Consider the following 87,500-nt stretch of genomic DNA (forward strand, 5'->3'; position numbering starts at 1 on the left):
ATCCTCATCTGTCACGTCATCATCCGTCAGAATCATTTCCTCTTCGTTATCGATTTCATATACATAAAGTTCGTAAATGCCTTCTAAATCTGTTGATACCGATTCTTCTGCTATTAACGAGCCGTACTCTTCTTCAAGCATTATGACAAGCTCATCCCCACGTGCCACGCAAGAAGCATCATTATCGCAATTCAAAGGCAATGTACAAGTATCCTCGGATGCTATATAAACTTCTCCCATTAAACAGCCGTTCGCTAGGGTCTCATCGCTTGTGGCAGCCACATCAATGACACTTCCTTCTGTAACAGCTAGATTATCTAGCACTTGTTCTTCTTCCGAAAACTCTGCACAACCGATTATTATTAGTAACGTACATATTACTGTCATAATTGATAGCCACTTCATTCCTTCCCCTCCCCCATTATTAAAACTTCAAATTTAGTATAATTTTAGCAAATAACAGTTCTTTTCTACTGTGTATTCAACTAAATATTTCAATAAATATGTCTACATAAAAAAAGGCTATCTAGAGAAGTAGGCAAGCACGCTACTTCCAGATAGCCGTTATTGTTTTATTTCCCTGTATGACGCATCGTTGGGAATAATAATATATCGCGAATTGATGGTGCGTTTGTTAATAGCATTACGAGGCGGTCGATACCGATACCTAGACCACCTGTTGGCGGCATGCCATATTCTAATGCTTCGATGAAATCATTATCCATTTCATGAGCTTCATCATTACCCGCTGCTTTTTCAGCCATTTGTGCTTCAAAGCGTTCGCGTTGGTCGATAGGGTCGTTTAGCTCCGTGAAGGCATTAGCATGCTCACGACGCACGATAAATAGTTCGAAGCGGTCTGTGAAACGCTCGTCCTCTGGGTTTTTCTTCGCTAATGGTGAAATTTCCACAGGGTGACCTGTAATGAATGTCGGCTGTACTAATGTTTCCTCCACTTTTTGCTCGAAAAACTCATTAATAATATGGCCTACTTCATGTGTATTTTGCACTTCCACGCCATGCTCCGCTGCAAATGCACGTGCTTCTTCAACTGTCATTGGCTGCCAGAAGTCCACGCCTGTCGCCTCTTTGACTGCATCTACCATATGCATGCGTTTCCAGCCTACAGCTAAGTCGATTGTATCCTCACCGTATTGCACTGTTGTCGTGCCAAGTACCTCTTGTGCCACATGCGCAATTAAGTTTTCCGTTAAGTTCATAATGTCATTGTAATCTGCATACGCTTCGTACAATTCTATCATCGTGAACTCTGGATTATGGCGCGTTGAAATCCCTTCGTTACGGAAGACACGTCCAATTTCATATACTTTCTCTAAGCCACCAACGATTAATCGCTTCAAGTGTAGCTCAATTGCGATACGCATATAAAGCTCCATATCAAGTGCATTATGGTGCGTAATAAACGGACGTGCCGCAGCTCCACCAGCAATTGTATGTAGCATTGGTGTTTCCACCTCTAGATAGCCATTGTTATCTAAGTAGTTGCGAATGGCGCGAATGATTTTAGAGCGTGCGATAAATGTTTCCTTGCTTTCTGCATTCGTCATTAAATCTAAATAACGTTGGCGGTAGCGTTGCTCTACGTCCTGTAAGCCATGGAACTTTTCTGGCATTGGTCGTAACGCCTTCGTTAAAAATATAAATTCTGTCGCTTTAACAGAAAGTTCGCCTACTTGTGTACGGAATACATTTCCTGTCACACCAACGATGTCCCCAAGGTCGGCTTTATTAAATAATTCATATGCCTCATCACCAACAGCATCTTTACGCACATAAATTTGAATTTGACCACCTAAGTCTTGCAGATGTGCGAAGCCCGCTTTTCCTTTGCCGCGCTTCGTCATAATACGCCCTGCAATCGTTACGCTTTTTGGCTCCTGCTCTAACTGCTCTTTATCGAAAGCATCGAATTCTGCTACTACTTCATTTGATAAATGCGTGCGCTCAAAGCGGCTACCGAATGGGTCAAGCCCGCCCTCGCGAATATCAGTCATCTTTTGGCGTCTCACCAAAAGCTGATCGTTTAATTCTTCTATATTTGACACGTTATTCACTCCTATAGTTGATTGGTCTGCTTTGTCCATATTTTATTATTGTACACAATTTCGAGAGGGGATTCATCTTTTTTGCAATTTTTGTAGATGAACATTTTGAGAAAGTCCCATTGGTTTGGCTATCAGGGGGGACTTTTGGTGATTTTTGCTGTTCTAGTCGGAGGTTCACTCTTATTAATTGGCATTTTCCTTGTCCTATCGGAGAATTGGGCTTCTACCCTCTTTATATGAAAGACGAAAATCGGCCTTCCCATTAGATTTATAGGGAAGCCGATTTTTCTTGTGTTTCATAGTCGGCTGCGACGCCGTTTAGTAGCATATATAGCTCTTCCTTCGTTTCCACTTGGTTAACGGCGTTACGGATTTTACCGTTGCCACGAATACCCTTTAAGTACCATGAAGCATGGCTGCGCATTTCACGCACGGCGACTCTTTCACCTTTTAGTTGCATTAAACGTTCGAAGTGTAGTAAACATACATCCATTTTTTCACGAATCGATGGCTCATCCTTTAGTTCGCCTGTTTCTAAATACTGTACCGTACGGTAAATCATCCATGGGTTGCCTAATGCCGCTCGTCCAATCATTACGGCGTCTACACCAGTTGTTTCAAGCATGCGCTTGGCATCTTGTGGTGTTTCGACATCACCATTGCCAAGTACAGGGATGTTGACGCTTTGCTTGACGTCACGAATAATGTCCCAGTTTGCCTTGCCCTCATACATTTGCACACGCGTGCGACCGTGGACAGCTACTGCGGATGCACCTGCACGTTCTATCGCCTGTGCATTTTCAACCGCCAATATATGCTGTTCATCCCAGCCAATGCGCATTTTTACCGAGACAGGCTTTTTTACTGCATCGACAACAGCTGCGACCATTTCATATACTTTGTTCGGGTCTAATAATAAACGTGCGCCCGCTTCACATTTTATAATTTTATTAACAGGACAGCCCATATTAATGTCGATAATATCTGCTGTTGTATTTTCTTCTACATATTTTGCCGCTTCTACTAACGTTTCTTTGTCCCCGCCAAAAATTTGTAATGATAATGGATTTTCACGCTCATCAATATAAAGCATGCCCAATGTTTTGGCATTGCGTTGAACAATACCTTTATCGCTAATCATTTCGGCGTAAACTAAACCTGCACCAAACTCCTTTACCGTCAAACGGAAAGCCGAGTTGCAAATTCCAGCCATCGGGGCTAATACGACGCGATTTTCCATAACGATGTCTGCAATTTGAAATGGCTTTTGCTGTGCAATATTCACTTTGAGTATCCTCCCTCTTTATACTTTAAGCTCTTTCTTTCAGGTGCAAAGGTATCTACGGGCAAGCCCCCTTCACTAAATCGCTAGAAGTTGTCCGAAAGGCAATTTTGTTTTGGTAGCGCATCAGAGGGAAAATCTCAATTTTCCACTTAGGAAAAGCACCATCAAGCTCTTTGCGTCCTCAAATCTGTGCAGTTGCTAGCTTTGAGGACGCCCCATTTTATTCAAATTTTCCCCACAATATAATACCTTCTTGTTGTAAATCTAACTTGTCTAGTGTATCACGGGCTAGCGCCATTTGCTCACTTTCAAAACTTTCGCTAATTTCGACTAAAGGCACGACAACAAATGCACGTTCATACATACGTGGATGCGGCACAAGCAAGTGTTCAGTCGCAATTATTTCCTGATTAAAAAGTAAAATATCGAGGTCTATAATGCGAGGTCCCCAGCGAATATCACGCACTCGACCAAGCTCGTTCTCTATCGCTTGGCATAGGGCAAGCATCTCCGTAGCACTGCGCGTTGTTCTGACATGTACAGCAATATTTAAGAAGGACGGCTGGTCTGTATAGCCGACAGGTGCCGTTTCGTAAATCGATGAAACTTTTACTACTTCAACTTGTGCCTGCAATAATTGCACAGCCTGTTGTAAATTTGCTTCTCGCTCACCGATATTTGTGCCGATTGATAAAAATACATCATTCATAAAATTTACCTCGCACAATTTCAACAGCTACTTCTTTATAATGACCCGGAATTGGGGGGTCTGGCTTAATGATTTCCACACGACACCCGAAAATTTGCCCCTTATAACGTTGCAAAATAGTTGTTGCTACGGTTTCTGCCACCGCTTCTATCAGTTGAAACGGCTTACCCTCAAGTATTTCCTGGCAAATATCGTAAACACCAACATAGCTCACTGTATTTTCCAAATCATCCGTTTGCCCAGCCTGTTGTATATCGACAGCAAGGGAAACCGAGGCACGAAAACGTTGACCAAGCACATTTTCTTCCTTTAAAACACCGTGATAGCCGAAAAATTGCATATCACGTAAATGTATATAATCCATTACAACTCCCCCTTCACTTCGAACTTGCCTACTAATGCGTCCATCACTTTCACTGTGCGAGCTACTTCCTTCACATCATGTACACGCATTAAATGGCAGCCCTTTTGCACGCCAAATGCACAGGTTGCAGCCGTTCCCTCAACACGCTCATCAACAGGTAGATTAAGTATTGTGCCAATCATCCGCTTGCGAGATGTCGCTAAAAGCACCGGGTAACCAAACGCCACTAGCTCGTCTAAGCGCTGCATCGTCTCAATACTTTGCTGTAAATTTTTCACAAAGCCGATGCCTGGGTCTAGCATAATATGGGCATCCGGCACCCCTGCCTGTCTTGCAATACCAATGCTTTCCTGCATATCTTTTTTAAAATCCGCCCAATAATCGACGTAATCCTCATCTTGCCGATTGTGCATTAAAATAATAGGTACACCTAATTCAGCAGCAACTTGTGCGATTTTAGGCTCTTTTTTCGCACCCCAAATATCGTTAATAATATGCGCACCCGCTTCAATTGCCGCACGCGCCACATTCGCCTTATAAGTATCGACAGAAATAATTGCCGGCACCTCACTCGCTAATGCGCGAATAATTGGGAGAATGCGCTCAAGCTCCTCTTGCTCAGAAACAGGTATATGCCCCGGCCTTGTAGATTCTCCACCGATATCTATAATTTTTGCACCGTCTGCTACCATGCGCTTCGCTTGTGTAATAGCCGCATCAATTGAATCATATTTACCTCCGTCAGAAAACGAGTCAGGCGTCACATTTAAAATACCCATAATAACTGTTTCCTTTTGAAAATCTAGTGGAATGCCGTTTAATACAAGCGGCGTTCTATAATGTTCTAGCATTGTTTATCTCCCTTTAATAATATCCCGAATTTCCGCTATATACGATTGGTGTAAGCGCTGATAAATAGCCCCTTCCGCCCCCGCAAAGGATTTATGCTCAAGCGATGAAATTGGAACAAGCTCCTGTATCGAGTTTGTTACAAAGCATTCATGTGCCTCTTGTATATCATAGCGGTCATATAGACCTTCACGCACTTCATACCCTTGCGCCTTTGCAAGCGTCATGATGATTTTACGTGTAATGCCCGGCAATATGCCCGTAGCTAAAGCTGGTGTATAAAGCACACCATGCTTAGCCCAAAAAATATTTGAGGTAATCCCTTCCGCAACATAGCCTTCCTCTGTTAAAAAAACACCTTCATAGCTAGATAAGTTTGGCAGTTCCATACGCGCTAATACATTGTTGCCAAAATGATGACTTTTCGAGCGCACTTCGGTTTCCGGCTTATTGCGCACCGTTTTTAATAAGACAGCTTGCTTCTCTGTCCCACGCTCAGGCAGCACAAGAGGCTTTCGAAAAATAATTACAATTGGTTGTGGATAGTCAGCAGTAGCAAGACCTAAATCATGTACGCCAGCAGATACATTTATGCGAAAATAACCATCACCCCCGCCATTTAACTCATTTAAACGATGCATCACTTCCGCTATATCGTTTAGTGTGTACGGCATATAAATACGGTACATATTCAAAGATTCAGTCAAACGATGGAAATGATCCTGCAAAAATACGGGCACATCTTGATATGTACGCATTGTTTCAAAAAAGCCTAAGCCATATAAAAAACCGTGGTCAAATGGCGATATCATCAGCTCATTTGCCCCTATATATTGACCATTCATCCAGCAAATCATACGACCTCACTCCTTGCAGTACAGTTCTAAAAATTGTTTGAGTAGCTGCTTACCATCCTCTGTCATAATTGATTCTGGGTGATATTGCACACCTTCCACCGCAAGCTCCTTATGACGCAAGCCCATAATTTCGCCTTCCTCTGTCCACGATGTTACCTCTAGACAATCCGGCAATGAATGCTTTTCTACGATTAATGAATGGTAACGTGTCGCCGCAAAAGGATTGGCATTTTTACGATGCAAACCTACACCGCTATGATAAACAGGTGATGTTTTGCCATGCATTAGGCGCTCTGCACGAATAACATTGCCCCCAAAAGCCTGCGCAATCGCTTGATGCCCTAAACAAACACCTAAAATCGGAATCTTTCCAGCGAAATGGCGAATAATATTCAAACTCTCCCCCGCCTCATTTGGCGTGCAAGGGCCCGGAGAAATAACAATTACTTTTGGTGCAAGTTCTTCAATTTCCGCAAGCGTAATCACATCATTACGCACAACCATGAGCTCTTCTCCCAGTTCACCTAAATATTGCACTAAGTTATAAATAAATGAATCATAGTTATCAACCATTAAAATCATTTTAACACCCCTTCAGCCATTCCTTTAGCTTGCCACATCGCCTTCGCTTTCGTAAGCGATTCGATATATTCATTTTCTGGTACGGAATCAATAACGATGCCCGCACCCGCTTGAATATACGCCGTTTCATTCTTAATATAAGCTGTGCGAATGACGATATTTAGCTCCATATCTCCGTTAAAGCCGAGCCAACCAATTGAGCCTGTATATAAGCCGCGGCGCACTGGCTCAAGCTCTTCAATAATCTCCATTGTGCGAATCTTCGGTGCCCCTGTAATCGTGCCTCCTGGGAACATCGCGCGAATCACATCAGCATTGGTCTTGTTATCCGCTATTTCGCCGCGCACATTGGACACGATATGCATCACATGTGAATAGCGTTCAATCACCATAAATTCGTCCACTTCTACAGTGCCATAGCGGCTAACTTTCCCTAAATCATTGCGCTCTAAATCAACGAGCATCACATGTTCTGCACGCTCTTTTTCATTATCAATTAATTCGTGTGCTAGACGAATGTCCTCTTCCTCTGACTGACCACGTGGACGCGTTCCAGCAATAGGGCGTGTTGATAACGCTGTACCCTTGCGCTTCACTAACAATTCTGGCGAACCGCTTACAACCGCAAACTCTGGTGCTGCAATAAAGGCCATATACGGAGATGGGTTAAATGAGCGTACCGCCTCATACATAACAATCGGTGCTGCATGCAATGGCTTTGCCTGACGCACAGATAAATTCACTTGAAATACATCGCCCTGTGCAATATACTCCTGTGTTTTGCGCACAGCTTGCTCAAACTCCTCACCTAAAAATGATACAGAGAGCTCACTTTCATCGTTCGTTACCTCAGCCGCCTTCTCAGCATGGAATAAACGCTTGCCTAACCCCTGCTCCGCGGCCTCCTGCCATTTAAGTGCCCACTCTTGCAAGTCCATCTCACTTTCAGGACGCTTCATTAATGTCACACGATTCGTCTCTTCATCGAACACTGCCCAATGCTCAAAAACATAAAAATAAATATCTGGCACTTGCAAATCATCTAGTGCAATCGTTGGCAAGCACTCGATTTGACGAGCATAATCATACGATACGAAGCCAACTGCACCGCCCTGAAAATCAGGTAGCTCGTCCTCTTTTTTTATTTCGTACTCATGCAGGTATTGCTCTAATAATACTAATGGGTCTCCCTGCAAAAAGCGTGCACCGTTTCGCTCCTCAATTTGTAAACCGCCCTCTTTTGCATATAACGTTGCAAATGGATTCCATGCAGCAATCGAGTAACGCCCACCACGACCACTCTCTAAAAACACATGGCTTTTCTCTAATATTGTTTGCTCTTTATAGCTATAAAAAAACGCATCCTTTGTCATAAATAAAGTAACACATTGTAATTTATCCATATGGTAACACCCCTTTACGTATACTATTATTAAACCCGAAAATTATAGAAACTGTCTATAGAGGAATTCCTCTGTAGACAGTTTCTTTTGCGCTAAAAACTTGATGCAGCCATTTTAATTTTGTCACAAAAAAATGATATAAAGTCATTGAAACACCCGTTTCCAAAAAAAGGGGTGTGAGAGACAGTTGCCTCCCACACCCCATTCAATAAAATTAATCTTCAAATTGATAAAGCGGTGTCGATAAATAACGTTCGCCATTTGATGGAACAACAGCTAATACATTTGCTCCTGCACCTAGGCGCTTAGCTGTTTCGATTGCTGCGTGAATCGCTGCGCCCGAAGAAATACCGCATAAAATACCTTCTTCACGAGCTACTTTGCGAGCTACTTCAAATGCCGTTTCGTTTTCAACAGTAAATACAGAGCTGTACACTTCTGTATTTAATACCTTAGGGACGAAACCTGCACCGATACCTTGGATTTTATGTGGACCTGGATTACCGCCAGAAAGCACTGGTGAATCCTGCGGTTCTACTGCAATAATTTCAATTTCTGGATACTTCTCTTTTAGCACTTCCCCTGCACCAGTAATTGTTCCACCTGTACCGATGCCCGCTACAAATGCATCTAACTTTAAGCCCTCAAATGCCTCTACGATTTCTGGACCCGTCGTTAAACGATGAATTTCAGCATTTGCTTCGTTTTCGAATTGCTGCGGTAAGAAATAACCATGCTCCTTCGATAAGCTCTCCGCCTTAGCAATTGCACCTTTCATTCCTTCTGGACCCGGTGTAAGTACTAATTCTGCACCATACGCGCGAAGTAAGTTACGGCGCTCTAAGCTCATCGTTTCAGGCATAACTAAAATTGCTTTATAGCCCTTTGCTGCTGCAATCATCGCTAAACCGATACCTGTATTTCCACTTGTCGGCTCAATAATCGTACCGCCCGCTTGCAATGTTCCGTCTTTTTCCGCTGCTTCAATCATCGCTAAAGCAAGACGATCCTTTACAGAGCTGCCTGGATTGAAGTATTCTAACTTAACATATACTGTGCCTTCGTTTTCACCAGTTGCGTTATTTAACTTAACAATCGGTGTACGACCTACTAAATCTGCAATTGAATTTGCTAATTTACTCATCTCATTCATCCCCTCTATAATTCCTACTAAGTTTATAGACTTTACCTAACTCACATATTACCAATTAAGTATAGAAGTTGTCAACGCATTCATAAGCCTAATACAAAATTTTTTTACACAAGGTGGCAGGCAACGAAGCGACCACGCTCAACTTCCCTAAATTCAGGCACTTCTACTTGACAGCGCTCTGTCGCAAATGGACAACGCGTATGAAATTTACAGCCACTTGGTGGATTCGCAGGATTCGGAATATCTCCCTTTAAAATAATGCGCTCACGTTTTAATGTCGGGTCTGGGATTGGTACAGCCGATAAAAGTGCTTTTGTATATGGATGTAACGGATTGCTGTATAGCTGGTCGCGGCTACCTAATTCCATCATCGTTCCTAAATATAACACGCCAATGCGTGAACATAAATGCTCCACAACACTCAAATCATGCGAAATAAAAAGAAAAGTAATATTTCTTTCACGCTGTAATTTGCTAAATAAATTAATAATCTGAGCTTGAATGGAAACGTCTAATGCTGATACAGGCTCATCCGCCACAATAAAATCTGGTTGCAAAATAATCGCACGTGCAATGCCGATTCGCTGACGCTGACCACCGCTAAATTCATGTGGATAACGCTCCATATGGTATTCAGAGAGTCCGCATATTTCAAGTACTTCCTTCACTTTCTCAGCCACTTCATGCTTTTCGCACAATCCATGGTCTAGCAATGCCTCCCCAATAGCATCACCAACACGAATGCGTGGATTTAGAGAGCTATACGGGTCTTGGAAGATAAATTGTATTTTAGGTCGTAAATGGCGCATTTCTGCATTGGAAAGCTTATGCAAATCCTTGCCATCGAATAACACCTCCCCCTCCGTAATAGATTGAAGGCGCAAAATGCTCTTCCCAATCGTACTTTTGCCGCTCCCTGACTCTCCTACAAGACCAAATGTTTCACCGCGGTGAATTTGAAAGCTAACACCATCCACAGCCTTTACTACACTTGCGTTACGCTGAAATAATCCGCCCTTTTCACCGAAATATTTTTTCAAATGTTTCACTTCTATTAATGGCGCTTCGTTCGTCATATCGTTGTCACCTCTTCATATAGCCAGCAAGCTACCCTTTGCCCATTATCCAAGTCCTTGATTTCCGGCATTTGCTCGTTACAAATCGCCATACACTGCTCACAGCGCTCACTAAAATAACAAGAAGGTGTTAAAGTAGCTAAATTCGGCACTTGCCCTGCAATTGTATATAGTTCCTCTTGCCTTTGATTAATAACAGGCTTTGCCTTTAGCAGGCCTTTCGTATATGGATGCTTAGGATTTTGGAAAAGCTCCACAACAGGCCCTTCCTCAATCACCCTCCCCGCATACATAACGATGACATAGTCTGCCACCTCTGCCACTACCCCTAAATCATGGGTAATCAATAGCATCGACATATTTCTTTGCTCTTTTAATGAACGAAGCAAATCTAAAATTTGCGCTTGAATCGTTACATCTAAAGCCGTTGTTGGCTCATCTGCAATAAGCAAATTAGGCGAGCATGCTAACGCAATGGCAATCATAATACGCTGTAGCATACCACCACTCAATTCATGAGGATAGCTATTAAAAATTTCCTCTGCACGCCCGATGCCAACAAGCTCAATTAGCTCCAATGCTCTTTTTTTCGCTTCTTTTTTCGAAATGAGTTCATGCTCCATTAACGGCTCGATTATTTGACCGCCAATTGTTAAGACGGGATTTAAAGAGGTCATTGGCTCTTGGAAAATCATTGAAATATCATTACCACGGAGCTGACGTAGCTCATGTTTTTTCATCTTTAACAAATCTTTGCCTTCAAATAAAATTTCGCCGTCCTTAATGCCACCTGAACCCGCATCAATCAATCCCATAATGGACATAGCGACTGCGCTTTTTCCACAGCCCGACTCCCCTACTAAGCATACCGTCTGCCCTTTTGGAATCGAAAAGCTAACATCATGAACAGCATTAATAACGCCATCGCCAGTATAATATTGAGTTAAAAGATTTTTAACGTCTAACACCGCATTTTCCATAACAGTCCCTACCTCCTTTTCATATTTGGATCAATTGCGTCACGCAGCCCATCACCTAATAAGTTAATGCTAATAACTGTTAAAAATATAGCTAAACCTGGTGGAATCCATAGCCAAGGTCTTTTTTGAAAATCAATAAGTGAATTGGCGGAAGTAATCATATTCCCCCACGAGGCATCTGGTGGCACAACACCTAATCCAAAGAAGCTCAATGTTGATTCACTTAAAATTGCGCCACCAACGCTTAATGTACCCGAGACAATTAAGAGGGGCACTATATTCGGCAATAAATGCTTGAATAACTTACGGCTATCACGCAAGCCGAGCGCCTCTGTTGCCTGCATAAATTGACGCTCACTTAGGCTCAAAATTTGACTGCGCACAAGTCGTGCCAAGCCCGGCCAACCGACAATACTTAACATAAGCATGACGATATAAATGCGGTACTCCGTAGGCACTTTCCATTCTGATAAAATCGCCGCCATAATAAATAGTAATGGCAATCCAGGCAATGTCATTAACACATCAGCAATGCGCATAATAATTTGGTCGACAATACCACGATAAAAACCGGAGACAATGCCTAACACGCCCCCAATGACAACGGACATAACCATCGCACCTAATCCGACTAATAGCGAAATGCGTCCAGCTAACATTAAGCGCGTTAATACATCGCGCCCTAATTTATCCGTTCCAAGCCAATGCTCGGCACTCGGTGCTTGATTTATTTTCGTTGGGTCAACGCCTAAATTTATATGCGGCGAAAAAAAAGGTCCTATAAAAGACAATAAAATAATAAATATTAAAAACGCTAATCCAATAAGCGACATTTTATTTTGCAAAAAACGCCTTACGATTTGCCTTAATAATGAAGAAGGCTTCGGTAGTTTTTTATTTTTCTTTAGCGTTGCAGCACTACTTTCCACAATTTCAACTCCTCGCTTATTTTTTCACCCGTACTCGTGGGTCAGCAATTCCGTACAAAATATCCGCCAGTAAATTACTAAGCACTGTTAGCACCGCGATAAACATCGTGAAGCCCATTAACAGCGGATAATCACGTACTGAAAATGCCTGCATATAAATCGCACCTATGCCCGGCCAGTTAAAAATTTGCTCTGTAATAATCGCACCGCCAAATAAAGCCGGTAGCTCAAAGCTAAACAGAGTAATCGCAGGTAATAATGCGTTTCGTAAGCCATGTTTAAAAATAACAACTCGCTCCTTCAATCCTTTAGCCCGAGCAGTCCGCATAAAATCCTGCTTAATCACTTCCAGCATATTGGTTCTGAAATAACGCGTTAAGCCGCCTATACCAAGCATTGTTAAGACGAGAACGGGCAAAATCATATGCTCTGCCACATCTTTTACATAATCCCAGCCCGTAAAGTTACTGCCAGTAGTAATCATGCCCCCAGCAGGCAGCCACCCTAAATCAACCGCAAATATTTTAATAATTACTAACCCTAGGAAAAAAGATGGTGTTGCCATTGCAGCAAAGACAATAATTGTTATAAATGTATCCCATATTGAATATTGTCGAATCGCTGATATGATTCCAACTAAAATAGCGATTAACCACGTCAAAATTAACGATGCCAGCGCTACGATAAACGAACTCCATATGTAATTTCCGATTACTTCACCAACAGGTAATTGAAACTGTAGCGAATAGCCTAAATCACCTTTTAATAAATTTTTTAGCCAAATAAAATAACGAATAACGACTGGCTCATTATATCCATGCAATTCATACAATTCTGCTTTTCGTTCAGCCGTTAGATTTTGGTCTGCATCAATGAAATTTCCCGGTACTAAGGAATATAAAAAGAAAATTAAAATCGATGCCCCAAATAATGTTGGAATCATGTAAAGAAGTCTCTTCACAACATAGCCCTTCATTAGCTCATTCCTTTCTGCTTTTTAAAATTTTCAAAGAAAAATCCGCTCCCACTTATTCAGAAAGTGGAACGAGTAACCCCAAAAAAGAGGATTACAGCGCTTCTCTCCGACAAGTAAAGCGGATTTTTCATTACTTTTACAAAAATCAATTACGCCCCGGCGTAATTGCGTCCAGATTTTTTCGGGCTCGGTGGTGGAAGTTAACCTGAAACCGCCACGTCGTGTGACAACGGTCAACTGACCTGCATCGTGCAGGCCTTCCTTCAAAATCTGTAACATCCGCCGCAAGTCTGGACAACATGACGTTGATCACTTAATCGTTATCTTAGTATGCAATAGTCTTAGACTGGGTTCCTCTTTGCAACAGGAAGTATGGAACTACCCCTGGTTGAATTGAATTTCCCACATTCGTCGGGATTATCTAAAAGTCCATTTTGTTTTGACATTCCATTGAAATAAAAGTTTACATCGCTCCACTTTTCTGAAAGGTAACACTACTAAAGCCAATGTTTATCACATCTTTAAAAGAGGCGCTCTCTGTTTATATGAATCATCATTTTGTGAAACATCATCGCTACTGTCCAAAATGCCGACTATGCACAGCTTTTTGGACAGCCCCAACGAATGCTGAATTAAGTTAATTAATTACTCCGCTAATTGTAAATTGCGCAAGCTACTTGCAATACCGCGGTAGCCATTTGGCTCGAAACCTTCAATACGTGCATTAGCACCACTTAATACCTTTGTATAAGCCATATAAATCACTGGTGGATTTTCCTCTAATGCCTCGTATAATTCATGGAATGCAGCTGTACGTTCTGCAATATCATTCGTTCCAATTGTCGCCTCGATTAATGCGTCAATCTCTTCATCACCATAGCCTTTAAATGTTGAGTTATTGCTTTTCGAATGGAAGCCTTCAACACCGTTATACGGGTCAGGTAACATTGTTGTTGTGAAAGAAGCTAAATCATGGTCACCTTTATCTACACGTGCTAACAACGCATTAAAATCCATTTGCTCCACCTGTAAATCGATGCCGATTTCTTTATAGTTTTCCTTCGCAATTGGAATTAACGTATCGCCTAAGCCACCTGCTGTCGTAAAGTAATATACTGTAAGCTTTTTACCATCTTTTTCACGAATACCATCTGACCCGACAGTCCAACCTGCCTCTTCTAATAAAGTTTTCGCTTTTTCTGGATTATAATCAGTCGAACCTACATCAGCAGTATATGCCCATGATGTCGGAGATACAGGTACGTTTGCTACTTGTGCAAAACCTTGATAGTATGTGCTAATGATTGTTTGACGGTCTAGTCCCAATGAAAATGCTTGGCGCACTTTCGGGTCTTTAAACACCTCTTTTTCATGGTTAAATACCATATAGCCATAAGCTGAAGATGTATAAATATTAATATCTGCGAAGCCTAATGCTTGTAAAAACTCAAAATTATCTTGGTTTGCCGCTAATGCACTATAATCTAACTCACCTGTTTGGAAGAATTGCTGTGCATCCCCAACAGTTGTTTTATAAATAAAGCCTTTTGCTTTTGGTGCACCACCATAATAATGCTCGTTCGCCTCATAACGAATTTCTTGCCCCGGTAAGTAAGCAACAAATCGGTATGGACCCGCCCCAATTGGCTTTTGATGTAATGCGGCTAAATAATCTAAATTACCTTTCACATAGCCATTGCCATAGTAATCCTTTTTCAGCACTGCACCGCCTAGTAAACGTAAAGTACGAGCACTTACTTTATCTGTCGTAATCTCAATTGTGCGCTCATCAATTACCGTAATACCCGAAATACTTGTCGCATCACCATTTTTGTAGTCTAACCCGCCAACGATGCTTGCTTCTGTAATATCTGTGTTACCTGCATACGCTGGGTCATGTAATAAAGTTAATGTAAATTCGATATCTTCCGCTGTTAAAGGTGTACCGTCATCAAATTTTAACCCATCACGCAAAGTAAATGTGTATACTAAGCCGTCTTCTGAAATAACCCAGTCCTCTGCTAAGCCTGCTACCGTTTCACCTTTTGCATTAATATCTACTAAAGGCTCAAACATAACAGACTGTACGTTTCCATCATAGCCACTTGTATTAAAATATGGCGTAAATACACCGCCAGGCTCTTGCAAACCAACTACAACTGTATCCCCACGTTTAATTGCCGTTTCTGGTGAAGCTGCTGGGTTTTCTGCTGGAATAACCGCATCTTCAACAACTATTTTTTGTCCGCCTTCCGATTGCTCCGCCGAAACATCTTGCTTATTCGTTTCAGTAGCCGAATCATTTCCACTACAAGCTACAAGGAATGCGCTTAAACCAATAATTCCTACTACATTAATAAATTTTTTCAAACTCATTAAACTTTACCTTCCTTCTAATTTTATTTAACATATAAATTTACTTGGTTTTACACAAAAAAATTTAGTAATTTCTATGTATATTATTTTCCATTGAAATTCGCGAATCAATTTTCAATAAAGTTATTATATTCGTCAATTCTTATAAAATCAATAGGAATTCTAATTTTCTTCAATAATATGCTTTTTAAAATAGATTTGACACAAAAAAGACAAATATTTGTTTGTTTTTAGAAAATAAATTACGTTTCAGCTCGATTTTTAAAGCACTGTTTCCACCCCTTTGAAATTATTTAAAAATAATAAAACATAACCTAAACGCCTAAAAAGCAGCACCACGCATGTTTTTTGGGACGCCACCTTTAATTCTCATAACCCAAAACTTTTCCATTCAGTTGTTTTATTGAAATTGAACCGTAATCTCGGCTGTCTTTTCCGCGCCACCAATTATCTACTAATATAAATACTGTATCTGTATTAATATAAACTGGTTCTATCGTTGTATTAAAATGGCTCAACATCGCATCGCCATTTCTATTTTTTGAATCAACTCATTCAAAATATTCATCTTTCGTTAAACCCTTATTAAAGAATATAAAAGTAACAGATACAGAAAATTCATTTAATTAACTCGCTATAATTACAGTTTATTTTGGAAAACACCTCCCTTTCTGTAGAGTAAAAAGAAAAAGTGATGGGGCGACTTTTCAGACACTCCCCTCACTTTTTCAATACGCTATAGCTGCTATTTCGCTTCCCCATAAAACCAATTTACATCATAGTCTGTCCAGAAGATTTCTGGCGTTATGCTAGCCGATAATTGCTCCACAGCTAACACACGCTTAATATGCGCTGCCACATCTTCAAATGTAAAGGATTGCCCCTCTTTAACTTCGCTTACATGCAAAACAGCATAGCGACCATCACTTAAAACAATCGCCTCACTCGTTGTCCCTTTTTCTAGCTTGGCGACAGCTTTCAATATAGCGGCATCAATATTCGCCTGCTGCTCGGTAATAAAGCCTATATCGCCACCTAAGCTAGCTGATGGGGTATCAATTGAGCGCTCTCTTGCTAGCACAGAAAATTCAGAGCCATTTTGTAACTCCTGCAACACACTATCTATATTTTCTTTAGAATCTGCTACAATCATGCTCGTCCTATACGATGTCGGTATATTGTAGAGCGATTGATTATCCTGATAAAAGGCTTCAACTGCTTCTTCTGTAATAATAATGTCCTTCGCTAATACCTTTTCTAAAATCAATTGCGTTCGGACTTTTTGACGCAGCTCCTTATCAGAAAGACTTTGGAATGTTCTGTCTGTAATATCCTGAGTTGAGTGCATTAATGCTAGCTCTAAATCAACTTCCTCATCCGATACGCTAATTTTATGCTGCTTCGCTGCCTTTTCCATAACAGCTTCATTGACTAAGCCTTGTAGTGTTTCTTTTCCATACATACTTTCCATTTTAGCAAGCCATTGCTGACGTGTGATATTATCTCCATCAATCGTTGCAACGACCTCATCGTTATTCGATTTATCTTTCGATGGCAAGAGCCACATAATAAACCAAAACAAATTTCCTGCTAGTAAAATCGCTAGTATCATTAGTGCCGGTTTTGTTTTTAATCGACGTTGTGAAAGTGGCGTTTTTATTGGTGGTGTTGGTGTTGTGCGAATATTACGCGTTGATTTCATCAATGAAGCCTTCCAATTCATCTTGGCTAAAATTATATGTTTCTAAGCAAAAATGACATTGTGCTTCCGCTTTTCCATCTTCAGCAATCATCTCTTGAATTTCCTTCGCACCTAAACCGATAATTGCCGCACCAAAACGCTCTTTTGAACATTGACACTTAAATTGTACAGGCGCCTCACTTAAAATTGAAATATCGCCCTTTTCCCCTAGCACTGTCTCTAAAATCTGCTCCGGTGTATAGCCTTTTTCAATCATTTTTGATACAGGCTCAATTGACGCCAACTGCGCTTCAATCGCATCAATTGTTTCTTCCTCACAACCCGGCATTAATTGCAAAATAAAGCCGCCCGCAGCTAAAATTGTATTATCTGGATTGACAAGTACTCCAAGTCCTACAGATGAGGGCACCTGCTCACTTGTCGCAAAATAGTAAGTAAAGTCCTCTGCGATTTCACCAGATACAATTGGCGTTTGACCTGAGAACATATCACGTAAACCTAAATCCTTTACAATCGTCAATGCCCCTTCTGTACCAACAGCGCGACGCACATCTAATTTTCCTTGCTCGTTTAAATCAAAATGTACTTGTCCATTTGTGACATAGCCACGCACATTACCATTCGCATCCGAATCGATAATGATGGGTCCGATTGGTCCATCTCCCTCAATTTTTACCGTTAGCTTGTCATCGCCCTTCAGCATAGCTCCCATCATAACTGCTGCTGTCATCGAACGTCCAAGTGCCGCCGAAGCTGTTGGCCATGTGCTATGACGACGCTGTGCTTCTCCAATTGTTTCTGTCGTGCGAACCGCAAAGGCACGCACCTGTCCATTAAAGCCTATTGCTCTTACTAAATAATCATTCATGTTAAATCCTCTTTCCTTTTAATTTCGTTGATATAAAATATAAAGCCCCTTTAATGTTAAAAATGGGTCTACAATATCAATCAATTGCGTCTCATTTGCAATTAGTTCGGCAAAGCCCCCGGTTGCAATCACTAACGGCTCTTTAACACTCTGCTGCTTCATACGGCTGACAATGCCCTCCACTTGACCAATAAAGCCATAAACAATTCCTGCCTGCATTGCGGCAACCGTATTTTTGCCAACGATTTGTGAAGGTCGTGCAATTTCAATGCGCGGTAGCTTAGAAGCGCGCGTATACAGCGCCTCTGTCGAAATCGCAATTCCCGGCGCAATCGCCCCACCCATATAGTCACCTTTTTCGTTTAAATAGCAATAGGTATTAGCAGTCCCAAAATCAACAATAATTATTGGGCGACCTATGCCATACTCCACTAAGGCCGCTACGGCGTTGACAATGCGGTCCGCTCCAACCTCACGGGGATTTTCATATTTAATATTTAATCCTGTTTTAACGCCCGGTCCAACAATCAGCGGCTTAATGCGAAAATATTTTTCACACATCCGCTGCAAAGCAAACATAATTGGTGGCACAACTGAGGATATAATAATTCCTTCAATTTGTTCAAATGAAATGCCCTCATGAGAAAAAAAGGCTTTCAACTGCATCGCATATTCATCTTCCGTCTTACTGCGCTCCGTTACAATACGCCAATTATGCAGAAGCTGATGATTATTATATATGCCAAAAATAATATTCGTATTGCCCGCATCCATTACTAAAATCATCTATACGACACCTACCAGCTCATTTTCACTTTTACATAAAATCATACCATACGAAAGCAAAAACTTATGCTATTTTGACCAGCATTATTTTCATATTATTTGCGTTTTTCTCAAGTTATCTGCACTTTACTCTGAATTATCTGTGCTTTCCTCAACTTATGTGAACATTAGCTAACTATAAAAGGCTGATGGGAAAGTAAGTTTCCCATCAGCCTCCATTTTATTGCTTGTGTTCTTCGTCTGATTGTACAGTTTTGCCTAGAGGCTTGTGTGGTTGTTCGTTAGATAGCTTACCTAAAGGCTTATGTTCCCCAGGTAAATCTTCTGTTGTTGGTGGTGTTTGCTCACTTACAACCTCTTCATTAACCGTTGCAGAACCAGCTTTTTCGATTGTCGGCTGTGCTTCTGTTACTACTTCAGAAGGCACTTCATTTACAATCTCTTCAACTACTTCTGGCAATTTACCAAAGTCACGTAAATGCTCGATTTCCTGTGCATTTAATGTTTCTTTTTCCATTAATGTGTTAGCAATCAAATCTAATAGCTCACGCTTTTCTGTTAAAATGCGTTTTGTACGCTCATACTGAGCATCAACAATATTTTGAATTTCTTTGTCAATTTCATAAGCAATTTTATCAGAGTAATTTTGGTCCGAGTTGAAATCACGCCCTAGGAAAACATTGCCCCCTTGGCTTGAACCGTATTGAACTGCTCCAAGATTGTCGCTCATTCCGTACTCAGTTACCATTGCACGTGCGATGCTCGTTACTTTTTGGAAGTCGTTATGTGCGCCTGTTGACACTTCGCCAAGTACGATTTCCTCTGCAACACGCCCGCCTAGTAAACCAGCGATGCGGTCAAGCAGCTCTTGACGTGTCGTGAAGAAACGCTCTTCCTTCGGTAACATAATGGCATAACCGCCTGCTTGCCCGCGAGGAACAATCGTTACTTTATGCACTGTATCTGCTTCATCAAGCTCCAAACCTACAACTACGTGCCCAGCTTCATGGAATGCAACAAGCTTTTTCTCTTTTGCCGAGTAAACGCGACTTGCTTTCGCTGGACCCGCAATAACACGGTCAGACGCTTCGTCAATATCTGCCATATTAATTGATTTTTTGCTTTTACGAGCTGCTACAAGTGCTGCTTCGTTTAGCAGATTTTCAAGGTCTGCACCTGAGAAACCTGGCGTGCGTTGTGCTACCGCTCCTAAATCCACACTATCCGCTAGTGGCTTATTGCGTGCATGCACTTTTAAAATCGCCTCACGCCCTTTTACATCAGGATGCCCTACTGTAATTTGACGGTCAAAACGACCTGGACGTAATAACGCCTTATCTAAAATATCTGGTCGGTTCGTTGCAGCAATAATGATAATTCCTTCATTCGCTCCGAAGCCGTCCATTTCTACCAATAGTTGGTTCAACGTTTGCTCACGCTCATCGTGACCACCGCCAAGACCCGCACCACGTTGACGACCTACTGCATCAATCTCGTCAATGAAAATGATACATGGCGCATTTTTCTTCGCATTTTCAAATAAATCACGTACACGCGATGCCCCAACACCAACAAACATTTCTACGAAATCAGAACCTGAAATCGAGAAGAATGGGACGCCAGCCTCACCAGCAACTGCACGTGCAAGTAAAGTTTTACCCGTACCCGGAGGACCCACAAGTAAAATCCCCTTCGGAATACGCGCGCCAATTTCAGTAAATTTACGATGATCCTTTAAAAAGTCTACTACTTCGACAAGCTCTGCCTTTTCTTCATCGGCACCAGCTACATCGTTGAAGCGAACCTTTTTCTTATCTTGATCATATAGCTTAGCCTTTGATTTACCGAAGTTCATCACTTTATTACCGCCACCTTGTGATTGACTCAACAAGAAGAAGAATAAAATGATAATGATGATGAATGGAATAATACCTGTAAAGAAGCTTACCCATCCACTTGTTTCTGGCGCATGCTCAACCTTGATACCGTAGTCCTCTTCAAGATTAAAAATGCGCTCCTTTGCCTGCTCATCATTTTGTAAAATATTCAGCGTGAATTTTTTGCTTGCCTCATCATCGTTAGCTTTTTTATATTCCCCAACAACTGAGAGTACGCCCTTTGCTGGCTGTATCATCACTGAATCAACATTACCAGACTCCAGCTCCGCAAAAAACTTTTTGTAATCTAGCTCCTCAACAGCAGAGTTGCTGCCATTGACAGTGCCAAAAATCCCGACTATTACGAGAAAAATTAATAAATAAAATATGGTATATCGAAATATTCGATTCATCCCCAGCCTCCTCACAACATAACAGAAAAACTATAGATAAAATCTTAACATACGTTCATTTTTTGATACAATGAAAAGCCCTAAAGAATATATGTGAAAGTCGATTTATGTCAAAATCGTTACATATGTTCTGATTTTAGAATGAATACACTTCTCTTTTCAAAATGCCAATGTACGGTAAGTTACGATATTTTTCTGCGTAATCTAATCCATATCCTACTACAAAACCATCTGGAACTTCAAAGCCTACGATATCTGCTTTTAAATCCACCTTGCGCCCTGAAGGTTTATCTAATAGCGTTACAATCTTAATTGATTTAGCTTTGCGATACTTAAATAGCTCGACAAGGTAGCTAAGTGTTAAGCCACTATCGATAATATCCTCGATAATAATAACATCGCGACCTTCCACACTTGTGTTTAAGTCCTTTAAAATTTTTACCTCGCCAGAAGAAACAGTGGCATTGCCGTAGCTCGATACATCCATAAAGTCCACTTCAACATAAGAGTCGAAACGCTTCATTAAGTCTGTCATAAAAGGCATTGCACCTTTTAAAACACCGACAGCAAGCGGGAATTTATGGTCGTATTCAGCTGTTAGCTGTGCGCCTAACTCTCGAATGCGTTCTTGAATCTGCTCCTCCGAAATCATAATTTTTTCAATATCGTTTTGAATCATATGTGATTCCCCCTCAAATTGTTGCAAATTTTAACGAGCGCTACGCACGATGAGAACACAATCATCCTCCCCGCGTCGCTGCTTGGAAAATTTGTTATTTACACGCACACCGAGTACAGCTAATACCTCATCCTCTGCATCGACTAACAACGGCCAGCTATCGCGTTTCGCTAAAGGGATTTTACAGTCAATAAATAACCTTGATAACCGTTTTCCTTGCATCATATTAGCAAGCTGTATACGGTCGCCCTCTCGTCTTGTACGAATATGTAATGGGAAGTTTACTGCTTTTGACTGAAAATAGTAGCATTCGCCATCGTGCTGCCCTGTATAAGTCCCTACAAATAGCCAGATATGCCCATAATCGAGCCATTTATTTAACGCTAATGCTTTCGCTTCACGCACCTCGAATACTTTATGTGGATAAACAGTCACAGTATCATATGCGCGTTGCATCATGTAATGTTTCGGTAAATGGATTGTCGCACTACCACTTGTAGTTTCAAATAAGGCGTAGATAGATGATAATAATGATTGACTAAAAAGTGTACTTGAATCGTTATAAATATAGTTTAATAGTATTAAAATGAGCCTTCTTTGTAAAGCAGGTGATTCTCTTTGAAAAGCATGAACATCAATCGTATAAATTTCTGCCGTATTTTCCTTAACTACTCGTGCATATGCTCCTTTTGCTAACTCCATTAAGTATGCATCATCCTGCTGTAGCTGGCTAGCTAATTGAACAGCATGTGCGGCTATATGATTATTCTCCTCAACTAATAAAGGAATAATACGCTGACGGAAGCGATTTCTTGTATAATCATCCTTCGCGTTACTTGCATCCTCACGATATACTCCATTCTGACTTTGCAAATAACTAGAAATTTCTGCCTTCGTTACTGCTAAAAAGGGACGAATAAGCTCACCATCTGCAAATGAACGACTTGCCATCATTCCTTGTAAGCCGTTAATCGTCGCGCCTTTTGCGAGAGCCATCAGCATCGTCTCGAGCTGATCGTCTGCATGATGTGCTGTAACAAGCTTCGTGCACTTTTCCTGCCGCATAATTTGCGCTAAAAAACGATAACGCTCACTGCGACAAGTCGTCTGCAAATTGCCACCTTTCTTTTCAAGAATATCGGCTATTGGAATCGCCGTACTATGTACCCTAATATTTTCTTCTACACAAAACGCCTCAACAAATTCTCGGTCTGCTGCCGAGGCTTCCGCCCTTAGCATATGGTCAACATGCGCTACGACAATTTCTATTTCTAGCTGCGCACACATTGCTCGGAAAAAATACAGTAAGCCCATCGAGTCAACGCCACCAGAGCAAGCGATGAGAAGACGGTCTCCTGCTACTACTAATTGCTGCTTTCGAATATTATGCATCACCTTTATTTCGAATGAATCCACCTTCTCACCTCCGTTCTTCTATACTAATTCGCCTTTACAGTTGCCCATTGTGGAATAATATGCTGCAATGTCAGACCAATCAATGTACAATCATCCTCAATATCATAACGCCCTTTATAATGCGCCATTACATCATACAATAACACATCAATCGGCATTTTTTCGGCAATTCTTTGCTTTATCAACTCCAAAAAATAAGACTCCTGCTCGTCCCAATTCAATTCGCTTGAAAATAAACCGTCCGACACCATAAAAATAACATCATCTGCTCTCAGCTTCATTTTTTGTGTTTCTACAGAAAACTGTGGCATAAAGCCTACAGGTGCACTTGTCCCATCAATTTTCATAACCGTTTGACCACGAATTATATATGTCGACATGCTACCAGCCTTCCATGACCAAAGTGTGCCACCTTGTAAATCAATTAGCGCAAAATCAATCGTTGCATACATGTCTATCTCACGCTTTAACGACATAACATAGTGTAACGTATGCATCGCTGTTTCTGGATTCATATTATACAATAAACATTCACGCATCATGCGAATCAGCTTTCTACTCTCACGCTGCGCTTCTTTATTTTGTCCCATTCCATCTGAAAGCATAACCGCTGTCAGCCCAGCATGTATCGGAAAAATAGCATGCGAATCTCCTGAGCCATTTACTAGCTCCTTCGCTTGACTATAGCTATCATGCGCTAATTCATAACGGACAGCTGAACGAAAACGCACCTGCATATGACGGAATGGTTCTTGCCTCATTTCATAATGCTCTACGTAAAGAGGCTCCTGCCAAGCATCATAAAAAATCGGCACAATAAGCCGCTCACAAAGCTGTAGCATATCATATTGATTACTGTTTTTCGGTGTCAGTGAGCACACGACGATACGCTCGCCTGGTTTACTTTGTAACACATCTATTTGAAAGCAAGGCACATAAGCTTGCTTGAACGCAGTCATTAGCTCCTCCTCCACAGACTGAAAGGATAGTGCTTCTTCTTTAATTTCCTGCATAAGTCGCTGCAGATGGCGACTCAAATCACGCAACTGCAATGCAATCATTTTTTTTCCATGATAAAATTGCCCATTCATTTGCTCCTGATAGAGCTGCAATTCCAGCTCCTCTAACAATTTAGTTGACTTCACACATTTTTGTTTCACCTGCTCCTCTGTACGCACAACCTCCGCTGGCTTCGAAGCCGCTTTCGCCACACACCAGCCCTCAATCGTCTGACTCATTTCTGCATCAGCCCAGCAGCGATCATAGCGAAAGCAGCTCATACATGTAGCCAATGGCTCAATTTTTTTCTTTTCCACATAATCCGCAGTAAACCGATCGAATACAAGCTCCTTCATAAAATCAACAAAATGCTGAAATTGCATTAAATTTTCTGTCGCATGCTCTGTCATCCACGTCTGTCTTTTTAATAGCACCTCATCTCGCTCTGGGTAAAACAAATCATGCAATGTTGTAAATAATGATTGTGGAAGTAGCAAAAATAAAGTTGCTGCTACGACAATTGAGAAGAAATAGACGAGATCGAGCGGTAATGTCGCATCATAAAAAAAGAATAGCGCACTAGGTATTATGCTACCTAGTGCAACACCTAGCCGTCCTAGTTGCTTACAGCTTCCCGCAACAACACCTGTCACTGCATACAAAGCAAGCATTCCCGTAAAGGATAGGCTTGCAACACCTAGCAACGTTCCTAAAATCGTAGCGGTCATCGTTGCTACTTGGACACCTGCCACTCTAGCTGCAATGCAAATAATGAGATGTAGCATAAAAATCGTTAAAGACAAAGAATAGATAACAACAGACTGCATCCCGCCAAGCAAGGCGGCCGCAATGACAAAACCAGCCCCAATGCGCTCATACGACCAATTTGTCTGCCAAAATTGGTGTGGACGCACGAAGAAAAGCTGAATAAATAATGTCATTAACACAGCTAATACTACCTCATAGCCGACGTATAAGAGCACTAAAAATGGCGGCACTCCCCCATATGACACGCTTTGCCATGGCAATTGGATAAGTAAAATGGATAAGCCAATCGCCAAAGAAGCTGGCATCTTATAATATTTGAAGCGACATAACAGTTCAAAGACGATGAGCTGCAAACATAAAATCACTGCCTGTCCTAATCCAAACGATAAGGAACCTAACAAGCCACCAATAATAACAGCTGTCCGCATATTGTCATAGCGCAGTCGCACAATTGCCCAAAATGGCAATAAAAAAGGTAGTGTCGCATCAAAAAATACTGCTTGTGCTAAAAAATAAGCAATAATGAAAAAGGTAGCTTGCAAACTATAGATAGTTTTTTTATTTTTTGCATACCCCTTCATCCCCTGCCACATAGAAGGTGTTTCTAGCATTTCCACTCGTGTCATATAGTCATCTCCTCTAGCTTTTTTGCCATTATATAAAAATTAAAGCGTAAAATTTGTCTGTTCATATAGGCAACTAGAAAAAATGTTTCGACGAATTGTTAGCAAATAGTGGGAAAAATGAGTGGATTGGTGAATATCTGATTTACTTCTTTGTCATAAAAAGGATGGATATGTCCAATAAGGTGATACCTCAATCAGTGGAGGTTTTCCTCATCCCCATTGATTGTTAGTTGAATCAATCGGGCTTTTACGGGGAGTTCATCTCTCACTTATCCTTTAGCGTATTTTCACTTAAGCCTTACTGCCCGTTAATGCGGGACAAAGCACCATATGAAAAAAAGTAAGTTATTGATTATACTAGATATATCGAAATAGATAGGAGATTATAAATCATGACCCAACAATTTACATACCTAACATTGCTCTGCTCTTTTAGTATGCTACTCATTGTAGGTGGTGTACTCTTAACAAAATTACCCCTCATCGTGCAAACACTTATGATTAGTGTCGGTCTTATTTCTGGAATTTTTTGCTTCATTTCGCTCATTCGCATGCTAATAAAGCAAGAGAAAAAATAAATGGGGAGAGGCGCTTAAAATGCCCTCGGCAGTGCTTCTTCAAAGAGCGCACTTATAGAGGGTTCCTCGAAATCGGGAGCAACACTACGTTTAGCGGATTTCCCTCCGAATAAAAGTAATTGAAATTTTCATTGCATCGTAAAATGGGTTCTTACGCATAGTTAGTGAAAAAAGCATTAACCATGTATTTGCAATCCCTAAAATTATCTTAAAATAACAATATCAACTTAGTAGCACTCTCTTTTCTAACAACTCTAAACTGGCTCTTCCATACATGAGCCGTTTGATCATTTTCAATCGATTAATTTGGCCTTCCACAATGCTTGTATTATACGTATAGAAAAAAGCAGCTTTAATGGCTTCTAAATCTTCACGTATCATGGAAAGATATCGTGTTATTTCTTTTAATTTGCTTGATTGAAACTTCGCTTTAAGACGAAGAAAATAAGGAAAATCTAAGGTTTGATACGCTTCGCGAAATAATTGAACAAACGCATATATTTCTTGCGTTACTGGATAAATCGTCAATGTTTGATGAAGCTGTTGTTGTTCCTTCACTGTTAAGTGAGCGTGATTACGCCAAAATAATGAGATAATCCGTCGTCTACTGAACAGTTGTGTTTGAACAGGCGTACGTTTCATTTGGTTTATGGCATTTCGAACAGCGGTGTAGCTGCCAGTAAATCCTTGTTGTTGAAGTTGTTGAAAAATCGCTGTAATCGATTGTTTCTTTTCAAGTCCTTCTACAATGGATGTTTGAAATTCTGTAGTATTAATTGACCGCTTTATTCTTGGGCTATAAGTGAGTGGCTGATTTGTTTCTAAGTATTTTTTAACGGTATTACGACTTATCTTATATTTTTTTGCAAGACCCCTCATGGATAAACCTAATTGCTTTTCTTTTTGAATCACCTGGATTAATTGCCATTTTGCTTCTTCTTTTTCATTTAAACTAGTGATAGGGATAGATAATCGATTATTGGAGGAGTCTGGCTTTTCCCAATGGGATGGTAATAATCGCTGTATCATTTCTTTCATAACTTTATAGAGATTTTGAACAAGATGAAAACGGTCACTGATTTGCAAGATAGAAGATGAAGTATTGCTAATGGCGGCTTGATAACTACGTGAGCCATCTCTTGCCACAAGATGAATAGGTGGCTGTGCTTGTAACCAATTGGTCACCGTATTCATATCTCGCCCCTTCAGTAGACAAATAGGTTTATTTGTGCGTAAATCACAAATAATCGTCCCATAATGAATTCCTTTACGAAAGGCAAAATCATCAATCGCAAGGAAAGGGAGATGTCATTTGAGGTGTTGGTGTTTTATAGATGAGACGAAGAAGTGTATCGTGACTGACAGGCAATTTCAAATTACGACTTAAATTCGAAGCCTGTACACAATTCATTTTAAATGCCAACTGTCGCAAAAAGTCCATTGCTCGTATCGTAAAACGTTGATACGCTGGACATTCTGTTAACTGTTCAGTGAAAATTTTGGAAGTGCATGAACTTGTTTCGCAAAACCATTTTGTTAATTGAATATGATAAATGACCTCTTTTTGAACAATGGGTAAATCTTTAATTTGGCGTTTTGTGCGACTATGTCTACGTGTGCTTACTTGTTGGCACTTTGGACAAATAGCCGATTTTGTACGACTAATTAGAAAAAATCGCATTTCAATATCCGATGCTTCTTGGTGTACTAACTCAAAATTCGCTCCAAATGGAGTAATCATTTCATACATGAAAGCCACGTCCTTTTAAGTTACTATACCCGAATAGCACTTTGAGCAATCCATCACCAATTTTGCGTAAGAACCGTAAAATGGAGCCACCTTTTCGAACAGCCCTGTCGCAGAAAATCTTCCTGAAAGATGCTAAAATGGCTACCTACTTTTATTTATAAGAATTCATTTTCATAAAATACAAACAAAACGCCCGAAAAGCAGTGCATTGCACACTTTTCGGACGCCCTTATATTACATCTTTTCTACGCCTGAAATAGCCAGTAAACTAACTTCGTCTAGCTCCACGGCCACCGCGTTTTGATTCTGTTGCACGCTTTAATGTTGCAAGACGCTCATCGCTATCTTTTAAGAAACGTGCCATTTTTTGCTCGAAAGTCTCTTTCGGTTGACGATCATTTCGCTCATTTGATCGATTATCACGACGTGGACGTTGAGGACGTTCTGGTCGCTCTGGTTGAGGCTTCGCTTTGCGGATTGAAAGACCGATCTTACCGTCAGCTTCAACATTCATCACTTTGACTTCAACTTCATCCCCTACTTTTAGAAGTTCGTTGATGTCTTTCACATAGTTGTCTGCCACTTCACTAATGTGTACTAAACCCGTTTTGCCATCTGGCAGCTCAACGAATGCTCCAAAATTTGTGATGCCTGTTACCTTACCTTGTAATTTGCTGCCTACTTCAATTGACATAAAAAAAATGCTCCTCCTTAAAAATTAAGCGACTTCATAAGTCATGTACTAAGTATACTGAAACTTTTATCATTAATAACAGTTTCTATTCTATTATAACGAACAGGATAATCGTGTCAACAACACTGCGCTAAATCTGATTCGTTTCACAGCAAGGAGGGCGACCCAACACTTTTCACGGATTCGCCCTCACCCTTACTCGTCATCATCTTCTTGTTGTTCATTCGATTGTTTCTTTTTGGGAATTGTAAAAATAATCTCGCCTTCCTCAGACATAAAATATTCTTTACGTGCCAACTTCGCAATATATTCATCATCCTCAAGCTTTGCAATTTGCAGCTTTAACATATCCTGCACTTCTTGTATTTGCTCTAGCTCCACTAAAACCTCTGCCTTTTTCTGCTCCTTCGCATCAAGGCGCTCATACTGCTTCATTAGCATGCTAGCTAGTCCAAAAATGACTACACTTGCTATAACAAAGAAAGCTACCAGCCTGCGACGTCGGCGAACAATCTGCTGCTTTGAAGGTTTATTGCTCGCCTGAATTTCACTAGAACGAACATAATCATTATCTAACGCTCTTACTCTGTTAGGTGATGGTTCTTGGTAATCTCGCCTTGCCATTTTGTTCACCTCACGATTTTGAATAATACAGCTATTATACTTTGTAAAAACTATTTTTTAAAGCGGTTTCCAATTGTTACTTTGTACAGTTTCGTGAAAGGTGTAAGTATGAATAAGACTATCGACCTACACACATGCCAACACATTAGGAAAAAGCGCCCGATAATATAAATAATCCAATAAATTGGACGAATAAAGAGCAATACAAATACACGACCGACAAATCGGAAAAAGCGTCTGAATAATTTATCATACGCAAAAATACCAACTAGCTGAAATAGTGGATCAACCGCGCGCCACTGCCCTCCCTTTGTCACATATAAAAAGTAAAATGTACAAAATCCGAGAGCAACCCATACCATAAGCTCTAGCACTACAGCGCACTGACGAATCCATTGTCGCCCAGATAGCCCTCCCAATACGGCTCGAGTACTGTCAATAACACAGCCGACAAATAGTCCACTTGCCAACATGATGACAGCACTCATTAGCTGTGCTGAAATCGTCATCCGAACAATTTATGAATAAAGCCCTTTGCCGCACCGTCTTCCTCATCGTACTGCATGAGCTTCACATTGCCCTCTAATGTAAGTAGCCCCTTGTCCACATCTAAATGCACAATGCGTAGCTCCTCACCTCGAATTAGCAAATGTCCTTGAGATGTGTGAATGAAAAATTCCTCCTGATCAAAACGCTCAATTGCTTTAATTGATGTCATGTCCATTCGCTTGCGGTTGCGAATTGTCACTAAATGCTCACCCGACGGAATTGTATAACGATTACTTTCTTGATGCAATGTCATGTCCATCCCCTCCTTTTTGCTTCTGTCACACTTTATGCAGCATATGGGAAAGGCATGACTAAAATTATAAGAAGAAAATAATATAACTAACTTATTGCTAAATAAAAAAAGGAAAATGCTATAATTAATAAAAAAACTTGCGTGATAGGAGAGAGGTTTAGTATATGGATTGCTCAATTGATTTTTCAATTAAAAAAATGGCAGATTGAAGGCAAAGCGCATTTAACGGTATCGATTAATTTATCACCCATTCATTTTTTGAGTACGACTTTACCCGATTTTTTATTGAATTGCACTAAAACAGCCGGTATCGCCCCACAAAGCTTAATACTAGAAATTACTGAAAATGTAGCAATTGAAGACCGTGATGCTACTAAAAACCGAATGGTAGAGCTATGGGCTTTTCTATCTCAATCGATGACCTCGGAACAGGATATTCATCATTTGCCTACTTGCAAAACCTCCCTGTCCACCAAATTAAAATTGACCGTCAGTTTATACGCAATATAAGCATCAATCAAAACAGTGCAGCTATCGTCCAAACAATCGCTCGACCAGGAAAAACAATTGATTTACAGGTCGTGGCAGAAGGTGTTGAAGCGCAAGAAGAATGAAATATATTAAAACAATTTGACTGTGATAGTATACAAAAATTTTATTTTAGCAAACCTTTCCCAGCAAATGAAATTAACAAGCTTTTTGAAAAAACAACAACAGCTTGTAAACTTCACTTACCAATTGGAGGAAGCCTTTAATGAAAATTACTTTACCTAAAATCCCAGCACAATTAACTGCGAGAAACTTCTCTGATATTTTGTATGAGGAATATCCAGAGCTAGAAATGTGTGAAATTATTGACTCTACATTTACGAATGAGGCAATAGAGAGGGTTCGTATCGACAAAGCCATTCTGAAAAATAGTCACTTTAATTATACAAATTTCAGCCATATCCAATTAACCGATGTTCGCTTTGAAAATTGTGATTTGTCCAATGTAAACTTTAGCAAATCCTCGATTCATCGCGTGGAATTTATCAATTGCAAACTGTTAGGAAGCCAGTTTCCTACATCTTCTTTAGGCAATGTACGTTTCGACAATTGCATTTTACACTTAGTAACATTTGACAGCGCAAAGCTTGAAAAAGTGATATTCAACAAAACACTCTTAACAAATAGCGATTTTTACGAATGCAAATTTAAAGGAATTGAATACAATTGCTGCAATTTGAATGACGCCAATTTCGAGCAAACTTCATTAAAAGGCATCGATATTAGCTCGTCTACCTTTGAAACACTAACCATTTCGATTAATAGCTTAAATGGCTGCAAAGTATCCTCTTCTCAGGCAATTCAGCTAGCTTCATTAATGGGCGTTATCGTTGTAGACTAATATCGAGGAGACTGTCCAAAAAGCCATGCATAGCCGGCATTTTGGACAGTAGCGATTATCTTTCACAAAACATATAAATAGCGAGCGCCTCTTTTAAAAGTATGGTAAACACGGTTTCTAACGATGTTTGCTCTTTTCGATAATGTGTATAAGGAATCAGTAGTTCACGTTTTCGTATCCATTGGATTCGAGTAGATGACGAAAATTCAGACGTTGAAGAAAAAGTATACTCCGTTGTTGCTTTTTAGAATTGGCAAGTGCAAAATGACGAACCGAAAGTGTATTAGCAAAATTGTTAGGCAGAAATTTTTACCTGAGAAAATCCTGTTGATTGTCCATCAGGTGGAGTTAAGAAAGAAGTTTCTCTGACACTTCCCGAAAATGAATGGGGATGGTTTGACAAAAAAGCAGATGGAAGCCGTTTGCAGTTTCTGAGTCATTTAGTTTGGGAAGCACAGTCATCAGAAATTGAATGGAAAAATTATGCTTGCCTTGGCTACGATAATGAAAAATACATAAATTGGTTCTTACAATTTATGATAAGTGTAATTGGAAGTCTGTTCCTGCAGTTGAAAAAATTTATACAGAATTGAACTATTAATTTAAAGTTGGCACTTGAAGTGAAAAAAACGAGAATTTTTTATTAGAATTTGATAAGCTTATATAAAAGCTAAAGTGAACTGCACCCCACTTAGCTGTGCTTAAAGTAGGCGATTTCTAGCGGATTACGTTAAATTTAGAAAGGAACGATTGAATGGATAAAAAAAATAAACCTTCAATTTCTTATTCTCCAATTTATAATTATGCTATGGTTTGGCTCACATTTATTATATTTATTTTTGTGAGTTTGCAAATGCCTCACTTACCTACCCATATGAAAACATTGATATATGGCACTATAATTGTCTATCTGCTTCTGCTTATCAATGGTGGTTTAGAGATTTTTGGTAACATTCCCAAAAGAGTGAATATTTCAATTAATATTTTACAATTAATACTATCTATACCAATTTTGGTATTTTCCGTATTGAAAGAAGAGTTAATATTCATATTTTTTTCTATTTTTCTAATACTAGTTTTTACAACGAAAATATTTTTATTAATGTATAAAAAAGCAAAAGACTAAAAAGTCTTTTGCTTTTTTTACTAATAAGCTGTATATGTCGTTCGACAATCCCAAGTGGAAGAGTTACCATTAGCACTTTCATAGTACCACATTTCCGAATGAATACGCATATACTTTTTCTTATTTAGGTCTGCGTCGCGTACAGCAGCTTCTAGACTAGCTTGATTTGGTGACTTTAGATAAGTATCTAATGCCGACGCTATAGATAAACCAAACCCTGCATGTGTTAATCTTTGAGCAAGTGTAGGTCCGATATATCTCGCAAGTAAAGATGACACAGCTGCTACTCCTAGACCTGCAACCATAATCGTGAATGACTGATAATTAAAGCCTGCAGATTGTGCTTGTTGTTGTCGGAAATCCTCCAAAGTAATGTGTTCTACTGTTGAACTAATTTTTGTCCATCCCATTATCAATCTCTCCTTTTTCTTTTTGTTATTGAAAAGCAATTAAATTACCTAGGATGATTGCTTTCTATAATCTAAAGGGAGATAAATCATTGTTTTGACAACCTTAATGAAAAATATTTTTATAGGTGTTTTTAAGATTGGTTTTGATTTAATTTTTCTATTTCTACTAGTCCAAAAAATGAAGGTGCTTTTTTGAATTTTTTTGTTTGGATGGTGTGAATAATCATTAAGTGAATTTCTTGTTTTAGGTCCTCCCGTTCTTGTGGATGGGTTTGACGTAATACGGCATGAATTTTAGGTTGTAACATATCTAAAATTTCTTGTTGGAATGGGGCATTTTTTGTTTTTAAATGGGGCAATTAGCTCTCTCCTTGTTGATAATTTTTTCTGATTTTCTTTAAGGTCTGGTTTTTTGTTTTGTTAACTGCTTGTTTTGTAATGGCTAATTTATGAGCAATTTCAATTTCAGGTATTCCCTCAATATAAAGTAAATAAAGAATTTCTTTCTGTTTAGCACTTAATTTCGAAATAATATCATGAAGTAACTTGTCCTCGAAAAGAGAGGTAAGATTGTTTGGGTCGGTGAGTGTTGAACCGAGTGACCTGTATTCATAAGAAGTTTGTGTTTCTCCAATCAAGTCGAGAAGTGTTGTTTCTCCATCGTCCATGTTTTTATCTAAAATTAGTGGTTGAGTTGTATGAAGATGACGAATTTTTTTGTCAAATCTTTGAGATTCAAAGTGTAATATTTTTGAGAAATACGTGAGTAATTGGACTTTGTATACATGAGTTTGAAATAGTTTTTCAATTTCTTCTTTTTTGTCTGGAGAAGGATTCCCCATGTAATCGAGATATAAATTATTAATCTTCTTATCTGTTAAAAAAGTGTGTAATAGGCGATTTTGAATCAAAAAAATCAACTCCAATACGTAAAATAGGAATATATGTTCTATTTTAATTTAAAAAAATAAGAATGAACATAGCTATTAAGTTGTCATCTTGAGATTGAGGAAATAGCAATTTTTATTTTTTTTGTTGCTGTTTTTCGATTACTTGAGAGAGAATACTGATATTGTCAATAAGTGTGTCTAATTTCTGCTCAAATCGGTGCAGTAAATAAAAAGCAATTAGAATGGGGAAGCCGACATTACTTATTAGATTTATTAAATTTGTATAATCAGTCATATGAATGCTCCTTTCTGAAAAAGATGATGTTATATAAAGGGATTTTTCATTCCTAAAAGTCAACCTAAGTAGAAAAATATTTTGAATAGATAAAAGGGAAGGGAACATACTTTAAAAAGCTGATGACTGATGTTATATTGGCATTAGCAAAAAAAGATTTAGCACCAGATACCCCCAGCAGTTGCACCTGTTGGGGGTTCTTCTGTTTTACAGTAGAGTGAACCATTTAGGCTAGTTGTCGCTATGGTTTCTGTTTTTTAGTCATTATCCGGCAAAAAAAGAGATAGCAAATTCCAACTTGACTTAGTTATTAAACTTAAGAAAATAAAATACCTAATTTTCTCATACATTACGCTCCCCATATTCCTCCAAGCACTTCTCGCAAATACAGCTTGTTGGATTTTCTATGAGTATTTCCTTTGGGAATTTCACGGTCATACACCAGCAGTCGCTTTGCTTGCTCGCAACGCCACAGTTATTACTGCCGCCACATAGCGGGCATTCCTTTTCATCTGCCATTTGCTCAATCCTCGTCGTCAATGAATTCTGGCTCAATTTTTTCTAGGCGCTCTTCCTTTAAAATGGTGAACATATTTGCCGCGTCTTCTTTGCGGGCATTTTCATTTAGCTGCTCAACACGTGCTGTGACGATTTTTTGTCCGAAGCGAATCGCTAACTCGTCACCGACTTTTACAGTACTGCTCGCCTTTGCGACCTTGTTGTTAATTGTGATACGTCCTTGCACAGCAACTTCCTTTGCTAATGTACGGCGTTTAATTAATCTCGATACTTTCAAAAATTTATCTAATCGCATATTATTCTCCCTTTTCCTGCTTTTTTGCCTCATTCCAGAAGGCATCTAATTGTTCTAGTGTGAATGCGGTGAAACCCTGTCCACTCATCTTCACTCGTTGCTCCACATAGCCAAAGCGTCGAGCAAATTTTTCATTTGCATGAATCATCGCTTCCTCTGGCGAAATCTTATAAAAGCGCGCGATATTCACAAGTGTAAATAACACATCACCAAATTCATCAAGTTGCGCAGCAGCAGAGCCCTCTGTAATTTCCTGACGAAACTCCTGCCACTCCTCCTCAAACTTTGCCCATACATCCTCTGCATTTGGCCAATCAAAGCCAACTGTCGCAGCCTTTTTCTGATAATTATAAGAGGTTTGCAGCGAAGACTCCGCACGGTGCTCACCTGCTAAAAGCGGCTCTAGCTGTTCGCCCTTTTCCTGACGCTTTATTGCCTCCCAATTAGCAATGACCGCATCGGCATCCTCTGCTGCTACGTCACTAAACACGTGCGGATGACGGCGAATCATTTTTTCACTAACCGACGCAAGCACTTCTTCTAAATTGAAATAGCCATTATCTTCGCCAATTTGCGCATGTAAAAACACTTGAAGCAAAACATCGCCTAGCTCCTCGACCATCGCAAAGTCATCCTCTGCATCAACAGCCGCTAAAAATTCATGCGTTTCCTCAATTAAATATTTTTTCAAGGATTCATGTGTTTGTTTTCGGTCCCAAGGACAGCCATCCGGTCCGCGCAAAACAGCAATAATACGACGCAAAGTTGTCCAATCACGCAGCGCATCTTCGTCTGATGCCACAGGAGGCACATAAACTGTCGTTAAATTATTAAGCTCTGCCACTTGGTCTAACTCGTATAAAGGGACTGTCACTATCTTTTCTTGTGAAGAGCCTGCTGCTGTCACAATTGTTACAGGATAATCATCACGATATTTTTCCATTAATGTCAGCTTCACCTCTGACGCACTAAACTCATCATACACTTGTGCAATCAAAGTATGCTGGCGCATATTCAACTCGTCCATAGACATGCTTGTACCATCTAATAATTGAAAACCTTCGATTGGGTCGATTTTTAACGCTGTAAAAATCGGGTCTAGAAAGCTTTGCCCACCCTCGATTTTGAGCTTAATTTCCCCATTCCTTGCTGCCTCAATTAAATGCTGTACCGTTTGCTCAGCCACTAGCGGATGCCCTGGCACTGCATACAATACCGACTCCCGCTGTGCAACCTCGATTAAACACGCGGCTATCTCCTCATAGACAGGTTGAAATGTGTCATACTTTTCATAAACGGAATCAAAACTATGAAATTGAATATCCTCTTCTCTCAAATCCTCTATTACAGGATGTTCTAGTGTGCGCACATATATTTTTTTAGCCGCTTTAAGCTTTTTATAAACGCCATATGGCAACTGCTCCAAATCAGATGCCCCTAAGCCGATTACGGTTAATTCATTCATTATTTTTCCTACTTTCTTTTATTTAGCCATAGTTGGTATAGTGCCATACGTCGACCAAATGGAATTAAAAACCACTCTTTTTCTTTCAATATACGGCTTTTGGCAATAATCGTAATAAAGGTAGATGCCCCTATTAAAATCAAAACGCCACTCATTATTGCAGCTTGCGTACGCCCATCTATTGCACTTAGTAACACGTGGAAAAGAAAGGCACTTACTTTCACTGCTATGACCATTGCTATACTTGCCGCCGCCAGTGTTTTATAAAAAACAAGCGGTGCTAGACTGACATTGACAATTCGCTTTATATATAGCATAAGGAAAATAGCACTAAGGAACAAGCCAAAATTACTCGCCAATGCTGCACCGATAATGCCGATTGTTGGCAACAACCATATATTGCTCAGCCATTTTACGATAAAACCTGCTGCAACAATCAATGCTGGTATTTTTAATTTGCCGTAACCTTGTAAAATTGCTGTAAATGTCAAAATAAGTGAAAACGGGATAATTTGTACTACTACGACCATTAATACAGCCGATAAATCAGCGGTAGTAAATAGAAGTTCATTGACATATGGCATTGTAATAATTAAACCAAATGTGGCTGCCGTACCAAATAATAATGCTGTACGGTATGTTAATTGCACAAATGGCATCGCCCCGCGACCCGCTGTTTTTATTTTTTGTGCGATGAGGGGCACAATTGCTAGTGACAGCGATGATGCAATAACGACACCAAGCTGTACAAGCGGCTGACCACGATCATAAATACCTTTCTGCACCATCGCCTGCTCCATAGGCATTCCTTGCTCAAGCAATGACGTATAAACTGTAAAGGAATCAACTAATTGAAAGCCGAGCAACATTAAGCTACTTAAGCTAACACTTAGGCTGAACAGCGTCACATCTTTGATAACTGCCCATATATTTATTTTGATAACATGGCAATTGCCATTTAACTGCTTACGAATATAAAATAATAGCAGCATAATACCTGCGATTTCTCCTACTACCGCACCAAGTACCGCTACATTACCTGCCGCATAAATAGACTTCGATGTGTGCATGACTAAAACCGTGCCACCTAAAATGACGAGCACACGAATTAGCTGTTCAAATACCTGTGCATAAGCAACTGGCTCCATTGCTCCCTTCGCTTGAAACGTTCCTTTTAATAAAGCGAGTGTCGGCATACAGAGCGCAACAAAAGCGCCCGTTTGCAGCAACGGTGCTAGCTTTTCATCGCCCATCCAATATGCTAGCATTTGTGCACCGAAAAATAATAAACTGAAAAACACGAGTGACAGCACAGTTAAATAGCTGAAAATTATCTTTGAAATCGACCGTTTTCTATTTATATCAGCAGTGTCTGCCAGCATTTTTGAAATAGCAATTGCAAACCCGCCGGATGTCCATACAACAAAAAATGAGATGAATGGGTACACCTGCTGGTAAACATAAAACCCTTCATCCCCAACTAAATTTTGAAAAGGCACACGATAAACAGCGCTCAGCACCTTCACTACAAGTGCTGCCAGCGTCAATAATAGTGCGCCTCTCATATATTTCTTCATTCCATATTGCTGCGTCATCGTTCAAATCCTTCCCCAATCCTACGAGTGCTTACAGTATAGCATTCCTATAGAAAGACTGCTTAAAATGAGAGCAAGTTTCCTACAAGTTAAACTTTTAATATTAAAAATAAAAAAATATTTTTGAAAACTTTTCGTAAGTACAACCAATTAGCAAAATTTTCAACCAACTTTTCCATATTAAAAATTTACTAATACCGATAAAAATGTAGTAGTAAGGTGGGGGAATGCTGCCGGTGAAAACAATGAATATTCACAATATTCTAAATGGAACCTAATAAATTACATCATTTGTTATAATAAAGAATAACTGTAGCTTAGCTATATGATTACATTAATCTTGACTAGGGAGAAGATAATCGGTTTGAAAAACCCACTTTATTTATTATAACATTTTGACATTTGTCGTATTGGGGACATTTAGTAATACTAAAACAGAAATGAATTTTGTTAATGGAAAGATTGCAGACGATGAAATTGTGTTTCTTATGGAGAGTAATTTAGAAAGCTGTAACTCCGTTGAATTTTCCAGTCCTATTAATACAGATTACGATGGAACGACTGGAGTCTTACTAGATTATTATGAGGAATATGATACATGGTATATCTACGACTAAGGAATCACACGAAATTAACCATATTTGGCAAATACCTACTCTATTGTAAATATAGTCAGAGGCATAATTTATGAAAAATCGACCGAAATATCAACTCCTATTTTAGGCACATATGCTAAATATTCTGTTAGAGATTTTAATTATAAACAAGGTAAATTTAAAGTAATTAAAAAACGTCCATAAAGCTGTGCCTTAGCACGCTTTGCGGACGCCTCTACTAATGCTGCATTTGCTTAGCTAAAAATGTTGCACTTAGCTCAGCTGCCTTTTGTTCGACTTCGCCGATAAAATGCGCCTTTGAAAATAGGTATACCGCCCCGATAATATCGCCATTGTTAACGATAGGTACGATGCAATAGGATTTAACCTGTTCAAATTGCCCCGGCACAATTTCTAAAGTTGTTTCCATCTTTTCAAGTGTCGTATTGCGAGATTTTAAGCAATCCTCCGCAAAAGCGGATAGCCTACGATTGACATATTCCTTCTTCGACACGCCTGCAATCGCAATTACTTCATCTCGGTCACTAATAAGTGCTGGTGTGCCGAATGTTTCATAAAGTGATTCCACATATTCTTGTGCAAACTCGCCTAAATCGTTAATCGGTGAGTATTTTTTTAAAATAACTTCGCCTTCGCGGTCTGTATAAATTTCAAGTGGATCTCCCTCGCGAATACGCATCGTGCGTCTAATTTCTTTCGGAATAACAACTCGTCCCAAATCATCAATACGTCGTACAATTCCTGTTGCTTTCATTATCAATTGCCTCACTTTCAACAAATTCAAACTGCACTTTAAAGTAGTATGGTGTAAAAAGTTGAAATGTATGCAAGTCGGACCAAAAAAATTGCTGTACTGTTTATGAAATGTTTTTTGTCAGGCTATATTATTAAGACAAACAGGATAAATATAGGGATTATTCATATACCTGCCGACGCAGTATGGATTATTAGTATATCTGGCATGATGAAACATCTTTTGGTTGTTATTAGCCTTATGATTTCAGAGGCAAACTACAGGAAGTAACGCTTAAGCGTTTATTTGAAGCGAATTTTACTTCAACAGATTCTGTTTTAGTTGATAAATCATTATTAACACAAGAAAAATTTGAACAGTCAGGGAGACTCGCACTAATTTTTGATAACAGATTAAGTTTATTATGGATTGAAAGGGACTCTACACCTAGTAAGCCAATAACGACACTTAAAAAGCCAAAGCCCTTTAATTCAAGCTTTTCAAAACAATTTGCGCTCTATATAAATCCCGCTTTTATTGATAAAGCAGTCTCTTAAATCAAATACATTTGGTTTTGGACGAGCTAAACAAGTATTATTTTCACAGTTGAATGACCCTAGCTTCAAACATCTTTTTTATAAGGATGTGAAATGTAATGATTATCTATGTTTTAAAGGAAAAAAGTCAATTTTCATTCGGAAGAAAATCCTCCGAACCAAGTGTTTCACCTATTTTCAAAGAATCCTCTTGCTATTTTAACGGGGGCACTCTTTGAAAAAACATCATCGATAGCGTTCCGAAGGCCGGCTACTGCACAGCCTTTGGATCGCCCACCTTTATTGCCTCGGCAATAATTTGCATCATACCTTCTAAAACATCGAAGGGTGTATGCTTATTACAGCGTTTGCTGTCGACTGTGACAGTAAGCTTCATACCGTCCATGCTAAAGCCTGTTGCACGCTCATATTTCATCGATTCAGAAACAATTTTCGCACCGTCTACTTGTGCAGTTCCTTGCTCTGATAGATGAATCGAAACAATGCCTTGCTTTTCTTTAATCGCCTCGATGCCTGCTGCTAGTGCCCATACTTTCATCCGTGCAATGCGCAATAAACGAATCGTTTCGGTTGGCACATCACCAAAGCGGTCTTGTAGCTCATCAATTATTTCCTCATAATCTTCTATACGGTCCATTGCTTTAATACGCTTATACATTTGAATTTTTTGATAGCCATCTGGAATATAGGCATCTGGAATATAGGCTTCCGTATGCAAAATGATTTCTACCTCTGGCTTCTCCTCTTTTTTCACACCTGTTTGACGTAGAGCAATCGCCTCTTCTAACATTTGTGAATATAAATCGAAGCCGACTGCATCAATAAAGCCGTGCTGTTGGGCACCTAGTAAATTACCTGCACCCCGAATTGATAAATCACGCATTGCAATTTTAAAGCCCGAGCCTAACTCAGTAAACTCTTTAATTGCCTGTAAACGCTGTTCGGCAACATCTGTCAATACTTTGTCGCGTTGGTACATAAAATATGCATAAGCTACACGATTGGAACGTCCAACCCGTCCACGCAATTGGTAAAGCTGTGAAAGCCCCATCCGGTCTGCATCATGTACGATTAACGTATTGACATTTGGAATATCGACACCCGTTTCAATAATTGTTGTCGTTACAAGCACATCGTATTCACCATCTAAAAACGCTAAAATCGTAGACTCTAGCTCTGACTCTGTCATTCTACCATGTGCAAAGCCAATGCGTGCATCTGGAACAAGCATTTGAATTTCCTCTACACGACGTGTCATATCCTCTACTCGATTATATAAATAAAATGTCTGCCCACCGCGTGCCATCTCTCGCTCTATCGCTTCACGTACAAGCGCCCCATTATGTTCCATCACATATGTTTGCACCGGGAAACGGTTTTGTGGTGGTGTTTCAATAACCGATAAATCGCGTACACCGACCATTGACATATGTAATGTACGTGGAATTGGTGTAGCTGTTAATGTCAATACATCCACATTCGTTTTTAATTGCTTAATTTTTTCCTTATGTGTTACACCGAAACGCTGCTCCTCATCGACAATTAATAAGCCTAAATCGTTATAAACAACATCCTTCGATAACATGCGGTGTGTCCCGACGACAATATCAACCGTTCCATTACGCAAACCCTTTAATGTTTCGGTTTGCTGCTTTTTCGTGCGGAAGCGGCTTAATAAACCTACATGAATGGCTTGCTCTGTAAAGCGCTCTTGCAATGTTTCAAAATGCTGCTGTGCTAATATTGTTGTTGGTACTAAAAAAGCAACCTGCTTCCCATCTTGGATTGCCTTAAATGCTGCACGAATTGCCACTTCTGTTTTACCATAGCCAACATCACCACAAACAAGTCGATCCATTGGTCGCTCGCGCTCCATATCGCGCTTCACTTCAATAATGCTACGTAGTTGGTCCTCTGTCTCCTCATATGGGAATAAATCTTCAAATGCGCGTACATCATCAGAATCTGGCGAGAAGGCAAAGCCTTTTTCTGCCTCACGTTTTGCATAAAGCTTAATTAAATCATCTGCAATATCCTGTACAGCAGAGGCAACCTTAGCCTTAGCTTTTTTCCATTCTGGCCCGCCTAGCTTATGTAGCTTCGGTTCTTTATCCTCAGACCCTACAAATTTTTGCACTAAGTCGATTTGATCTACTGATACGTATAGCTTATCATCCGCTCTGTAGCGAATATGCAAATAGTCTTTATGCTGCCCGCCTACAACGAGCGTTTCAATCCCGATATATTTCCCGACACCATGGTGCACATGCACAACATAATCACCAGGTTTAATTTCCGAATAGCTTTTAATACGCTCCGCATTGGACATTTTTTGCGAGCGCACCCTTTTTCTTGCTTGCTGCTTAAATAGCTCATCATCTGTTACAACGGCTATCTTTTGCAATGGGAGCTCAAAGCCATTTGATAATGCGGCATCGATTAAATAAATACCGCCAGTCTGTCCTAAACCTATTTGCGCATGAATTTGATAGTCTTCTAATGTGCGCTTGATAGAGGCTAGACGCTCCTTACCTTCCGCAACAAATAAAACCGTATATTTTTCCTGCTGCCAGCGCACAAGCTCTGATTGCAATAACGCAATTTGCCCATGGAATTGCTGCATCGGCTTACAAGAATAGTTGATTGTTTTAGTAAATTTGAAACCAGAAAACGTCCTAGTAAATAATGCAAAATAATATTTTGGTAATGTTAGCATTGCATCGATTTCCTTTAAAGTAAAGGATGGCTTCACATCGTGTAGCATTTTCCCCTCTTCAATTAGCGATAAAAACCACTCTGTCTCCTCACGCTCCCATGCATCTGCTACTTCCTGAATACGTCCAAGCTCATCCCAAAAAACGATGCCATCTTGCGCAAAATAATCACCTAAAAATGTTTGCTGCTCAAATAATAAGGAACCATATTTTGCTACAGTATCAGGCAAATTCCCCTCTTTTAGTAGGGCAATGTCCTGCTGAATATATTGATAAAGTAACTCCTGAATTTCCTGTTTCTTAACTTTATTTAAGCTATTTGCGAGTGCTGCTTCCAAACGATTTGCAAGTTGAATACGTTGGTCAATGTTTAAAAGCAGCTCAGCAGCAGGCAAAATATGCACATGATTTAGTTTATCAATTGAGCGTTGGTCATCTGCTGAAAATGTACGGATTGAATCTACTTCTGTATCAAATAACTCGATACGAACAGGCGCCTCTGCATCGAGTGGGTAAATATCTAAAATACCCCCGCGCACCGCAAACTCACCAGGCGTCGTTACCATTTGACTGCGGCTATAGCCCATCGTAACGAGCTGCACTAGCCATTCATCAATGGCGATATCCTCCCCCACTGCTGTTTTCAGTAAATGTGACTGCCAGACTGTCATTGGCGTCATCATTTTACGCATACCTGCAATTGGAATTATATAAATACCGCGTTTCCGATTTACTAAATTGTCTAATGTCGTAATACGGTGCGCGCGTAGCTCTGGAGACGCCACTGACATACCTGCCGCAATAAACTCCTCCGCTGGATAATAATGCACTTCGTCCTCGCCTACAAGTGCTGTTAAATCATCCACAAGCTTTTGAGCCTGCAATAAATTGGGCGATAACACGTATAGCGGACGCTCTGTTTCTTTATAAATGGCTTGCAATAACGCTGGTCTTGCGCCACCCGTTAAGCCTGTAACCAATTGGCTTACTTTACTATCCTTTTTTACTTGCTGCAAAAAAGGATTTATATGCTTATCTTGCGAGAATAGTTGATGGAAAATATCCATAGCAAAGCCTCCTTTCAATAGTTTAACTTGATTCAGAATTATTTACTCCGTCGAGGATAGTGACAATTCTATTGTGACTACCGCAGGAGCACATTTTTTTATACCGACAGCAAAGCGACAGATACAGAAGCCCCCCACTTCTATAGGTGGAGAAGTAATTAAATCATAGGGTGTGCCAAATTCCCTGCTAGTTCAAATTAAGCCTCGAGTAGATGTCACAGGTTTTTTCGAGCCTACTCAAAAAAATCTGAACGCAATCACACCTCTGTTTAATTGATTAAATAAGTAGGAAGTGGAAAAAGCTTTGGCCTCATCAGCCAAAGCATTTCATTATTGCAGCCATTTTTTCAATGCATAGTAATCTGGAAATTGTCTTAAGGAATTTTCGCAATGCTCACATATACAATGCACCGTCGTATCCCCTCGTTCGTCCCTTTCCACATAGTCATCCACTTCCCCAATTTCAAATTGGTGAAGCTTACGAATGGTTTCATCTGCATCAAATGGTAATGTGCCAATCTCTGTTTCACAATGTCTACAACGATAACGAACTGACAAGGCAAGTCCTCCTTTGAATCAATTACCCCACGGCTATTTTCTCGAATGCACTAAAAAACCTGTCACATGCACTAGGGGCTTAATCATGGTTCAGTTGACTTTATACCGAATATTCAACAGTATAGATGTTCTAAATCATGATAAAGCTATGTATTCAAAGTATAGGCTTTCTCCTGTTTATTTATGCACCGTTAAAAACATTCATTACATCTAAAAAGCTTTTTGATAATGCGAGTTCCACTGCATCGCATGATTTTTTTATTGCATCCTCTACAACTGGCTCTTCGTCCTTTGAAAATTTCGACAGCACATAGTCTGCCACCTTCATGCCTGCCGGCGGGCGGCTGACGCCAACACGGATGCGGTTAAACTCTTGTGTACCTAAATGTTGAATCAATGACTTAATCCCATTATGCCCGCCAGCACTGCCTTTTTGGCGCAGACGTAGCTTGCCTGTATCTAAATCTAAATCATCGTAAATAACGATAAGATCCTCTATTGCAATATCAAAATAATCCATCATTGGACGCACACATTCACCCGATAAATTCATATATGTTAACGGTTTTAATAGCATCACCTTGCCTTCAGGACGATGCACAGTCGCATACATACCATTAAATTTCGTTTGGTTTAACGGTGCTCCCCATTTTTCTGCCACTGCATCAATGACATCAAAGCCAATATTATGGCGTGTATGAGCATATGGTTTGCCAGGGTTGCCTAAACCAATTATCAATTTCATCTATGTTCACCCTTTTAGTTTTATCTAACTACAACAATTCTAGCCTATTCTACCATAGAAATTGACAAGTGTCCTTTGTTGTTGATTTTCCATTATATATTGCGCAATACCGCATAAAAGTAGTGCGGAATCACGCAATTGTTTTTCAATCTTGCTCTTTATAAAATGACTGTATAAGAGGTGATCTACATATGGAATACAAAAAATTAATGATTATACTTGGGGTAATATGTGCGCTTGGTATAACGAGTACTTTATATACAGCAATTTTAGCTGGAAAATTTAATTGGCCCCCTTTTGTTTTAGCTTTATCGTCAGCTTATTTTTTATGGTATACGAACGATACTCGCAAAAGAGTAAATGAAAGGAAGGAAAACAGTCAAAATAGCTATGAAAAATAATAAATTTACTGGCAATTTAAGTTTTATTTTATGCGCATTCATTTTTATCAATAATAGTGCGGTAATCTTTTTAAAAGCCGAAATTAATAAAACATCCTTTATATTATCAACGCTTCTAGGCATCATGCTATTGATCAATGGGGTAATTTACAAAAGAGCCGAGCGAAGCAATATTGAAGAATTACAACTTTACATGGAGACCTCTACTCGCATGATTCGGCAGCCAAAAGCCAGCTGTTACAAGGGCTGGCTAATCGAACAAGGCTATCATGCTCGCCCCTCCATGTAAAGTTGTAATATACAGAGGTAATCAAAAATGTACATCGTTAAACGAGCGTTTTTGTACGTACTTATAAGCGCATTTATAGTAGTAATAAGGATTTAACGCCCGAACAAGGGTATCATGCCCGCCACTCCAAATAAAGCCGAGGTGTGCGTCTGAAAAATACACAGAGGTTTAAGTGGCTCACTGGCTCAGTTAATAAATGGCTCACTATTGGGTTGCAATATACATACGACATGAACGATGATGAAACGTATTATCATTGGCATATTATTTACCTTTTGCTTTATGGCAGGCATGTGGCTAATTAATCAGTTCATGGAGAAGAACTTTTTAAGTTATGTAGCAATAGGATTATTATTCTTTATGCTATTTACAATCCATCAGCTATTTTTCGCAAGAAGAAGTTATTTATAAAAGGAAACGTATTATGATTTATAATTCCCACTCTGCTTTCTTTTCCTATAACGCCAAATGATAAAAACTATAAAAGGGACCAAACATATTACATAATTTATAAACATCGAAAAGTCATATACTTTTGAAAGAACGAAAAAGGTACCATAATATACAACGATTAAAAATGAGCGAGTGTTACTATGAATCATCATTAAAATATCAAATCCTCTATTCATTAATTACAAAATTTCACACTTCCATATTAAAGCTACTATATTGTTGCGTGAAATGATTTATTTTATTTTGGCTATAGTTGTTCTTATAAATTTTATAAATAACTTTTTTATCATCTATTATTTTTTCTTTAAATATTATTTGAAAAGTCCATACCCCTTCACCCAAGAAAGGTGAGATTTTTAAACCTGCGTAATAGATTCTTATACCATTCTGACTATTCTTTTTTAAATATTCCACATCAATAAAGTGTAGCTCACCTGATGGACTAATAATTTGAAAAATAATAGGCGAATCTTCCTTAACATTGCTTAAACTAGCTTTGTAACATATTGCATTATTTAGATTTGAAAAAGAACTCGTTTGATTAATAATATCAAAAGTGTTTTGTCTTAAATCTGTCCCTGTAGAGGAGTAATTCAATTTAATATCTTTGACATTATTCATACAGTCATTATTTCTCACTGAAAAATGAGTATTCAGGAAATTGTATATTTTATTACCTTTTGGATCTTTAATCCAAAACTTATTATTGATTATAAATGCGTAATATTTAAGATTAATTGTAACTTGATTATATTTCTCAATAGGAATTCTCCTTATAATTAATCTATTAAAATAATTAAAATATCCCAGTGGTAAAATAAATCATTCAAAACACATTTTGATCTTTACTAAGCATATGGAAAAGATCTATTAAATAATCTACTTTGACCAAAATCCACTATAACTATAAATAGATAACCCGTATTCGAGTTATTCTCATAGTACTATTACTCACATCCGTATGGCAATTGCGTGATTCCGCATAAAATTCATACGGAATCACGCAATTGTTTTTGCGGTAAGTAACGCGCTATAGTTTTATAGTAAAGGCAAAGACATTACAGGTAAATATCCCCTATCTACTTTCAAAAATAAAAGAGTGATTCCTAATTTTATTTTGGTAATGTCTTTTGCTCTTAATTAAAAGAATACCTTTAGTTAGATAATCTACATCATCGAACAGGGAGCACAGCAAAATGTCACTGCCAGATAGCAATATTTATAGCGTGTTGATTGCCCTTATAATCTCATTGAGAGCTAAATCTTCGCCTTTAACTCCATACTTCACTTTAATATGTTTTCTTACACCCCCATCTGATTTCATAATCAAATATAATAAAAAAATCCTAAGAAAATGAAAAATACTAATCCATAATCTAAAAATAGCATATCTTTACGGTAAACAGAGGAGTCTGTTAACTAATTGAAATTTCTTTTCAGATAATTACTATTTTGTACATACGGCTTGAATATTTACTAATCAAAGCAAGTAATTATGTAAAAATTTTAACGTAAAAAACAAACGGCTGTCTGGCAGTAGCGTGCTAGCCTACTTTCAGACAACCATTTTTACCTCAACGTCGCTCTCATCGTTAAAACTTTACCTAGAAGAGTGCCCCCTGCTAAAACCATCACCAGCACAATCGGTACAATAAGCATAAGGCTTTCCATTTTCGGTAATGCAAAGAAACCAAATAATAATATAGCCAAAACAATAGCAACAGTAGCCATAAACTCCTGTTTTATACTCATTTTCATAAACTCTCTCACCCTCTTTCAAAAATTTCTTTATTTTACTCTATTCACTAGCGTCGCATAAATTTTGACGCAATTTTCTGTTTTTTGTTTTTCCGTTTCAGATGAAAAACGAAGACACTGGAACAGCTTTCCCTGCGATTTTACGAATCCAGAGCCGAGCCGATTTCCACGAGGCTGCCTTCAATAAACGACTGATTTACAAGTACGCTTTTGAACTATTCGTGTTCAGCTGTGCCAGCACATACAGACAGTACACAATCATTGCGATGTACACCTGATTATGCACGCCCTGTTCACTCTGCGCGTAGAATTTTTTGATATTTCAGTGCTGCTTCATCCACTTGAAAAACAATTCGATTGCCCAACGTGATTTATACAGCTCCGAGATTTCATCCGCACTCAAATCAAATCGATTGGTGATCAAATGTAGTTCGTTTCCTTTTGAATCGAGCACTTTGAGGAGACGAAAGGCGTTTTCTGCGAAAACAAGACGCAAATGTAGCTTAATGCCCGACTTCGTTTTGCGGAATTCTGCCCATTTGTGATTGTTCAAATTCAACGGCAACGTACTCGAATCAATGATTTTCAGCGGTGTCGTCGTGTTTCTTCGCTGCTCATACTGCGATTTCTTGTGAATTTGGGCAACTAAATCAAGAAATACCTGTTGAAAAATCTCTGTCGGCACTTGATTTAACCGGCGTCCACGTTGCGAAAAGCTAATCGATTCTAAGTCCGTAGCTTTTCGTAGGTCGTCTGAATACAGTGTTTCACTAACTGCACGTAAGCTTCCGGTTTCATTCAGCTGGACAAACAGTAGTAATTTCAAGAAGGAAGCGATGTGTAACTTCTTCGTATAGTAATTTAATTGATGGAATCCGACCAATTCCTCCAATTTTGTCTGAGAAATCGGTGAAAACCATTGTTCAAATAATGTTTTTCGTGTAAACTTATCCATGCTTAAGTCCTTTATATTGGATTTGGATGGTTACCTACCGCCCAACCATTATAAAGGATTTTTTTGTGTTTAGATTATATTACAGGAAATTCGGTTTAATCGAATGCGTTGAATTATTTTAATGCGACACTAGTGTACTCTATTATATCTAGCTGAGATTGCAAAAACAATTGCGTGATTCCGCATAAATTTCATGCGGAATCACGCAATTGTTAATGTGGTAAGTAACACGATATAATTTTGCAGTACAGGCAAAGACATCGTAGTTAAATTCATTTTTGTGTACTTTGTCAAATACTCTGACAATTAGTTTCTACAGTATGATTCCCTATCGTCCGTTCGAAATTTTTCTTCATGATGGATGCAGCTGTATCAACACTGTAATTTCTAATATATAAGGAAGTTGAATAAGATGAAATCTATCATAATTGGGGCGTTATATGCCATTTGTTTTATGTCAGAAATGTGGTTAATCGATCAGTTTATGGTGATGAATTATTTTAGGCATTTAGCAATCGGAATATTATTCCTTGCACTTTATACTATTCACCGGGGATTTATACAAAAAAGCTAATAAAAACTCTTAATCAAATTGCTATACTATAAGATTGGCTAGATTACATGTTTAAAAAATATTCATCGCAATTTTATTTATAATAAGCAATACATGCGGTGCTCTATTTATTAACCATTTCTTTAGAGATTACGGATATATTCGCCTCCCTTTCCTTGGTATATTAACCGCCTCATTGTTCGCTTTATTCCGTACTTCATCTAAAAAAATCTAGTTATGAGTTGAAGAATTATCTACAATTAATGGTGGAAGGGGCGGTAGTATATTATGTATAGTCTTGGCGGATCCCATATCAAACGATCACTAGGCGGTGTGTTATGCTTATTGGTTTTCTTCATAATAACAACAATTGTTGCTATTATAGAAAAAAGCCAATTTTTTATCATACTTCATTTAATAGGGCTTTTGACAAACTCCGTTTCGTGTATAGTTTTATATAGAAAGTATAAAAAAATCCAAAATTCTTGATTGTATTCTTACTAAAAAGCAAGAGTTATTAATTTTTTATTACTTCTACCATAGTTCTAGTATAACGTATTATCAGGAGAATAAATTATGAATACTACGATGCGGAAACTTATTATTTTTATACTTTTTTTATTCATTTTAAATGGTCTTATTAATATAGTAAATAATCAAAATTACTTTTATCTTTTTTTAGGAATAATTCAAACTCTTACAGGAATTATGGGCGTTATATCACTTTTTTTAAAAAAGGATTAGTTTTATTTCAATAAAAATAGATTAAGTAGCTTAAACTCCTATAGAATAAAGGGGTTTAAGCTACTTGGTGTTTTTCAAAAAACTACTTAAATCAACTTCAATTCCGTAGCTTTCAGCACAGCATCGGCACGTGTATTTATATCTAGCAACATATACATTTGGGATAAACAACTTTCTACTGTGCGCTGCGCTAAATTTAACTCTAACGCAATTGCCTTATTCGTATAGCCTTCTTTCACTAGCTCTAGAATTCGTTTTTCTCGCTGATTTAATTGTAGTTGCTTTTTCATTGGATTCTGTTGTACGTAATCGATAAAGCTTTTAGGCAACAGCACTTCATTATTCACCGCAGCATATACCGCTTTTAAAATAGTATCCTTTGTTGCTGTTTTCGAAATGACATTATCCACTTTTTTCTCTAAAATAAGTGAATAATAATCTTCTATTTGCTCACCTGTATACAATATAATGATAGCTGCTGGATACTTAGCCTTTACCTGCTCCGCAAACTCTAATCCACTGCTCTCACCTAAATTAATATCAATTAAAAACACATCATACTGTGTTTCTGTGAGCACCTTTGAGAATGATTGCATATCTTCTAACGTATCAGCTACTATATCAGGTGCATTGCTAAAAATTTGCTTACTTCCCTCTAAAATCAATGGATGGTCGTCTATTAATAATAATTTAATCATCCTTACATTACTCCTTAACTTTGATAACAATATGCATACCTTCGTCTAAGGCTGATGTTAACTCAAACGAGCCGTTATATGCATACACTCGTTCTTTCATTCCTTGTAATCCCATCGAATTTTTCCCATCAATTTCAGATAAATCACAGCCAACCCCATTATCAAAATAAACTAATTCAAAACCTTGCGTCGAAGCGGTTAGTGTAATTTTGACATAGGTTGCCCGTGAATGCTTTAATGCATTATTCAACATCTCTTGGATTGTACGATAAATTAATAGTGGTAGTTCGGGGGAGTCCAATACGACATTTTCTATTGCATGGATAATTGTAAAGTTCGCCTGTCGCTCTATTTCCGCAAATAATTTATTCAATGCAACCCGTAAACCTTGCTTCTCTAGTAAAGGTGGCTTCAATTGCTCACAATAATGACGCAAATCGACATTTAATTGGATTAAATATTCCCGCTGACGTTTAATTAACTGCTTATCTATTTGCGCTACATCTAGCTCACGTATTAAATAAAGTTGCTGCTGTAAAATCGTATCATGTAGTTCCTGTGCAAGCTGGGATTTTTTATTTTCTAGCTGCAGCCAAATATATTTCTTCAGCCATGCTGGATTGCCTTGCTGCGATGTATCAAGTTGCTCAATAAGCCCTTCGACAAACTGCGTGTTATCAATGAAATTACTAACATACATAATGAGCAATTCCAAGCATAATAGCTCTTCTTTTTTTAAATATAGACCGCCCTCATTAGCAATCGTCACAATATACTTTTTATCCAATGTTTCATGCAAACAGCCAATATAACGACCATCCACCCTTTTCACAGTACCTAACGCTAAGTTTTCAATTATTTTAGGATTTGCCACCCGATTAGCAGTGGAATAAGTATGTACCTCAACATGACTCACAGATAATTGCTGAGCCAATGCCTCACTAAAATGCTTTAATAACTTATTAACTGAAGGCATATGCGTAATTTGTTCAATGGTTTTATACACAAAATGCACGTAATCGCCTTTAGGAGAATATAAAACTTTTCGGCTTGCGTAATCGATTCGTTCCTTTACGTAGAACAAACCAAAAATAACAATAAATAAGAAAAGAAAGCTTTTAAAAGCATCTAATCGCTTTATATCCAGTATAAAATAAAGGCCTATTACAACGATACTAGAGGCAACTAATGATAGCATACTATAGTAGCGTATTTTTGAAATTTCATAATCGACATCGAACAAATAGTCTGGGAGCTGTGTGAGCATTAACAAAATGGGAATCAAGAGTAAAAACAAGGTGCAATAAGCCATAGCTAGTACATGCTGTTGAAATAACAGCATCGGTAACAAGTATAGTAAGAGCATCGGTAAAAAGGGCCCTACTAAGCAAAAGAGCAATACTAATAGCTGTTGTTTACGATATTTCAAGTAGACAATTAATAGCATTAGGAATGCATAAAAAATAAGAAACGCTATTCCTAATAGTATAAAAATTGTATTCCATTCATAGATAGTTGGAATAATTTTCTCTGATAACGTCAACAAGCAGCTAATAATAAGAATCCCATACAAGTAAGTAGGCTTAATTATCAATCTATGGTTAACATCTAATAATTGTAGATAGTTAATTAAAAAATGTAGTAATAAAATAATACTTGCTATAGCTCCATTACTCATAATAAAAACACTTATATTCCCCAAGTATCCTGATGGTCCTATAGCACCGTATGTTAATGCTACTGTTAATATAAATAATACAAAGATATTAATAGATTGAAAGGATTCTTTTCTATATAGTTTCAAATAAATACATATAATTAAACTCATTATAAAATAAACAATCGGTAATAATACCCAATAAAACGATTGTATCGGAAAATCGCGATATGAAATTTTGATAAGCTTACTGTCCCCTTGTGTACTTTGGGTAAGTATGCTGCTTGCGCCCTTTATTACATATTGCGTGGCATCATCAGCAATTTTTATTGGCTGGTGATTAATCTCCAGTATGATATCTCCGCGCTCAATATTATGATTCTCGGCCCATTCAGGATGAGCAAAATCTTGAATTTTCCACTCTTGCTGCACTTGCACTATTTCAATACCGATAAACGGTGTTCTTAATAAAAATGATATTAAGTATATAAATAAGGTAGTATATCCAAATAACACTACCAAAAACACTTTTTTGCTCATTTTTATCTCCATTTGGAAAATAATGCTTTCATCGGCTCATTCATCGCCTCAACAATTGCCTGTTGCTCCCATTTCGAGACACCTAAAAGTGATAACTTATTATCCTCTAATAGTGGTATTAGTTGAGAATTTTCTTTTACATACTTAATTAATTTGCTAATCACGTTAAAACTTCCTATTCTACTAATTTTATTAAATATTGTTTTTCTTCATTGTTAAATGGCATCGTTTTTATTATATGCAATGTCTTGAATTTGAAAATATTTTTTATAGCAAGTGCATAATTAATTGCACCGCTTTCTAATAATACTTGTTTAAAATATGTAGGTTCAAGCTCCACTTTTGCACCATTATAATATTTTTTCAAAATATCTGCATACGCTTCTGACTGCTCCAATAAATAAAGGATTGGTAAAGAATACTTGCGATTTAGCAAGTCATTTTTTTTACCCCATGTTTTCAGGTCTTGGATATCATTTAATATTTGCTGGACTACACCAATATATGTTGAATACTCAATTACTCTTTCATCCAATTGACCTAGCGCTAGGCTAGCACCTATCGAACTGCTAAGTGCTATTAATGCACCTGATTTAGCCTCTGTCATTTTGAGATAAGAAGCTTCGTCTTTTGCGCTATTTTCTAAATCAAGATATTGTCCATTAATGCTCTTTATTGCAAATTCATTTAGCACATGCAGAGCCTGCGCTTTGTGCTGAAATGTACTTTCATGAATCAGCTTGGCTGTTAAAAAAATCATTGCCAACGCACCATTCATCGCAATAGCAGGATTATTGCACCATATATAATCCGCATCGCCATCCTGCAAATCATCTATTATATCGAAGCTCAGTACTAATAGTTCAACAGCAGCAGCAACTCGTATGATGTCTCTATCTATCTCTGGTTCTTGTAAAAATGCCTGATAATGGAATATACAAAGCTCCCCAAAAGACATAGCAGAATTACTTTTTTCATTTATATAACTTAATAAAGTTATTTTGAAGCGTTCCTCTATATTTTCTAATAAGATAATTTCCTTCATTTTATCTATTATATCATTTTTATATACCAACTTTATCACCCACCTTACTTAGAGAATATAGTACCATTGTCTTAGTTTCACAGCAAGGACAGTAGAGCATAGTTCAGTATTTATTTGTATCAAATTGGAAATTCAAGATAATTTTATAACTAAAGTCAATTGCATGATTCCGCATATTTTATTTGCGGAATCACGCAATTGTTTATGTGTTATGTGTAGTACTATAATGGGGTTAACTCGAGAATATAAAAAATACTATAGCAACTAATTAGGTGGCATATTTGAAATGAAGTTTACAAAATTTTTAACAACCATCTTATATAGCTTAGCAATTCTATTTCTAATTAACATCAACGATACGGCAAATGCTTCGGAAATTAATGAGTTTGAGTTAGATTTACTAACTGAGGATATTACTACCTATAGTATAGATGATATGAGATTAGAGCGTGTAGATTTTAGTGGATTAGCATTAACAAAAATGAACACGGGTGCAGTAACTAATCATGTAGCCAAATATGGTTATACAGGAAAGATGCCCTACACCAATTCAAACAAGATTTTATCCCTAAAAGTCAATGGCCTATTTCTAGATTTGATTTTTATTATAGTAAAAAATCAGAAACAGGAAAAGTATACCTATTATTAAAACAAAACACATTAATCGGCTATACATTAGAAAAGTCTTATTAATTGTCAGTATTGAAGGGCGTGTCCGAAAAATCCATTTTGTTTTGATACCACATTGAAATGAAGGTTTGCATCGCTCCATTTTTCACCAAGCGGGAACACCGCTTAGGCCAATGTTCATCACATTTTTAAAAGAGGATTTCTCTTTTTAGTTACATCAACATTTTATCAAACATTATCGCTACTATCCAAAAGCCGGCTACGCACGGCTTTTGGAATAGCTCACTGGTCTTCTACTCTTCATCCATACATACAGGAAACCAAATGCTGCTGTTAGTCGAACAATGGTGCTAATGTTCATAGCAGTTGTCATTGTAAATGTTTCGAGTATCCAAATACCGATTTGCGGTGCGATAAAGGCGATAATCGCTAATAAAACATTATAGCTCGTAATGCAATATGTACGATTTTCCTTTGGGGAATTTTCTAGCAATAAATTAAATAGAATTAATGTTGTACCAGAGACGAATAAACCCGATTGTACAGATACGAGTGTTAAATAGACAAGATTTGTCGATAGTGACATCGCGAATGGGGCTACCGCCATACCGAAGGCTACCCAAACGAAGACACGCATATTGCCGTATTTCTCTGACCATTTACGCCATAATGGGAAGGAAAAAATTTGCGCTAGCATATTTGCCGCACTAAACATGCTAATCCAAAATATTGTTGCCCCTGCATAGCGCACATTATAAATATTGAAAAGCCCCCATGCAATTTGCCAGCCGAAATTAAAAAGTAAAGCTACAAATAAAAAACGGACATAATTAGAGTCTTTGAAAATACCCCAATTCATAGCCTTATTTCGTTCCTTTTTCTGTACAGGCTCCCCTTCCTCATGCTTTAACAAAAAGTACACTTCTAACAAGCCAAAGCAAAAAGCGATTGAAAATAAAAGCTGATAAGCAAAGGTACTATTCGTAGCCTCTCGCATAATAATACCAATAGTTAATGTCGAAATAAGTCCTACAATTGTTAGCAGGCGATTGCGGTCACTAAAAAATTGACCACGCCTTCTATCCTCAATAATATTACCGATTAATGCCTGCCAGCCCATATTCGCCATTGTGTTTGGTATACTCATTAACGCAATCAACGCTAATAAAGCCCATGACGCAATTGCCTGCGGGATATAGGCGATAAAGATGAATGACATAAAAATAAGCCTTGCAATCAGTACGGAAAAGGCAACAAGCTTCTTTTGCTCTACCGCCTTATTCAATAAAATTGCCGCTGGAATCGTCATCAGCAATGTGACTAAAGGCGGAATAGAGCTAATTAAGCCGACCTGATAATTCGTCGCCCCTAAAATCGCCATCGAAAATATCGGAATATAATTTGCCGTTGTATTGGCAGCAAGTGTGGAAGCCATGCCATGATAAATGCTCATCTTTTCATTATATGTTTTCATCTGAACGCTACTTTCTATTATTGTTAATTTGATTATAGCGAACAAAGCATCATATACAACTATTTTTGTTTATCCCGCATTAACAGGCTGTGAGATTACCACTTCAAGACTTAAGTGAAAATACGCTAAAGAATAAGCGGGAGATCAACTGCTGGAAAAAGCCCGATTGGTTCAACTAACAATCAGTGGGGATGAGGAAAACCCCCACTGATGGAAGTTTCACTTTATTGCAAGTATGTTAAATCACTTTATACCTTGTCTTCGGCCCTCGCCCAATGCGTATAATTTGTCCGCTCTGAAGTAATTCCATAATAATTTTCCGTACTGTACCTTTACTTTTATTTAAATAATTTTCAAGGTCTTTGGAAGCAAATTCTTTATTTTGTGTTAACCAGTCAGATAAGATTTTATTATCTTCAGTAGGAGTAGAAAGGTTGTTTTTAGGAAGTGTGACGACGAATGCATTTGGTCCAACTGTCCAAAACGGTTGAATAGCACTCCCCCTATAACTCTCTTTCATGCGCTGTAAGCCTGTGCCATAACTTTCAATCCATTTTAATCGGTAAAGGACATTTGCTAGTTTCGGGTTACGACTTTGTGAGATACCTAATTCAATATCTTCTAGCGTTAATCCTTTAACTAGACCACCAACAGAAACAAGCTCCAATCGATCTTGGAATAGGTGAATAAGTATGCTACCACTAAAGCTATAATCGCGATGAGTAACCGCATTAATTAACGCTTCACGTAATGCATAACTCGGATAGCTTTCCGTTTCAATTCGTTTAAGCCCCTCGAAATATGCGTGCTTTGCATTATTTAACGATAAATATTCATAAGCTGCCTCTACTTGGGCTAAAATAGAGCCAGTAAATTCTTTGCGGTCTTGGAATTCAAGTTTATCGTTTCCTAAATAACGAGCACATTTGATTGTATGCTCACATTGATCCGAGAAAAGTAATCCTAAGTTTGTGTAATAGCCATCGTCTGTTATAAGACCAAGCGTACGCATTTGCTCTGGACCGAACTTTATGTTTTGCTCATTAAAAACAGCTCCAGCTTCTGTAAATGTCAGCTCTTGCTGTATGCTTCGCATCGTTTCATAATTTATCCCGTCAGATTCAATAATCATTTGACGGATGTTTTCTTCGGAAGCATTTGTAACGGAAGTACCGTATCGAATAAAGACGCCGGATGGTTTCATGCCCTTTGCTTTTAAATGATATGGGCGACGAGCTCCCCTTGCAATGCTGATTTTTACAACTTCTTTATCCTCTAACTCAATAATTTCTAAAAAAGTGTGCACTAAAATGTCTGGCTGAATACCATCGTGCAGCATACTAGAAATAGATTCAAGCACTTTATCAGCATTGTCAAGACCGATAATAGTGCCATCATCATCGACCCCAATGTAAAGTTCGCCACCTTGTGTATTTGCAAAAGCAATGATTTCTCGCTTGATAGCATCCGTTAATTCCCGTTTAAATTCCAATGTCAGTGATTCTTTCAAATTCATTACACTCACTCCATCGATTATTTTATAAATCAATAGTAATCGATTATAATCGATTAATCAATTGATAAGTAATGCTGAAATAATAAACATCAAGGCTTATAAAATCGAAGGGAATGAAAAATTATTATTTAATAATGAAACTACTATTGTTTCCGAATTGATTTCTGGCATGTTAGAGGTAACCTCGATAGATGAAAAAAATACCTTTGGACTCTAATAGTTCCTCAATTGCACTTTAAAATCAGCATCTTATGGGGGTTCTTATGTTTCAGATGTTAGATATAGATTATTTACAGATGGAACTGCAGAGGCTATTATGATTGGGCAAAATCCCTATTATAAAAACACTACAAAAACTACTGCTAATTTCATAAGATTTCAAGGTCATGCGGATGCATTAAAAAGTAAAGAACTAGATTTAGTTACCTTTGGAGTTTTAGGTTTTGCTGATGATATAATTAACGCACTAAAAGCAGGTAATTTATTGAGCTGGTCTTTAATTAAACAGATTGTGGGCGGAGCTGTTAAAGTAGGTCCATTTGGTGCGGCTTTAACTATTAATCAAGAAAATGATTTGGAAGTAGTCAAGGACTTGGAGGAAGGCTTATACCGAAAGCGTATGATTTCCTATGGTGGTTTGTTGAAGGTAGTACATAAGGAATTAAATTTAGATGATGTTGATGAAGGCGATTTGATTCGAGTGGACGATGAGGATTCGGATGTTGAAGAAAAAGCATACTCTATTGTTACTTTCTGGAATTGGCAGGCACAAAATTATTTTATCAAGAGAACAGAATGATAGTTGATGTATTTATCTGTATTATTAAAATAATATGATAAATATGGTATATTTAAAGAAAGTGGTAATTGTAAATTTTTCATAAAGTTGTTTTTTAGAATCCATTAGTAAGATGTCTTATGTTAAGGGAGAGATACAAATGATTACTATTATTCTTTGTTTTATTTTATTTATCCCCATATATTTCATATTATTTAGACAATATAAAAATCCAAAAGACTCTGTTCTATGGGGAAGGAAATGGATGTATAAAGAACAAAATGAGGTTAGTGAAGCGGCAGTTAGATATTCAAAAGTAGTAGCACTATTTGGTATGATCTTTATTACTGTTCTTTTTTTATTTCTTTTTCTCAGTCAAATTTAGTGGTACTGTATAAGTTTTTTGTTCATATTATTAATAATTTAACTAGGTTTTGTTATAGTAATTGTGTTTTTGGTTTATAAACAAAGAGGCTGGGACAAAACCCAACCTCTAACTGAAAAGCCCCTGAAATTTTACGAACAGTAAAATTTCAGGGGCTTTGATTTTGAATACAAAAAAAGACACCTATCTGTTAAAATTTAAGTATCCTACTACCAAATTTTAAACGAAAGAAGTGTCCTTATGTTTAAAGATTATAACATGAATCAATTAATTTTACCGCTCGATTTAGAAATCAAATTACAAAAAAATGATATTGCGTTTGTCATTCATGAGCTTGTCGAAAGTATTCCCACTGAAGCGTTTAGCCCTTTTATTCAACACACAGGCTGTCCCTCGTATCATCCACGTATGATGTTAAAAATTATTTTATGTGGCTACACACAATCGACGTTTTCAGGGCGTCGGATCGAGGACTTAACGAAAGATAGCGTGCGCATGATGTGGCTCGCGCAAGGCTACGAACCAAGTTACCGCACCATCAATCGTTTCCGTGTTCATCCTGTCATGCAGGAATTAATTCGCCAATGTTTTGTGCAATTCCGTTGCCAACTAGTTGAAGAAAAACTCATCGATTTAGAAGCAATCTTCATTGATGGTACAAAAATTGAAGCAGATGCGAATAAATTTACGTTTGTTTGGAAACGTGCAATCGAAAAATAGGAGGCGAGTCTCATTGAAAAATCGAATCGTTTATATGAAGAACTGCTACAACAGCAAATCATTCCAGCCATCGAGCGTGAATCGGAAGAACAATTATCGATTCCCGAGCTGAAGGAGATGGCGGAAAAGTTAGAAGAAGTGGTGGTCGATTACACGGAAAAGATCGAAGCTTCTACTCAAGTCGAAGAACGAAAAGCATTACGAAGCGCACGTAAAACGCCGAAACAGCTGATAAAACAAGTAACTGACTGGGTCACACGAAAAGAAAAATATGCGCGTGATTTTGAAGTTTTCGGCACACGGAATAGCTATTCCAAGACCGATAAAGATGCGATGTTCATGCGAATGAAAGACGATTATATGAAGAATGGCCAATTAAAAGCTGGTTATAATGTACAAATCGCGACAGAAGGACAATACACATTGGCGTATGGTGTCTACCCAAACCCAACGGATACGAAAACATTGACGCCTTTTTTAAATCGAATTGAAACAGATTATTTTGAGTTACTAAAATACATTGTGGCAGACGCTGGTTATGGAAGTGAAGCCAATTATAAGGATATTTTAGAGAATCACGAGCGTGAGGCACTCATCACCTATAATCAATTCCGAAAAGAACAAACCAAAAAGTATAAACAAGATCCGTTCAAAACGAGTAACTGGGTGTATGATAAAGAGACAAATACGTACACTTGTCCGAATGGGCAAAAGTTAACCTTCCGCTATACGTCTAAAAGAAAAGATAAAGATGGATTTGAGCGCACGTTCCAAGTGTATGAATGTGAAAACTGCACGGGTTGTCCGCTTCGTGCGAGTTGTACGAAAGAGGAGGAAGGCAAGCATCGGAAACTGTCGGTGAATGAGCGCTGGGAACAACAAAAAGAATATGTACGCACGAAGCTTTCGGAAGAAAAAGCTGGCTATCTATATCATCAACGCAAAACAGATGTAGAACCAGTTTTTGGATTTTTGAAAGCGAATTTAGGTTTCACGAGATTTTCGGTTCGTGGGGAATCGAAAGTCGAAAATGAAATCGGCATTGCCTTGATGGCTGTGAACATCCGAAAATATGTGGCAAGGGGGTAACGAAAACCACCATTTTCACTTCGCTACACACAAAAAACGAAATGACATGACGTCATTTCGTTTTTTGTGTGGGCCAGAACTATTTATGTCCCAGCCTCTTCCTTTACAGCTTTTAGTCATTAATCAAACAATGTACTTACTGATTTATTTTCATAAACACGAGAGATTGCATCTGCCATTAATTTCGCAACAGAAAGCTCTTTAATTTTTGGCGATTTCTTTTCTTCTTGTAATTGAATTGTATTTGTGACAACCAGCTCTTTAATTGCTGAGTTTTCAATACGCTCAATTGCTGGTCCAGATAGTACTGGGTGTGAACAACAAGCATATACTTCTTTCGCGCCTGACTCAATCAATGCATTAGCCCCAATTGTAATTGTACCTGCTGTATCAATAATATCATCAATTAAAATACAAATTTTACCTTCAACATTACCTACGATATTCATTACTTCAGCAACATTTGGCTTTGGACGGCGTTTGTCGATAATGGCAATCGGTGCCTTTAAGCGCTCTGCCATTTTACGTGCTCGTGTTACACCACCATGGTCAGGAGAAACGATTACTAAATCCTCTTGGTTAAAGCCTTTTGAACCGAAGTAATCAGCAAGAATCGGTACTGCCACTAAGTGGTCAATTAAAATATCGAAGAAGCCTTGAATTTGTGGTGCATGTAAATCTAATACAATTACACGTGTTGCACCAGCAGTTTCTAATAGGTTCGCCACTAATTTTGCTGTAATTGGCTCACGAGCTTTTGCTTTACGGTCTTGTCGAGCATAGCCATAGTAAGGGATTACAACATTGACAGTACGAGCAGAAGCGCGCTTCACTGCGTCAATCATAATTAAAAGCTCCATTAAATGCTCATTTACAGGTGCGGAAGTTGACTGCACAATGAATACATCGCAACCACGAATACTTTCTTCAATGCTAATTTGAATTTCTCCATCACTGAAATGTTTTACAGATGATTTACCTAAATCTATGCCCATTTCTTGTGCAATTTCCTGTGCAAGTGGGTTATTTGAATTTAGTGAGAAAAGTTTTAGTTTTGAGTCAGCGTAATGATATGGCATGATGCCCTCCTGAATTTATATTATTTTAATTTATTCATATAGCCTAATTTATTTTCCTGTCTTGCACGTGCGATTGCTAGTGCATCCTCAGGAACCTCTTTCGTAATCGTAGAGCCTGCGGCGATAAATGCATTTTTACGCACAGTTACCGGTGCAACTAAATTCGTGTTACATCCTACGAATACATTGTCTTCAATAATTGTTTTATGCTTATTTTTACCATCATAATTGACAGTAATGGAGCCACAACCAATATTCACATTTTTGCCGATTTCGGCATCGCCGATATAGCTTAAATGTGATACTTTAGAATCTTCATTTATTTGGCTTTTCTTCACTTCAACAAAGTTGCCAATTTTCACATGATTACCGAGTGTGGACTCAGGTCGAATATGTGCGAATGGACCAATCGCTACCGCATCACCAATTGCACTACTTTTTACAACAGAGCTATGAATAGACGTGTCGTTACCAATTTGACTGTCTATAATATGGCTATTGGGACCAATTTCACAATCCGCACCTATAATTGTTTTTCCTTCAATCATCGTACCTGGTAGGATTACTGTGTCACTACCGATAATTGCATCCACGCTAATATGTGTCGTGGCAGGATTAATGATTGTTACACCATTGCGCATATGACGTTCATTGATACGTGCGCGCATCAAATCCTCCGCCTGTGATAAAGCGAAGCGATCGTTAATACCTAGCGTTTCATTGAAATCCTTCGTCACATAAGCAGATACGATTTCCTCTTGCTTTTGTAAAATTTCAATCACATCAGGTAAATAATATTCACCTTGCGCATTATTATTGTTTACAAGCTTTAATGCTTCAAATAATAGCTTATTATCAAAGCAATACGTACCTGTATTAATTTCTTTAACAGAGTGCTGCTCTGGTGTCGCATCCTTATGCTCTACAATTTGCGCTACTTGCCCGCCCTCGTTACGAATAATGCGACCGTAACCTGTTGGGTCCTCTGCAATCGCTGTCAAAATTGTAGCCTTAGCATTTTGCTCACGATGGAAATCAACTAATGCTTTCATCGTTTCTGGTCTAATTAACGGCGTATCACCACATACAACAAGCGTTATCCCTTCAAGGTCACCTAAAATGCCCTCTGCTTGCTGAACCGCATGTGCCGTCCCTAGTTGCTCAGCCTGTAGCACGTATTCACTTTTATCGCCTAATTGCTCTTGTACCTTATCAGCACCATGACCAACCACTGTCACGATACGATTTACATCTAGTGTTTCAATATGATTGATGACATGCTCTACCATTGGTTTTCCACAAACAGGATGTAGTACTTTATATAATTTGGACTTCATACGTGTTCCTTGACCTGCAGCCAAAACGATTGCAAAAATATTTGTCATATAAGTCCCCCAGTTTAACTCTAAGTCTCATACTTGACTATATAGTAAATCACCGTGTTTTTCAAGGTATTGTGACTTGACAAAACTATGACATTGGGATGTCTAAAAAACATGATAACGTACCAATTTTTGGGCATTTCATTTGTTTTTCATTAAAATATGACCGTTTGGAGTTGTAAACATTGAATTTAAAGCCTTTCTCTTTAATTTTATCCCGCATTAAAGGGCTGTAAGATTCCCACTTCAAGAATTAAGTGAAAATATGCTAAGTGTAAGTGGGAAATCAACTGCCCGTAAAAGCCTGATTGATTCAACTAACAACCAATGGAGGATGAGGAAAACCTCCACTGATTGAAGTTTCACTTTATATTCAATAGGAAAAAAATCAGCTTTTTGTTGTCATTTCTTTTAGCTAATCTCAACCATGTACTTTTTGATAAAAATAAGAAGGCTGTAAAGAAGTTTTAACTTCCTCACAGCCCGACTATTTTTGTTTATCTAGCCTTCTATGCATTTGCCTGTTCTAACTCTAGCTCTTCATCCTCACTTGACGCATGATATGCAGCTAATACGCTTTCTTGAATTTTGTTGCGCGTAGTCGATTTAATTGGATGTGCAATATCACGGAACTCGCCATCTGGAGTACGCTTGCTTGGCATTGCTACAAATAGACCTGTATTGCCATCTATTACGCGAATATCATGTACAACAAATTCATCGTCTAGTGTGATGGAAGCGATAGCACGCATACGCCCTTCTAATTGTACACGTCGCAATCTTACATCTGTTACTTCCATTCTTTCACCCCCTCAATCTAAGATGCCTATGTTGAAATATAATATTCTTCTCATAGAATATTAATTCCTCCTTTAATATTACTAAATTTTTAAAATAGTTCAAATATTATAAAAATTTATTCTTAAATTTTGTAATAAGTGAGCGAAAAACGCACTAAACGATGTTTTTTTATCTTCCTAATAGTTAATATTTTATTAAAGTCTTAAAAAAAGAGTTGTCCAAAAGCTGCATACTAGCCTGCTTTCGAACAACCCTAATTCATTCGCTTATTTCACTAATGCGATTACTTCAATTTCTACCTTTACATCGCGTGGTAGGCGAGCTACCTCAACTGTTGAGCGTGCTGGCTTATGCTCTCCAAAATGAGCAGCATATGCTTCATTCAATGCTCCAAACTCATCCATATCTTTAATAAATACTGTTGTTTTCACCACTTGGTCTAGTGAAGAGCCTGCTGCTGCAAGAACGGCTTTTAAATTTTCGAATACTTGATTCGTTTGCTCAACGATATCACCATCTACAAGTTCCCCTGAAGCTGTTAATGGAATCTGACCTGATGAATAAAACATATTGTTGACAATCATGCCTTGCGCATATGGTCCAATTGCTGCTGGTGCTTTTGTTGTTGATACTGCCTTCATTTAGAATCTCCCCTTTTGAAAATAATTGCCCTCGCTAAGTTCAATAATACGATCCTTCTCATTTACTTCATGAAGTTTAACTAAAGAATAGTAATCATCCACTAATCTTTCATCCGCATGCTCTGCTTCAACTAATACAGCGATACCTGCTAGTTCACATTCGAATTCCTCTAGCAAGCTTTTCATTCCATTAACTGTACCGCCTACCTTCATAAAATCATCGGTAATTAGCACACGTTGTCCACTTCTCATGCTACGTTTAGATAAAACCATCGTTTGAATACGACGCGAAGAGCCTGATACATAATTAATGCTCACTGTTGAGCCTTCAGTTACTTTGCTATCTCGACGAACGACAACAACAGGCACATTCAAATGGCGTGCTATTGCATGTGCTATAGAAATACCCTTTGTTGCTACTGTCATAATAACATCGATTTGTTGCCCTGCAAAGGCGCTCGCAAATACCTTACCAATGCGATTCATAAAATCTGGATTACCAAGTAAATCCGTCATAAACAAATAGCCGCCTGGCAATAATCGATCTGATTGCCCCAATTGAGTAATCAACTCCTGAGTAATCTCCTTCACTTCCTGCTCAGACATTTTCGGAATATATTTTACCCCGCCCGCTGCGCCAGGAACTGTTATTAAGAGTCCGATACCCTTCTCCTCAAACGTTTCCTTTACAATCGTTAAATCCTCACTAATGGAGGACTTGGCCGACTGATACAAATCCGAAAAGTAAGTGAGGGGGATTAATTGATGCGGATGCTCAAGCAGGTAATATGTCATATCAACAAGTCGTTCACTACGCTTCCATTTCATAGTATGTCCCTCTCCTATCAATTACACTCTAGCTAGCTTTTTTCAAGCTGACTAGAGAAAGTTAACACGAATATTTTATACGTAAGTTAACATAAATGTACGCATTTACGCAAGTGGATTCCTCTCACCAAGTAAACGAACTGTGTACACCTCGTCACAAAAACCTCGTAACCCATTATATATTCTTGCTGTACGTGCCTCATTATCTACTAATCCAAAAACAGTCGGCCCACTACCACTCATAAGCACTGCATCAGCGCCTAGGCGCTGCATATGCTCCTTAATCATCGCAACTTCAGGATGGAGCTTTAGCGTCACACTTTCTAATACATTACTAAGAGATGCGCATAATGCTGCATAATCTTTCCTATCAATCGCTTTTATTGCCCTTGCTGTATTCGGATGCTCTACATCATCTAATTTTAAACCTCCATAGACATCTGCAGTTGAGACGCCAATCTTAGGTTTAGCTAACACAATCCAGCAATTCGGTGGTGCTGGCAGCTCCTCAATTTTTTCCCCACGTCCTGTTGCACGAGCGGTTCCTCCAAATACGCAGAACGGCACATCCGAGCCAATTTGTGCGCCAAGCTCCGCTAACTCATCTATTGTTAAATTTAAGCTCCAGAGCTCATTTAATCCTCGAAGTGTTGCTGCGGCGTCGCTACTGCCTCCCGCTAAGCCTGCCGCGATAGGAATTTCCTTATCAATCGTAATTGATACACCTTCTTTAATCTTATATGTATCTTTAAGTAGCTTCGCCGCTTGATAAGCAAAATTACGCTCATCATTCGGTACAAAACGATTTGCTGAGGTAATCTTTATTAAGCCATCTTGACGTATTTCTAGACCGATTCTATCTGATAAATCAATCGTTGTCATAATCATATCAACCTCATGATAATGATCAGGTCTTTTATATAGTACATCTAGAGTTAAGTTAATTTTAGCTGGCGCTTTAACATAAAGCATGTTTGAATCCCTCCCTAATAGAGCTCTCTCATATAATAAGTATTTATATTTTATCATATTCATTGTACGGAACACGAAATAGGAATAGTTCGAAAATAAAAAAATTACTACCCAATAAAGTAAAACTTCAAGCAGTGGAGGTTTCCTCATTCTCCACTGATTGTTAGTTGAATCTATCGGGCTTTTACAGGCAGTTAATCTCCCACTTATCTTTAAGCCGATTTTAACTTAAGTCTTGAAGTGAGATGCTTACTGCCCATTGATGCGGGATAAAATTGATTTTTTACTCTTTCATCTTTAATTCAAATAAAGGTGCTAGTTTCACTGTTTTCAGCCTTGTTTTTTTAAGGAATCACATTTTTAAACAAAAAACAGGATTGTATGAAAAGGCAGTCCGCCTTGCTTAAACAATAAAAACTTGATTTTCCGTTATTCATTTTCATTCAGAAGAATATCCCCTAATTTTTGTTTTTCATCTTTTCAAAGAACCTTCTTGCCACTCTAGCTGAGTGAGCTTTTTGAAGTAACACCAACAAAAGCGCCCAAAATGCCGGCAACTGCACGGCTTTTTGGACGCTCCTCTTTCCTTTGCCAACTTTCCTATATGATCGGTTTACTTAAGTTAAAACTATCGCTACTTTGTGTCTGTAGCTTGTTGCTCAGCAAGAAGCTTTTCTGCTTTCTCAATCGCATGTTTAACCATATTCCCTGCATCACGGGTAGTAATACCACCCCAGCCTTCACGTTCTACTACATCATAAAATCCAAGTTCTTTTGCAATCTCTTCCTTCAGACGATTCGACATGATGCCTTTTCGTGCCATGCAGATGACCTCCCTTTCTAAAGTTCAGTTGGCTTCATTAGTATGCTTAAATTCATTTTCTTTATACAGCTAATTCATAAAACAAAAAAACACTCAAAAATTTGAGTGTCCTTTTACATAGTGAACTACCCTCCACTTATTTGACCTTACAAGTCTAATTAAAGTGGGGGGTTCTCGATTTATCGTTGCTGTTACTAACCAACGATAAGTGCCCGAGCAAACCCTCTTGTTCCAAGAGTTTTTGTTTCTATATTATAGCGTGGGCTTCGGCTATCGCCAATTCACTCATGTTCCTTGAGAATAGGAGACTTCTTTTGGAAACCCGTTAAAAAGTATCGGTAATTATTTACCAACTGCTATTGCATCATCTAAAAATGTAATTTCTACTGATTCTGTTAAAATATCTGTGTAGCTGTAAGAAACGCGTTTACACGCATTATCTTTTTCATCGAGCTCTACTACGAATACTGCGCGATGTGTTTCACTTAATATACCTGCACATTCAACCGTTTTTTTGCGGCTACCGTTTGCTTTTATTTGCAAACGCTTGCCTAAATGACCATCTAGAGCCTTTTTAATATTGGCAATTGTTTTTGGCATTTCGCATACACCTCACTATTTATTAGTGTATCACGTTTTATAAACAATGTCAAAAGATATATATTTTATCACCATACAATAATTTTAGTCAACTTTTTTCTTATAAAAAAAATATTTTTTTTAATTCTTGTCTTAAGTTAGCCAAATTATTGGCGTTTTGCGAAATTTGGATAAAGTGCATCCGCTAATTTACCGAATTCTTGAATTGTTAAAGTTTCTCCACGACGTGTTGGCTCAATTTCGCATTTTATTAATGCCGCTAAAATATCTTCTTTCTTTTGCTTACCATTTGGCAGTCCAGCCTGCAAATTATTCAAAATTGTTTTACGACGTTGCACAAATGATGCACGTGTCACCTCAAATAAAAATTCTTCATCAATAACCGCTACTGGTGGCTTATCATGCTTAATTAATCGAATAACTGCTGATTCGACATTTGGCTGTGGCATAAACACCGTTTTCGGTACAATCATTGCTACTTCGGCTGTCACAAAATATTGAATCGCAATAGAAAGTGAACCGTATTCCTTCGTGCCAGGCTTTGCAGTAATGCGATCCGCCACTTCCTTTTGCATCATAACAACAAAACCACGAATCGGTAGTTTGTCATGTAGAAGCTTTAATAAAATTGGTGTCGTCACATAATATGGCAAGTTGGCAACAACCATAATATCCTGAACATCAGGCATTTCCTTTGCGATTACTTGTGCTACATCCGCCTTTAAAATATCTGAATGAACAATTGTAACATTGTCATAGGGACTTAACGTATCTTCTAGCACTGGCAATAAGCGCTGGTCAATTTCAAACGACACAACTTTTTTAGCCTCGCGTGCCAAATGCTCGGTTAAAGCACCGATTCCCGGACCGACCTCAATTGCACCGCTGTTTTCTGTTAGCTTTGCATGACTTACAATATTTCGCAAAATATTTGGATCAATTAAAAAGTTTTGACCCAAGCTTTTCTTAAATGAAAATCCGTACTTTTCCAAAATTTCTTTCGTGCGAATAGGTGTTGCAATATCTTTATGCATTTTGTTCCTCCTGATCTAACTGTGCAATTGCTTGGGCAAATTGTGCCGGTGTAATTTGAAACATTTTCAAGCGCTTATGCAACTGCTTACCATTTGTCATACCAATATTTAATATTTCTCCTAGTCGATTGCGACGTGGCTTTGATTGTGGATGTCCGATAAGGTGCGCTAGCATTAAATCCTCAAGGGTTATTTCCTCCATATTCGTTTGCTCATTCGGTGTATAAACATCCTCAAGTGCTTGACGAATATCTGCATCACTGGCATGCTCGATGCCAAGACCTTTACCATTTTTAGCAATTGTTTTATTTTTCGCTAAAAATGCATGCTTTACATTCGGTATACGCTCCTCAATAATTGCACGTATACGGCGTCCTGGATAGTCTGGGTCTGTAAATACAATGACCCCACGCTTCTCGTTTGCATGCTCAATGCGACACAATATTTCCTCGTTGATGGCTGAGCCATTCGTTTCAATTGTGTCCGCACCGACAGCTCGTTTAATCGCTGTTGTATCATCCTTACCTTCTACAACGATAATTTCTTTTATATCCAAAAGCTGCTCCTCTTTTCTGCTGAATTTAGATAAAGTGAAACTTCAATCAGTGGCTCTTCTTCAGCACCCACTGATTGTTAGTTGAACCTATCGGGCTTTTACAGGCAGTTAATCTCCCACCTACCCTTAAGCCGATTTTCATTTAATTCTTGAAATGGGCATCTTACGCCCGTTAATGTGGGGTAAATGATAGAGCCATTTTATCATAATTTTCTCCAATACACTCTTCAGAAAACACTTCTTACTATAGAGAAAACATAGTGGCTCTTATAGCGAAGTAAAGGGGTGTAAGGAAAGTCAAAATTTTCCCTACACCCCCTATGAACATTTTGGTATTGCTTTAGTTTTCGTTCGCTAGTATATCAATTACAAATGCATTCATTATCTCTCGCCACTTCTAGAAAAGAGACTGCCGTACCTGTCCGCTTCACTTTCGATACAAACATGTGCTCCGCGGTTACTCGTCGCAGAAAACATTGCCGAAGGAAGTTAAACATGTAGAAATGAAGCTGCCTGAAAAATCATAGTGAGACAGCTCTTTTGTGCAGTGTGAAGTAGCATTGAATACAACTACTACAAAAGCACATTTTTTGGAAGTTTGCGTCATTTAAACAGCACGAAATAAATGAGCAAAAAAATTAGCTCATTAACTATATATTTAATTTAATACTTTAATACGTACTTGCTTACGTCCCCAGCTATATGCTTGTTGCTTTGTTTGCACAAGAATATCAATTTTATTGCCTTTAATTGCACCGCCAGTGTCACCAGCAATTGCATAGCCGTAGCCTTCAACCCATACTTTTGTTCCTAAAGGAATGACACGTGGGTCTACAGCAATCAATTTTAATCCAGGGTCGCTACGCAGGTTAATGCCTGCAGCCGAAATGCCAGAACAGCCATTACAGTATGGTGTATATGCAGTCGCTGTTACATAAAACTCTGTGCCGCCAGCAGGTGCTGCTGAATTACTACGAGAAACACTCGCAGTGACAACCTTTGTCCCTACGGCTACAACTTTTGTTGTCGGCTTCTTTGTTACATTTTCAGATTTCAATGTTTTTTCGACAACTTTACCATTTTCCTTTACTACTTCGTAAGTGCGCTCTACTTTCCCCGCGACACCTTCTGTTACAACTTTTTCTTTGCCTTTTAGCAATGAAGAATCGTTTTTCTTTTCGACTGCGAAATCAACGGATTCTTCCACTACATCGGTAACTTTTTCTACGCGAACAACTACGATTTTCTCTGCTGGAGTGATAACGTCCTCCAGTTTATTCTCGACACGATCAAATTCACCTAATTGAATTTCTTGTTGTTTTAAAAAGTTAGCGACCGTAGTCGAAGTGGACCAAACTTGTCTCTCTTCTAAACCATCGACAAGCGTTAACTGAAACGCCTTTTGAATATCGATTTTGTTATCTGCCTCTATTTCAGTAGTCAAGCTTTGTGATATTTTATCGTGCTCTGTTACTTCGATATTTGCTTCTTCCAAAATGTTCTTCACTATTTTTTCAGTTGTCCATACACTTGACTCTTCTCCGTCAACTGAAACGATTACTTCTTTTGCCTGTTCCCATTCAATCGTCATTCCACTAACGATTTTGGTATCTAATGAGGGTGATACTTTATCATATTGTGATACATTAATGTCGCGTGCCTCTAAAAGCTCGCCGACCGTTTTTGCGTGTGTTGCTACTTTTTGCTCTTCCCCATCCGCCATAATAATGACAGGTGATTTCGTTCCTTGGAAAAGAACGAATGAAATTACAGCTGCAAACAAGACAAACGATAATATTTTTGTTCTTGTTTCCTTGCTCCTCAATGATCCTAAGAACTGGCTTTTCATGGAATTATTTGACATGAAAATACGCCTCCTTGATACTCGCTGAATTATACGGACTTGATTTCATGCTGTCAACTATAAAGTTTTTTATCCGCTAAAAAACACTTAAAAAAAAGTGCTTTAAACGCAGTATTGGAGGCATATTCACAATTTAAACATCTAATTTTAAAAAACGTATTGCATTAGCCGTCGTTGCATTAGCAACTTCTTCCAAAGGGAGCTCTTTTTGTCTTGCTATTTCTTCAGCTACCAATGGCACATAAGAAGGTTCATTTCTTTTCCCTCTGTATGGGTGCGGCGCTAAATACGGTGCGTCTGTTTCGATTAATAGATGTTCTAAAGGTATTTCCTTTGCGACTTCCTTTGGCTGGCGCGCATTTTTGAATGTCACAGGTCCTCCTAAGCTAATCATGAAATTCATATTGATACATTCACGCGCAGTTTCCACGCTGCCTCCAAAGCAGTGCATAATGCCACCAACAGTAGCAGCATTTTCTTCGCGCAAAATACGAACAACATCTCCTGTTGCATCGCGGTTATGAATGATGATTGGTAAATCTAATTTTTGTGCTAGCTTAATTTGCTTACGGAACCAAAACTCTTGTACATCCTTTGGTGACTTGTCCCAATAATAATCAAGTCCCGTTTCACCAATACCAACTACTTTAGGATGTGCTGCAAGCTCTTCAATCCATTCTAAATCCTTCTCTGTGCAATCTATGGCATCAACAGGATGCCAGCCAATGACCGCATAAATAAAATCGTATTTATCTACTAAGGTCATTGCCCGTTCAATTGTTTTGCGGTCGAATCCAATAACCACCATTTTTTCAACCTTTGCTGCTAGAGCACGGTCAATTACTTGCTGTAAATCCCCATCATATTGATCTGCATTTAAGTGTACATGTGTGTCTATAAAAGTTACCATCTTTCATTACTCCTGACGTATATTTTATTGGATTGAATTATTTCTTAGTTTTCAAAATTATTACGTTTATATTACAAAAACCTTATCTTTTATGACATTATATGTGTATAGAATTTTTATTTAGTCCTATATAACTACTTTTAATACTTTTTTTGCATTTTTTAATTATGCTAATATAATTTAATCCATATTCTACTTTTCAATAAAAAGAGCCTGTGGTAAACAATTTTTCCAACAGGCCCCTCATACATTATTTTACTTTTGCACCGTTTTCAAGTTTTGAATCAACTGTAGCTAATGTTAACACTCCATCATGCGAGCCGGCTAAAATCATCCCTTGTGACAATTCTCCGCGTAGCTTCACTGGTTTTAAATTTGCGACAACAATCACCTTTTGACCTACCAACTGCTCAGGTGTATAATGCTCCGCAATGCCTGAAACAACTTGACGTTTTTCGTATCCTAAATCAACTTGTAGCTTCAATAATTTATTTGCTTTTGGCACAGGCTCACAAGCAGTCACTGTAGCAACGCGTAAATCAATCTTCATAAAGTCATCAATAGAAATTTCTGCAACCTCTCCAGCCTCCGGATTTTTTGGTTGCTCCTGTGGTGTTTGAACTGAGCTTTGCATTTGCTCACGAATATAATTAATTTCCACTTCATTTTCCAAACGCGGGAAAATAGGTGTTCCTTTTTCTGCCACTTTAACGTTTGGCGCAATAACATTGCCGAATGTTTCAATTGTATCCCATGCTAATAATTTATCATCTAACCCTAGCTGCTCAAAAATGCGTGCTGGCGTTTGTGTCATAAACGGCTGTAGCATAACCGCAATATGGCGCAAGCTTTCTGCTAAATTCGCCATAACCGATGCCAATTTTGGTCGATCTGCTTCCTCTTTCGCTAATACCCAAGGAGCTGTTTCATCAATATACTTATTTGTGCGAGAAACAAGCGACCATAACTCTGCCAATACGACACTAAATTGCATTTTCTCCATACTTTCTTCATATTTAATACGCGTTTCGTTTGCATGTGCTTTTAGCGCTTCATCAAACTCCGTTGATTGTAAATTATTAGTCGGGATAATGCCATCAAAATATTTATTCATCATGGATACAGTTCGGTTTAATAAGTTCCCTAAATCATTCGCTAAATCAAAGTTTGTACGCTCTACAAATGATTCTGGAGAAAATACGCCATCCGATCCAAATGGTAGCTCGCGCAATAAGAAGTAGCGCGCTGCATCTAATCCATAACGCTCTACAAGCATTTCAGGATATACGACATTTCCTTTTGATTTCGACATTTTTCCATCTTTCATCATAATAAAGCCATGTGCAAATACTTTTTTCGGTAGTGGCAAATCAAGTGCCATTAAGAAAATTGGCCAATAAATTGTATGGAAACGTACAATGTCCTTTCCTACAACATGGACATCTGCTGGCCAATACTTATTAAATAGTTCCTCATTATCAGAGCCGTAGCCTAATGCCGTAATATAGTTTGAAAGTGCATCTACCCATACATAAATAACATGCTTAGGATCACCGGGTACTTTAATTCCCCAGTCGAATGATGTACGTGAAACCGATAAATCCTCTAATCCCGGTTTAATGAAGTTATTAATCATTTCATTTTTACGTGATTCTGGCTCAATAAATTCTACATTATTTTCATAGTATTCCAATAGTCGACTCGCGTATTTCTTCATATTAAAGAAATATGATTCCTCTTTTACCGTTTGTACATCACGTCCACAATCAGGACATTTACCATCTACAAGCTGCATTTCTGTATAGTATGACTCACACGGCACACAATATAAGCCCTCATACTCGCCTTTATAAATATCACCATTCTCTAAAAACTTTTTAAAGATGATTTCAACGCTTTGTTTATGGCGCTCCTGCGTTGTTTGAATGAAATCGTCATATGAAATATCCATCAACGCCCACAGCTTTTTCGCTGCGTCCGCAATTTCATTTACATAATCTTGTGGATTTTTGCCAGCCTCCGCTGCCTTCTCTTGAATTTTCTGTCCATGCTCGTCCATACCTGTTAAAAGACGTACATCATAGCCGCGCAGTCGTTTATAACGTGCCATCGTATCTGATGCAACTGTCGTATACGCTGTACCAATATGGAATTTTCCACTCGGATAATAGATAGGGGTTGTTATATAAAATGTCTGTTTTTCGTTCACGTAAAGTGCCTCCAATTACTTTGCAATATAATATCTATTCTATCGAAGTACGAATTTCGTTTCAATGATAGAATATTACAGCCTTAACAGGGTGTCAGTTTTTTCTAACAAGGAAATTCCCTCGAAATCCGGGACGTCCATTGAAAGAAGTTAAATAATTCGACAAAATATGTCGAATTTTGTAGAATAACGCCGATAAATAAATAGATGCTTTTTCTTATTATATCCTAATTTCTCTCAATAAACCGCCATTTTAACTTACTTTTTAACAAATCATTTATAAAGTAACTTTTTTTTCAAACTAATTTATTGACGATTATGTAATTACTTGGTATGATTCATGGTAGACAAGCAATTCATGTCGAATTTTGTAGAATTGTTATACAATTTATTTTAAGGAGGAATTATATTATGAAATCAACTGGTATTGTTCGTAAAGTCGATGAATTAGGACGTGTAGTAATTCCGATTGAATTACGCCGCACATTAGGTATTGCTGAAAAAGATGCTTTAGAAATTTATGTAGATGACGACAAAATCATCTTAAAGAAATACATGCCAAATATGACATGTGCTGTAACTGGTGAAGTATCTGACGATAACCTACGTCTTGTAGGTGGTAAATTAATTTTAAGCCCAGAAGGTGCTGAATTATTAATTAAAGAAATCGAAGCAGGCTTAAAAAAATAAAATTATAGAAAAGGCTGTCTGATAAGTGTGCTCCTATACGCCACTTATCAGACAGCCTTTTTTAACAATATCCATTATGCCCCTCGGCCAACTCTAATCTGGATTTTTTGGGAATCCCCTCAAAATTTATGATACCCTCCGCAAGTCTAGCTAATGCGATGTTCCTATACATATCGAGTTCTTGGATTTCCCCTCTCTGTACCTGTCCCCCTGCTCTCAGTACAAAAATAATGTGCTCCGGCGATTACTCGTCACAAACAGGATGTTAAGCATTCGTTCATTTATGATATGCCTGATATACATCTCGCTTTGGTAAATTGCGTTGTTTCGCAACTTCTTTAATAGCATCCTTCGAAGATATATCCATTTCTTCAATTATATATTCTACATGCTCTTCAATTGTCATGTTTGTCCAAAATGCTTGCTCATCCTCTGATGGGACCTCTTGGTTACCTTCCAGCACAACGCAAAATTCTCCCCGAATTTCACTGTTCATCGCCCACTCTACTGCCTCATTCACATTACCGCGCAAAAACTCTTCAAATTTCTTTGTTAATTCACGGGCTAATGTAATTTGACGATTGCCGATTACAAGCTCAATATCCTTCAAAGTATCTTTTAAGCGATGCGGCGCTTCATAAAAAATAATTGTTTCTTGGCGCTTTTTTAAGCTTTCAAGCTGTAAGCGGCGCTCCTTTTTATGTCGATTTAGAAAACCAAAAAAATAAAACGGCTGTGCTGTAATACCTGAAGCAATTAATGCCGTCAATGCAGCATTCGCTCCAGGTAACGGCACAACAGCAAAATCCTCTGCGATTGCCTTCATGGCAATATCTGCACCGGGGTCTGAAATACAGGGTAATCCCGCATCGCTAACAAGTGCAACGGATTTCCCTTCACGCAAATAGTGCAAAAGCTTTTCTCCACCCGCTTCTATATTATGTTCATGATAGCTGACGAGTGGTGTTGTAATATCGAAATAATGACAAAGTTTTTTCGTATTACGCGTATCTTCAGCAGCAATAATATCAACCTCTTTTAATATACGTAATGCACGCATCGTTATATCCTCTAAATTGCCGATTGGTGTCGCGACCAAATAGAGGCAAGCACTGGCTTCATGCTGGCTACTTTTTTGTGATTTCATGCTCATTCCTCCCTATGTAATCTTCCTTTTTTTCACGTGTTAGCTGTTTAAATGCATATTCTTGCTGCATTGCCTCCCGTTTCGTAGTGAATTCCTCAAAATAGACGCATGTGACAGGTAATCTTGCTCTCGTATATTTTGCACCTTTACCAGCATTATGGACAGCAACCCGCCGTTCTAAATTATTCGTATAACCCGCATATAAAGACCCGTCCTTACATTGTAAAACATAAAAATAATGCTTAGCCACGCTCTCCATATAAAAGTTCACTCACTTCTGCTGTATAGTTGTTATCATCATCATACACATAAAGGGGTGGTAAGATTTTTAAGTCTGGTTTACCATCTTTAATTCCTTCTATTAATAGTGTATTCGCTTCCTTGCCAGCTTTCGGATAAACGAGGCGAATGCGCTTTGGTTCTAACCGATGTGCTCTCATAGCTGTAATAATATCAAGCAAACGACCTGGTCGATGTACAAAAGCGGCTTTCCCGCCTTGCTTTAACAAACGACTTGCAGCAATGACAGCTTCCTCTAATGTTAAGTGAATTTCGTGACGTGCAATTGCATGATGCTCACTTATATTTTTGTCGCTCATCTCATGTGCTAAAAAATATGGAGGATTACATGTTACTGCATCATATTTTTCAACACCTAATTGATTAGCAGCTTCCTTTACATCCCCCAACGTCATTGTAATCTGCTGGTTAAGTCCATTATAATCAACACTCCGACAAGCCATATCGTATAATCTAGGCTGCAACTCTACTCCTGTAATCTGTGCCTTTGTTCGTGCACTTAAAAATAATGGAATAGCCCCATTACCTGAGCATAAATCAACAATATGTCCTTTGTTTTTTGGGACATTCACAAAACGTGATAACAATACAGCGTCTAAAGAAAACGAAAATACAGAGGGGCTTTGAATGATACGTAAATCCTCTGCTAATAAATAATCTAAACGCTCATCATCTCGTAGCCACTGTTCCATTTCTAATATTTCCTCCTTTATGATGAAGCACCAAAAGAGAGGGGCTGGTGGAATAGCAAATGTTCATCTGCCTTCCCCCAGCCCTTCCATTATCAATTACGCCTCAGCTTAATTGCGTTCAAATTTTTCAAGCTGTTTGGTGGATATTAACCTAAAACCGTCACGTCCTGTGACAACGGTTAACTGACCTGCATCACACACAAGACTCCCTTCAAAATCTGTGACATCCGCCGAAGGCTTTAAACCAACACGATATTGGCCACTCAGTCGTTATCTTAGTATGCATTTGTTTTAGACTGAGTTCCTCTTTATCAGCGAGTGTTTGGACATCGGCTGAAACTGGCTTAATACTTGCATCCATCTCTCTACCTATAGAGGTGGAGACTTCTGCCGAAACAAGTTAAAAAATATTTACAATACGATTATCATTGCTGACGCGATGATTAGGTTTTTAACAAAGTCGAGCTGTCCAGAAAGAAACTCTTTTCTAGACAGCCCTCTTTTAACTATGTTGTTTTATTTAAAAACGATAGGCAAAACAAGCAATCCTCACCTTTACGCGAGCTGCCAAAATGTACGTGGCATACATGAAATCCTTCGTGGTAAAGACGTGCTAAGTTATCATAGCCTTCACCAATGTCTGCCACATCGCTTTTGCGCTCCTCATTTTGTATCGCTTCATTTGATTGCAACTCATCTAAGCGCGCACGTAGGTGAAGATTTTCTGCTTGAAGTGTTTGATGTTCTTCCATCATATGTGCAACAAACTGTTTTAAATAGTTAAATTGCTCTTGTATCGCTTCAAGCTGTTGTTCGAATTCCATAACGGTATTTAAGAAATTACGGTCCTTCACTCAAGCCACCCCATTAAATCTTTATCTTTATTCAGTTGAAGTTTATCACCTTTATCAATTACCCCATTGCATCCAGCTTTTAAATGAGCTATCGAATCTAGACTCACTTACTCTACGACGCATGTAATCTATATAAGATTTCCCTCAGATTGCAATAGTTCTTCAAGCGTATACTCTACTGCTCGCTCTTGCTCCTGTAAATAAACTTGAATTATACGCTCTAACACATTCAAGCCTATTACTTTTCCGATGCCATCTGGCGTCATTGTTGAATCGCCAATATCCGGCATTCCTTCTTTTGCTGTCTCATACTCATCATTCTCATATTTCAAACAACACATTAAACGACCGCAAAGTCCTGAAATTTTCGTCGGATTTAATGATAAGTTTTGATCCTTCGCCATTTTAATGGATACCGGATCAAAATCACCTAAAAACGTTGAACAACACAGCATTCGTCCACATGGACCAATTCCACCTAATAGTTTTGCCTCGTCGCGAACACCTATTTGACGTAGCTCAATACGCGTACGGAAAACAGATGCAAGATCTTTTACAAGCTCACGAAAATCGACTCGCCCCTCCGCAGTAAAATAGAAAATAATTTTATTGCGATCAAACGTATATTCCACATCGACAAGCTTCATATCTAAGCTATGCTCGATAATTTTAGCATTTGCTAAATCAAACGCGCGCTTTGCCTCCGTTTGATTTTCATCAACTTGAATACGATCACGCTCATCCGCTGGGCGTACAACCTGCTTTAATGGTAATACAACATCATTTTCTCCAACTTCCTTCGTCGGTATAATGACTTTACCATATTCAATGCCTCGCGCTGTTTCTACAATGACGTATTGATTTTCTACTAATTCGTACATTGCCGGATCGAAATAATATATTTTGCCCGCTTTTTTAAAACGAACACCAACTACATTATACAAATGTATACCCCTCCTGCAGATTCAGCATAAGCTGCTCCATCAACAACGTCCTATTCATATTACGTTGTAGCTGCTGTCTAGCTTGTAAAATTGCCTGCATTTGATTTGATAATTGCTCGTATGTCGTGTGTAAGGCTATATCTTTAAAGGCTTGTAACATATCTGGGTAGGTACAAGCAGACTCCATATTTGCTTTTAATGCGACAATATCACGATAAGCAAATAGCAGTAAATCAAGCGCCTGCTCCATTTCGTTTCTTTCTTTAAAGGAAGGTAGCCACTCTTCATGCACAATTAACATCGCCTCATGGACATTTTTTCTGACAGCTTCTATTAATTTTAACACTGTTTTTCTCGCATGTGCAAATAGCTCATCTTTCGCTAAAAAAAGTGCTGTATCTAGTTCATTTGCTACCACACTTACTGTAGCTGCCATCGACTGTGTGACACCTTGCTCTACTAACCGCTGCACAATCACTTGTCGCGGTAGCTGTGAAAATTTTATATGCTGACAGCGTGAACGTATTGTCGGTAGCATCGACTGGATTTGCTCCGTCAATAAAATCGCAATAACATCACCATCGGGCTCCTCTAAAAATTTAAGCAATGTATTTGCAGAGGCTGTATTTAATTTATCTGCATGATGTAGCACATAAATTTTCCTACCTGCCTCCGCTGCTGTCATTGTCATTTCAGAAATAAGCTCCCTCACTTGATCGACTTTAATAAATTGTCCATCAGGCTCTATTTGTCGAATATTTGGATGATTGCCCGAATCTACTCTTAAACAATTTCGACATGTTTCACATGGAACATTATTCGACACGTTTTCGCATAATAAAAGCTTTACAAAAAACTGCATAACAGCTCTTTTTCCACTACCTTTTTCACCATCAAAAATATAAGCATGAACCATCCTATTTTTCTCGTAAACTGTTTGAATTTGCTTTATAACTACAGGCTGTAGCATTTCTAGCTCATTCATATTATGTGCCATTTGCTTCACCTTTTCACATCTTCAAATTTCTCCAGCTTTCATAGAAAGCTTGTTGAATCAACTATGCATCGGCTAAATCTCGTCCAGACGTTTTTCTGACTTTTTATCCATGTTAGAAAAAAGCCCGTGTCATGTGGTGGAGACACGGGTTTTACATATATAGATTAATTAATAATCCTTTAATTTCACCTATTTTAGCCAATAGGTCAATTGTTTCCTTTTCTTCATCTAATAAATCCTGTGCTAATTCAACTAGACGCTCATCGATTGTTTCGATAATTTTTAAACGACGCCCTTCACCAAAGCGATTCCACGTATGTGATTGCTTCATTTCAAGACCATAATCAACAGCTTCCTGCAAAAAACGCTTAATCAACATTTTATAACGTGTCAACTCACGTAAATTACGGGATCTTGCTACGCGCTCCCCTGCTGCTGAAATATCACCAAGCAAACGTGTTAACTGGTCTGTTTGCATTTTGGTTCCTTGTTTTACAACCATTTCTCCAAACCGATTAGCGCTTTGTGTTGTAGGCCGTAGTTCATTGCGATTGGTGTTTAGAACACGTAAATCTTGGTTGATTTTCAATGAATTCCCCTCCAGCGCCACTTCTATTTTAGTATCTTTTGTTTGGAATTAGAAATGATGGAATTGCTCAATTGGCAATACGAATACTGTAGCGCCACCAACTTCTACTTCAACAGGATACGGGATATAAGAGTCTGCATTGCCTCCCATCGGTGAAACTGGTGCTACCATTTGTTCTCGTGCTCGACAGTTTTCTCGAATAATATCTAAAAGCTTCGGTATCAACGAATCATCTGTACCAATCAAAAACGTTGTATTTCCTGAACGTAAAAATCCACCTGTACTCGCTAATTTTGTTGCTCGGAAATTATTTTTTGTTAATGCGTTCGATAAACGGTTGCTGTCTTGGTCTTGTACAACGGCCACTACTAATTTCATCCGCCCTCACCCCTTCAATAAAATTGATAGTACTATTATAGCACAACACAGTCATGCAATTCATTTACTTTTAAACTATAACCTCTTTTAAAATTTCCCAAACATCCTCAATTACTTCCTCCAAAGGCTTTGAGGCTTCTACTATGCGAATTCGTTCTGGATAACGACGCAGTACCTCTTCATAACCAGCATACACTTTCTCATGAAACACTAAACTTTCAGCATCTAAACGATTAATTTCATCTGAACGATTTGCTTGAATGCGTGTCAATCCGATGTGAGGCTGTAAATCAAAGAACAATGTTAAATCAGGCATTCTTTTCCCTATGGCAAACTCGTTAATACTGAGTACTTCATCCACGCCAAGCTCTCTAGCATAACCCTGATATGCAAGCGAAGAATCAATAAAACGATCGCATAATACATGCTTTCCCGCTTGCAGTGCAGGTATAATTTTTTCATAAAAATGCTGGCTGCGCGCTGCAGCATAAAGCAATGCCTCCGTATGTGCATCCATTTCCTTATATGCTGGATTTAAAATAACTTCCCGTATATTTTCAGCAATGCGAATACCACCTGGCTCCCTCGTTGCTAAAAAATTTACCTTTTGTTGCTCTAGGCGTTGTACAATTTCCTTCAGCACAGACGTTTTTCCTGCCCCATCTGGCCCTTCGAACGTAATAAATAAATTGCTTACCATGTTGTTATATTCCTCCAACTACTGCTTTATGACATAAATTCGTTTTTTATTTAATTGATGGTTCCCTTGAAATGTTGCGCCTATCGCCAATAATTCCTCTAGCTGACTTAGTTTTGCGACCGTAATTTTTTCTCCAGGTATAAACAATGGAATCCCCGGTGGATACGGAATAATCATGGATGCTGCTACCCTTCCTATTGCGCGCATATAAGGTATCCATTCTTTCTCTAGCTGCTCTACCTCTCCAAATTGATATTCTGGTGTCACGATTTTCGTTAAACTAAATTGCTCACTTAATTTTGGTAAAACCTCTTGCTCTGTTGTTCGCAGCGTTGCTATGGCTTCTTTTATACGTATACGCATATCCGCAAATGGATATGCCTCTCCTCTTTTTAGAAGCGGTAAAATGGCGAGCACTTGCTCTGCATCTGCAAGCTCTACATATAACTGATGTCGCTCCAGTTGCTCCTTTAATTGAAAGCCTGTATATCCGTGAACACGCAACAACAATTTTAAAGGGTCATCCACCTCAATAACTGTCAGCGCATCAATTGCTCGTAAAGACTCTATCCATTGCGCTCGCTTCTCCTTTAAATAATGCGCATCTGCTTCAATATACGTGCTAACATAGTGCCTTGCATCATCCAAAGAGGCAAGCAATAAATAGGAGGGGCTACTCGATTGTAGCATGCGTAAATAGCGATTCACTTTATCCACTTCTACAAGAGCTGATTTCACATGTAAGAATGAAGCCATCGTCATGGCAGGCAATGTTTTATGAGCCGAGTGTACAACAATATCCGCACCTAATGCTAAAGCCGACATTGGAAAACTTTCACTCGCAACAAAATGCGCACCATGCGCTTCATCTACAAGTACTGGAATTTTATATGTATGACATAAATCAATAATCGCCTTTAATTGTGTTGTTACGATTCCATAATACGTAGGTGATGTTAAAATAACTGCTTTAATATCTTGAAAGTGCTGTAATGCTTCTTTCACTATATCTAAATGAATATGTGTAGCTGTACATGTTTGCTCGTCCCATTCTGGTGCTAAATAAACAGGTTGTGCCCCAACAAGCTCCAGTGCATGGAAAATGGATTTATGTGCATTACGCTGAACAAGAACTGTATCACCTTTTTGGCATGTTGCATAAACCATCGCTAAATTCCCAACGGTCGAGCCGTTCACTAAAAAAAAGCTTCGGTCTGCCTCGTATGTTTGACATAGCAACTCCTCTGCCTGGGCAATTGCCTCCTCTGGCTGATGGAAATCGTCCAATCCAGTCAACTCCGTTACATCATAGCGCAAAGTTGGCAGCATTTCACTTGGTAAATTTGAAATACTGCCATTTTTATGCCCTGGCACATGCAGAGAATACGGCTCCTGCTCAATAAATTTTTGTAAAGCTTCCACAAGCGGGCGCTCTCGTTTCATCTTCCTTCACCCCGTTCATATTCCTGCTCTCATTATACATGAAAAAGAGCATGGGGAATGACCCCATGCTCTAGATAATAAATAATATACAGCTAAACGCTATCAACAAATAACAAGTACGATAAACAATCATTTTATAACGCCAGTTTTCAGCACCGTGGCGAGCTTCTAACCACAATTTTAACCCCCCACTTATAATTACAGTAGCGAAAAAGTTAAATACAAGTGGATTTTTTATAACGATGAATGGAACAATAATAATTAACATCATTACTATATCTATGACATATTGTAACTTCATTGAATATAAAGGGAGTTTCTTCCCATCATGTCCTTGTGGTCTTATCTTTTTTTCAACTGCCCATAATAAACACATACTGATAATTAAAATAATATATCCTGTACTGCGAAAATCACGTTCAGTAATAAGGAAAACTAGCCCTGCCATTGTATCATATAAATTATGATTATCTAAAATGTACCATTCCCCATTCATATCGCCAAGATGCATATCTTCTCCCCAATTAATAAAGTACTTCTCCATTACCCCATTTTCGTATGTTAATTGCACCGTATATGTAATATCAGGAACGTTTGACAACGTAATTGGCTTCATTTCATGTAAAGCTTGCTCAAAGCTATCAAGCAGTGAGGGGCTTGTTATATTTTTTACATTCCAACGATAAATGGAGCTAGGATTCCCCTCTCCTAACGTTCCTAAAATTTGCACAATATCATTGGATTTAAGCGCTGTTCGCTCAGATGGATGGATTGGCATCGTAATAAACAATAAGCAAGCAATTAATACAATGACTGGGGGCAATACAATTGGTAATAAATGAGGTCTTCTTTTTTGTAATCGTTTTTCAATCAAACGATATTGCTGCTCCTTCTTTTCTTCACTAGGCTTTACAGCTAATTGTTTAAAATCAAACATCCGCTTCCCTCCCCATAATACCACGCAACGATTTTAAGCCTTGCGCTGTATAATTCTTCACTTGCACCTCTGACAACTCCAAATAATGAGCCACCTCTTTCACTGATAGTTCTTCAATATAACGAAGAATAATCACTTCTCGATAATTTACTTTAATTTTTGCTAATGCTCTATACAGTTCCCGTACTTCCTGCGAACGTAATAATAACTCCTCGGGTAAAAGTGCCTCATCTTCATAATCTGTTTTAGTTAAAGGCAACCATTTTAATAGCTGCTTTCGCCTAAAATAGTCATATACTAAATTCCGAGCGATTCGGATAAGTAATGCTTTTTCATTTCGTACATGCTTTGTATGATAATAGCGGATAAATGTTTCCTGAACAAAATCATCCACAATCGCAGGATTTGTAGTTAAAAAGAGTATGTATTGATAAATTGCTTCATAGTGTTGCTCATATATATCCTGCACGCGCATCCCCTCCTCTTATAATTAAAGACGAATAAACTTCGTATTGGAATTAGTAAAAATATAAATATTTTATGTATCTGTAGAAAAGGAGGAGGTTAGGGCAAGTATGGCGGATTTTTTTATTGTCATATAAGTAGATTTTGAAGGTTATTGGAAGGCTGTGATACTATAACGGTAAGCTTCTCCCTTTCCGTAGGTCATTTCAAGCTTTTATTAGCATGTTACAGGAAAGCTTTAATTCCATTGATATTTTGTTTTACAAAGGCATTATCTATATTGTTTTATCTCTACTTTTAGTAACTGTTGGTTCTAGCTGATAGTTTAAATTTATTTATAATAGGCTCCCAGCGGTTCGTTATTCCATGCTTTTCGAAGTTTATTCCATGTTTTTATGAGTTTATTCCACGTTTTTCAACTTTTATTCCATGTTTTCTGAGATTTATTCTATGTTCGCTCTTTTTCTTCTTGGTAACTTCTGCACTTGACTACTGATATTCTTCAGTGGTTTTTGGTTGTGAAGCAATGTCCTACTCTCACAAGGAGCGCCCCCAACTACCAGCGGCACTTCAACGCAGCACAGCTGAGCCGCGGATTCCTTCGTTGCCCGCGTTGCTTGCGGTGCTCATGTGCGATGCACATTCCGCTCCGCGCTCCTTGGCGCCTCGGACTCCTTGCTCTTCTGCACTGCTTCAGCTTGTATTCGATTAAAAGTGTTTGCAATTGTTTGCCTCCGATTACGCACCGAGCTGACCTTCGGTCTTTGGTAGTTGGGGGCTTCTTTTCCATATAAAAAAACCACTGATTCCTCAGTGGTTTTGATTGCGAAGCAATGTCCTACTCTCACAAGGAGCGCCCCCAACTACCAGCGGCACTTCAACGCAGCACAGCTGAGCCGCGGATTCCTTCGTTGCCCGCGTTGCTTGCGATGCTCATGTGCGATGCACATTCCGCTCCGCGCTCCTTGGCGCCTCGGACTCCTTGCTCTTCTGCACTGCTTGAGCTTGTATTCGATTAAAAGTGTTTGCAATTGTTTGCCTCCGATTACGCGCCGAGCTGACCTTCGGTCTTTGGTAGTTGGGGGCTTCTTTTCCATATAAAAAACCACTGATTCCTCAGTGGTTTTGATTGCGAAGCAATGTCCTACTCTCACAGGGGGAAGCCCCCAACTACCATCGGCGCTAAAGAGCTTAACTTCCGTGTTCGGTATGGGAACGGGTGTGACCTCTCTGCCATCATTACTTCACTTGCACATGGATGTGCTGGCGTCTACGTTACCACAGGATGTGGTGCTTTTAGTAGACATTCCTTGAAAGTGTTTGTTCTTTCAAAACTGGATAAACGAACATTGAAACAAGTTTTAATTGTGGTTAAGTCCTCGATCGATTAGTATTCGTCAGCTCCATGTGTCGCCACACTTCCACCTCGAACCTATCTACCTCATCGTCTTTGAGGGATCTTACTTACTTGCGTAATGGGAAATCTCATCTTGAGGGGGGCTTCATGCTTAGATGCTTTCAGCACTTATCCCGTCCATACATAGCTACCCAGCGATGCCGTTGGCACGACAACTGGTACACCAGCGGTATGTCCATCCCGGTCCTCTCGTACTAAGGACAGCTCCTCTCAAATTTCCTACGCCCACGACGGATAGGGACCGAACTGTCTCACGACGTTCTGAACCCAGCTCGCGTACCGCTTTAATGGGCGAACAGCCCAACCCTTGGGACCGACTACAGCCCCAGGATGCGATGAGCCGACATCGAGGTGCCAAACCTCCCCGTCGATGTGGACTCTTGGGGGAGATAAGCCTGTTATCCCCGGGGTAGCTTTTATCCGTTGAGCGATGGCCCTTCCATGCGGAACCACCGGATCACTAAGCCCGTCTTTCGACCCTGCTCGACTTGTAGGTCTCGCAGTCAAGCTCCCTTGTGCCTTTACACTCTACGAATGATTTCCAACCATTCTGAGGGAACCTTTGGGCGCCTCCGTTACCTTTTAGGAGGCGACCGCCCCAGTCAAACTGTCCGCCTGACACTGTCTCCTACCCCGCTAAGGGGCACGGGTTAGAATTTCAATACAACCAGGGTAGTATCCCACCGACGCCTCCTTCGAAGCTGGCGCTCCGAGATCTCTGGCTCCTACCTATCCTGTACAAGTTGTACCAAAATTCAATATCAAGCTACAGTAAAGCTCCACGGGGTCTTTCCGTCCTGTCGCGGGTAACCTGCATCTTCACAGGTACTATAATTTCACCGAGTCTCTCGTTGAGACAGTGCCCAGATCGTTACGCCTTTCGTGCGGGTCGGAACTTACCCGACAAGGAATTTCGCTACCTTAGGACCGTTATAGTTACGGCCGCCGTTTACTGGGGCTTCAATTCATAGCTTCGCTTGCGCTAACCACTCCTCTTAACCTTCCAGCACCGGGCAGGCGTCAGCCCCTATACGTCACCTTACGGTTTTGCAGAGACCTGTGTTTTTGCTAAACAGTCGCCTGGGCCTATTCACTGCGGCTCTCATGCGCTTGCACGCTCAAGAGCACCCCTTCTCCCGAAGTTACGGGGTCATTTTGCCGAGTTCCTTAACGAGAGTTCTCTCGCACACCTTAGGATTCTCTCCTCGACTACCTGTGTCGGTTTGCGGTACGGGTACCTCCCACCTCGCTAGAGGCTTTTCTTGGCAGTGTGAGATCAGGAACTTCGTCCATACGGACTCGTCATCACAGCTTGGCGTTAGAGTGTGCGGATTTGCCTACACACACGCCTTACTGCTTGAACAGAGACAACCAACGCTCTGCTTACCCTACCCTCCTGC

Annotated in this window: 83 protein-coding genes, 2 rRNA genes and 2 pseudogenes (2 of these 87 cut by a window edge); 11 read left to right on the forward strand and 76 right to left on the reverse strand. The window is 38.7% G+C overall.

What is annotated here, in order from left to right; translation table 11 throughout:
- The 22 genes from MHH70_RS10595 to MHH70_RS10700 form a co-directional block, all read right to left on the reverse strand.
- On the reverse strand, window positions 1-405 hold the 5' portion of the coding sequence (locus tag MHH70_RS10595) for a putative zinc-binding metallopeptidase (protein WP_342471468.1). The gene continues 579 nt to the left of window position 1, outside the view; only the first 405 of its 984 coding nucleotides appear in the window; the start codon lies at window positions 403-405; its stop codon lies off the left edge, out of view.
- A gap of 167 nt (window positions 406-572) precedes the next feature.
- The gene (lysS, locus tag MHH70_RS10600) at window positions 573-2,105 is read right to left on the reverse strand and encodes a lysine--tRNA ligase (protein WP_342471469.1); all 1,533 of its coding nucleotides are present in this window, start codon (window positions 2,103-2,105) and stop codon (window positions 573-575) included.
- Window positions 2,106-2,334: 229 nt separating this feature from the next.
- On the reverse strand, window positions 2,335-3,351 hold the full coding sequence (gene dusB, locus MHH70_RS10605) for a tRNA dihydrouridine synthase DusB (RefSeq protein ID WP_107943718.1): 1,017 nt from the start codon (window positions 3,349-3,351) through the stop codon (window positions 2,335-2,337).
- Window positions 3,352-3,571: 220 nt separating this feature from the next.
- Window positions 3,572-4,060 (reverse strand): 2-amino-4-hydroxy-6-hydroxymethyldihydropteridine diphosphokinase, encoded by a 489-nt coding sequence (folK, locus tag MHH70_RS10610; protein ID WP_342471470.1) that lies wholly within the window; start codon window positions 4,058-4,060, stop codon window positions 3,572-3,574.
- A complete protein-coding gene (folB, locus tag MHH70_RS10615; protein WP_066165489.1) occupies window positions 4,053-4,424 on the reverse strand; it encodes a dihydroneopterin aldolase in 372 nt (123 codons plus the stop codon). The genes folK and folB overlap by 8 nt, the downstream gene beginning before the upstream one ends.
- Complete coding sequence (gene folP, locus MHH70_RS10620; RefSeq protein ID WP_342471471.1) at window positions 4,424-5,275, reverse strand: dihydropteroate synthase; 852 nt, start codon at window positions 5,273-5,275, stop codon at window positions 4,424-4,426. Before folP ends, folB begins: the two co-directional genes overlap by 1 nt.
- Window positions 5,276-5,278: 3 nt before the next feature.
- The gene (gene pabC, locus MHH70_RS10625; RefSeq protein WP_066165495.1) at window positions 5,279-6,130 is read right to left on the reverse strand and encodes an aminodeoxychorismate lyase; all 852 of its coding nucleotides are present in this window, start codon (window positions 6,128-6,130) and stop codon (window positions 5,279-5,281) included.
- 6 nt (window positions 6,131-6,136) lie between these two features.
- On the reverse strand, window positions 6,137-6,712 hold the full coding sequence (gene pabA / locus MHH70_RS10630) for an aminodeoxychorismate/anthranilate synthase component II (RefSeq protein ID WP_066165498.1): 576 nt from the start codon (window positions 6,710-6,712) through the stop codon (window positions 6,137-6,139).
- Window positions 6,709-8,115: an anthranilate synthase component I family protein gene (locus tag MHH70_RS10635; RefSeq protein WP_066165500.1), complete on the reverse strand. Its 1,407-nt coding sequence runs from the start codon at window positions 8,113-8,115 to the stop codon at window positions 6,709-6,711. The genes pabA and MHH70_RS10635 overlap by 4 nt, the downstream gene beginning before the upstream one ends.
- 214 nt (window positions 8,116-8,329) lie before the next feature.
- On the reverse strand, window positions 8,330-9,259 hold the full coding sequence (gene cysK / locus MHH70_RS10640) for a cysteine synthase A (RefSeq protein ID WP_066165503.1): 930 nt from the start codon (window positions 9,257-9,259) through the stop codon (window positions 8,330-8,332).
- 113 nt (window positions 9,260-9,372) lie between these two features.
- The gene (locus MHH70_RS10645) at window positions 9,373-10,344 is read right to left on the reverse strand and encodes an ABC transporter ATP-binding protein (RefSeq protein WP_342471472.1); all 972 of its coding nucleotides are present in this window, start codon (window positions 10,342-10,344) and stop codon (window positions 9,373-9,375) included.
- The gene (locus MHH70_RS10650; protein ID WP_342471473.1) at window positions 10,341-11,324 is read right to left on the reverse strand and encodes an ABC transporter ATP-binding protein; all 984 of its coding nucleotides are present in this window, start codon (window positions 11,322-11,324) and stop codon (window positions 10,341-10,343) included. The genes MHH70_RS10645 and MHH70_RS10650 overlap by 4 nt, the downstream gene beginning before the upstream one ends.
- 8 nt (window positions 11,325-11,332) lie before the next feature.
- Window positions 11,333-12,253 (reverse strand): oligopeptide ABC transporter permease, encoded by a 921-nt coding sequence (opp4C, locus tag MHH70_RS10655; protein WP_066165511.1) that lies wholly within the window; start codon window positions 12,251-12,253, stop codon window positions 11,333-11,335.
- 16 nt (window positions 12,254-12,269) lie between these two features.
- Entirely contained in the window at window positions 12,270-13,229 is a 960-nt protein-coding gene (locus MHH70_RS10660) for an ABC transporter permease (RefSeq protein WP_066165514.1), read from the reverse strand.
- A gap of 645 nt (window positions 13,230-13,874) precedes the next feature.
- Window positions 13,875-15,605: an ABC transporter substrate-binding protein gene (locus MHH70_RS10665; protein ID WP_342471474.1), complete on the reverse strand. Its 1,731-nt coding sequence runs from the start codon at window positions 15,603-15,605 to the stop codon at window positions 13,875-13,877.
- A gap of 745 nt (window positions 15,606-16,350) precedes the next feature.
- Window positions 16,351-17,307: a peptidyl-prolyl cis-trans isomerase gene (locus tag MHH70_RS10670; RefSeq protein WP_342473194.1), complete on the reverse strand. Its 957-nt coding sequence runs from the start codon at window positions 17,305-17,307 to the stop codon at window positions 16,351-16,353.
- Complete coding sequence (gene hslO / locus MHH70_RS10675) at window positions 17,291-18,175, reverse strand: Hsp33 family molecular chaperone HslO (RefSeq protein ID WP_342471475.1); 885 nt, start codon at window positions 18,173-18,175, stop codon at window positions 17,291-17,293. Before hslO ends, MHH70_RS10670 begins: the two co-directional genes overlap by 17 nt.
- An 18-nt stretch (window positions 18,176-18,193) precedes the next feature.
- Window positions 18,194-18,961 carry a type III pantothenate kinase gene (locus MHH70_RS10680; RefSeq protein ID WP_066165525.1) on the reverse strand — a complete coding sequence of 256 codons (768 nt, stop codon included), beginning with the start codon at window positions 18,959-18,961 and terminating at the stop codon, window positions 18,194-18,196.
- Between the two features lie 220 nt (window positions 18,962-19,181).
- On the reverse strand, window positions 19,182-21,251 hold the full coding sequence (gene ftsH, locus MHH70_RS10685; protein ID WP_107943709.1) for an ATP-dependent zinc metalloprotease FtsH: 2,070 nt from the start codon (window positions 21,249-21,251) through the stop codon (window positions 19,182-19,184).
- 136 nt (window positions 21,252-21,387) lie between these two features.
- A complete protein-coding gene (hpt, locus tag MHH70_RS10690; protein WP_066165531.1) occupies window positions 21,388-21,930 on the reverse strand; it encodes a hypoxanthine phosphoribosyltransferase in 543 nt (180 codons plus the stop codon).
- Between the two features lie 30 nt (window positions 21,931-21,960).
- Window positions 21,961-23,346 (reverse strand): tRNA lysidine(34) synthetase TilS, encoded by a 1,386-nt coding sequence (tilS, locus tag MHH70_RS10695; RefSeq protein WP_342471476.1) that lies wholly within the window; start codon window positions 23,344-23,346, stop codon window positions 21,961-21,963.
- 23 nt (window positions 23,347-23,369) lie between these two features.
- Window positions 23,370-25,739 (reverse strand): SpoIIE family protein phosphatase, encoded by a 2,370-nt coding sequence (locus MHH70_RS10700; RefSeq protein WP_066165537.1) that lies wholly within the window; start codon window positions 25,737-25,739, stop codon window positions 23,370-23,372.
- 392 nt (window positions 25,740-26,131) lie between these two features.
- On the opposite strand from MHH70_RS10700, the gene MHH70_RS10705 reads away from it, so the two are divergent.
- Window positions 26,132-26,317 carry a sodium:potassium antiporter gene (locus MHH70_RS10705; protein WP_066165540.1) on the forward strand — a complete coding sequence of 62 codons (186 nt, stop codon included), beginning with the start codon at window positions 26,132-26,134 and terminating at the stop codon, window positions 26,315-26,317.
- A gap of 222 nt (window positions 26,318-26,539) precedes the next feature.
- Here the strand turns inward: MHH70_RS10705 and MHH70_RS10710 are convergent, their stop codons facing one another.
- The 6 genes from MHH70_RS10710 to yabP all read right to left on the reverse strand — a co-directional run bounded on the left by MHH70_RS10710 (window position 26,540) and on the right by yabP (window position 30,187).
- Window positions 26,540-27,607: a transposase gene (locus tag MHH70_RS10710; RefSeq protein WP_342473196.1), complete on the reverse strand. Its 1,068-nt coding sequence runs from the start codon at window positions 27,605-27,607 to the stop codon at window positions 26,540-26,542.
- The gene (locus MHH70_RS10715; RefSeq protein WP_342471477.1) at window positions 27,603-28,067 is read right to left on the reverse strand and encodes a transposase family protein; all 465 of its coding nucleotides are present in this window, start codon (window positions 28,065-28,067) and stop codon (window positions 27,603-27,605) included. The genes MHH70_RS10710 and MHH70_RS10715 overlap by 5 nt, the downstream gene beginning before the upstream one ends.
- Window positions 28,068-28,335: 268 nt before the next feature.
- Entirely contained in the window at window positions 28,336-28,761 is a 426-nt protein-coding gene (locus tag MHH70_RS10720; RefSeq protein ID WP_066165543.1) for a S1 domain-containing RNA-binding protein, read from the reverse strand.
- A gap of 195 nt (window positions 28,762-28,956) precedes the next feature.
- Window positions 28,957-29,385, reverse strand: a complete 429-nt coding sequence (locus tag MHH70_RS10725; RefSeq protein ID WP_107943706.1) for a septum formation initiator family protein — start codon at window positions 29,383-29,385, stop codon at window positions 28,957-28,959.
- 50 nt (window positions 29,386-29,435) lie between these two features.
- Entirely contained in the window at window positions 29,436-29,894 is a 459-nt protein-coding gene (gene yabQ, locus MHH70_RS10730; RefSeq protein WP_342471478.1) for a spore cortex biosynthesis protein YabQ, read from the reverse strand.
- The gene (yabP, locus tag MHH70_RS10735; RefSeq protein WP_066165552.1) at window positions 29,891-30,187 is read right to left on the reverse strand and encodes a sporulation protein YabP; all 297 of its coding nucleotides are present in this window, start codon (window positions 30,185-30,187) and stop codon (window positions 29,891-29,893) included. The genes yabQ and yabP overlap by 4 nt, the downstream gene beginning before the upstream one ends.
- 395 nt (window positions 30,188-30,582) lie before the next feature.
- Here yabP and MHH70_RS10740 point away from each other — a divergent pair, with 395 nt between their 5' ends.
- The 3 genes from MHH70_RS10740 to MHH70_RS10750 all read left to right on the forward strand — a co-directional run bounded on the left by MHH70_RS10740 (window position 30,583) and on the right by MHH70_RS10750 (window position 32,703).
- The gene (locus MHH70_RS10740; RefSeq protein WP_342471479.1) at window positions 30,583-30,801 is read left to right on the forward strand and encodes an EAL domain-containing protein; all 219 of its coding nucleotides are present in this window, start codon (window positions 30,583-30,585) and stop codon (window positions 30,799-30,801) included.
- A gap of 140 nt (window positions 30,802-30,941) precedes the next feature.
- Window positions 30,942-31,577 carry a pentapeptide repeat-containing protein gene (locus tag MHH70_RS10745; protein ID WP_066165558.1) on the forward strand — a complete coding sequence of 212 codons (636 nt, stop codon included), beginning with the start codon at window positions 30,942-30,944 and terminating at the stop codon, window positions 31,575-31,577.
- 754 nt (window positions 31,578-32,331) lie between these two features.
- Window positions 32,332-32,703 (forward strand): hypothetical protein, encoded by a 372-nt coding sequence (locus MHH70_RS10750; protein WP_342471480.1) that lies wholly within the window; start codon window positions 32,332-32,334, stop codon window positions 32,701-32,703.
- 20 nt (window positions 32,704-32,723) lie between these two features.
- On the opposite strand, the gene MHH70_RS10755 is transcribed toward MHH70_RS10750, so the two are convergent.
- The 12 genes from MHH70_RS10755 to pth all read right to left on the reverse strand — a co-directional run bounded on the left by MHH70_RS10755 (window position 32,724) and on the right by pth (window position 45,163).
- Complete coding sequence (locus MHH70_RS10755) at window positions 32,724-33,113, reverse strand: hypothetical protein (protein ID WP_342471481.1); 390 nt, start codon at window positions 33,111-33,113, stop codon at window positions 32,724-32,726.
- Window positions 33,114-33,244: 131 nt separating this feature from the next.
- The gene (locus MHH70_RS10760) at window positions 33,245-33,472 is read right to left on the reverse strand and encodes a hypothetical protein (protein WP_342471482.1); all 228 of its coding nucleotides are present in this window, start codon (window positions 33,470-33,472) and stop codon (window positions 33,245-33,247) included.
- Complete coding sequence (locus tag MHH70_RS10765) at window positions 33,473-34,024, reverse strand: sigma-70 family RNA polymerase sigma factor (RefSeq protein ID WP_342471483.1); 552 nt, start codon at window positions 34,022-34,024, stop codon at window positions 33,473-33,475.
- 112 nt (window positions 34,025-34,136) lie between these two features.
- Entirely contained in the window at window positions 34,137-34,406 is a 270-nt protein-coding gene (locus tag MHH70_RS10770) for a YvrJ family protein (RefSeq protein WP_342471484.1), read from the reverse strand.
- A 234-nt stretch (window positions 34,407-34,640) separates the two neighbouring features.
- Entirely contained in the window at window positions 34,641-34,817 is a 177-nt protein-coding gene (locus MHH70_RS10775; protein WP_342471485.1) for a cysteine-rich CWC family protein, read from the reverse strand.
- Between the two features lie 4 nt (window positions 34,818-34,821).
- Window positions 34,822-35,112, reverse strand: coding sequence for an RNA-binding S4 domain-containing protein (locus MHH70_RS10780; protein ID WP_342471486.1), 291 nt, complete (start codon window positions 35,110-35,112; stop codon window positions 34,822-34,824).
- Window position 35,113: 1 nt separating this feature from the next.
- Window positions 35,114-36,577: a nucleoside triphosphate pyrophosphohydrolase gene (gene mazG, locus MHH70_RS10785; RefSeq protein ID WP_342471487.1), complete on the reverse strand. Its 1,464-nt coding sequence runs from the start codon at window positions 36,575-36,577 to the stop codon at window positions 35,114-35,116.
- 8 nt (window positions 36,578-36,585) lie between these two features.
- Window positions 36,586-38,172, reverse strand: a complete 1,587-nt coding sequence (locus MHH70_RS10790; RefSeq protein WP_342471488.1) for a polysaccharide biosynthesis protein — start codon at window positions 38,170-38,172, stop codon at window positions 36,586-36,588.
- A gap of 834 nt (window positions 38,173-39,006) precedes the next feature.
- Window positions 39,007-39,543 (reverse strand): stage V sporulation protein T, encoded by a 537-nt coding sequence (gene spoVT / locus MHH70_RS10795; protein ID WP_066165578.1) that lies wholly within the window; start codon window positions 39,541-39,543, stop codon window positions 39,007-39,009.
- A 786-nt stretch (window positions 39,544-40,329) separates the two neighbouring features.
- Window positions 40,330-43,860, reverse strand: coding sequence for a transcription-repair coupling factor (gene mfd / locus MHH70_RS10800; RefSeq protein ID WP_342471489.1), 3,531 nt, complete (start codon window positions 43,858-43,860; stop codon window positions 40,330-40,332).
- Between the two features lie 330 nt (window positions 43,861-44,190).
- Entirely contained in the window at window positions 44,191-44,418 is a 228-nt protein-coding gene (locus MHH70_RS10805; protein WP_066165583.1) for an anti-sigma-F factor Fin, read from the reverse strand.
- Between the two features lie 181 nt (window positions 44,419-44,599).
- Complete coding sequence (pth, locus tag MHH70_RS10810) at window positions 44,600-45,163, reverse strand: aminoacyl-tRNA hydrolase (protein WP_066165586.1); 564 nt, start codon at window positions 45,161-45,163, stop codon at window positions 44,600-44,602.
- Window positions 45,164-45,354: 191 nt separating this feature from the next.
- On the opposite strand from pth, the gene MHH70_RS10815 reads away from it, so the two are divergent.
- Both MHH70_RS10815 and MHH70_RS10820 read left to right on the forward strand, forming a co-directional pair.
- Window positions 45,355-45,564 (forward strand): hypothetical protein, encoded by a 210-nt coding sequence (locus MHH70_RS10815; RefSeq protein ID WP_342471490.1) that lies wholly within the window; start codon window positions 45,355-45,357, stop codon window positions 45,562-45,564.
- Window positions 45,565-46,090: 526 nt separating this feature from the next.
- Window positions 46,091-46,264, forward strand: coding sequence for a hypothetical protein (locus tag MHH70_RS10820; protein ID WP_342471491.1), 174 nt, complete (start codon window positions 46,091-46,093; stop codon window positions 46,262-46,264).
- Window positions 46,265-46,495: 231 nt separating this feature from the next.
- Here the strand turns inward: MHH70_RS10820 and MHH70_RS10825 are convergent, their stop codons facing one another.
- From MHH70_RS10825 to MHH70_RS10855, 7 genes and pseudogenes are all read right to left on the reverse strand, one after another.
- A complete protein-coding gene (locus MHH70_RS10825; RefSeq protein ID WP_342471492.1) occupies window positions 46,496-46,927 on the reverse strand; it encodes a hypothetical protein in 432 nt (143 codons plus the stop codon).
- A 948-nt stretch (window positions 46,928-47,875) separates the two neighbouring features.
- Window positions 47,876-48,064, reverse strand: a complete 189-nt coding sequence (locus tag MHH70_RS10830) for a hypothetical protein (RefSeq protein ID WP_342471493.1) — start codon at window positions 48,062-48,064, stop codon at window positions 47,876-47,878.
- A 97-nt stretch (window positions 48,065-48,161) separates the two neighbouring features.
- Window positions 48,162-49,019: pseudogene (locus tag MHH70_RS10835) on the reverse strand (transposase).
- 1,383 nt (window positions 49,020-50,402) lie between these two features.
- Window positions 50,403-51,014, reverse strand: coding sequence for a response regulator transcription factor (locus MHH70_RS10840; RefSeq protein WP_342471494.1), 612 nt, complete (start codon window positions 51,012-51,014; stop codon window positions 50,403-50,405).
- A 7-nt stretch (window positions 51,015-51,021) separates the two neighbouring features.
- Window positions 51,022-53,211, reverse strand: coding sequence for an ATP-binding protein (locus MHH70_RS10845; protein WP_342471495.1), 2,190 nt, complete (start codon window positions 53,209-53,211; stop codon window positions 51,022-51,024).
- Window positions 53,212-53,213: 2 nt separating this feature from the next.
- Window positions 53,214-53,375 carry a competence pheromone ComX gene (gene comX, locus MHH70_RS10850; RefSeq protein WP_107943690.1) on the reverse strand — a complete coding sequence of 54 codons (162 nt, stop codon included), beginning with the start codon at window positions 53,373-53,375 and terminating at the stop codon, window positions 53,214-53,216.
- 11 nt (window positions 53,376-53,386) lie between these two features.
- Entirely contained in the window at window positions 53,387-54,286 is a 900-nt protein-coding gene (locus tag MHH70_RS10855; RefSeq protein WP_342471496.1) for a polyprenyl synthetase family protein, read from the reverse strand.
- A 256-nt stretch (window positions 54,287-54,542) separates the two neighbouring features.
- On the opposite strand from MHH70_RS10855, the gene MHH70_RS10860 reads away from it, so the two are divergent.
- Window positions 54,543-54,905 carry a hypothetical protein gene (locus tag MHH70_RS10860; RefSeq protein ID WP_342471497.1) on the forward strand — a complete coding sequence of 121 codons (363 nt, stop codon included), beginning with the start codon at window positions 54,543-54,545 and terminating at the stop codon, window positions 54,903-54,905.
- A gap of 240 nt (window positions 54,906-55,145) precedes the next feature.
- Here MHH70_RS10860 and MHH70_RS10865 read toward each other — a convergent pair whose 3' ends face one another.
- Window positions 55,146-56,360, reverse strand: a complete 1,215-nt coding sequence (locus MHH70_RS10865) for an MFS transporter (protein ID WP_066165600.1) — start codon at window positions 56,358-56,360, stop codon at window positions 55,146-55,148.
- A 238-nt stretch (window positions 56,361-56,598) separates the two neighbouring features.
- Window positions 56,599-57,876, reverse strand: a complete 1,278-nt coding sequence (locus MHH70_RS10870; protein WP_342471498.1) for an RNA-binding domain-containing protein — start codon at window positions 57,874-57,876, stop codon at window positions 56,599-56,601.
- A gap of 316 nt (window positions 57,877-58,192) precedes the next feature.
- On the opposite strand from MHH70_RS10870, the gene MHH70_RS10875 reads away from it, so the two are divergent.
- From MHH70_RS10875 to MHH70_RS10885, 3 genes and pseudogenes are all read left to right on the forward strand, one after another.
- Window positions 58,193-58,675: a protein rep gene (locus tag MHH70_RS10875; RefSeq protein ID WP_342471499.1), complete on the forward strand. Its 483-nt coding sequence runs from the start codon at window positions 58,193-58,195 to the stop codon at window positions 58,673-58,675.
- A gap of 139 nt (window positions 58,676-58,814) precedes the next feature.
- Window positions 58,815-59,039 carry a hypothetical protein gene (locus tag MHH70_RS10880; RefSeq protein ID WP_342471500.1) on the forward strand — a complete coding sequence of 75 codons (225 nt, stop codon included), beginning with the start codon at window positions 58,815-58,817 and terminating at the stop codon, window positions 59,037-59,039.
- A gap of 240 nt (window positions 59,040-59,279) precedes the next feature.
- Window positions 59,280-60,848 (forward strand): annotated as a pseudogene (locus MHH70_RS10885) (IS1182 family transposase).
- Window positions 60,849-60,967: 119 nt separating this feature from the next.
- Here MHH70_RS10885 and MHH70_RS10890 read toward each other — a convergent pair.
- The 13 genes from MHH70_RS10890 to metG all read right to left on the reverse strand — a co-directional run bounded on the left by MHH70_RS10890 (window position 60,968) and on the right by metG (window position 74,547).
- On the reverse strand, window positions 60,968-61,927 hold the full coding sequence (locus MHH70_RS10890; RefSeq protein WP_066165611.1) for a ribose-phosphate diphosphokinase: 960 nt from the start codon (window positions 61,925-61,927) through the stop codon (window positions 60,968-60,970).
- A gap of 20 nt (window positions 61,928-61,947) precedes the next feature.
- Window positions 61,948-63,312, reverse strand: a complete 1,365-nt coding sequence (gene glmU, locus MHH70_RS10895) for a bifunctional UDP-N-acetylglucosamine diphosphorylase/glucosamine-1-phosphate N-acetyltransferase GlmU (protein ID WP_107943686.1) — start codon at window positions 63,310-63,312, stop codon at window positions 61,948-61,950.
- 506 nt (window positions 63,313-63,818) lie between these two features.
- A complete protein-coding gene (gene spoVG, locus MHH70_RS10900) occupies window positions 63,819-64,109 on the reverse strand; it encodes a septation regulator SpoVG (protein ID WP_066165617.1) in 291 nt (96 codons plus the stop codon).
- Between the two features lie 267 nt (window positions 64,110-64,376).
- Window positions 64,377-64,751: a RidA family protein gene (locus MHH70_RS10905; RefSeq protein ID WP_066165620.1), complete on the reverse strand. Its 375-nt coding sequence runs from the start codon at window positions 64,749-64,751 to the stop codon at window positions 64,377-64,379.
- Window positions 64,752-65,579 carry a pur operon repressor gene (gene purR, locus MHH70_RS10910; RefSeq protein ID WP_066165623.1) on the reverse strand — a complete coding sequence of 276 codons (828 nt, stop codon included), beginning with the start codon at window positions 65,577-65,579 and terminating at the stop codon, window positions 64,752-64,754.
- 105 nt (window positions 65,580-65,684) lie between these two features.
- Window positions 65,685-66,551, reverse strand: a complete 867-nt coding sequence (ispE, locus tag MHH70_RS10915; RefSeq protein ID WP_066165626.1) for a 4-(cytidine 5'-diphospho)-2-C-methyl-D-erythritol kinase — start codon at window positions 66,549-66,551, stop codon at window positions 65,685-65,687.
- Window positions 66,552-67,185: 634 nt separating this feature from the next.
- The gene (locus tag MHH70_RS10920) at window positions 67,186-67,374 is read right to left on the reverse strand and encodes a small, acid-soluble spore protein, alpha/beta type (protein WP_066165629.1); all 189 of its coding nucleotides are present in this window, start codon (window positions 67,372-67,374) and stop codon (window positions 67,186-67,188) included.
- A 342-nt stretch (window positions 67,375-67,716) separates the two neighbouring features.
- The gene (locus MHH70_RS10925; RefSeq protein ID WP_066165631.1) at window positions 67,717-67,974 is read right to left on the reverse strand and encodes a Veg family protein; all 258 of its coding nucleotides are present in this window, start codon (window positions 67,972-67,974) and stop codon (window positions 67,717-67,719) included.
- Between the two features lie 146 nt (window positions 67,975-68,120).
- The gene (gene rsmA, locus MHH70_RS10930; RefSeq protein ID WP_066165634.1) at window positions 68,121-69,008 is read right to left on the reverse strand and encodes a 16S rRNA (adenine(1518)-N(6)/adenine(1519)-N(6))-dimethyltransferase RsmA; all 888 of its coding nucleotides are present in this window, start codon (window positions 69,006-69,008) and stop codon (window positions 68,121-68,123) included.
- Window positions 69,001-69,564, reverse strand: a complete 564-nt coding sequence (gene rnmV, locus MHH70_RS10935) for a ribonuclease M5 (protein ID WP_066165638.1) — start codon at window positions 69,562-69,564, stop codon at window positions 69,001-69,003. Before rnmV ends, rsmA begins: the two co-directional genes overlap by 8 nt.
- A 658-nt stretch (window positions 69,565-70,222) precedes the next feature.
- Window positions 70,223-71,428, reverse strand: coding sequence for a ubiquitin-like domain-containing protein (locus MHH70_RS10940; RefSeq protein WP_342471501.1), 1,206 nt, complete (start codon window positions 71,426-71,428; stop codon window positions 70,223-70,225).
- A gap of 133 nt (window positions 71,429-71,561) precedes the next feature.
- On the reverse strand, window positions 71,562-72,338 hold the full coding sequence (locus MHH70_RS10945; RefSeq protein ID WP_342471502.1) for a TatD family hydrolase: 777 nt from the start codon (window positions 72,336-72,338) through the stop codon (window positions 71,562-71,564).
- 250 nt (window positions 72,339-72,588) lie between these two features.
- Window positions 72,589-74,547, reverse strand: coding sequence for a methionine--tRNA ligase (gene metG, locus MHH70_RS10950; protein WP_107943683.1), 1,959 nt, complete (start codon window positions 74,545-74,547; stop codon window positions 72,589-72,591).
- A gap of 411 nt (window positions 74,548-74,958) precedes the next feature.
- Here metG and MHH70_RS10955 point away from each other — a divergent pair, with 411 nt between their 5' ends.
- A complete protein-coding gene (locus MHH70_RS10955; protein ID WP_042479106.1) occupies window positions 74,959-75,237 on the forward strand; it encodes an AbrB/MazE/SpoVT family DNA-binding domain-containing protein in 279 nt (92 codons plus the stop codon).
- Between the two features lie 277 nt (window positions 75,238-75,514).
- Here MHH70_RS10955 and rsmI read toward each other — a convergent pair whose 3' ends face one another.
- The 14 genes from rsmI to MHH70_RS11025 form a co-directional block, all read right to left on the reverse strand.
- Entirely contained in the window at window positions 75,515-76,384 is an 870-nt protein-coding gene (rsmI, locus tag MHH70_RS10960) for a 16S rRNA (cytidine(1402)-2'-O)-methyltransferase (RefSeq protein WP_107943682.1), read from the reverse strand.
- Window positions 76,365-76,643, reverse strand: coding sequence for a GIY-YIG nuclease family protein (locus MHH70_RS10965; protein ID WP_107943681.1), 279 nt, complete (start codon window positions 76,641-76,643; stop codon window positions 76,365-76,367). The genes rsmI and MHH70_RS10965 overlap by 20 nt, the downstream gene beginning before the upstream one ends.
- The gene (locus MHH70_RS10970) at window positions 76,627-77,376 is read right to left on the reverse strand and encodes a tRNA1(Val) (adenine(37)-N6)-methyltransferase (protein ID WP_066165656.1); all 750 of its coding nucleotides are present in this window, start codon (window positions 77,374-77,376) and stop codon (window positions 76,627-76,629) included. The genes MHH70_RS10965 and MHH70_RS10970 overlap by 17 nt, the downstream gene beginning before the upstream one ends.
- A gap of 506 nt (window positions 77,377-77,882) precedes the next feature.
- Window positions 77,883-78,230: a DNA replication initiation control protein YabA gene (gene yabA, locus MHH70_RS10975; RefSeq protein ID WP_042479111.1), complete on the reverse strand. Its 348-nt coding sequence runs from the start codon at window positions 78,228-78,230 to the stop codon at window positions 77,883-77,885.
- Window positions 78,231-78,358: 128 nt separating this feature from the next.
- Window positions 78,359-79,174 (reverse strand): stage 0 sporulation family protein, encoded by an 816-nt coding sequence (locus tag MHH70_RS10980; protein WP_107943680.1) that lies wholly within the window; start codon window positions 79,172-79,174, stop codon window positions 78,359-78,361.
- Entirely contained in the window at window positions 79,167-80,171 is a 1,005-nt protein-coding gene (holB, locus tag MHH70_RS10985; protein WP_342471503.1) for a DNA polymerase III subunit delta', read from the reverse strand. The genes MHH70_RS10980 and holB overlap by 8 nt, the downstream gene beginning before the upstream one ends.
- Before the next feature lie 151 nt (window positions 80,172-80,322).
- Window positions 80,323-80,760 (reverse strand): YaaR family protein, encoded by a 438-nt coding sequence (locus tag MHH70_RS10990; RefSeq protein WP_066165665.1) that lies wholly within the window; start codon window positions 80,758-80,760, stop codon window positions 80,323-80,325.
- Window positions 80,761-80,808: 48 nt separating this feature from the next.
- Window positions 80,809-81,138 (reverse strand): cyclic-di-AMP receptor, encoded by a 330-nt coding sequence (locus MHH70_RS10995; RefSeq protein WP_066165667.1) that lies wholly within the window; start codon window positions 81,136-81,138, stop codon window positions 80,809-80,811.
- 70 nt (window positions 81,139-81,208) lie between these two features.
- Window positions 81,209-81,838, reverse strand: a complete 630-nt coding sequence (tmk, locus tag MHH70_RS11000) for a dTMP kinase (RefSeq protein WP_107943678.1) — start codon at window positions 81,836-81,838, stop codon at window positions 81,209-81,211.
- An 18-nt stretch (window positions 81,839-81,856) separates the two neighbouring features.
- Window positions 81,857-83,281, reverse strand: coding sequence for an aminotransferase class I/II-fold pyridoxal phosphate-dependent enzyme (locus tag MHH70_RS11005; RefSeq protein ID WP_107943677.1), 1,425 nt, complete (start codon window positions 83,279-83,281; stop codon window positions 81,857-81,859).
- 70 nt (window positions 83,282-83,351) lie between these two features.
- On the reverse strand, window positions 83,352-84,218 hold the full coding sequence (locus MHH70_RS11010; RefSeq protein ID WP_107943676.1) for a hypothetical protein: 867 nt from the start codon (window positions 84,216-84,218) through the stop codon (window positions 83,352-83,354).
- Complete coding sequence (locus MHH70_RS11015; RefSeq protein WP_066165680.1) at window positions 84,211-84,693, reverse strand: RNA polymerase sigma factor; 483 nt, start codon at window positions 84,691-84,693, stop codon at window positions 84,211-84,213. Before MHH70_RS11015 ends, MHH70_RS11010 begins: the two co-directional genes overlap by 8 nt.
- Before the next feature lie 1,121 nt (window positions 84,694-85,814).
- Window positions 85,815-85,930: ribosomal RNA gene (rrf, locus tag MHH70_RS11020) — 5S ribosomal RNA — on the reverse strand.
- Between the two features lie 120 nt (window positions 85,931-86,050).
- Window positions 86,051-87,500 (reverse strand): 23S ribosomal RNA (locus MHH70_RS11025); it runs 1,478 nt beyond the window's last position.

Origin of the sequence: Metasolibacillus sp. FSL H7-0170 (genome assembly GCF_038593115.1) — a bacterium.
In the GTDB taxonomy this organism is placed as follows: domain Bacteria; phylum Bacillota; class Bacilli; order Bacillales_A; family Planococcaceae; genus Metasolibacillus; species Metasolibacillus fluoroglycofenilyticus.

Bases quoted from the DNA above. Each gene is read 5' to 3' on its own strand.
- MHH70_RS10840 (WP_342471494.1), bottom strand. From the start codon at position 51,014: ATGATTAAATTATTATTAATAGACGACCATCCATTGATTTTAGAGGGA.
- MHH70_RS10720 (WP_066165543.1), bottom strand. From the start codon at position 28,761: ATGTCAATTGAAGTAGGCAGCAAATTACAAGGTAAGGTAACAGGCATC.
- lysS (WP_342471469.1), bottom strand. From the start codon at position 2,105: ATGGACAAAGCAGACCAATCAACTATAGGAGTGAATAACGTGTCAAAT.
- MHH70_RS10995 (WP_066165667.1), bottom strand. From the start codon at position 81,138: ATGAAATTAGTAGTGGCCGTTGTACAAGACCAAGACAGCAACCGTTTA.
- MHH70_RS10845 (WP_342471495.1), bottom strand. From the start codon at position 53,211: ATGAGCAAAAAAGTGTTTTTGGTAGTGTTATTTGGATATACTACCTTA.
- MHH70_RS10705 (WP_066165540.1), top strand. From the start codon at position 26,132: ATGACCCAACAATTTACATACCTAACATTGCTCTGCTCTTTTAGTATG.
- MHH70_RS10890 (WP_066165611.1), bottom strand. From the start codon at position 61,927: ATGCCATATCATTACGCTGACTCAAAACTAAAACTTTTCTCACTAAAT.
- MHH70_RS10650 (WP_342471473.1), bottom strand. From the start codon at position 11,324: ATGGAAAATGCGGTGTTAGACGTTAAAAATCTTTTAACTCAATATTAT.
- MHH70_RS10940 (WP_342471501.1), bottom strand. From the start codon at position 71,428: ATGTCAAATAATTCCATGAAAAGCCAGTTCTTAGGATCATTGAGGAGC.
- rsmI (WP_107943682.1), bottom strand. From the start codon at position 76,384: ATGAAATCACAAAAAAGTAGCCAGCATGAAGCCAGTGCTTGCCTCTAT.
- MHH70_RS10830 (WP_342471493.1), bottom strand. From the start codon at position 48,064: ATGAAAATGAGTATAAAACAGGAGTTTATGGCTACTGTTGCTATTGTT.
- hslO (WP_342471475.1), bottom strand. From the start codon at position 18,175: ATGAATGATTATTTAGTAAGAGCAATAGGCTTTAATGGACAGGTGCGT.
- MHH70_RS10660 (WP_066165514.1), bottom strand. From the start codon at position 13,229: ATGAAGGGCTATGTTGTGAAGAGACTTCTTTACATGATTCCAACATTA.
- MHH70_RS10865 (WP_066165600.1), bottom strand. From the start codon at position 56,360: ATGAAAACATATAATGAAAAGATGAGCATTTATCATGGCATGGCTTCC.
- pth (WP_066165586.1), bottom strand. From the start codon at position 45,163: ATGAAATTGATAATTGGTTTAGGCAACCCTGGCAAACCATATGCTCAT.
- MHH70_RS10755 (WP_342471481.1), bottom strand. From the start codon at position 33,113: ATGGGATGGACAAAAATTAGTTCAACAGTAGAACACATTACTTTGGAG.
- MHH70_RS10670 (WP_342473194.1), bottom strand. From the start codon at position 17,307: ATGAAATCAACGCGTAATATTCGCACAACACCAACACCACCAATAAAA.
- spoVT (WP_066165578.1), bottom strand. From the start codon at position 39,543: ATGAAAGCAACAGGAATTGTACGACGTATTGATGATTTGGGACGAGTT.
- MHH70_RS10875 (WP_342471499.1), top strand. From the start codon at position 58,193: ATGATTGGGCAAAATCCCTATTATAAAAACACTACAAAAACTACTGCT.
- MHH70_RS10905 (WP_066165620.1), bottom strand. From the start codon at position 64,751: ATGAAGGCAGTATCAACAACAAAAGCACCAGCAGCAATTGGACCATAT.
- rsmA (WP_066165634.1), bottom strand. From the start codon at position 69,008: ATGCATAAAGATATTGCAACACCTATTCGCACGAAAGAAATTTTGGAA.
- hpt (WP_066165531.1), bottom strand. From the start codon at position 21,930: ATGATTCAAAACGATATTGAAAAAATTATGATTTCGGAGGAGCAGATT.
- MHH70_RS10780 (WP_342471486.1), bottom strand. From the start codon at position 35,112: ATGCGATTAGATAAATTTTTGAAAGTATCGAGATTAATTAAACGCCGT.
- MHH70_RS10790 (WP_342471488.1), bottom strand. From the start codon at position 38,172: ATGACGCAGCAATATGGAATGAAGAAATATATGAGAGGCGCACTATTA.
- MHH70_RS10880 (WP_342471500.1), top strand. From the start codon at position 58,815: ATGATTACTATTATTCTTTGTTTTATTTTATTTATCCCCATATATTTC.
- pabA (WP_066165498.1), bottom strand. From the start codon at position 6,712: ATGATTTTAATGGTTGATAACTATGATTCATTTATTTATAACTTAGTG.
- holB (WP_342471503.1), bottom strand. From the start codon at position 80,171: ATGGCACATAATATGAATGAGCTAGAAATGCTACAGCCTGTAGTTATA.
- ftsH (WP_107943709.1), bottom strand. From the start codon at position 21,251: ATGAATCGAATATTTCGATATACCATATTTTATTTATTAATTTTTCTC.
- tmk (WP_107943678.1), bottom strand. From the start codon at position 81,838: ATGGTAAGCAATTTATTTATTACGTTCGAAGGGCCAGATGGGGCAGGA.
- ispE (WP_066165626.1), bottom strand. From the start codon at position 66,551: ATGCTTTATGTTAAAGCGCCAGCTAAAATTAACTTAACTCTAGATGTA.
- MHH70_RS10750 (WP_342471480.1), top strand. From the start codon at position 32,332: ATGGATAAAAAAAATAAACCTTCAATTTCTTATTCTCCAATTTATAAT.
- folB (WP_066165489.1), bottom strand. From the start codon at position 4,424: ATGGATTATATACATTTACGTGATATGCAATTTTTCGGCTATCACGGT.
- MHH70_RS11015 (WP_066165680.1), bottom strand. From the start codon at position 84,693: ATGCGCGTGCAGGATATATATGAGCAACACTATGAAGCAATTTATCAA.
- MHH70_RS10820 (WP_342471491.1), top strand. From the start codon at position 46,091: ATGATGAAACGTATTATCATTGGCATATTATTTACCTTTTGCTTTATG.
- MHH70_RS10955 (WP_042479106.1), top strand. From the start codon at position 74,959: ATGAAATCAACTGGTATTGTTCGTAAAGTCGATGAATTAGGACGTGTA.
- spoVG (WP_066165617.1), bottom strand. From the start codon at position 64,109: ATGGAAGTAACAGATGTAAGATTGCGACGTGTACAATTAGAAGGGCGT.
- folP (WP_342471471.1), bottom strand. From the start codon at position 5,275: ATGCTAGAACATTATAGAACGCCGCTTGTATTAAACGGCATTCCACTA.
- mfd (WP_342471489.1), bottom strand. From the start codon at position 43,860: ATGGATATTTTCCATCAACTATTCTCGCAAGATAAGCATATAAATCCT.
- MHH70_RS10775 (WP_342471485.1), bottom strand. From the start codon at position 34,817: ATGGCAGATGAAAAGGAATGCCCGCTATGTGGCGGCAGTAATAACTGT.
- glmU (WP_107943686.1), bottom strand. From the start codon at position 63,312: ATGACAAATATTTTTGCAATCGTTTTGGCTGCAGGTCAAGGAACACGT.
- cysK (WP_066165503.1), bottom strand. From the start codon at position 9,259: ATGAGTAAATTAGCAAATTCAATTGCAGATTTAGTAGGTCGTACACCG.
- MHH70_RS10725 (WP_107943706.1), bottom strand. From the start codon at position 29,385: ATGGCAAGGCGAGATTACCAAGAACCATCACCTAACAGAGTAAGAGCG.
- MHH70_RS10745 (WP_066165558.1), top strand. From the start codon at position 30,942: ATGAAAATTACTTTACCTAAAATCCCAGCACAATTAACTGCGAGAAAC.
- MHH70_RS10740 (WP_342471479.1), top strand. From the start codon at position 30,583: ATGGGCTTTTCTATCTCAATCGATGACCTCGGAACAGGATATTCATCA.
- folK (WP_342471470.1), bottom strand. From the start codon at position 4,060: ATGAATGATGTATTTTTATCAATCGGCACAAATATCGGTGAGCGAGAA.
- purR (WP_066165623.1), bottom strand. From the start codon at position 65,579: ATGAAATGGAAGCGTAGTGAACGACTTGTTGATATGACATATTACCTG.
- MHH70_RS10920 (WP_066165629.1), bottom strand. From the start codon at position 67,374: ATGGCACGAAAAGGCATCATGTCGAATCGTCTGAAGGAAGAGATTGCA.
- MHH70_RS10770 (WP_342471484.1), bottom strand. From the start codon at position 34,406: ATGTTCCCTTCCCTTTTATCTATTCAAAATATTTTTCTACTTAGGTTG.
- mazG (WP_342471487.1), bottom strand. From the start codon at position 36,577: ATGAATGAATTAACCGTAATCGGCTTAGGGGCATCTGATTTGGAGCAG.
- MHH70_RS11005 (WP_107943677.1), bottom strand. From the start codon at position 83,281: ATGAAACGAGAGCGCCCGCTTGTGGAAGCTTTACAAAAATTTATTGAG.
- MHH70_RS10870 (WP_342471498.1), bottom strand. From the start codon at position 57,876: ATGAATTTGAAAGAATCACTGACATTGGAATTTAAACGGGAATTAACG.
- yabP (WP_066165552.1), bottom strand. From the start codon at position 30,187: ATGACATTGCATCAAGAAAGTAATCGTTATACAATTCCGTCGGGTGAG.
- MHH70_RS10645 (WP_342471472.1), bottom strand. From the start codon at position 10,344: ATGACGAACGAAGCGCCATTAATAGAAGTGAAACATTTGAAAAAATAT.
- MHH70_RS10665 (WP_342471474.1), bottom strand. From the start codon at position 15,605: ATGAGTTTGAAAAAATTTATTAATGTAGTAGGAATTATTGGTTTAAGC.
- MHH70_RS11010 (WP_107943676.1), bottom strand. From the start codon at position 84,218: ATGTTTGATTTTAAACAATTAGCTGTAAAGCCTAGTGAAGAAAAGAAG.
- MHH70_RS10860 (WP_342471497.1), top strand. From the start codon at position 54,543: ATGAAGTTTACAAAATTTTTAACAACCATCTTATATAGCTTAGCAATT.
- MHH70_RS10965 (WP_107943681.1), bottom strand. From the start codon at position 76,643: ATGGAGAGCGTGGCTAAGCATTATTTTTATGTTTTACAATGTAAGGAC.
- MHH70_RS10825 (WP_342471492.1), bottom strand. From the start codon at position 46,927: ATGAATAATGTCAAAGATATTAAATTGAATTACTCCTCTACAGGGACA.
- yabQ (WP_342471478.1), bottom strand. From the start codon at position 29,894: ATGACGATTTCAGCACAGCTAATGAGTGCTGTCATCATGTTGGCAAGT.
- MHH70_RS10815 (WP_342471490.1), top strand. From the start codon at position 45,355: ATGGAATACAAAAAATTAATGATTATACTTGGGGTAATATGTGCGCTT.
- MHH70_RS10700 (WP_066165537.1), bottom strand. From the start codon at position 25,739: ATGACACGAGTGGAAATGCTAGAAACACCTTCTATGTGGCAGGGGATG.
- MHH70_RS10680 (WP_066165525.1), bottom strand. From the start codon at position 18,961: ATGATTTTAGTAATGGATGCGGGCAATACGAATATTATTTTTGGCATA.
- MHH70_RS10925 (WP_066165631.1), bottom strand. From the start codon at position 67,974: ATGCCAAAAACAATTGCCAATATTAAAAAGGCTCTAGATGGTCATTTA.
- MHH70_RS10635 (WP_066165500.1), bottom strand. From the start codon at position 8,115: ATGGATAAATTACAATGTGTTACTTTATTTATGACAAAGGATGCGTTT.
- pabC (WP_066165495.1), bottom strand. From the start codon at position 6,130: ATGATTTGCTGGATGAATGGTCAATATATAGGGGCAAATGAGCTGATG.
- MHH70_RS10945 (WP_342471502.1), bottom strand. From the start codon at position 72,338: ATGGTAACTTTTATAGACACACATGTACACTTAAATGCAGATCAATAT.
- MHH70_RS10715 (WP_342471477.1), bottom strand. From the start codon at position 28,067: ATGTATGAAATGATTACTCCATTTGGAGCGAATTTTGAGTTAGTACAC.
- MHH70_RS10970 (WP_066165656.1), bottom strand. From the start codon at position 77,376: ATGGAACAGTGGCTACGAGATGATGAGCGTTTAGATTATTTATTAGCA.